Origin of the sequence: Pedobacter kyonggii, assembly GCF_004310665.1 — a bacterium.
Taxonomy (GTDB): Bacteria; Bacteroidota; Bacteroidia; order Sphingobacteriales; family Sphingobacteriaceae; genus Pedobacter; species Pedobacter kyonggii.
Genome location: NZ_SIXF01000004.1, coordinates 115,343 through 230,685, shown reverse-complemented (window position 1 = coordinate 230,685; position 115,343 = coordinate 115,343). Strand labels below are relative to the sequence as shown.

Below are 115,343 nucleotides of genomic sequence, written 5' to 3'. Positions count from 1 at the left end.
TTTCCATGCCGGTTGCAACCACCACAGCCTTTGCGCGGCCGTATGCAACAAAAGTCCCTTTGAATGCCATATTAATCTGATCACCCAAGGCCAATCCATCCTGAATCAAAGGATGGCTGACCTTGTCCACAGCATCGGATTCGCCGGTCAGGGCGGCCTCCTCAACCCTGATGTTTACCGAGGAGACGATGCGCACATCTGCCGGAACAGCACAGCCCGCCTCCAGCAGCACAAGGTCGCCGGGAACCAACAGCGTTGCAGGGAGCCAAACCGGCTTTCCATCCCTTAGCACCTTGGCCTGAGTAAGGGCCATATGCTTTAATGCCAGCATTGCTTTTTCTGCCCGGTATTCCTGAAAAAACCCTATCAGGGCATTGAGGATCACAATTACCAGGATAACAATGGTATCGGTGAGGTCTCCGATAATTCCGGAAATAATAGCTGCCGCAAGTAAGACCAATATCATTACATCTTTGAACTGAGCGAGCAAAATTCTCCAGGCACCGTTCTTTTTGCCTGCTGAAAGTTCATTTAACCCAAGAAGGGATAATTTTTCTTCAGCGTTAACTGAACTTAGTCCCTTTTTACCTGTTTCCAATAATTCAAATATTTCTTCTATGCCCAATCGGTACCAGTTCATATTTTCTGTTTAATTTTCAGTATTTAAATCTGTTGAAGCATTTGCCTGGATGACACAGGGATTTTAAAAAATCTTGCACTTAATTTCCCCATATCAGGGAGCTGATTATTGATTTACCCATTCCTTATGAGGCGGTATATTACAAGAAAGCCGAATAATTTCATGGCTATAAAACTCATTTTCCATATTTTAACACCATTGCCAGCTGCCCGGAATGATAGGCAGTATGTGATGCGATTCGCCCTAAAGCCTCTGCCCTGGTTTTTATTCCAAATTCTACTGTCGTAACGGATTGTTCCCAATAGTCCTCAGTCTGAAGTTCGATTATTTCTTTTAGGCTTTCAAAAGCATAGCCAAGAAAGTCCTTTAATGCGGTAAGGTTATTCCATTCACCAGTATCATGTTTGGCGATCAGGGTCGCAGCGTGTACGGTTATCCCTGGGGCTTTAAATACATTCTTTGCAAACAAAAGTTCTACCTCAGCAATGTGGCGCAATAAGAAACCCACAGAATTTGGTGATGGGGACAATGTTTTTTTTAGATCTTCGGTGGTAAGCTCCGTCAACTGATTGGTTAACCTGGTCCTGGCCTCCTGCCAGAGCTCAAGGAGTAATTGCGAGTGGGTTTTCAAATTATCTGTTTTTTTTTGGTTTTCATCCTTGCTGACTTTCAATCAAATTTAAGTCCTGCGAGGCTGATAAGCCATGATTGCTGTCACCGCTGGAGATGATCCGGGTTAATACCTTTGGCAAACCTGTTTTAAGTTTAAGCAGCGGGGAAGCAAAAAACCCTGCCAGGGCCTGAGATGAATTCGCAATTAGGCTTTATCAAAAAAAAAGTAAGAGCCTGTTTAAAAATTAAATAAAATTATTTCGTATGTCAGTCTGTCCAAAGGACTCCTGTGGAGAGCGTAGTTAAAGACCATTTCAGCGCATTAATAAAGCACTTCGACTCCGCTACCATTGACGTTATTTTGCAATTGCTTACTAATAAGATATTTGCGGCACTATGCATTTCCACCATGCTAGGCCATAGCACCGTATCCCCCGTTCCATTTAAATCCGGCCTAACAAATTTTTCGGGCTGCACTGTTCTGGCCGCACAACTGCTTTCAAAAGAAAACGGCGAAGCCCTCATGAATGCAGCTGAAAACAATAACACAAATGAATAAATTTTCAGCCGGCATTTTTTTGTTTTTTCATGGATCTTTATGTTTTCAATGGCATTCAAGCTAGCTGCGCTGGTCTTTTTGATACCAAAAAGAAAGAGCCCTTCGGCGGCGGTGAGCCGAGGCAAGACCGCGCCGTAGGATAAGAGAAAACAATTGTACGTCACTCATATTGATTTTAAACAATTAATTAACCCTCAGTGTGACAGCAAAAGGCAATTTATATTTATAATAAAAATTTAAACTGGCTCTAAAACATTTAAATCATAAACGCTGATGATGTAAATCATTCTTCCTTTCTAAATCTGTTTCGATATTGTCAACATGAAACAGATCAGCATTAAGCATATTTCTAATGTACACAGTGATGCACTACGGGCACTTGCATTATACAGTGAAGAACTAAATATTTTCCAGGAACGCCTTGAAGAAATCAGATCGGCAAATACAGGTTTAGAGGTCTCTATTCAGGTAGAGCACTTTCAAAACCTGATTATTATCCATAAGGAGCAAATCAGCGAGATCAGAAGTTTACTTAAGGATAACCTGCATGCCATTTCAGGTAAGGTCAGTGCAAATTCAGGTTTTTTAGATGATTCACTGATGTTGGAAAACTATCGTTTGAATGAACAGTTCCTGAATGAGGAAAGGCTGTTCAGGGAGATGAAGATTGAATTTTATCAGTTTGCAGCTAAATGGATGTAATGCACTTTAAACAGGCTGAACTCAAGAACATTTCAAAACTAAATGATAATGAAAACAGATACCGATGAAGATCAATTAAAACCTTGGGGGATAAAGCATGAGCGAAATACGCCGGGCAACAGCGGAAATAAAAGGATCGATTTTCAAAGGAAGGATACCCATCGGAAAAAAATCCAGGATAATGCTCAAATAAGAGCCTTGGTGGTGAAAGCGCTTGAGGAACGAATAATCCTGAATGGAAAAAAAGTCGTAGTGAAGGTTGACAATGATACGGTATACCTTTTAGGAGAGCTTGATAATATCCAGCAAAACCTGCAGATAAAAAGTGCTTTAGCCCTGCTGAAACTCAACAGGAGAATCAGTAATAAATTGACTATAAAACCTGCCGAAAGAACTTACCACTACCAGAAGAACCTTCTTTAATATATTTGCAAAATCCGGCATCAAGCGGCAAATTTAACTTGAATATCGCTATGCCGATCCGACCTTAAAAAACATTTGAAAAAATCTATATGCGCATTACAAAAACTATATTCTTGTCAAAATAAAGCTTATGATTGGTTTATAATATTGCAAAGAACAAGCATATTGTCTCCCTACCAAAGCAGAACGGCTATATCTTCCTGATCCTTCAGCGAAGCGGTCACGGCTCCTTAACGGTAGGCAGTAAAAAAATCACCACTTGGATTACCTGTGAAAATGAACTGGCCGGAGAGCAAGAAACTTATGGAAAGATAAGGCTTCGGAAGAATATATCGAACCGGTACTGGCCAGCACAATGCCCCATGAGATGCCAAAATTATTATACGCAGAGTTTAAGATCCTTGATTACATGGGCAGAAATTTTGGTGCGAGACATTAGTATAACTATATTTAAAATCCAAAATAGCAAAAATGAATCACGCGATAATATCTGAATATATCGAGCGACTCTTCCCTCAATTCGAGCCGGCACTTAAGCGCAAACTTATAGAAAGTGCTAAGCTAAGGGATTTCGAGGGAGGAGAAATGCTGATGCAGACCGGGCAGAATATGCGCTCGACGGTGCTTATCGTAGAGGGAATGGTAAAGCTGTACAGGGAGGGAGAAGACGGGCAGGAATTTTTCATGTACTATCTTCAACCTGGAAATGCATGCGCCCTTTCCATGATCTGTGCTACCAAACAGGAAACCAGTCAGGTAATGGCCAAAGCCATTGAACAAACCAAAGTATTAATGATTCCCATCTCACTGATGGATCAGCTGATGCGAGATTATAAAACCTGGTATTACTTCGTGATCGAAACCTACCGCATGCGCTTTGAAGAACTCCTTTTTGTAATCGACAACATTGCCTTTAAGGCAATGGATGAGCGGCTGGCTTTCTACCTAAAAAAACAAGCTACCGATTTAAATACGAAGGAACTGCAGCTTACCCATAGCGAGATTGCATCCGATTTGAATACCTCAAGAGAGGTAATCTCCAGGCTGCTCAAAAAAATGGAGCAGGCCGGGGCAATCAAAATGCACCGGAATTACATTGCATATCTATCTTAAAAAACCTTTATTTAATGTTCTACTAGGATACCTACAATCCACTTCATAATTTTTTAAAAAAACATGCAGTGTGACAAAAGTCACCGACATCAACGCATGAGAATCCGAATTTTGTTAAAAAAATAACAAAAAATGGAAATCATTGCCTATGTTGCCTCTGCCCTGATCGGCATCTCCCTTGGCCTGATCGGCGGTGGGGGATCTATATTAACGATGCCTGTATTGGTTTACCTTTTTGGTGTTAACCCCCTACTGGCAACCTCCTACTCATTGTTTATTGTCGGTTCTACCAGTTTGGCCGGTACAGTTGGAAATTTTAAACGGGGCCTTGTCAATATCAAAACAGCGTTATTGTTCGGCAGCGCATCAATCTCAACTGTCTTTTTAACCCGAAAGCTAATTATACCCCTCATCCCCAAGACTATCTTGAAGATCGGAAATTTTGAGCTTAGTGAGAACATGCTGATGATGGCGCTCTTTGCAGTCCTTATGGTGGCAGCAGCTATTGCAATGATCAGGGGCGCAAAGGATGAAACTTCTGCGGAAAGAGAAAGGCCAAAGCTTAAGCTCGCAAAACTATTGTTTTATGGTATTGCCATCGGCCTGGCAACTGGATTTTTAGGTGCTGGGGGTGGTTTTCTGCTCATTCCTACCTTGGTTATTCTAGTAGGCTTATCCATGAAGGAGGCCGTTGGAACATCACTTTTCATTATAGCCCTCAACTCACTTATTGGATTTACCGGCGATCTCGGACATTTCCCCATCGATTGGCTTTTTTTGGCCAAAATTACCACAGTAGCCATTGCCGGCATTATTTTGGGCGGCATGATCAGTAAAAAAATAGATGGAGGAAAGCTGAAGAAAGGCTTTGGATGGTTTGTACTCGTAATGGGTTGCTACATCATTCTCAAAGAGATTGTGCTGAAATAAAATCCAAAACAAAAAACTGAGCTGTGTGACAAAAGTCACCGATGACAATACCGTAAAGCGCTAATTTTGAAATATTAATTTGATCATCATGATTATAGAACAGATTTATACCGGATGTCTGGCACAGGGTGCCTATTACATCGAAAGTAATGGAGAGGCCGCTATAGTAGATCCACTCCGTGAGGTAAGACCATACCTTCAGCGTGCCGAAAAGAGCGGTGCAAAAATCAAATATGTACTCGAAACACATTTCCATGCAGACTTTGTATCCGGGCACCTGGATCTTGCCAAAGAAAGCGGTGCAAAAATTGTGTATGGGCCAGATGCAAAACCAGATTTCGAGTTTTATGCCGCAGAAGACGGAGAGATCCTACAGCTTGGTGGCGCAAAGATCAAAGTGCTGCACACACCAGGGCACACGATGGAGAGCACCTGTTTTTTGGTAAGCGACGAACAAGGCAAAGAAACTGCGCTTTTCTCTGGAGATACACTTTTTATAGGCGATGTCGGCAGGCCCGATCTGGCACAGAAACTTGTTAGCGAGCTAACAAGCGAAATGCTTGCAGGATATCTATTTGATTCTCTGCGCAATAAAATCATGCCTTTGAGCGATGACATTATCATTTATCCTGCTCATGGAGCAGGGAGTGCCTGCGGAAAGAACATGAGCAAAGAAACAACAGATCTTTTGGGAAATCAAAAAAAGAACAATTATGCTTTACGGGCAGATATGTCCAAAGATGAGTTTATCAAAGAGGTAACCGATGGTCTGCTCCCGCCTCCTGCTTATTTCCCCAAAAACGTGATGATGAACATTCATGGCTATGATAGTTTGGACAAGGTGATGGAAAGAGGCATGCATGCCCTGAATCCAGATGCTTTTGAGCACCTAGCAAATGAAACCGGAGCCGTCATTTTAGATACCAGAGATCCTCAGGTTTTTGTAAAAGGCTTTATCCCAAATTCGATCAATATCGGCATAGATGGAAACTTTGCGCCATGGGTAGGAACATTAATCCCTGATATCAACCAGCCTATTTTACTCGTAACTGATGAAGGCAGAAATGAGGAAGTGCTGACCAGGTTATCCAGAGTAGGATTTGATGGCGCAGTTGGTTATTTAGAAGGTGGCTTTACCGCTTGGAAAAACGCAGGTAAAGAAACCGACGAGATAAAATCCATTTCTGCAGAAAAAATGGCCGAAATGATGGAAACAGCACAGATAACCATCCTGGATGTTAGAAAAGCAAATGAGTTTTTGAGCGAACATGTAGAAGAAGCCATTAATCTTCCACTGGATTACATTAACGAGAATTTTAACCGCATTGATAAGAACAAAACCTACTTCGTTCACTGTGCCGGCGGTTATCGTTCTGTAATATTCAACTCCATTATGCGTTCTCGCGGATACAACAAACTGATAGATGTAGCTGGAGGTTTTAAGGCAATCAAAGAAAATGGAAATATTCCCATTACAGCATTTGTTTGTCCCAGTACCATAAAATAATACGGATATGACGAATGATAAAAAATTACACTGGGAAAAGGCACATTAGCCCAATGCAGCACACGCAGGATTTTCTGTTTTGCAGTTTAAAAAAATTAGGACCGATAAGATCCGAGAAAAAAATGGATAAAACAGTAAAGATGTTGGGCAGTTTTTTTTCAAAAAGTGAATATGACCTTGATGGTTATCACTTTAAAACGAATTTAAAAAAAACAGGGATAATATATTATTGGATGTAAGGACGACAGCAGAACATAATAGTGGCTCATTGGGGGCAGCTTTGCATGCTGATTTTTTAAGTCCTTCGTTTTTATCATCCGAAGGGAACCTTGAAAAAAAACAAAACCTATTGTATTTTGCAGAAGTGACCAAGAAAACACTTTTCTTTGAGCACACAGATATATTTTTTTATTAAAAACAAAAATAGCCATACTTACATTTCATTTAAAACACCATGATTGATTTCATCAAACAGCCCTGGCCCTGGTATTTTTCGGGTACAATGATCGCAATGATCATGCTTATCCTGCTTTTTTTTGGCAAGTCGTTTGGCTTTTCGTCTAACCTGCGCACCATGTGCAGCTTGGCGGGAGCAGGAAAAAGAGTAAAATTTTTCGATTTTAGGTGGAAAGATCAGATCTGGAACCTGATGTTCCTGCTAGGTTCAGTTTTGGGCGGGTTTATCGCTACCAATTTCCTGAACGAACCGGCCCCACTGCAACTTTCGGCAGCAACAATAGCGGACCTTAAACAACTAGGCGTCAAGTTTGACGGTGGCCTGAACCCATCTGATCTATTCTCGCTTGAGGCCATGAAAGATTTCAAGACTCTGGTTATCCTGCTTTTCGGAGGACTGCTTGTAGGCTTTGGCTCCCGCTATGCCGGTGGCTGTACCTCAGGCCACGCCATATCAGGGCTTTCAAATTTACAGATACCATCACTGATTGCCGTAATCGGTTTTTTTATAGGAGGCCTCATCATGACCTTCCTGCTTATGCCGTTCATCTTCTAAACAAAAAATATGAAATTCATCAAATATATAATAGCCGGGACATTTTTTGGGATCATTATGACTAAATCTGAAGCGGTTTCCTGGTACAGGATACAGGAAATGTTCCGTTTCCAGTCTTTCCACATGTACGGCATTATCGGTACTGCAGTCCTGCTTGGCGTTATCGCTGTATACTCAATTAAAAAATTCAAGATTAAGGATATTGCCGGAAACCCAATCGTGTTTCTCAATAAGGATAAGGCATATCGCAAATACCTGATCGGAGGCGCCATTTTCGGCCTGGGCTGGGCACTCACCGGCGCCTGTCCGGGGCCTATGTTTGTTAATCTGGGAAGCGGTTATGCCGGCATGGCGGTGGTCATCCTGGGCGCGCTTCTGGGAACGTATTTGTACGGAGTGGCGAAAAACAAGTTGCCTCATTAATATATTAACTAGCCTATGACAAAACTTACTACGGTAATGGATCACAAACGTCCAGAGAATTGCAAAGGGAATAATACAACATTTCCCTATAGTTCGTTAACTTATTGAATGGCAAAAGCAAACATAAAATCTTTTGAGCCAAAAAAATATTCTCCTTTGTCCAAGTTTCTTACAATGAGATAATAGTACCCATCTTTAATTTTTTTTACTTCATAAGTGATTTTTGCAAAGGAAGTTGAGTGCTGGTTGCTTTTGCTACGGTGGTAATTAAAAGTCGTTGATCTTTTCTCACTTCAAATTGAGCTAAATCAAAAATAGATGTTGGGTCTTCACCAGGGGTGATTTTTACTATAAATTTTAATTCATCCTGTTTAGGAAGTTTAACTGAAGAAGAAATTCCGTTTAATGAAAAACCACCCTCAGCCTTAAATATTCCTTTTGCCTTTGCCATGGTATTATCTTGTGATTTTTCCAACTCTATTAATTGCTTCGTTTTAGGATCTGAATAAGCAGGTTTGTTATTGAATTCTGGTAAGTTTTGCGCTTGTGCCGTTATAGAAATGCACGCGATAAATAATAAACTTAATAAATTTTTCATTTTAATTGGCTAATGTAAGTACTTGACAAAAATAGAAATGACAAGAAGCAAAATCAATTAACTTAAGTTAAGAAATGAGAATGTTAGGTAATTCTAAAGATGGCGGTTTCAGTTTTTTTGTATTAAATTTAGATAACGTTTCTCAGCAATAGATTTAGGTGATTCCTTTGTTCAATTTTCAGATTGGTTTTCTACCTTTTGACAATATACTACGAGTGAGATGACAATCAAATAAAGCATCAAAACAATAATTTATTAACTAAAGTTAACTTCTAAAGCAATCTATTCTGATAATTTTGATCATGTAATTATCCCCACTACAACAAAAGGAAATTTACAATTTCAACATTTCACATTCAAAAAATTAATTACCATAACGCTAAATTTTTATAAAATGATAAACAAAATGAAACTACCGATAGCACTTGTATTGCTTCTATCATCATCTTCCCTCTCTATGGCTAAAAGCAAAGCGGCTTTTAGCTCAGAAAAAATATTTAGTATAATTAGTATTAATGAGATTGAACAGACTGCAGTATTAGATTTGGCAGAAAAACCAAAATTTGTTTATGCCGAAATGTTGTACCAGGTTATTACTGGCAAAGCTACACTAAGCGTGAATGGGAAAACAGTATCAGATCTATTAAAAAAATCTGTTTCACAATCTAAATATAGAGATGAGGGATTGGAATTAATGGGCGAAGATGGTTGGGAACTCGCAGGTACATTGGCACGTGAAATTAATTACGGTTTTGAATTTTTTTACTATTTCAAAAAGCAGATTAATTAATACAATCACTTTAACAGCCTAAATAAAGATAGTACCTTTTCGCTTAAAAAATCTTAAGTCGCTATTAGTCCTAAGTCATTTTTATTAGTATTTTCCGCTATTTTCAACACTACATTCCCAAGTTTCTGCTTAGATTCTACATAAGTGTAAGCCTCTACTATTTGTGGCATTTTGTATACCCTATCTATCAGGGGAATAAACTTTCCGTGTTCAACCAGGTTACTTAAAAGTTGTATAATTTCTTTATTCATCACTGGTAATGGAAACAGTACTTTTTTTTTCTTAAAAATTGGCGTTATCAGTGCTAAAAAAATATTTGCAGAATACTTTCCCAATTCGGTTGAGATATAGACGCCTTTTTTGCAAAGCAATGGTTTGCATTTTTGAAATGAACTTTTTCCCACTGCATCAAAGATGAAATCGAACTTCTTATCAGTTTTCGTAAAATCTGAGGTTTCATAGCCTATTATAAAATCTGCACCTAAAGATTTTACCAATTCTTTGTTTTTTGAATTACAAACTGCAGTTACTGTTGCACCGTAATATTTTAATAACTGAACTGCCGCAGACCCTATGGCACCTGTTGCACCATTTACCAATACATTTTGTCCCTCTTTTACCGTTGCTGCCCTGATATTATTAAGTGCATAATGAGCTCCCTCGGTTATTGGTGCCCCCTCCAGGTAACTTAATTCCTTGGGGATTGTCCCAATGGCATCTGTTTCTTTAATGGTCAGAAATTCAGCATGACCGCCAGCGCCGTTATCCTTAAACCCGAAAACCCTATCTCCAATTTTGAACAAGGTGACCTTATCACCAATTTGTTCTATACAACCTGCAAACTCACATCCTAAAATCTGATTTTTTGGCCTCATCAATCCAGTAAAAAAACGTGAAATAAAATATTGAGCACTTCTAAGTCCGGCATCTGTCCGGTTTACTGTTGAGGCATAGACTCTGACCAACACTTCGTTTTCTTTAGGTATAGGTTTTACTACATCTGTTAGTTCTGCAACATTTGGTGGACCATATTTTTTGTAAACTATTGCTTTCATTCTTATGTGTCTTTAATCTGGAGATCCAATTTTGTTTAGACAAAAATAAGGTTGTTGAAATTATTAGTTTGTTCACTTAAGTTAATAAATGAATTTTTAAAATTGATGTCATTGCTTTTATGATACTTTTTTTACCAACCTATTTCGCATTCTGCTTAATGATTGTGGCGTAATCCCTAAATAACTTGCCAAATAATATTGAGGTATTCTCTGAACCAAATCTGGCCTTGTTTCCAATAGATGTGAGTAGCGTTGCTCCGGGCTGGATATCTTGAAATTGTCAAAAGCAATTTGACTTTTTGAATGAAGGTCTTCTGATAAAATGCGGCAAAGTTTTTCCAATTTCGGAAATTTCTTGAAAAGTTCTTCATCTGGCTCAGCATCACCTGTTGAAAGTACAGAATCTTCTAAACAAGAAATATAATATTCAGAAGGTTTGTTGGTTAGGGCGCATGGAGGGGTAAGGGATTCGGCCTCGCTGTAAAAGGCAGTAGTTTTTTCTTCCCCATCAACTATGTAATAACATCTAATACATCCTTTAACTACGAAATAACTGTCTTTTGATAGCTGGCCCTCTTTTAATAAAATTGTTCCTTTTTTAAAACTTGTAAAAAAAGCCAAATCAATTATGATATTTTTTTCCTCTTCAGAAAGTAGTATGTACTTTGCTAAAAAATTGAGGAGAATTTGGTCCATATCTCTATTTTTAAATTTCATGCTTTTATTATTAAAATTAGTTCAAGATGAAAATTTAATACGCTCTGATTGCTGATGATATATTACTAAAGATTAATATTATAAACAAATTGTAAATAATGTAGAAGAAGGACTGGCGGAAATTGCAGGCATTTCTAAAATAAGTTGATATTGACAAAGGTTGTTTAGTTATTAAATTGTAATAATATTAAATTCTTACAATTTAGACACTATAAATTCTAAAAGGTTACATAGGATATAGGCATTTTGTTCCCTCAAATCGGCATCCATTTGTGCTTTTGAAAGATCTAAAAATCTTCTAAAAAAGTCCTTTAACACATCATAAAGGGCAAAGGTGCCGTTGCAGTGCGTAATTCAAACTATCTTGTGGAAAAATTAATTGAAATAGGCGGATTTTCTAAAATTTCCGAAGAGTAATTGCCCTAAAGGTTTTATTTTCTGTCATTTTGGTAACTTGATCGAGTTTTTACTTAGACCTCGCTCTTATTCTCGTTTCCTGAATATATCACCCCCCAAGAATAGCAACAAAAAGTTATGGCATTATGAAAATAAACGTTTTATAGCAGAGCTCAGAAATTGGAAATTTACTAAATATGAAGCAATTCAATTTTGCTATAGGAATTTCGTATTCACTTATCTATGAGTTTGTCGAACGAGCAATTTATCGACCTCAGTTTTTGGAAATCTTTATAACCTTATTCGCAACCTCAAGCAGATAGCTTTTAAAATCATCTGAAACAGATGCGGGTTTAAATCCTATTTTTTTCGGGGAATCTTTAAAAAGTATCCCGTACCAAATCAAACCGCCTAAATATTTACCCGCATCATTCGCATGGTTTGGATCAAAGGCTAATTCTTGTTTGTTCCAAAAATAGCCCACATTGATAGAATGAGTTTGATCAGGCAAATTGGATGCAACAGGATGTTCAAAATCGAAAGCTGTATCCTTTTTATAGCCATATTTTTTATTGGTCGCCACTTCTTCAAACGCATCGCCAACAGGTAAAAGCCTGGCATTAAACTGTTTTGCCAGTTTGCGGTATGCTTCACAAGATTTTTGCCACATTTCCAACTGGTTTTTAGCCAATTGCCCTGGCCCAACCTTCCCAAATTTCTTTGCATCAGCACGGTAAGCCCAAGTTTGGTGAATCACGATTTCTGCATTTGGTTGAAGCTTTTTAATATAATCTACAAGTTTTTTCGCGTATGGATTGTAGCTTGATGAATCGCCGGAAAGGTATGAATATTGCTGAATGGTTACTACATCCCAGGTACCTTGCGACAATAACATTTTCAACGATTTGCCTCCGTATGGCTTTCCTTTAACATCGGTTGAATCCTTTTCAAATTTTTCTACATAACCCCAATGTTGCTCCAAAGAATGACCACCAAGTTCTGCCCTACCAATAATTAAATTTTTACCCGTTTCTTTGGCCATTTGAGGCAGAAAAGTGGTCGCATTTTGCGAAAAACTATTTCCAATTACAAATAAGTGTAATGTATTGTTATTGCTTTGACTGAAAGCATTAAGACTAAAAACAAGCAAAAAAATGAATAATCTACTGCCTTTGTACTTTAAAAAGAATTGTATCATCGTAATATGTTTTTGTTTTTACCTCGCCTTTGGATGGGCTTTCATGTATTTATAGGGTTTTACTCTTGATCGTAAAAAAGCACCCACTCCATAAATTTCTGTACTGTTTGCATTAAACAACCAACTTTTTACTGGCTACCCGCCATATTAACCCTGCCGATATGAGGATTAGGCCGCCAACAGCCATAACGGTGATTGAAAAATCCTTTGCGATATATCCAAGTATTCCGATGCCTATCCCCACAATACCCATTGAAAGTGCAATAACACCTATCCCGAATTTATTTTGTTTTGCAGCCTCAATATGAAGGGCGGGATCCACAACCCGCTCCGCGCTAAGCTCTTTTTCCTGCTCCATTTCTTCTACCTTAATGGAAATATGCCCCTTGACAGTATAATATATTTCAAAAAACAAAAGAACCGCTATTGGAATGCCCATCCCCATGCAGGTTTCCATGGTACGGTCGAGCTTTAAGCCCCAGACACTCGGCATAATCACCTTAAAGAACAGGTTGATCAGCAATGATGCTACGGTAGCGGTAACGACTGAAAATCCGGTTTGACGTTTAGAAAAAAGCGTCCAGATGATCGGCGCAAACAATGCTCCCCCTGCAATAGAGGCTGTACTTAAAACCACTTCAACAATTCCCCCGGCACTTGGTATCCAAATGGCAACAACGATTGTTAGTACGCCAAAAACCAAGGTAAAGAACCGGGCCATCCAGATCACTTCTTTTTCTGAAGCTTTCGGCCTGAGCAGGTTTTTATAAATATCCTGCGCAAAAACGGTCGAGGCCATATTAATCGTTGTATTGGCCTTACTTGATGTAGCAGAAACCATTCCGGCCAGCACAAGCCCTATCAAACCTGCCGGCATTACTTTTTGGATCAACATCATGTATGCATCCTCACTTTCCAGTCCCTGGAGATTTGGATTGATCACCCGGTAAATCATCGGTGGGATCATCCAGATAAAAGGGCTTACAAAATACAGTATCGTAAATATGCCTGCTACCTTTTTTGAGTTTTTTTGGTTAGACACACTGGTATAACGTTGCACGTATGACCAGTTACCGCCGATATAAAACGTCTGATATACAATAAAAGCCAGCATAAACCCAAAGGTATAGTCCTGGTTAAAAGGCTCAAAAAAATGCGGCGGCGCTTTTGCCACAAGGTTTGCCGGTCCGCCGATCTGGGAAAAGGCAATAGGGATTACAATCAGTACCGCGGCTGTAAGTATTACAAACTGAACTACGTCAGTCACTAAAACCGCCCATAATCCGCCAGCAGCGGTATATACCACAATGATCAACCCGATCACAATAATGCAGGTTTCCAGTGAGTATGGGGTAGTTACATGCACCATTTTACCAACCGGATACAGTACAGCTGCAGTGGTAAAAAGGCTCAGCAGCAAGGTCATATAGGTATAAAACTGTTTTTCGGCCGCGCCAAACCGTTTGCCAATGTATTCAGCCGCAGTTGCAACACCTGTTTTTTTCCATCTTCCGGCAATAAAAAGGGTAACAATTAAGCCACTGATGGCCATTGTTAACTGTATTGCATTGGCAACCAGCCCGTGTTTATAAGCGATAGATCCCCAAACCACAAAGGTTCCGGCCGAAAAATAGCTGATAAACAAGGATAAGCCATTGATCCACCAGGGTGTTTCTCCTCCGGCTTCGAAGAAGGCCTGTCCGCTTTTACTTCCCACGCGGGTAAATGTAAGTCCGATACCGAATATAAGTAAGGCAAAAACAGCCATTACCACAAAATCTAATTTTCCCATTTAATTTATCTGCTATTTAATATTATTGATAACAACGCACGGAGAACAAAGCCGCAGGCACCTCGTCTGAAGGATGTTCCAAATATATTGTTAGGCTCCTGGTATTTAAAGGCTCAGTTAGCTCAATGATGTTCCTGCTTTGATAATTACCCGTTTTAGTAAAAACAATAGCACCTTTATCGTCTTTGATTACATAATTCCCAACGCAAAACGGCATCACATTTTCAGGATGGCCCATCAGGACAGATTCCATCGGATGATCAAAATCAGTATCAAATAACAACTCGATCCGTTTAACAGTCTTGATTTCTTTCCAGCTGATGGTTAATGCCGGATTCTTATCTTTCCAGTCGGCCACCCAAGCATTTGGCGCAGAAACTGGTCTATCTATACCATTGTTAACATTTGCAGCACCAAAAGCATTGATACCCGATTCGTAGTTAAATGCAATATTTTGCCCTTCAGGCCTGCGCTTAGGGCACCAGAATTCAAACTCATCTACTCCTATATCCGCTGGCGGACTTTGTTTTCCATAATTGGATACATCTTTATTAATGGCGTTGAACACGGATAATAGTCCCGTAACTCGCTTCGCTGAGAACTGCAGTTTAACATCAGGATTTTTCATAAAAGTAAGAAATGCATAACTTTCTTCGGGCATTTCCGCATCAAAGCTGATCTGCAGGCAATTGCGCCCGACATTTATTGGCAGTGAAACTTTATCTATGGTCAAATCTGGCGTATGGTTGCTCTTTTTACTGCTGATCCTAAGCTCTACTTCCAACTTCGTTGCCGCATCCCCTTCTGCATGTACAACAAAAGCCCCGATTGCACCTGCTTTTAAGGGGATCATCTGTGCAACAGAAAACTCGAGTGGTTTAAACAGTTCACTTTCGGGAAGACCTGTCAGCAACAGTTCGGAGGATGCAGTAACCTGCGCACTGCGCACAAGGTCGAGCGCATCATGGAGTACAAGATCTGGAATGTGATGCCCACTCCGTAGCAGCTCAGTCTGCAGTTCGGGTATAAATCCTTTATGATAGATGTCAGCTGGCAGCAGATTTTTGTCTTTACAGATCTTCGCTGCCATGGCAACTGCCTGTGCCGCATGGGCAGCAGTAGCCATAACCCTGGTAGAGCCAAAGGCAACATGTGTTGCACTGATAATCCTACCAGCCAGAAAAAGATTCCGGATGTTGCGGCTGTACAAAGCGCGGTAGGGAATCTGATAAATGCCCTTGCTATGCCATTGATTGCAACCAGGTTTCTCGCTGAACACCCCATCTGCAGGGTGCAGATCTATGCTCCAGCCACCGAATGCAACAGCGTCATTATGCAGTTGCTGATTAACGATATCCTGTTGTTTGATGATGTATTCGCCTTCGAAACGGCGGCTCTCTCTTTTACCCGGTATGGTACCTACCCATTCTAATGCAAGGTTTTCGGCCTCGGGAAAATTGCCTGAGTTTTTTACATAGTTCCATGCGCCGTAGGCTACTTTCCAGAGCTCCCACTTTATTTTTTCGGTATCATGTACCGTATCCAATCTTCCTCCATACTCCAGCCACCAAAGTTTACATCCGTACTCCCTGGCATTAAAATTCTTAAACCTGGGGATTTTTGTAATATCATCCAGTGCATAGGAAGGGGCCACAAATTTTACGGATTTGCCGGTATCCTTACTGTAAAAGTACAGGCTATGGCCAAGCAGTTCGCCATATTCTTTTGTAGGCGCAAACTGTTCTCCAAATTCTTCTTTGGCCTCTGCTCCCATCCTAAAGGCCGCACCTGCCAGGAAGGCCACAATGCCATCTCCTGATGCATCGCAAAAAAGTGGTGCGTGTATGATATATTCGGTAGAATTCTGACTGCAAAAGGCTTTTACGGCGCTCAGTTGATCTGCGGCTGATTTCTCTACATCATATACCCCGGTATTGAGCAATAAGGTAATATTTGGCTCTATAACAACTTTATCAAGCAAAACAGTATCAAAAATCAACGGATTTCCTTCGGGGTTCCTGTACATATTTTCAACCATCAGCTCATCCACAACACCACCTTCCCTGGCCCAGCGGTTATTATTTCCCATATGTGATGTAGCGCCCAGCATCCATAACCTTACCTCACTGCTCGCATTTCCGCCAAGCACGGGCCTATCCTGCACCAGTACAACTTTTAATCCTTGCCTTGCAGCGGTAATTGCAGCACAGGTTCCTGATACCCCGCCGCCTATAATGGCAAGATCTGCCGCGAGTTCGTTAGATCGCAGCTGCCTCTTTTCGCCTCCTTGATTTGTGATCATAAAAATATTCTGTATTATTTCTTTCCTTCTGTTATACTTTTCCAATTGTCTGTTCTGAATGGCGACAAGGGATATCCCTCTGCATTAAAAACATTGGCGCCATTACTTTCTACCGGACTGCCGGTCCAGGCATACCTTACAGCAACCGGTTTTACTTTCCAGCGCCATACCACGATCTCATCGCCATCAATTTTTGCATTTGCCCATACAAATTTTTTATCTGCGCCTGCGATGGCAAAACCTTTGGGCATGCCGCCCTTACTGATCAGATTTTTACCTGTATGGCTAAATTTGAGCCGGATGCTATCACCGCTCAGCCGCATAGATTCGTAAAGTGGGGATATTGCCTGATTCTTATCGCCATAAACCGTGCGCATGGCCTGCGCGGCCAAACGTTTGCCAACTACCTGTTTGTTGAGGGGATGGATATCATATGGGTCACCCACATCAATGGTTACTGCCATACCTGTATTTGGCACCGAAAGCGTTTGCAATTGCGCTTCTCTTAACTCAGCCCAAAAATGATCAACAGGCTCACTGGTAATCGGTCCGTAACCCGAGAGCTGCGTAAAAATAAAAGGGAGATCGCCCTGGTTAAACTGTTTTCTCCAGTCGCTGATCAAAAGCGGGAATAAAGTTCTGTACTGAAAAGCTCTTCCGGCATTATTTTCACCCTGATACCATAAAAAACCCTTCACGGCCAGTTTTTTAAGCGGCGCAATCATGCCATTGTACAAAACCGAAGGCAGTGCCGATACATTCACGCCAGCTTTGGGCTGTTCCGGATATGCTGCAGCCGCAAGTCCCTGGGCATATTTCCATTCTCCTGCAAGTGGTATGGTAGTAGGATCGTTTGTTTCTACCATCTGCTCAAGCCTGATGATTGAAGCATCTTTTGCTTCAAAACCTGCCGGGCGATCAAATGCTTCCAACCTGATGCTAATGATATTTTCTCCTTTGTTGATGATTTCCTTTGGGATGCGGTATACCCTTTTCCCACCGAAACCAGAAACCCTGCCTACTTCTGTACTATTAAAATAGGTAATGTCGCGTTCATTGAGTTTTTCCATTACCAGGGTCAAATCCTGACCAGCCATAGCTGTAGGAATAATAACATGTTTACGCAGCCATATGCTGCCTTTATAATCTCCAAGTCCCTGCTGTTCCAAAGTTCCTGGAACAACAAGCGTTTTCCATTCGGTATCATTGTATTGGGTTTTGCTCCAGCCTTCGATATAACCCTTGTCTTTTTCCTGTAGCTTTTTCAGGTATGGAAAACTGCGCTCCATGTATACCTGTTTTTGCAGTGCTTCTATTGTAGATCCGTTTTTAAATGCCTGCAAAAGACTATCAGCTTTTAGCTTAAAATCAGGATGGGTTGAAATGGCCTCATTACTGATCCAAGATTCGGCCGGTGTACCTCCCCATGAAGTATGTATGATACCGATGGGTACTTTATAACGTTCGTTAAGCGTTTTTGCGAAGAAATAGGCCACAGCAGAAAATTCCCAGGCGTTAGCCGTAGTGCAGGTTTTCCATGAAGCATTTTTTATCTCTTCTGCTGCAAAGGAGGCTGCATTTTTGGGAACAGTAAGAAAACGTATGTCATTATAGTTCGCTTTTTTTAATTCATAAGGCCCATTAAAGGCCCGTCTCAATACCCATTCCATATTGGATTGTCCGGAACATACCCATACATCGCCAATCAGGATATTTTTTAGGGTGAAGGAGCTGTCGGATGTTACACTTAGTTTATATGGTCCCCCAGCCTCCATAGCCGGAAAATTAATCTCCCATTTGCCATTTTCAGTAGCCTTTACTTTTTGTTTTTTTCCTGCAAATTCAATATCGAATACTGCTTTAGCCGCCGCTGTTCCATAAAATTGGATTGCTTTCTGTCGCTGCAATACCATATCATCGCCAAACAGCCCAGATAAACGCACAATGTTACTCGCTTTTGAGCACGTAGCTACAAAGCTTAAAGTAAACAACAACGCAAGAGCTCTGGTATAATAAAAAGACTTCATTCTTATCTGTTATTAATATCTGTTTTCATGATGATAAAGCCGCCCGGTTTGATCAGTTCTATGTACGTTGGCTTTTCGCCCGGGACGATATCGATACTGATCTGCTGCGAGGCTCCGGGCGGCAATGTTTTAACCTGAACAGTTTTGCTCCCCGCTTTTAGCTGATACCCCTGCAGGCTGTAAGAAGGAAAATCGCTTCTTGATTTTATATTCAGGATTAACCTGTTATCCTTAAAACTGATAACAGAGATCAATGCAGGAGCAAATTCCGCTTGCAAAAGGCTGTATGTGCCTCTTGGTTCACGCTTTGCATCAACCACTCCCCAAGACCGGTATCCATCTGCATTGGACAAAGGAAAACGGCTCAGATAATCGTTAAACGACCAGATGGAAGCACCGATCACATAATCCGTTTTTCTAAAAGCCTCAATCGCATCTTTAAGATAAACCGCTCTGTCTTTCTCTGTCTTATTGGGGGTGAGCATCATACCAAATTCACTTATATAGATGGGTTTTGAAGGGTACAACTCATGGATATGGGCTACCCATTTGGCATGGTTTGCATATACGTTGGCACTGATAAAATCAACATACTGCGAGGCTTCATCAGTTGGCTTTTTGATATAATCCCTAAAAACAATATTGCTGGAAAAGGTGATTAGCCTGGTATTGTCGATATTTTTTACAAATGCACTCATATCCCTTACCCAGGCCTGCCCTTCGGGTTTGTGGGAATAAAACTCATTGCCCAATGAATAGGCAAATACCGAGGGGTGGTTCCAGTCTCTTTCGAGCATTTCACGCATCTGCGACTGAAATTTGCCCCGCATTAAAGGATCTGCCATTTGTGAGGAAGCCAATTGCCAGTTGCCCGCTTCGGTGATAATGAGCATGCCATGTTTATCAGCCCAATCCAGCAAATCGTTAGAAACTGCATGGTGTGCAATTCTGGATAGTTCCATTCCTGCAGACTTCATCAGGATGAGGTCTTTCTTTAACACACTATCCGGATCAATGGAACCAAAATCCGGATGGTCAGCTGGGCGGTTACCACCGCCCATTCTTATAGGCTGTCCGTTAAGCAGTAACTGTACCCCTCTAACTTCGATCTTCCTGATGCCGAAATTACTTTTCAATGTATCGTTGCCTGCGCTTAACGCTAAAGCATATAAAGAAGGGCTATCTTGGCTCCATAGTTTTACATGCTTTGCAGGTAGATAGGCCTGCAGGTTCAGCTCCCTGGATGAGTTGCCTGCGATATTTATTTTTACCGGTTTAAACAGGCCTGCAAACTTTTCTTTATTGGCAGAAACATCAGTATTTAGTATAACCGTAGTATCAGCAGCAGATGTATTCTTAATAAATGCTTTGACCTGGATTACAGCACTGCCTTTTTTCAGGTCAGGGTCGGCCTGGATCTTGATATTGCTGATGTACACGGCCGGTCTTATCTTTAGCTCAACAGGTTTGGTAATGCCTCCATAATTTATCCAGGGATATACCTGCGCAGCGGCAGCATTGTAATTGGAATCAATAGCTCTTGCACCGGGAATGGTCGTTTTGTCCCACGAATTATCTACCATAACCGACAATACATTTTTTTCTTTCAGCGCAGCGGTTACATCGAGTTCAAAGGGAGTATATCCTCCTTCGTGCGCACCAACAACCTTACCGTTCAGCCATACTTTACACTTATAAAAGACGGCATCAAATTTTATAAATGCCCTAAAACCACTACCAATGGGCCTGGCATCGAATTTTTTAAAATACCAGGCCGTTCCGGTATAAAAGAAATATCGTTTGTCGACAGAAAAAGAATGTGGTACGGTAACCTTATCCAGTTTATTATCGGGGAAAGCCGGAGCTGCCCAGCCTTCATCTGCCCCTATCTTTAAAGGATCAAGGGCAAAAGACCAGGCACCGGAGAGCGACTGTATATTCGACTGGCCAAATGCAGCCAGTGAAAATACAATCAATATTATGGAGAGGATATGTTTTTTCATAATCAGAATTAATTACCTGAGGGACTGATTTCCATCACCAGTCCGGCATTGGGGCCAATTACAGTTTTTTTGACACTGGTTGCCTCAATTGTTGATGTTGTTCTCAAAAACCCGCCATCGGGCGCATCGTTTATCGCGATAACCTTATATTTTTTCTTCTTCTCTAAAAAATCTGCAGTAAAAGAGATTTCTTTATTTTTTGCTGAACCGTTAATTGCAGCGATATACCATGTATCTCCTTTCCTTCTTGCAAAGGCCGCAATTTCGCCGATAGCACTGCATTTAAGTACAAGTGTCTCATCCCAGGTAACAGGCAGTTTCTTCAGCAAGGGAATAACAGGTTTAAACCGGCTATCTGCCAATAATTTTACAGGATTCTCGGCCATACACTGGAAGGGAGAATTAAACAGAAAGAACAATGCCAGCTGATGTGTATTGGTGGTATTGGCCTTATTGGAGAACAATCCGGGGGTATAATCACCGTGGCCGAGCACCAGCCTGGTGAAGGGCAGTGCAGCATTGTGCCAAGCTGGTATGGGTTCTTTCATGATATTCAGTTCCATCCCACGGATCCCCTCCCTGGTCATTTCATTTGGATAGGTTTTACTTTCTCCGGTGGGCGCATGGCAGCCATGGAAGTTGACCATCAGTTTTCTTTTTGCACAGGCTTCTAAAAATCCGATTTCAAAATCGATCAGTTCTTTTGCCTCACTGTCCATAAAGTCTGTTTTTATACCAACAGCACCTGCATTGCGCACACTATCCAGAAAACTGTCTCTTTTTGAGGGGTCTCTAAGTGCTTTTGAGTTCTTCCATACCCATACCCCCACCTTTTTACCAGCAGCGAAACTGCATATTTCAGTTAACTGCTTCCATTTGTCGGGCCATACCGTTTCCCATCCCTCATCCAACAAAGTATATTCAAAATTCAGTTCGCTGGCGGCTGTTATGAATTTCATTTCTTCCTCAGGCTGCATATAGTTTTTATCCCTAGTGATCCAGCTCCAGACCGACCTTCCGGGTTTTATATAGCTTTGGTCAGCGTACAATTGCTTATCTGGTTCAGGGTTCAGGTCATTGATCATCAAGCTATTCACCAGTCTATTCAGGTCCGTGGCGTACAATAAAACCCTCCACGGTGTAATTAGGTCACCTGCAACTTTGAACCCGTTTTTTTCCGTAAAATCTACCTGTAATACCCTATTGTTTAAAGCTTTGAAACGCATTCCACTATAATTATACAGGGCTGCTTCGGTAAGCATTGCATATTTTTTGCCCGGAAGTTCGAATAATAAGGGTTTTCCCTGTACCGGTCCCTGGCTTGATATTGTATTTAAGCTATCTGCCGTGGTATTTTGCCATAAACCTGCGTAACTTTTCAGCTTCCAATCGCTGTTCCGCTCAAAAAACCATACCCTCGATTTTGGAAGCACAAAGGCCGTAAGCTCTTTGCCTACATATTGTGCTGTTTTACTATCAAAAATATACCGAAAAGCAGTCCCCTCATTGGAAAGCCGAAATTCGATGTTATATTTCCTTCCTGCTTCTTCTAACAAGAATGTGTATATATGATACACTTTATTTCCCGTACGGGCTGTACGCTTGGCTAAAGTGGAAAGACTGTTAACACAGCTCCCGTATGCAGTGCCGTCAATCACCAGCCCCATTGTGCCATTATTGATCAATAACTGCTGACCGGCCTTTATGGTAAAAAATAAATGTCCATTCCTTTGAGATATTCCGGCTGAAATATGACCAGCGGGACTGGTCATTTTAATTTCAGTATTCAAAACCGCCCCCTTCGCTGCAGACACAAGAAGAAGGAGATTGATAAATAATATCGCTTTTTTCAAGTTTGATGTTTTTGGCCCTTTTACAGGTGAGATTTATAAATGGTTAACTCAAATATAAGGTACAGTGAAAGAACCTCCCAGCTTTCAAAAAAGTTATTATTTTGGGAACGGTCCCAATATTTGGGAACATTCCCAAAATCCTTTCCCCAATCAATTAATATGTTGTATATTGGAAATAATCAATTTTGTAATTGCATCATACCAGATATTTTAACGATGAAAAAGCATCAGGTTACCATTATAGATATTGCCAGGGCACTTAACCTGTCGAAATCGACTGTATCAAGGGTTTTAACAGGCCATGCCAATGTAAGCCTAAAAACCAGGGAAGCCGTATTGGAACTGGCAAAAAAGCTAGATTATCAGAAAAACATGCTTGCCATAAGCCTGATCAGTAAAAAAACAAATACCATAGGCATCATCGTTCCCGAGTTTTCGAGTTCGTATTTTCCACAGGTAATCATAGCCGCACAGGAAGTAGCCACCCAGGCTGGCTACAATACCGTTGTCAGCCAATCAAACGAAACCTACGAAACTGAAGTAGCCAACACCAAAGTGATGCTGGCCAATCAGGTAGATGGCATAATTGTATCTATTACCCGCGAAACCAAGAACTACGACCACTTAAAGATCTTTGAAAGAAAGGGGATTCCCATCGTATTCTTCAACCGTGTATGCGATGAAATGAAAGTTCCGAAAGTAATTGTGGATGATTTTGAGGGTGCTTACAATGCCGTTGATTATTTAATAAAAAATGGCAGAAAAAGAATTGCCCATCTAGCGGGGCCGGTTTCATTGAGAATAAGTGAGCGCAGGCTCGATGGCTATAAATCTGCACTTAAGAAAAACAACATAGAAATAGATGAGGAACTCATCATTTCTTACGACCTGGGCCTTTCTAAAGTTAAGATTTATGTAAACCACCTGTTAAATCTGGAAAACCCGCCCGATGCGATCTTTGCTGTGAATGATCCAACGGCAATAGAGGCCATTCAGGTCATCAAAAAAAGAGGTTTAAAAATTCCTGAAGATATTGCCATTATCGGCTTTAGCAACGATTATGCTTCGGCACTGATGGCCCCCTCCTTAACAACTGTTGCTCAACCGATAGCAGAGATCGGGATGACTGCAGCCCAGTTGTTGATAGACCAGATTAATAGGGATGTGAGCGACTGGAAGGCCGTGACAAAAGTATTGAAAACAGAACTGATCATTAGGGAGTCAACCTGAAAACCTGTTGAGAAAGACCTAAACCCTCAGCAGTTTCGACGTTTGGCATCATCAAGCTGTCCGCCTCCATCTAATATCCGGAATAAATATTATTTACCTAATTCTGTTTCTTTAGATCTAGTCAATTTCCCATTGATATCTGTTAATTCAAGGTAAAAACGAACTGCTTTATCTTTATCAACAGGCACTGTAAATTCAAATGGGTATTCATTTTTGTCAATGCTATTTTCCTTGCTTCCATTAATCTTGTAAACCAATCTGGCCTTCTTCCATTTGGTATCATCTTCCTGAAGAAATACAAAAAGTTTTTGCGCATAAGCACCAAGTTTAAACAATAATGCCTTTGTATCTCCTTCCGGAATATTGATGTAATCACTCCTCTGGTCTTTTTTCACATTCAGGATCTGATCCTGAAAACCACTGCTGATTTTTACTCCCGGGATAGCCAGGGCAGTAATGCCGCCGGCAGGGACATTGATCTGGAAAGCACCACCTTTTAAATTCAAAACTTGCGTTGATGGATATAAAGTCTGAACTCCAGTACTGCCTGAAAAATCTATCCTGGAAGTATCTATAGAAACACGTGTGCTGATATCCGCTCCGGATTGGTTCATAAAAGCAAGCAGAAGCGTATCTCCTTTTTTTGCACTAACATAGTTTAAAGCAATATTTTCTGTATTCAACAGACGGGAAGGCATCCAGAGTTGCACATTTTCGAACTGAAAGAACCGGCCTTTCTTAGCGCCGTAAAACTTATTCTGCAAATAGGCATATCCTTCTATATAATCGCTTGGAAAGTCTATCCTGCCGCTACTTTTCACATAAGCATCTGAAACCAGATAATCAACAAACATAGAAGCCATTGGCAGGATATGATTGTAATGAAAGGAGTTTACACTCTGGTCTTTATGCTCGTGAAGTGGGAAATCGGCCTTTTCATAGGCTGTTGTTCTCTCCGTATTGATATGATATCCCGGAAAACTTTCGGAACGGCCAACAATTGAAGCTTTAGCTACATTCATTAAAAACGGATCTTTCGTATGATAGCCTATCCTTAACAACCAGGGCGCATAGGTGGACATGAAAATACCCCTGTGTCCGGTTGAAGTTCCCGACGATTCTGGTGTAAGTCCCATCTCAGAAAGTCTCCATGCAGGCACTTTTTCTTCAGGATAATACATTTGATGATGTCCTTTTGATTTGAGGTACCAATACATCGGTGCTTTCCCTCCTTTATTTACCGTAACCAGACCATTTGGTATCGCAGGTGTCATCCAAGTAAATAAGGTATAATGCCTGGCTCCATCCTGTGCGGCTTCCAAATACCGGCGATCGGCAGTAAGTTCATATAATTCTAAAAGAGCAGACCAGTTATTGGTAAACGTTGGCCAGAAGAAGTTGGAACTAAACAGTGGATCACCAAACTCCTTTAATCTTGTATTTACTCTTTCTTTCAGATATTTATCGGCCAGGATCTTGCTTAAACTTAAATAAGCTGAATCGGATGTCAGTTTAAACATAAACATCGCATTGACCCAGTTACGGCCTTTCTGCTCTTCATCAAGATTCCTGATACGCGCCGTTCCGAACTTTTTTTTTGCCATCGTAGTATAAAAAGAGTTGTTCCCGCCAAAAACATCAGATAAAACCTGTAATTCGGACAATGGCGCAATAGGCCCCCTCAACTTCCTGGAAGGGGATTGAATTTTCTGATTGCTATCAATCGCAAACAGGAACTTTTCGCGCGACAGCATAAACTCCATTAAAGGGTATGCCCTTTTATCAAACATTTCCTTATCATCCCTCACAATAGCCAATTCAAGCGGGTTCAGACTTGAAACATTTTTTACTGCGCCAGGCACATCCGTAGCATAGGCAAAGCCTTTCAGGCTATCGATAAACCAGGCATAACGGGTCTTAGAATAATCAATCAGGTTATCCAGGGTTGTATTCATAGAAACGGTGGCATTGGTCCGGTAATCTTTAAATCCAAACACTGTTGTTGCAATCTGCTCATATGTTTTAGTGATGCTCAAGGGTTCGACAACAAGGTTCATTGAAAACGCAAAAGAATGTCCTGCCTTCATCTGAGAATTGAAACCACCTGGCATCGGGGCGAAAACCTGGGGCTGTAATGCTGATTTGTTATTTAAAAGTGCGATTCCGAACTGGCTGTTGGTTAAAAGCGGTAAAGGTTGAAAAGGCAAATATCTGGTATCAGCCAGTACACCTATTGAATTATACCCATCATTAACCAGTGTAGTAGGGATTGTTGCCATAAACGACGGCGTAAGATAGGGTTGCAGGGGAACCCGTTTTTCGGTCCAGATCAGGGGCTGCCATAGTTCATCAACATGGTCACTTTTAAAAGATGGCGCCCCGATATACCCAATACTATAAAAACCGTTCTTTTTAGGTGTAAACAAAAACGCTATTTTAGGATAAGGCAAACTACTTTTAATCAGCCACGCTTTTAGCGTAAACAAGTCATGTTCCGGAAAGATAAAACGAATGGAATCTCCAGAACTGATTGTTTTGATTGCAGTAAGAAAATGTGTTTTTCCGGCGTGATAGATATTGGCTGTCCTATCTTGCTTCGCACTTCTTAATATTTTATCGTCAAATCCATCTCCAGCAACACTGGTACTAACAATTTGTTGGTGATAATCGGTCAGACTACTGTCTGTGGTTTTCCAGGTGGGAATATTGTAAGATACTTTTTTTAAGCCTGAAGGTTTCAATGCCAGTTCAGGATCTCTGTCGTTACAGATAACAACAAAATCGGGCTTAAACAGGTAAGTTTTGCCCTTTGATAAAATTTTAAATCCCTGACTATCTTTTACAATTTGCGCATTCGACTGTATACATAAACAGCACGCAATTGAAAAGCAAACGAACTTAATATACTTTTTTAGCTTAAAAATTTGTCTCATTTCAATAATGTCCCCCTTAATAAAATCCGGCCTAAATAGATCGCTGTCTGATCATATTTTTCAGGATGTTGAATAATATCCGCTCTCTTGTCTTCGGGCAGTATCGTGAGTTTATCGGCTTTCTGGCCAGACAGGGTTACCGTTACAAAATGATCCCCCTGCGGTACTTTAATTACATCAAACTGTCCACGGTAACGGTTATTGCAGTAGCTGTTGAATCTATTCAACACGTCAGTAGCGGTTGTATCTTTTGCCTGGTAATAAATAAAGCTCCCTTCCTTTTCTTTGCTTAGTTTTATTGGTTTTCCATCTATTATCCACTCCAGTTGCCCAACCTCTGGTCCGCCAATATCAAATACGCCCAGCATATCTCCCTTAAAACGAAAACTAAATGTGGCCCCTGGTTTATTTGCAGAAAGTACATTCGAAAACCAGGGGCTGAATTTTTTAAGGTTTGGATCAGTACCTGTTGACAACACCCTCCATCCCTTATCAGGGACCGGTAAAGTTGATGGATCCACCATCGTTGCCTCCTCCCATGCGGCAGTAATTAAAGGCTTTGGTAGCTCCTTCTTTTTTAAAGGCTTTGCTGCCTCAATTTTTTTAAATGCACGGGCAATGGCGGCCGCATACAGGTTCCCGCCCGCTGTTGTCGGGTGGATTCCATCCTCAGAAAACAAAATCTTATTCGGATCAGCTGGGTTCCCTTTCCAGATCAGCTTTCCCGCTGCTTCCAGGCTTGCTGGCTCCATCCCTAAATTCACAGAAGGTAGGTCGTAGTGTGCCGCAATCTGCTCCAGTCCTTTAATATTTGGTGGCAAATCATTTTTTTGATAAAAGGCAGTTTGCCCGGTTAAAATGGTATACAGCAAACAAATAGCTGTATTGGGGTTCTTTTTAATTGTTTGACGGATCATCCCTTCCATCCCGGCGGCGTAAGCGCCGTTAACAGCAAATTCTACAAAAATAAGATCGGGTTGATGGCTGAGTACCTGTTCATTAATCCTAAATGCGCCAAGCTCCGTTCCCGTTCCAGATACACCTGCGTTGATCCATTGAAAGCTGGCCTGGGGATAAGTCTGCTCCAGGTACTTGGCCGTTTGAAGACGATAACCAAAATTTGCCTGGGTGATGCTTCCTCCAATAAAAGCAACCACCACCTTTTTACCCGCATTTACTTTTTCAAAGAAGCCCGGAAAGCCTGCTCTGACATTGCATTCCAGCTCATTGTTAAAATCACCCGCCTCAATTACAGGGATATTGGATGCAGAAACATCAAAATAAAGAGGAGAAGCCCCTGCCTGGGAGGCCGCAATCTTATCACTATCAGGCCTGGTTTGAGAAAATGCAGTAGTAGACATTAATAAACAACCAAGCAATGCAGTTTTCACACCCTTTTTATTCATTACCATTGAGTACAATCTTTTTTGATTTTGTTTTCCCATCATTACTCTTAAAAATGAGTTCCAGTTTTGCGTCCTCACCCATTGCCAGTTTGTTAAAACTCCATTCGTAAGGATACTGCATTATTTCCTGTGTTTGATTGTTACAATTAACGGTTACGGAATATCCATTTAAAGGGGCTGTTTCTGCAAATCCATAACAGGTATCCCAACCAAAGGGAGAGCGGATACGGAACAAGAATACACGTCCCCAGGGAGCTCCCAAATCAATCACCTTCATTCCGTCTTTTACCGGCTGATATTTCTTTGTTACTGGAGTAGCCTTTAACGGAATAGCAATTGCCCTGAATCCTTTTGCAGGGACAACAACATCAATCTTAGCCGCTTTAAAATCCTGAGAAACCGGCTGATCGCTTTGCGTATAAACCATGGCTTTCCCATCCTTTAGCGCAGCCGTAGCATCAGTCCATTGTACAGCTACTTTTTGCTCAGACTCAGCTTCCGAGGAAAGTAGGATCCAGAAGTTCTTATCCGAAATTGCAGTAACATAATTGATTCCCGGATTCTGAATATTTACCAGGCCCTTATGCATCCACAGTGTGGCTTCCTGATCGCCAAAGATTTTTCCTTTTCCGCCACCATATACCCGATTGTTAAACCAAACAAATCCTTCCTGTTTACTATAAGGAAACACTACATTTCCATTCGAACGCTGGATGCTTTCTGAGATCAGGTAATCCAGACTAAAAGCGATGTGTGGTGGAATATGATGATAATAAATGGAACTCACATCCGGCCCTTTATAAGGGAAGTCAACCGACATGGGTATATCTGTAAAACCCGTACCGTAATACCCCGGATAGTTTGTATAACGACCGATCACTGCGTTGCGGGCATAGGTTTCGTAGATAGGTTTGTTCTCGTATTGGAACAGGCGCAACAAATGGGGTGCCCAGCTACTCATAAATACCGGACGGACTGTCTGATCTTTTACGCGGGTAAAATAAGTGCTAGGCTGCTCCAGGCCCAAACCTACCGGCGATACCAACCATTCTGGCACTTTCTTTTCCTGTACATCGCCATTTTTCCGGGGAAAGCCTAAACGATAAGGCTCGTTGCCTTTCCACCAGATGTGTGTAACGCCGTCATAATGATTATTCTTGTGAATTGTTTGCAGGCTATCTTCCACTTTCGGATAGCTACGTATTCCCGCAATGGTAAAATGGGCACCATATTCTGCGGCTTTCAGATATTTTTTATCTTTTGTTGTTTCATAGAGATCCAGCAGGTCCCACCAGGGTGCGTAAAAACTGGCATTGTAAAAAGGTACATGACTCAATACTTTATTGGTATTGTTATATATTTTTTGCTGAATAAAAAGATCTGCATCTTTTTTTGCCTGTTGCAGCCATTTTGCCTGCCCTGTGAGCTGGTGCGCCCAAAGCGCCTGGTTCCATGAATGGAAATCTGTTGAGTAGCCTTTTGCTATCCTCAGGCTATCTCCTGGTAGTGCTATATTTTTCAGCCAGGGATTCAATCCTCCCAATAAGCGATCCAACCCTACGTAATACGATGTGGTGAACTGAGAGGTAAGCGGATTGAACTCCAGCGTTTTTCGTGTAGCATTATACGCTGTCGGAACAATGTCTGTCGCCCATCGGTACCCGCTTCTGGAAAGCGTAAATTCTATGGTTGGCAAGGACCGGCTGATGTAAAATTCTTCATCATTCTGCAATACAGAAAGTGCAATGTTGGCCAATGGTGTGGCATTTACAACTGTAGGTGCTGTTTTAGGGTCGCCTTCAATATCAAAAAAACCCTTTAGCTTAGTTGACCATCCCGCAGCATTGTCATTTTTCACCAGCTCAATCATGTTGAATACCGCATCGGTAAGCGAAGCCTGTTCTTGCTTCCGGTAGTCCTTTACCTCAAACACTTCCTCCGACACATAATCCATGGCCGAATCCCAATTGCCCGACTTTACACCAATAATAAATCGTCTGTCAATCAGCTCCCCTGCACGGTATTTAGAATCATTCATTCCCAGAACGGGAGAAAACATAACCGGCTGTATCTGGTTATTGTGGTTCTTCAGTGTAAAACCTGCAGGCGCATAATCTACAGATCCCCAGTCTTTTTTAAACAATTCAGGACTTGTTGCAACATAACTTGAAACAATACTTTGCCCTGTTTTCGAAGAAACAATAGCCAGGGGCTGCTGCATCATAGCAGTAATCATCATTTGCGGGCCGTCAGAAAGCCGCTTATACTGAAACATGGGTGCCATCGATACGCTTTCCAGCTCCTGATCGGAAACAGGCTGAAAGGCTTCGATCCCCATACTGTAATATCCTGGCTGGGCAACCTTGCAGATCAGCCGCAGATCAATATGTTGCTGCCCCGGATGTAATGTCCACAAACCGGTTATTGCAGAACCATTCCTGGTCACATATTGAACTTTTATGGTTTGTTTATCTATAGCTTCTGCAGTTACGGGGATGGCTTCGCTGAGGTTACCAGCCTCAAAAGGATTGAGATCGGCTCCAGACTGGTAAACTGCATATTTCTGACCCTTAAAAATAAAATAGGCTTTTGGTTTTTGGCTGTCCCAGGTTGGGTAGTATTTATTAAACTGGATGGCGGTGGCATTAGTACTGATTAAGAAAATCCTATGGTCTTCCATGTTTGCAGTACTTACCTGTTGCCAAGCCCCATCTTTTTTTATTTCTGTTTTACAAGCAATAGCCTTATGGTCAGCTCCAGTTCGTACAAACTGCACACGTACAGCCTCGTTTTCAATTCCTGCAATTACCTTATCCGTCTTGCCCAGTTGAAGTGCGGGGCTCGTGTTTTTCTTTTCCGCTGTAAGTGTTTCCTGCATAACAGGAAGCTTTTTCCAGGATAAAAGGGTTTTCTTGTCTATATCATTTGGATTGATGGTGCTATCCTGCGTAAAAAGAATAGCATCACAGCGGCCAAAATTAAAATTATGGAGGCGCAACAGCACATCAGCCTCCTTTAGGTCAGTACTTCCGAGACGCTCCCAGGCATATCCTGGTTTTCCATGTCCCCCTGCTTTTTTTAACCTGGCATTTCCAACCGAAAGCTGGAATAACCGGGTACCGGGACGTGTATCAAAATCGGGGGTCCTTATCCAAATGGCATAACGACCTGCTTTTCCGATATTCATCACGGTTAATGCATCAGATGTACTGTCCTGTTCTCCTTCTAAAAACCTTAAAATGCTGCCACTGATGCCGTCTTTATTGACTTCATTAAACCATTTGCCTTTAAACTGAAAATCAGTCCCCAGTAATAGGCTTTTTTCCTGCTGAGCAATCACAGTTCCCGTTGTTAAAAACAAGAATGCTGTTAATAATAAACATAGCCTGGTTTTCTGGTACATATCTTAATTTATTTGTATGTAAATGCATAAACCTGGAGGCCATAAGGTGCTATTTTTATAGGATCTCCTGTAGAAAAAGGAAGTTTTGAACCTGATTCAGAAAAACATTTGGCGGTTTTCAAATCCAGGCTGTGTCCTGGAATAAAACGGGACATGTTAAACTGAAGGGCACTTTCCTGTATTTCGTCATCGTTATTCAATACAAACAGGTAAAACACTTTAGCCTGCTTATTCAGGGCGCATACATAGTCCATATTGGGATTGCTCAATGAAACCAGTTTTTCCATCAATGCCAGGTCTCCCTGTTTATCAAATATTTTTCCCTGCCTGAAGCCAAATGTTTTATGTGGGCCAACCTTAGGCGTAAGAAAACCTGAAGGAAAATCAATCCGCCCCTGTGAACGTAAGGAAAGTTCTGCCATCAGGTAATCAGTGATCCACCCCACCTGCCACCAGGCGTGATGAGGGAAAGGCCCCGCCCCCTTGTTCATGGCGCTCCAATAATAGGAAGCGACTCCTGTGACTGGGTCAACAAAAGCATCTTTACTTAAAGCTGCTGTCCTTGCCATTTTAAGGTATAACGAATCTTTTGTCAGTTGAAATAGCCTTACAAACATGCCAGCATGGCTTGCGAGCATAATGGGGCCGCTGTTATTTGCGGAACCTAAAATCCCTCCGTGTTCAAAGCTCAGCCCCACCTGGCTTATTTGCCAGTCTTGCAATTGTCTCGGCCCAACTTTTCTGCTTTCTTTATTCGGAATCGGATGAGAATAGATGGAGGTGGTATAGAATTGTGCAGTTTTAATAGCAGCCTGTTTATATCGTACGTCCTTTGTAATTTCAAACAGATCGAGCAAAGCCTGGGCACTTTGTCCGGTTGCAAAATCAGGTGCGAACCTGGCATCTCCGCAAACACCTAAAAAATATCCTTTATCTACAGCATTTTTGATATACCAGTCTGCTGCTTTTACAGCCGCCTCCAGGTATTTCCTATCCCGAAGTGTCTGGTATGCAACCAACAGTCCGTAAAAAGTAGGCCTATAATCTTTCAGATCTTCAAACATAGGCTTTTGCGTGTCGTTATGATAAGCTACTTCCCAATAACCTTCTGGTTTCATTTTAGTTAAAAGCCAGTCGGCCGCCATACGCATACCCGATTTAAGCTGCTGGTTATCTGGCTCAAACAAGGATACATTCCCCATATCGAGCAACATATAATAAGTGGTTGCAATTGGCTCGGTATAAGGGCCCCACTCTTCGGTAAACCGTTTTGAATTGTAAAGGTAATATTGACCAGCTGCAGCTCCATGAAAGAAACCTCCAGCGGTATTTTGCTGCGCCAATTTAAAGTTCAATGCATCTTTAAGACGTTTCTGAACCAGAATCGGATCTTGAGTTATATTCGCCAACATCCACATGGCCCCATAATCGGCATTTTTTACAGCGTCTTTTTCCGAGCCATACACCCCACCCAAATATTCCTGGGCACCGATAGTCCGGCCATGATAATCGAAAGTCCGCCACCGTGAAGTATTGTCCTTTTTCACATAGTCTAAAAGCTGTTCCATGCGATCAGATAAGGAAAGCTTGGTTTGCTTCAAGTGCAGTAGCTCATCAAAGCGGTAAACATCATTTACGACATGCTGATATGCCTGATACCAGTTTGAAGTATTGATGGTGTACCTGAAATCAAAGGAGAGGCTTTCCCCCTTTTTTAAATACGACTTGTTCTGCCCCAGTACCGGATGATATAAGGTTGGGCTCAGTTGTTCCTGCCTGTTGATCAGTGACAGGCCAAGCAGCCAGTTCGACTGGGTAGATTTATCATATTCCCATGGGTGCCTGGCTGTTCCCGGCTCAGCCGTTACGGCGAGTGTAATTCTATCTCTATTCGTGAGCATAGCCGTAAGTGCAGCCGCTGTTCTTTCTCTTACCACAACCGGTCTATCCGGAATTCCGTGTCCATAAGCATAGGCATCTGTAAAGTTATTGTTGATGGTGCTGCCTTGAAACACACCGGGGATGCAGCCCCATTCAAAACTTTTTTTATCATTTGTGCTCAATGCCGGAGTCGCTACGGAATAATATCCATCCCTATCGGCTGTTAAATGAATAGAAACACATAGATCATTTTTGTAAACAGGATCTAGTTTCCAGATTGCTTTTACTGTAGAGACATCTGTTTTTTGCTGAAAAACGAGTGTATTGCCAACCTGCTTATACTGCTGTGGATAAAATAAAATGGCAAGTCCTTCCTTATTTAAGGAAACCGCAGAGGTATTCGCTTTCCAGGTAGGAATGATATAGCGGTATTCAGGTTCAGGAAACTGAATTTCCTTCCCGTTTTTGTCCTTAGTCTCCGAATCCATCCTGGGTTGATCTGCACTGTAAAGCAGGGTATATTGCCCCAATGTACCAGACAGGGAATGCCAACCGTTTTGTCCTTTTACCGACAGCTGTTTTATTTGATATCCCTTACCAGTATCTTCCCAGTTCAGGCGAAGTACATCATTTGTTAATCGGGCTTTGGGCGCTAGCTGGGCGTAGCTGCTGTTTGCAAAAGCAAACAGCAGCAAGATTACAGGGTTTAATCTCATTGGGTAATGGTTAAATCTATTTCTTTTACAACTGTAAGTGATCGTTCTACATTGGCATTGGTTGCTACAAACGACACTTTATATACGCCAGCTTTAGTATAAACCCTGGTATAATCTGTTAGTTTCTGGGAAATATTCTTAATAGGTTCTCCTACGTCTGGCAAAATGCTATTAGGGTTAAACTGTTTGCTTACTACCCAGTCATCATCAAGATCGGTACTGTTCCTTACTGTAAGCAACTGTGCTGAAGTAATACTCCAATTGGTTGCAGGACCACTAAAATTAAAAGCAGTCCAGCCCGTGGTAGCCATAGTGGCCAATACTGTTTCTTCCCCTTGCTGATTGGTGCTTTTAAGGTCGAAAGAACGGACTACCCAACGGTTTTGCTGCGCTTCTGGTTTTATAACAGTGGTCTTATAAACCAAAGCCAGCGCCATGTTTTTGTTACGCGCGGCAAAAGTATTCAGGCTGATATTTCCTGAGGGGGTCTGATCCAGGCCAGCAGATAAAACAGCTTTATCTGTGATATCTTCCCAGGTGGCAGCCTTTACATTTGTAGCATCATATATTCCGTTGAAATTGGTAGATACGTACAGTTTTATCACCGATTGATCGATGGGCATTAAGCCGAACTGGGCATAAGTTTTAAAATTGAGCGAAACCGCATTTCCTTCCACGACCGTTCTTTTCCGGTATTCGTATTTGCGTCCTGCTTCTCCAGACCAAAATACAATATTCTCTGGTTTACCATTAATAATAAACCTAACGGGCTCTCCAACTTTATAACTGTTTTTTTCCAACTCAACAGAAAAATCATCCTGCGGAGCGAGCTCATGGGTCTTCTGGCAGGAAGCCAGGAAAAATAATATAACAGCTGCAATCAATAGCTTATTCATCTTATACAATTTTGTAGTTACCATCCTGTATTTTGTTTGATATTAGGGTTAACGGCCAGTTCGCTGTTAGGGATCGGGAATAAAACTGCACGATCCGTTACCCGCTGTGCCTGTGCAACAGCTGCATCTTTTAACGCAGTTGGCATGTTGGTTTGGTATTCTCTTGCCTGTGTTTGCATTACGGATGGATAAATACCCCATCGTACAAGATCATGCTTCCGAATGCCCTCGAAAGCAAGCTCACGTAACCGTTCATTCCTGATCAGATCAAGGAAGTCCTGCTGAGACAAATTAGCAGCAGCATCGGCCGCTACATCGGGGACAAGCACATCTTTCCCATAGCCCCTTCGTCTCACCATATTTATCGCTTTATACGCATTTGCAGAGGGCCCATTATTGGTATAATTGTCAGCTTCTGCAAACATCAGCAATACATCAGCATACCTTAACAGCGGCCAGTTTGTACCGGTATAGTTTTGATTTCTTGGTAAAAGAAGTTCATACTCGCGCCTCCATTTGCCATTGCTACGGTCGTATATCTGATCTGCTGCCCAATTGGTCCGTACAGCCGTTTGTCCGCTTGTCACGTAACGATAAGGAGCAACTGTCCAGTCCCTTCTCAGGTCGCCATTCGCATAAGCATTATAAAGCTTCGCCGTAGCATGAACATAATCATAGCCATACCCCATTTCAATATTTCCACAGGTAATGCCGTTATAACTGCCAATCATGCCGCCCTCTTGTATTTCGCCCTGGTTTACGCCTTTAAATTCTACTTCCCACAAACTTTCCCTTGTATCGAAAATCTCCTGAACGTGGTTGATATAGATTTGTTTAAAATCGGGATTAAGGCTGTGCAATCCTGACAGCATTACTTTTTCTGCATAAGTTCTGGCATCAGCATATTTTGCAACATCATTTAGCGGGGCGCCTGCCATGGTCAGATATACCCTTGCGAGTATACCCTGTACAGTAGTTTTTGTAATACGGGTATTATAGCCATAATCAGAAACGGATTTCACCAGGTCTTCTGCCTGTTTCATATCAGTAACGATACGTCCGTAAAGGTCCTTTAACGGCGTACCAGGAAGGGGCGGTTCTTCAGGTGATTTGCTCGATTGAAGCTTTAAAGGCACACCTCCAAACTCATCCGCTAGCAGAAAATAATAGTAAGCCCTTAAAAATAGTGCCTGCCCTTTTATTTCGTTGCGTTTTTCCGCAGTCACCTTAACGGCCTTATCTATGTTTTCGAGTAACATGTTCGCTCGCTCAATACCCGTGTAAAGCGTTTCCCAATGTCTGTTTAATTCCAGGGTCGAAGCATCAACAATATTGGCATTCATTCCCGATGTCTGGTTTTTCATGAAAAATTCGTCACTAAAAACCATATAGCAAGACATACCTTGTGAATAAACCCTGTTATCGCCCAAGCGGTCGTATACTCCGGCCAGTGCAGATTGTAGTTCACTTTCTGTATTGTAATAATTTACTGGCGATACAAAATCCTGTGGGGTTGTATCCAGTATCTTTGAACATGAGCTAACAACCAGTGCCAGCATTATCGCGATATATAATAAAGTTGTTTTCATTTGTAAAAACATTTATCGTTAAAAAGTTAGGTTCATACCAAAGGTGATGGTGCGCGCTCTTGGATATGGGCTCCAGTCGAAACCCGGTGTAAGTGCAGAATGGCGCACTGAAACTTCGGGGTCCAAACCGGAATAGTTGGTCCAGGTTATCAGGTTTTGTGCCGAAACATTAAAGCGGGCTGATTGTATTTTCAGCTTTTTCGTTACTGTAGAAGAAAGGTTATAACCTAACGAGACCGTCTTTAACCGAAGGAAGGAGCCATCTTCGATATTCCTATCGGAGAACACATTAGGACCATAACCGCCCGCTACAGGTAAATCGCTATTCTGATTCTCCAGAGACCACCTGTTTTCGTAGGTTTTAAACATATTCAGGCTTGGTCTGGCTTCCGCACCTTCAAATACAATCCGGTTCGCATTTAAAATGTCATTTCCGTAAGACCATTGTAAGAAAATATTGAGGTCAAACGGTCCATAATTGAAATTATTGGAAAAGCCTCCAATGTGTTTCGGATTAGGATTGCCAACAATTGTCTGATCATTTGCATCTACCACCCCATCTCCGTTAATGTCTTTGTATTTGATGAAGCCCGGCTTAATGAGCGAGCGGGCACTCCCATTATTCGGTACGTCAGGTTTCAGCTCATAGCTACCGTTAGCTAATACATTGAAATCACTTAAAGGATACACCCCCTCAAAAACATAGCCGTAAAACAGGGCCACAGGGCGTCCTGGCAAGGCTATATAAGGTAAAGAGTTATTGAAATTGCCGTTCCAGTTCGAAACACGTGTAATTAAACTAGGCTGATCACCATTCAGCTCTTCGATCTTGTTGGTATTAAAGGCAATGTTAAAATTGGATGTCCAGCTAAAATTCTTTGTACTCACGTTTATTGTATTTAAGGTAAACTCCAGGCCCCTATTTACCACAACGCCAATATTTTTAAATGCGGTAAGATACCCGGTTGAAGTAGGTAATGAAGCATTCAGCAATAAGTCTGTGGTTCTTTTATAATAATAATCGGTAGTTAAACTGATCCGCTGCTTAAAGAAACTTAAGTCTATTCCAAGGTCAAGGTTTCCGGTTCGCTCCCATTTAAGGTTCTCATTTCCCACCCCAACAGGTACAGTTCCTTTAATGTATTGTCCGTTAAAATAATAGCCACTTCTGGTATTTCCAGTGTTGGCCCCTACTTCCTGATCCAAAATACTCAGGTATGCAAAGTCTGATACCCGGTTGTTTCCGGTAATTCCATAAGAAGCCCTTAGTTTTGCGGAAGAAATGGCTTTAACTGATTTCAGGAAATTTTCATCCCCAATATTCCAGGCAAAGGCCCCGGAAGGGAAATAGCCCACCCTGTTGTCCTTGGCAAACTTTGAAGATCCATCACTACGGATAGAAGCCGTGAACAGGTAGCGGGAGTTAAACGTATAGTTCACACGCCCCAGGAAGGATACCAGCGTTGAATAAGTTCCTGAGGTTGTTTTTACCAGAATTGTCCCCTGGTCAAGTCCCCTGACACCCAATGACTCATTTGGCAATAAAATAGATACAAATCCATCCCCCTCCATACTATTTCTCTGCATGGTAAATCCAGCCACCGCATCTAAACGGTGCTTCTTGTTAAATGTCCTGTTAAATGAGAGCAGGTTCTCGTTCAGTAAACTGCGGATATTCTGATTTTCGAGGGAACCATTAATGCCGTAACTCTGCCCATAAACGGTCCGCGGATTTCCAGCTGCCGTATTAGAATTGTTAAAACGCTCAAAAACCAAACGGGTATCCGTCATCCCGCCACTCAGCTTGAACTTAAAATATTTCAGGAAAGCATACTCCGCAAAAGCATTGGTAGTAAGTGATTTGTTAAAAGCATACTGATACAAGTTGTTGGAGTTTACCACAGGATTTATCCTTAAATCTGTATTTCCCGCCACGTCGTCGTCAAAAGGCTGATCAAGGAAATTTTCATCATCTGCATTACCTGTAACAGGCCTGTATCCCCAGGTACTGTACATCAAATATGAACTGGCATTTCCGGCCGAGCTGCTGTTTAGGTTATCACTGGTTAGATTAGCGATCTGACCTTTTTTGATTCCGTATGTATAATTGGTGTTAATGCCAATTCTCATATTTTTCCCTAAACGCTGATCAATCTGAAACCGTCCCTGGTATCTCTTATATCCACCATTAATCACAATTCCATTCTGATCTAAATAAGAGCTGCTTACCGAATATTTTGTAGCTGCAGTGCCTCCCCTCATAGAGAAGCTATGATTTTGCATAAATGCATTCTGCAATACATTATTCTGCCAGTTTATCCCCTGCTCATTGCGGTACGCATCTAAAGTTTTGCCGTCCTTAAGATACAAAGCGGTAGCGGAAGTCTTATTCAAGTCCAGCTGGTACTTCACAAACTCATAAGGACTCATCACTTCTATCTGCTTTGACGGATACTGATAGCCCAGCCAGTTGTTGTAGTTAACTACCGGCGCGCCTACCTTACCTTCCTTGGTCTTGATCATGATCACACCATTGGCTCCTCTCGCTCCATAAATTGCGGTAGAAGATGCGTCTTTTAATATATCTATTGATTCAATATCATCCGGATTAATCGTATTGTTGTCGGGATTTTCCAAGGGAAAGCCATCAATTACATAAAGGGGTGAGTTTGACTGGGTAATGGAATTTCCTCCGCGAATGGTGATGTTGCTAATACTGCCTGGCTGTCCATCACCAGAACCGACCTGCACTCCTGCCACCCTTCCTGCCAAAGCATCTTCAAAGGAAACCACCGGTGCCTTTTCCATATCTTTCATCACTACAGAACCCACCGAACCAGTAAGGTCCTTTCGTTTTACCTGGCCATAACCAACAATTACAACGTCATCTAAAGCAGTGTTGTTAGGAACCAGCTGAATTTTATACTGGTTTTGACTGGTGATAACCACAGTTTTGCTGATATAGCCAACCATAGAGACCACCAATAGTTCACTTTCCTTCGTATTAGAAAAGCTAAAGTGGCCCTGATCATCTGTTACACGGGAAACTGTTTTCCCCTGGATGACTACTTTCGCACCCGGCAAGGGTTTCCCGGTTTCTTCTGTAACAGTTCCGGTAATGGTTTTTACCGCTTGAGCCAGACTGGAAAGCGGAATACCCAGAACCAATAGCACCGTTAAGAGTAAGTTTGGTTTCATATTCATTGTTTATATTTGGTTATGTTGTTACGACAGACATTTACGTATCTGCAGTATAAATGACTTGTTAAAGCATTTAAAACCTCATCCAGATCCCAAAAACAGCAATTAGCGCACTATAACAATAATTACTACACGCATCATCAAATGCTCACACTATTAGTCTGGTCTGGACTGGACTGGTTACTTAACAAATATAATATATTTTATTTCTTTACAAAAGATAAAAAAATAAAAAAAAGCTGCTTAAACCTAAAATGGGGGTGATTATTGAATAATTATTAAATGGGCTGGTTTGGTTTGTATGGTCTATTAATTACATTTGCCTAAATAATATACCTATGACCTCTGAAAATACACTCCAGAAAGGCAATCAAGGCAAAATGAAATATCAGCAGCTTGCCGATCACATTATGTCACTGATTGAAATTGATCAGCTACGTATTGGAGATCAACTGCCTTCTCTTAAGCAGCTGCAATTGCAATTAAAAATGAGTAAGGAAACTTTACTCAAAGGCCTGAATGAGCTTGTTGAAAAAGGCATCGTGGAATCTGTATACAGAAAAGGATATTATGTACGCAAAAAGGCCATTCATCATTCCTTCCGTGTGTTTTTGCTACTTGATAAAATGAATATTCTGCGTGAACAGTTTTACAGGACGCTTTTTAATCAACTGGAAAACCGCGCCGATATAGATATCTACTTTCACCACCATAATTATCAGGTATTCGAAAAATTGATCAAAGAAAATCTGGGTTCATATACACATTATGTCGTTGCAACTTTTTTAAAAGAAAATGTAGCCCCGCTCCTGAACCTGATTCCGGACAAGAAAAGAATAATTATTGATTTAAACGAGCAAGGTTTATCAGGCAATTACAGTAGTATATACCAGGATTACGGCTATGACATTTATAATAGCCTTCATAAGCTACAGGCTGAGTTAAAAAAATACGATCGGCTGATCTTGGTTGCCCATCCTGAAGCTGTACATGCCAGACTGGTAATTGAAGGTTTTTTACATTATTGCACTGAAACTGAGTACCCCTACCTGATACAATCTGAGATTGATGAAAAGACTTTTCAAAAAGGGAATGCTTATGTAACCTTTAGTAGGTACGACACCGATGATGTCATGTTAATTAAGCTCGCCCGAAAAAAGAAACTTAAGTTAGGGAAGGATATAGGGCTCATCTCTTATAATGATACGCTTGTGAAAGAAGTACTTGAAGATGGCATTACGGTCATCTCTACTGATTTTGAGGCAATGGGTAAAACAGTCGCACAAGCCATCCTGGATGAAAAAATCGTAATTACGAGAAACCCGACAAAGGTTATCAAAAGACATTCGCTTTAGTTGGGTTCTTCCCGCTTTTGGTGGTTATCAGAAGTTTTTTCATTTTCTGCCATATACCCTTCAACTACGCTACCATTGAGGTTATTTTGTAATCATTTAAATATGAGTGGCTTATACCAACTTGTATTTCCGCCCAACTAGGCCATAGCACCGTATCCCCGTTCTACTTAATCCGGCCTAACAAATTTTTCGGGCCACACTGCCCAAGCCATCCCACTGGCTTCGAAAGAAAACGGCGAAGCCCTCATGAATGCAGCTGAAAACAATAACACAAATGAATAAATTTTCAGCCGGTGTTTTTTGCTTCTTTTTGACACCAAAAAGAAAGAAGCCTGTCCGGCTAGGACTAATAAAACACCCCCGTCCTGCGGACACCCCTCTAAAGAGGGGAATACATATCGCCCAATAATTAAATGTCATTTATATTGATTTTATGCAATAAATTAAGCTTCAGGGTGACATCTTTTTGATTTATCTCTTAACTTAATGATATTGGATGTAAGCCTTGCCTTAATTGTCCTGACAACATAAATAAGAAACAAAATCTGCGAGGTGATTTTTTGGCGAATTAAAGTTAGAAATAACTTAAAAACGACTGATTTACAAATAATTAAAACAAGGATTCGACTTCTTTGGACTCAACCTAAAACCTGTTGATACGCAAAACATATTGTGCATATCAACAGGCAGCAGATCTTCTTATTTAATCAGTTTATTGGCATCGGTTTCCGTTTTTGGGATCGGCCATAAATATCCTTTTGCGGCATCAAAGGGCGTCCGCTGCAATGCCGTGGTAATCTCATATACGATTCCGGTAGATGCAAACCTGGTTAATTTAGCAGGGTTAAAGCCTTTTAAGTCCTTATGGGCATCCGGGCCGTTCTCCCAACGCATGATATCAAAAATCCGTAATCCTTCAAACGCAAATTCTACCCTTCGTTCGTGCCTGATCACATTCCTTAGAGCTTGTTGAGAAAGGCCTAACCCCTCCGCAGTTTCAACTTTTGGCATCATCACACTGGTGCGCTGCCTCACCTGGTTGATCAGCGAATAAACATAAGCCTCATCATAACCGCCCTTTTCTACAAGCGCTTCGGCCTCCATCAGCAGTACATCGGCATACCTGATAATAATGGGGTTTACCCCAGAAATGCCCGAAACATTGTAATTGGTATAATCTACATACTTTCTCACCCTGAAACTGGTCAGATTGGCTGCTTTTTTATCAGTCGGATAAAATACACCAGGTGCTTTGGTTGTGGCATTATACGAATCGATCGTATAGGGAACAACAATCGAGAAATGCATCCTTGGATCGCGGCTCTGAAATCTATTGTCGTAACCTCCATTTAACACATAGGTTGAAGGGGCAACCAGATCAGAAGTTCTTACTGCCGGATTGTATAGTTTATTTGCCGGATTGGTAATCGACAGGCCATTAGTAGAATAATACTGCTCATACAGATCGTGAGAAACCTGATAGCCAGAAAATAGATAAAACCTATCATACCATGAATTTGATAGTCCCTGTGGCAGGGCATTGGTTTGATATTGCATATCGAAAATCGTTTCCAGGTTACCCGCCTCCCCTTCGGGCAGGAACATTGTTTTATAATCGGGCATGATTTTATAGGAATTCAAAGCCTTAACTTTAACACAGTATGCTGCTGCCTCTTCGTATCGTTTATTGTATAACAGCACCCTTGCTTTTATGGCCAGTGCAGCACCTTTTGTTGCACGCCCTTTTTCAGAAGCGGCATAAGATATTGGCAATAAAGCAGCTGCGTCTTCCAGATCTTTAAGTACGAGCTCAATAATTTCTGCTTTTGAGCTCAGGGCCTTATTCGCATCTTCCAGTCCTTCTGGTTTTAAACGCATGGGAACGCCTCCAAAAAAGAAAGACAGGTCGGCATAGGAGAGCGCACGCAAAAATGTGGCTTCTCCTTTATATTGTTTGTAGGCAGATTCGGTAAGTTTCACTTTATCGATATAGGCAAGTACGGTGTTTGCCCTCAAGATCACCTTATAATCTCTCGACCATTTGTTAACGATGTAACTGGTTTCGTTGTTATAAGTTCTGTTCCACATATCCCTGTAATCAGGAAAATAGCCATTATCAACTATGAAGTCGGTATATATAGGCTCGTTTTTGTCGGAAACGTATGCCCTGTAGATTCCATTTACAGCCTCTCTGATGTCATTTTCAGTTTCAAAATTATCGGGAGCGAGAAAATCGATCGGTTTACGGTCCAGAAATTCTTTGGTACAGCCGAAAAGCAGACAGGCCAAACAGCTTAAAATTATATATTTTATCGTTCTCATTTTTGTATGCTTTGAGGTTAAAAATTAAGGTTAAGGCCAATAGAATAAGTAGCTACCTGCGGGTGGAAAGCAGCAGTAACGTTTGTAGAACGTCTTTCAGGATCAAAGCCCTTAGGAAAGTCAGAAATCAGGAAAAGGTTTTCACCACTTACAAAAACCCTGCATCTGCTTACATCAATTTTTCTGGTAAATGCAGCATTAAAGGTGTAGGATAATTGTAAGCTTTTAAGTCTGAAATAAGCAGCGTTGTATATGTTGTAGCTTGTAATCAGCGCATCACGTCCTTTGTCTACATATATCCTTTGGTACTTATCAGAAGGATTATCAATGGTCCACCGATCGGTTACCGTGCTGGTAAGCAAGGGGCCTGTGGTATTGAAAAAAGGCCCGATCAGGTTACCGTTCATATAGGCATCGGTACGGCCCGTGCCCTGCGCAATAACATTTAAGCCAAAATTCTTATAGGATACATTTGCTGAAAGTGAATACTGCAGTTTGGGGATTGGATTGCCGATCAGGGTCTTGTCGTCTGCATTAATCACCCCGTCACTTTTAACATCGCTAATCTTAATATCACCCGGCGCAGGATTGCTCATTACCCCCGATACATTGGGCATTCCCGGTTTTAGGACATAGGTCCTGCTGGCATGAGGAACAGAAGGATCACTACCGTTCTGCCAGGTAAAGTCTGACACCTGGTAGATACCATCCACTTTATAGCCATAAAATGAAGAGAAAGGCTCACCTACCACACTTCGGTTGGTAACACTATGATCTACATAAGGCAGACCGCCCAATGATGTTAGTTTATTGGTGATATAACTGGCATTTACAGTAAAGCCATAGTTTATTTTTTTATTGTTTACAGGCGAATTGTAACCGATACTCATCTCGATGCCCTTGTTTACCATATCTCCTATATTCTGATAAGGAAGTACGGTAACCCCTAGTGAAGGCGGGATGGTAACACGGGCCAGGATATCGTAAGTTTTCTTATTAAAGTAATCGGCGGTAATGCTCAGCCTGTTCCATAGGATCATATCAAATCCCGCATCAAACTGTTCTGTAGTTTCCCAGCGGGTATCTTTATTGGCCAGAATAATGGTACCCCTGCCTGGTACAATTGCATTGCCAAAAGCATAATATTCCGAGCCGCTCATCTGATCGGCAAAGGCATATTGGGTAAATATGTTCTGGTTGCCCAGCTTGCCCCACGATCCCCTCAGTTTTAGATATACATCTTTTTTAATTCCTTTAAAAAACCCTTCTTCACTGATTCTCCATCCAGCAGAAACTGAAGGAAAATTGCCCCATTTTCTTCCATCGGCAAAACGCGAGGAACCATCCCTTCTCATGTTCAGTTCGAGCAGGTATTTACCGGCATAGGAATAATTGAAACGGCCGAACAAGGACGCTGTAGCGGTTTCGTTTGCTGCACTGCTCAAAAACGGAGATGTTGGGTCGCCATAATTGAATATTGGCTGGTTGGAAGATAGGTTTTTCACACTGCCCATATCGTAATTATAGATCATTTCTAATCTTTCGTGGGCAGCCAGGAATTTCGCCTCATGTTTGCCCTTTTTCAAAGTATACTCCAAGCTTGCCAAAAACGTATTTAGGTTACTTTCCGAATTTCTTTTCTCCAGGCTCGACTCCCTGAGATTGATTGATGTTTCTTCGTAAGTACCGGAAGTGTAAAACCGGGGTGTAAAATTAACATAATCTGTTTTGAATTTATTGTTGCTCAGCAAAACCTTTCCGATCAAGCCTTTAATCGGCTCTATCTCTACGCTTGCTCTCGAATTGAGGCTGTTCTGTTTGTTTTCTATGCCTCCCCCCAGATCCATTGCGCCCAAAAACCTTCCCGGATAACTGTATAAATTGGCATTGCCCGTAAGAGTATCGATGGATTGAACAAATGCAGTTGGTAAAGATCCTGAGATCTCGGCAAGCACGGTACTTGTAGGTGAGATAAGCTCCTTCCCTTTTTCATTATACCCCACCAAACCTAAGTTAACCCTTACTTTATTCTTAACAAAACTACCGCTTAAACTGCTGTTGAAAGAAAGCCTTTTAGATGAGGTTCCTACCAATATGCCCTGCTGATCTTTATACCCTACTGAATTGGAAAATTTATAATTCTTTCCGCCGCCCCTTAAGCTCACGTAGTGGTTCTGCATATATGCTTTTTTATAGTACACATCATACCAGTTGGTATTGGGATAATTCGGGTCTGTCCCGCTTTTAAACAGATCAAGCTGCGTTTGGTTATATATTGGTGCCAGTGCAACATTTACCCTTGCCTCATTCAATAAAGATGCATAAGTGTAAGAATCAACTGTTTCGGGCAGCCTGGTAGCATCCACCATTGATCCGGTTACATTATATTCAACCTGCAGCCCTTTACCTGTAAAACCCTTTTTGGTTTCAATAATAATTACGCCCGCAGAAGCACGCGAACCATAAATTGCCGCAGAAGCCGCATCTTTAAGCACGGACATGGATTCTATATCATTCGGGTTCACATCATTGATATTACCTTGCACACCATTGATGATAACCAGGGGATCATTATTGTTGTCGATTGAAGAAACACCCCTGATCCTGATTTCCGAATTGTCATCACCCGGACGCCCAGAGTTTTGGACAATGGTTACACCCGAAAGCTTTCCCTGCAGGATCTGATCTGCAGAAGTTAGGGCCCTGCCTTCAACCTCCTTTACCGACACACTACTTACCGCACCTGTAAGATTTGCTTTGGTCTGTGTTCCATAACCAATCGCCACCACCTCCTCGAGCTCGGTAATACTTTCTTTCAGGGTTACATTGATTACACTTTTACCGTTTATGCTGACCGTTTGCGGCATATAAGAAAGAAATGAAAAAGTTAAAGTTTTTGTCGTATCCGCTACGCTCAATGTGTAATTGCCCTGAAGATTGGTAGCCGCCCCCGTGTTAGCTTTGCCTGCCTTTACAACAACACCCGGTAAAGGCTTGTTCTGCTCATCAACTACTTTTCCGGTAATGGTTCTGAGCTGTGCAAAGGTGTTAATGCTGATCAATGAAATAAAAATAATGAATAACAGTTTTCTCATGTTTTTGTATTTATATGTGGCCCTTTTTCTTCAGATTAAGTTTCAGGGGCCATTGTGCTTATAATGGGTTAGTAATTAACTGTTTGCAGCTTGAAGAATAATACGAACATCATTGGTAGGAAAATTTACAGTAAATCAGTCCCACACTTGTCGTATAAGCGGCCGAATAATATCCCGGCACCAAATTTTTCACCTTGATTATACTGGACGATTTTTCTGCCTCAGTTTTCAGATTACCGCTGTACACAACATTTCTTGTAATTAAGTTAACAATTCTGAGCGGTCCCTGAAGCTTGGTTTTGGATGTAACAACTAGCAGTAGATCATCACTGCCATTGGAACAGAAAACCCTTAAAACAGCAGACTTTTCCTGTGGTGTTTTTATAGTGGATCTGAGCATACTAAAAGTTTGTGCCGTAGTGGTGTCGGGAGCCAGGGCTATTCCCCTAAAGATTGTATTCGTAGGTGCCGAAGCCAGCAAAACCACTTGAGGTACGGCAAAATTCACATTGTAGCCTGTGGTATCTGTAATGGAAACAATCTCTCCACCGGTTGTTAAACCACTGTTTTTACGGGTGGCATACAAAACAACTTCAGCCCCATTCTGCTTGCCAGTCAGGCCCCTGTATAGATCAGTCGCCGTTCCAATTTTTCCATTCAGCACCCAGGTTTCTCTAACAAGCGAATATTTAGATAAAGCATTTGTGCCATCGTCTGCCACATACATTACATCCACTCCTGGCACCGAGCTGCTCAGGTCTGCCATGTAAATACCATAAGGACTTCCACTTGTTGTTGCAATCCCAGGTAAATTGGTCATAGTCTGTCCTGCAGTTACCGGCATGCCTGTTCCTATTTGCGCAATCCGCAGGTTCGTTGCTGTTGTAGAAGCATACAGCTGGTCATTAAATATATTAAGGCAACGTGCTGTAGGTGTTGTAATTGCTATTGAGGTTGCCGAGCCCAAGGTAGTATATCTTATCCCATTATTCCCGCCAGTTGTCCAAATATCGGTTCCGTTACTGGTTACAGCAGACCGGATGGTCACGCCGCTGAAAGTATTCAGGCCTGTTGATGTATTTACAATGCCGTCTGCATCAACAATGCCAATCGTCCGTTTAACTGTTGCGCTCGCGGAAATACTCACCCCAGCTAGTCCGGGTGCGGCATCGTATCCAGCAAGTGCAAGAAATTTCCCATCTGGAGAGCGGGTTAGATAACCCTCTGTTTTGTCGGCAGCAGATACAGATAATGTCAAACGCTTATTTGTTCCTGTTGCTGCTACAGGCATGGGGATACTTCTCACCAAACCCCCGCTACTCGTATATTCGTCAAGGAAAACGCTAGTTGCATTACCGGAGGTTAATGCAGTCAGTCCGTCACCAATCCTTAGCACAACAAGGTTGCCTGGGGTAAAGGGCTCGCCGCTTCCTGATGGTACAACATGCTGTACATTACTATCGGCACCTATTCCAACAGGGATAAAGGAAGTGTCGCTCGTAAGCAGGAATTTATCACATCGTGCAAAATTCTGTGAACTGTCAAAAAGTTTAAGTGTAGTTGTGCCCTGAGGTAAGTAATACGTACCTGCACTTTGCCATGCATAACCATTGGCACCATGGTTGCCAAACTCGCCCGGCACCTGCTGTCCGTTCAAGATTACTTTAAATTTTCTAGTGCCCTGCCCTACCGTAAAGTCTCTGGATCTTACCCAGAGTTTGTAGTTACCTGCACTATCGATTTTAATTCCGGTAATGGCGGTAAGCTCAGTGCTGTCTCTGGTGGCATCCCGCTGGGTATAGCCCTTCAGCACCACCATATTCTCATCAAGCTCTTTAGTCCAGTTTTGTTTATTTTTGAAATCCTCGGCTTCAATCCAAAGGTCACTGGCTGCCGAATGAAGCGGTAGCTTTAGGGAGTCGAGATGCGCAATAAATGCGACTTTACGCAGGTGATAGTTTGCTGGTGATATTTCATAACATTTTAAATAATCAAAGAAAACTGCTCCAGAATCTGTTGCATTAGGCTTATTGGCAATACAGGTAAGCCATAAATACAGGTCGTGACTGGGAAGTTTCCTGGTATCTACCGTTTTAACCAGTTGCCCGTTGTAAAAATAATTAAGGTAATCTGGCGTATATTCAAAACCAAATACGTTATAGGAGCTGCTTAAGTTTTCTGCTACAGTTTTGTAATCTCTATTGGCATTGCCGGTAAACGGCGACCACTGAATGGCACCATAGGTATAATAGTTATTGGCATAATCGGCATAGTGTTCAAAACAGTCGATCTCTAGCTTATCCATATTATCGTAAGCAGGGTTCAGATCATCAAAACCACTTTTCCATGAAGACCAAAAAGCTTCGTGCCAGCCATAACCACCATCAATTTTAACGCTCACTTCATAGTAGCCGTACCGTCTTGGTGTTTTGGTAATTATTCCTCCGGCAGTATAAGCTTTGCCCCCATAAGTTTCCTTTTTTAAATTGATGCGTATCTTTCCGTTTTCTAAAACAACATTTTCTGGCTTTAAATAACTGGTTCCGGCAACACCGGTACGGTATTTCCAAAGTGTAGTATCAAGCGAAGCCGTGTTAAATTCATCAGACCACGCAAGTGAGTATCCGGTGGGTGCCTGGGCATTGACGGAAAATGCGGAGAGCAGACTAAAAGCCAGAATTAAACAGAAAATAATGTTTTTGTAAGCCCTTATCGCAATTTTACTATAAATTTCATAAAAGGGCCAATGGTCCCCAAGAGGTAATAGTAAAGCTCTTTTCATAAAGTTTATTATTTGGTCAGCTAAATTTGTCCATTAAAAATTACAAAACCACAAATTTTAGATGAGTTTTATCCTCGGGAAGGTTCCCAACTATTGGGAACATTCCCAAGAATATCCCCTCATCATGATGCCAATCTGGCCGCAGATTATATTTTCACAAATAGTGGCTCTCAATTTTAGTGCAAAATGGCCGCCATTGCCGAGTAAATACCAACAACTCCTCCCAACTGCTTTTTAGATTCGGCTTTTTCCAAAATAGTCCACTCTGGACGCAGTGTTAGACCAAAACCAGATGTTCTTGGTAACCCAAGTTACGAAATCTTAAAAAATGCGATATAAGCAGCTCAGTTGGACTGATGGACTAATACACATACCTTGATCATGAAAGCTCCTACAGGCTCCAATCCCGCGTAAATTCGAAGAATTTTTCTCTAAAGATTTGGTAAAAAAAAGCGGTTAAGACAATCTAAACGGCCACTTGCTCCATAATTAAGCATCAGTTTGAAACAGAATGCGGCCATTTTCTCAGAAATACCCGCCAGATTATATTTTTGAGAGCGTAAAATAAACTGTTTCAAAAGTTAAAGATATTCGATAAATATTTGTCACCTTCGGGAGTACGGCCCCAAACAAACACAAACAACGAAAGAATGGACTGATTTTCTGGTCAGATATTACCAGTATCAAGTTACTTATATTCATTACTCCACTTCGTGAAAGTAACTGTTGTCAATCTTAAATCTGATTCACCATTATTGTATTAAAGACTCTGATAATTCAGAAAACAGCCATGCAATGCACGGCTGTCTGGTTCTTCAGGGCTTGATTATTTTAATTTATTTATTTTATAATAACCTTTACAATATCTTTAATTGCTGGAAGTGTTGTAAAGGCATTGGGATTTGGCACTGTTGCAATAGGTATGCTTTCAGCAAGAGGTGTTCCGGCGAGATTAAACTGTGTAATTCCAGCGCCAGGGAATTGATCAAGAGCAGTACCGTTGTTGTATAAACCGATATTCGCAGAGGCATCCCCTTTTATTAAAGGGTCTATCCCGTCTGCGCCAGTTGCAAAAAACCAGTCGTTTGAAAATCCGTACATGGTCGCAATGGCTAAACGATCACCCTTTGAAACAGATATCTCCTGTGAAACGGTGGTTCCCGGCTGGTCGCCAATTGTTGGAAGCAAGACCCTGGTAGTGGGTGCTTCAAGTACATACACCGCTTTAATACCTGCTTTGCCTTTTAGGAAAGCAGCCAATATAGATGCATCACCCTTTTGTGCGAGTTCTTTCAGTCCTTCATTCCTGTCTTTCTCCCCGACTTTATACAAAGGATTGTCTATGCCATTATATATTACGACCAGAACAGGTGAAAGAGGTGTAAAAATCCCTGTAATACTACTTATATAAGTACTCAATGGTGTATTATCTCCTGCCTCAGCAATCGAAGTTAACCCATTGGCAGTAGGTTTGTCTTTCATAAATAGAGGAGATTGGTTCAGCAGGTTTCCACCTACAATATATGAAACAGCCCAAACTCCGGGGCTTAATGGGGTTTCATTTGGCGTGCCGCCAGAGGTATTCTGAAGGGTTAGCGTGAATCTGGAATTTCCATCGTATTTAAGCGTGGCCTTTACCAGTTTTGAGGCAGGTAGGTAAGCGTTTCCTTGGGCATCGCTGCCAATCACTTCGGTAATGTTTTTGTTATCAGGTGTTCCCGGGCGGGTTACTGTTGCACCAGGTTTTTGATTTATCCGTGTACCGTTGTCCCATAACTTTATTAGGGCAGATACGTCCCCTTCAATTGGCTTACCTTCGGTATCATAAACCTGAATACCAGGATTATCTGGTGCAAAAAACAAGTCATTAGATGCACCGTACATTGTTGCAAATGTAAGTGCTTCGCCTTTAGCCGCGGAAAATTGGATAGTGGTAGATTGTCCGGGTAATATAAGTGGGTTTCCGTTTCCCTGAAAAGTTCCGGACTCAACAAGTGGTTTTGATTGCAGAACATTCTGAACGGTGACAGTAGCTTTCTCACTTGAATTTGCCGGTGTATCCGTACTGTCTTTCTTGCACGCTACGAATGTAAGAGACAAAAGCAATGCTCCGCCCCAACTGGTAATTGTTATTCTTTTCATATGTAAAGTGTTTTTTTTGCTTGGTCGGGTCAAACTAGAAATCCTTACATTATTTTTCAAAAAAAACAGCTACCAAAACAAAAAAAGAGAATCGTAATAATGGAAAACTTTTTTGTAAGGACTTACCGGAAACTGCGACTAAATCCGTAAAAACATTATGAAAAGAAATAGAAACACCAAGGCAGCGTTGAAAAGTTCGTTGTTTGCATTAACTCTTGTTAGTTTTTCAGCACTAAGTATTAATGCTGCCGCAACGGCTCAAACCACTTCAGTCACACCCGCGCGGCATATCTCGGTATCACGGGATACAGTGAAGATGACATCGGGTGTCCCGCTGAAAGCCGAAGATGTAAGTCCTTTGCTAGCAGGCGAGCAAATCCCCGTTTTGCAACTGCGCAAATCATCGGGAGAAAAATTTGATTTAAATAAGTCGGTATCGGAAACCCCGACGATTCTTGTTTTTTACCGTGGAGGCTGGTGTCCTTATTGCTCCAAACAGCTTTCGGGATTACAAGAGATTGAAAAAGATCTAACCAAAATGGGTTATCAAATTGTCGCCATCAGTACCGACAGTCCAGAGAATCTTAATAAAACAATGGATAAGGAAAAGCTTTCTTACACCCTTTTATCGGACGCAGATTTAAATGCTGCCAAGCGCTTTGGTATCGCCTTTAAAAGTCCAAAAAGTTACGATAAATTTCTACCGGAAACCTCAGGAGGAAAAAATACTGACAAGCTTCTGCCAGTGCCATCCGTCTTTATCTTAAACAAAAAAGGAAACATCCTTTTCGAATATATCAATCCTAACATGACGCAAAGATTAAGTGCACCCTTATTAAAGGCCGCTGCCGCCGCACTCCGTCAAGAGATCTAACACAATCATTGGATAAAAATTAAATGAAAAAACTTCTCATTATATTGGCCCTGATGTGGGTTTCCATTTCAGCGAAATCACAAATTGAAAGTCCTGTTCACTGGAGCTTTTCTTCCGAAAAAATCAATGATCAGGAAGCCTTTCTTGTGTTAAAAGCAAACATTGACCCCGGCTGGCATGTCTATTCCCAATTTATTAAAGAGGGCGGGCCTGTTCCTACTTCCTTTAAATTCGATCCGTCGCCAGCTTTTCAATTAGTGGGCGAAGTACTGGAATCGCCAAAAGCGCTTTCCGGCTTTGACAAAAATTTCGATATGAAAATCTCCTGGCATGAAAAGCAGGTGATATTCAAGCAGCGAATTAAGCTTAAGCAGGCAACCACGATAACAGGGTCATTGGAGTTTATGGTGTGTAATGACCATAAATGCCTGCCACCAACCGACGAACAGTTTAGTATTTCAGTGGGCGGTTCAGGATCTGTAGCTCCACAGGCGGCAAATACAGGAAAGCATAAACAAAGCGGCAGTAAAAATGCCGCGGTTCAGTCAAAGGTAGAGCAACCCACAACAGATGGCATGCCTGGCGAAAGCACTTCTTCATACTTTGGAATCCTGATTGCAGGTTTTTTCGGCGGTCTGGCCGCTTTCTTTATGCCTTGTATTTATCCGATGATACCGCTAACAATTTCCTTTTTTACCAAACAGGAAGTATCAAGGCGCAAAGGAATACAAAAGGCTTTTCTATACGGTACTTTCATCATTACCATTTATGTGGGTTTAGGATTGCTGATCACATTTTTTTTCGGGTCGTCCGCGTTAAACGAAGCGGCGAGCAGCGCTACGTTCAATCTTATTTTTTTTGCTGTTCTAATCATTTTTGCGCTTTCCTTTTTAGGGGCCTTCGAAATTACCCTTCCTTCTGTACTGGTTAACAAGATGGATGAAAAGTCCAACAAAGGCGGTATGGTGGGGTTGTTTTTTATGGCCTTTACCCTCGCACTGGTGTCTTTCTCCTGTACAGGGCCAATTATCGGTACTTTGCTAGTCGATGCCGTATCTAAAGGAACGTATTACGGGCCAGCAATGGGTATGCTTGGATTCTCTTTAGCATTAGCAATTCCCTTTACTTTGTTTGCTATTTTCCCCTCATGGTTAAAAGAGCTTCCTAAATCCGGTGGGTGGTTGAATTCTGTTAAAGTGTCTCTGGGTTTTCTTGAATTCGCGCTGGCTTTTAAGTATCTGTCAAATGTTGATCTGGCTTATCACTGGGGGATTTTGAATAGGGATGTTTTTCTAATTATATGGATAACCATATTTGCCTTCCTAGGCTTTTACCTTGCAGGAAAAATCAGGCTTTCTCATGATTCGGAAACAAAAACCCTTACACTGCCACGCCTATTTGTTAGCATGCTGGTTTTTGGTTTTACGTTTTACATGATACCAGGAGTTTTCGGAGCCTCGCTGAAGTCGATCAGCGCATGGTTGCCGCCTATCACTTCACAAGAATTTGATTTAACAAGGTCTACAATCCCAGAGAAGTCAGAAATAACAACCAAAAAGAAATATGCATCTCTTTTCCATACCCCATACGGCTTGGATGCTTTTTATGATTACGAGGAAGCGATTATGCAATCAAAAAAACTAAATAAACCAATCCTGTTAGATTTCACCGGGTGGAGCTGTACCAACTGCCGTAAAATGGAAGCTAGTGTATGGTCTGATCCAAAGGTCCTCGAACGCTTAAAGCAGGATTATATCCTTGTATCTCTCTATGTAGATGACAAAAGCGAACTTGCAGAAAATGAAAAATATCTTTCCAAATTCAACGGAAAGAAAATAAAGACGATAGGACAGAAATGGGGTGATTACCAGGCTGCTACCTTTGGTACTAATTCACAACCATACTATGTTATCATTAACGGTTCGGGGAAACAGTTGACCGCCCCGCAGGCCTTCGACCTTGATATTTCAAAATATGTAACATTTTTAGACAAGGGAGTGGCCGCATTTAAAAACATGTAATAATTAAAAATCCAATCAAATGAAAAATTTAAAATATCCATTACTTTTATTTACAATCCTTTTATCCCTGAGTTCATTCTCGCCAGTTGATAAAACATACGATTCAACAACAGAAAGATTACCGATAAAATTTATCGAAAATGCCTATTCAACCGCATTAAAAAAAGCAAAAGCCGAACATAAATACATTTTTGTCGATGCTTATACAACCTGGTGCGGTCCATGCAAGCAGTTAAAAAAAACAACATTTAAAGACAGAGAGACGGCTGATTATTTCAATCAAAACTTTGTTAATCTTGCTGTTGATATGGAAAAAGGGGAAGGATCTAATTTAGCTGCAAAATGGGAAGTACAAGAATATCCTACACTTTTGATTCTTGACTATGATGGAAAAGTACTGCATCGTTCAATAGGTTACCTGGATGCCAAACAACTGATTGCTTTCGGTAAAAAGGCTTTAAAAAAAATGTAGCTTAATTTGCAGGGACAAAATTCTACGTTTTTTGATGTCCCTACAAGTATCCGCTTTGAAATTGGATCAATACAGGTCAGAATTGATCTACCAGAAAATTCAATAGACTTAAAGCACCGCTTAATTATGTGAAATGGCCGAGTGACTTTTTAAATAATCCTGACGTTTATGTTGTCAACTCCCGGAGTTATACAACAAGGATTGTCTTTTTCTTTTATATCAAGCTCACCCGGTCAATTCCTTGTAAAAAATATAGCCCTACCTGCCACATCTTTTTGGACAGCAGGTGAAGCGGCGGCTGCCGGTCATAGATAGGCTAAACATATTAATTTGGACAAACATGGAATTAAAAGACAAAAAAGTATTAATTACTGGCGGAAGTGCAGGGATAGGTAAAGCAATTATCACTCAGCTCGTGTTGCATGGAGTGCGGGATATTGCAGTTATTGGAAGAAAAAAGAAACCTTTAGAGACGCTACAAGCCGAGTTCAGCGACGTGAATATAGTTGCTATGCAGGCTAATGTTGCAGAAGCTGAAGATCTGGACAGAGTAGTTGCCGCTATATCACAGGCATGGGGAGAACTCGACATCCTCATTAATAGCGCTGGTGTGGTTAGTGCAGGGTTGGTCACTGAGTTGAGCGATGAAGATATTATTGGGCAGATCAATATCAACCTGACGGGCTTGATATTATTAACGAAAAAGACCTTACCTCTTTTGCAAAAAAGCAGTCAAGGAGCCATAATAAATATTTCATCCGGCTACGGTTACATTGCTATGCCTTTTTATAGTGTATATGCAGCAACAAAAGCGGCCGTAAGACAGTTTTCTGATGCAATGAGAAGGGAGCTTTACCAGTATCCACTTCATGTTATGACTGTTTATCCTTCAGCAACTGACACCGATATGATGAAGACAGCCTTAGTCGATAAAATGGACACCGCTGAAGATGTTGCTATCGCAACCATCACAGGCTTAATGCAGAAACAAATGAATGTCGTTATGGGCGGCGAAGAAAAAGACGACCAGATAAAAGTGAATTTCCTGGAGCCAGAAAAAGTTGATCAGATTGCAGCCGCTAGTTTTGAGGCACTAAGGACAAGAACAAAAAGCCATCGGTCTATGTAGAACACTTTTAGCAAACTTCAGGCAATCTCAAGCCTGAAGTTTGTTAGTTTTTGATAATATCTGTTTAAACTGGTATACATGAGGGCAAAAAAAATAAAAAATAAATGGACTCATGCCATATTTTCTATCGGTTGCTTGCGGCTAATTGGTTAATGGTTCGAATCGAATTTTGCGGAAATAACTTCCCAGAAAGGCACATGGTAAGAACGTTCAATTCAAAATAACATCCATTTGTCAGTTTGGCTCAAATATCCTGGCAAACTGCAACTGTCTGAAATGTCGTGCCAGCCCGAAATGTTGCTTTTTTGGATTACTAAAGCTCCTTTCTTCCTGTCCGCTGGGACGGAAGTGTACAAAAGGTATCTTCCAAAGGCAATTTTGAAGTTTTATGACACCGGTCATTTTGCACTGGAAACAAATGTGAAGGAAATCGGCGCAGATACCCTAAATTTTCTGGCCACGATCCCTAAATAATTATCCTGCCAACAATCGGATGTATGAGCGCCCCGGATTTTGAGATTCGGGGCGCTCATTATTTTTAGCCTATAAGACTTTATGCAGCATCGGCATCTTTTCGATGCATTCCGATCACTTGGAGAACAATAGCCAGGAACGCAATGTCCTTAACAACAAAAAAATCAGTTACGGGTAAACCGTCCATCTCTTTCCAGATGCCGGGTGTCGTGAAAATAAAGGTAAGCGTGGTCAGGAAAATAAGCACCCCCAGGTAGCCCCCGATCAATCCCATCCGCCTGTTGAAAAACGAGGCGATAAGAAGTATAGCGGTTATAAGTTCAAAGATTCCCACAAAATTGGAAACCTGTTGCACACTTCCGATCTGGTACATCCAGCCCATTAAAAAGCTATGCTCGACGTAGGGTTTGATAGCTGCAGCTTCAGTTGGCGTAAATTTCAATATGCCTATCCATAATAGAACGATGATCGTTCCGATAACGCCGATGGCGTATCCTGTTTTTTTGATGTTCATTTGAGTTTGTTTTAGTATTCTTTAAATCCGGTTTTTTTGTCTGATGTTATTGTCTGGATGGAATGAATTTCAAAGCGTAGAAATTCATACAATAGCGTTTTCCGGTCGGCGCCGGACCATCGTCAAAAACGTGTCCCAAATGCAAACCGGTGCTACGCTCGATCACCTCGTCACGCACCGTTCCAAATGAAGTATCTTTAACGATCATGATCGCTTTTTCATCGATCGGTTCAAAAAAGCTGGGCCAACCTGTACCCGAATCGAACTTCGCCGAAGATGCGAACAAAGGCTTTCCAGTTGCAGCACTAACATAGATCCCTTTCCTATGGTTATCGTGATAAGGGTTCTTAAAAGGCCTTTCGGTTCCCTTCCCGACCATGATATCATAAGCTTCAGGCGATAATATTTTCTTCCAGTAACAGTCAGGCTTAGCAGCTGGAAAGGATCCGACAGTTGGCGCATGTGGCACTTTTGTGCTTTTAACGTCGCCCTGACTACAAGCGGTCAGTGTTGCGAATAAAAGCGGAAATACGAATATATTTATCCTTCTCATATTTAGTTAGTCGTAACGGCCGCCATATCCTTACAGCTGCTGGTGCATTTGATGGTCATTTCCAACGTAAAAAAACTGCAGCAATACCTATTGTCCTGCGGCCTTGATGTCCGGGTTGCATTAAAAAATCCCCTCTGCCGCGCTCCGGATCCCGGTCAGTCATTATCAATGATAGGTTTCTACAGCGAGATCGTGTACTGGACGTTTATGACACCTTTGCGGGTAAGTCCGTCAGGTCTCACTTTACGCACGATGAAAGGAGTTGCAAAAAGCAGTTCCAGGCTATTGCCGTTTTTAAATCTTTTAGTGCCCACGATGCTGCCGTTCAGCGTAAAACCGTCTGAGCCTTCGATGATGTTGCGCTGTCCAAAACGGTCTTCGTAGGTATCTCTGCCTAAGTGATAAATACCTAGCAAGCTTGGCTTTAAGACAATAGCTGATGCCGGCAGTTGAATATAGTAACCAATGCGGCCCAGGACATCACTTTTTCGTTTAAAGTTATTTGTAGGTGCGAATTCGTTTGCGCGGAAATCGTTGTGTTCGTCGGGAAAGAAGGTGTTTTTATTCACCTGTATAACCGGTACCTGTATTCCGGCATCAAACTCCCAGCTTTGGTTGACGATGTAATTAATACCACCTATGGCATCATAGGTACCGATACTGGCTTGGTAATCCAGCGGTAAGGGCTTGCCATCTTTGTTTTTATGGTTGCCGGCAGTAAGTGGCACCTTTACGCCGCCAATTATATTAATCGTACTGGCTGATTTAGTTCTCAGGGCGTAATTAAGCGTACCATAAATATCGCCTATGTCAAAGGCGCTGCCTAAAAACCCCGTCGCATAATTGGCAGTCAGTTTAGTTCGGAAGGACAAACGTTCACTCAGTTTACTTCCATACTCTATATAAGCATTAGTAATGTTGGTCTGCTCGTAGCCGACGCCGTAATTCAGGCCGAAACTTAAGGTGTGCCTGGCTGAATCAGCCACATTGTTTTTGAGCACGCCAAGGCTACAGAAACCTGCGTCGCTGCAGCCCTGACCAAAAGTATAAGTTGTGCAAAGCAGGGCTATACAAGAGAAATATATATTTTTCATATTAATAGGTAAATTGAGTGTAACCGAATAAGTGACTGTATTGCTGGCAATAGATCAGTGCATAAGCATAATCCTGAACTTTGACATTACCCGGGATATCATATAGTTGATTCCCTTTTGTAGATTTTAGCGAACCCAAATTCACAAAATTGACCGGCCGCTGCTCCTTACTGATATACACTTTAAGGTCGGGTCCATTGCTGCTGCTAAAATTTTCCAGTGCCAGTTGATATTTGCCGTTGGTTATATATATACGGGCTGTGCCCCTTACTGAACCATATGGGCCGTTAATAAATCCGCTACTGTCGGTTTCAGGCTTGGACATCATCATGTCCACCTTTTCATTGAGCACTGCGGTCGGAGTGCTTTCTTTTTTGCAGCTGGCCATAAGTGCGATGATGGTGCTGAAATAAATGATTTTTTTCATGAGCTAATTGATTGTGGTTTGCTGGTTTGTCGGCAACCTGCTGATTTCCTTACAAAAAAAAATATTGTAAGGTTTTGCCCCCGGCTGCGACAAAGCTGGTAAACACTCGGAAGACTATGTATAAATACCTATTGCTTATCGTATTTACAGCCTTGATCCTGAACTCAGCACGGGCTCAAAAAAAACAACTTAACCTGGATGATACGGGCCTTGCGTTGGCAGGTTACGACCCGGTAGCGTATTTTACGATGCAAAAAGCGGTCGAAGGGAAAAAAGAAATTACGTTGGTGCATGATGGCGTGACTTATCGTTTTGTCAGCAACCAGCACCGCAGTCTGTTTAAGGCCAACACCGCTAAATATTTACCGCAATATGGTGGTTGGTGTGCCTATGCCATGGGAGCCAGCGGCACCAAAGTAGCTGTTGACCCGGAGACTTTTAAGCTCGTAAGTGGCAAGCTTTACCTCTTTTACAACAAATTCCTTAACAATACCAAAAAATCCTGGGATAAAGACGAGAGCAGGCTGAAAACCAAAGCTGATATAAGTTGGACCAGGTTCACTCAAAATTAGAGAATAAACATAAAAACATATCTTTTTACACTAAAATCTCAATATCGTGACGACAAAAAACCTTGATATGCTAACCTGGGGCCTCCGCCTGATAGCAGCCGGCATTATGCTGCAAACCCTTTTCTTCAAGTTTACAGCCGCGCCGGAATCTGTGTATATCTTTACCAAATTAGGGATGGAGCCATATGGACGCATCGGCATCGGCTGCCTAGAACTGATCGCCTCCCTATTGATCCTGTTTCCCCGTACCACTATTTTAGGCGCGCTGCTAGGCATAGGCATTATTGTGGGGGCTATCTTTTTTCACCTGACACAATTAGGCATCAATGTACAGAACGATGGTGGTAAACTTTTCATTTTGGCTTTAGTGACGTTAATCAGCTGCATGGCATTAGTGCCGCTCTTAAAAAAACAATTGTTCAACTATCTACCATTTACCAATCGCTGATCCTATGCCGCTTAAAGAACCTATAACCAATTTGCTAGAACAGCTACACGGTATTATCGGCGGGCTGACCAATACCGAATTTACACATCCGCTGACCATCTTATCCGGGTCAACCATAGGTCAGCATGGCCGTCATATACTGGAGTTTTATTTGGAACTCAATAAGGGTTATGCGATCGGGGAGGTTGATTATGACCGCCGCGAAAGAAACCACGCCGTAGAAAACGATAAAGAGGTAGCGCAGCAATGTCTACGGGAAATTATCTGTAGTTTAGGGAAACCCGACCGGAAACTCGTGCTGGTGGTAAACTATGATGCTGAGGAATCTCAATCAATCCGAATACAAACCAATTACTACCGGGAACTTATCTACAACCTGGAGCATACCGTACATCATATGGCACTGATCAGAATAGGCATTGGTGCCATCTCAGCAATAGAGATACCGGCCGGATTTGGCATCGCGGCATCCACGCTCAAATACAGGCAGGGATGTGCACCGTAACTTATATACCGGCCAAGGAAGGCTTTTATCTGACTTCAAACCGGGATGAGCATCAAAATCGCGGTACGGCGATTTCCCCGGCTACTTATGGCAACCTGCTTTATCCCAAAGACCCCGATAAAAGCGGTAGCTGGATCGCTGCTAAGACAAATGGCGACGTGGCGGTACTATTGAACGGCGCTTTTGCCAAACACATCCAAAAGCCGTTTTATAAGAAAAGCCGCGGCTTACTACTGCTGGAAGTCATTGCAAACACTCACCCGGAACGGTATTTTGAAAGCGTTGATCTGCACGATATTGAGCCTTTTACCCTGGTGCTTTGCACAAAAGGGATGGTTTGTGAATGCCGCTGGGATGGAGCATATAAATACTCGGTTCAGCTTGATCCGCAACAGCCGCAAATATGGAGCTCTGCAACGCTTTACGATGAAATAAACCAAAGGGAAAAATTCAGCCGTTTTAAATCGGCGAATAAAAAGGACCGTGCAGCTGTAATTGATTTTCATCGGTCGGAATGCTTAACGGGCCCTGTTAGCACCGTAAGCATCACACATATCCAGGTAAGTTATACCCAAGTGGATATGACATATGAGGATCTTAAAACCAACACAACACAGGCAAAGCAGTTGGATATAGTTAGGAAGGAAATTTCATGGTTGAATCTGCGCATTTTTTTGATAAAGCTTTTTAATTGGGAGTATTGGCCTTATTATGTTGTCTATACGCCTGTAATGTTCTATTGGTTTTGGCTCAGTATTAAGTCACGTGCCATTTTTTTCTTTAATACGGCTAACCCTGGCATGAAAAATGGCGGGTTCGCCATGGATAGCAAGTATCAAATTTACACCCATATTCCGCAATATTGTCCAAAGACGATTCTGATTAAAGCTGGTACACCGGTGGCAAACATCAACGTTGCTTTGCCACTGATTGCCAAGCCTGATATCGGCCAACGTGGTTTGCAGGTGAAATTGTTAAAATCTCAGGAAGACCTCCAGACTTATGCAGCTAACAGTAAGGTAGATTTTTTACTGCAGGAATATATTGATTATCCTAAAGAAGCCGGGATATTTTATTACAGAATGCCGGGCAGTGATATTGTAAGCATCACTGGTATCGTTGGAAAGGAACTAATGAGTGTAACCGGCGACGGATGCTCCACTTTACAGGAGCTGTTGGCCAAAGAGCCGAGATATCTGCTGCAACTGCCAGCATTAGCCAAATACGATTACCAGGCACTGCAACGTATCATTCCCGCAGGCGAAATTGCCCTGCCGGCACCTTATGGCAATCATAGCCGCGGCGCAAAATTTATTGACCTTAGCGATCATCTGACCGACGAGCTGGTACAAAGTGTCCACGCGGTTTGCACACAGATCCCAGGCTTTTATTACGGTCGCTTAGATGTGAAGTACCATACCTGGCCGGAACTCTGTGCCGGTCAATTCAAGATCATGGAGGTAAATGGTGCTGCCAGCGAGCCGGCTCATATTTACGATCCTAAACATTTGATATTTTTTGCCTGGAAAGAGATCATCCGTCATTGGAGTATCTTATACCAGGTAAGTAAACAAAACCGCAGGGAGCGCGGGCTGAGTTATATGCCCTACCGAGAAGGCATAGATATGATCAGACGGAACACGCGATACGTAAAGTCGGCCAATTCTTAACGCGAAGTTATAATGGGAAGTTTTAAAGGTCTTGACCAAGCGGTTCCGCAAGAGCAGCAACTCCAGACCTTTAACTGGGTTGTCAGAAGACTAATTAATTATTGTCTTTTACAGATTTTGTAGATAAATAAATTATTGTACATTTACATTGACTGACTAAACAGTCAGTCAATGATAAAATATGAAAACAAAAGAAATCGCAGAAAAGTATTTCAATGCAATGGTTGCTGGTAACTTCGATGAAATGTCCGAATTAAAAACGCCTGATTATGTTTATTGGTGGAGCGGCGAGGGATCCTGGCCGTATGGAGGTTATCAATCACTAGAAAACCAGACAAAATTATGGGGCATCGTAGCAGAACGATTCCCGGCGGGAATGAAAATGACGCTTCGGTCTGTTACAGCAGACGAAGAGCGTGCAGCGCTTTATGTTCATATTCGGGGAACGCGAAAGGATGGCCGTATTTACGTAAACAATGTGATGTTGCTTCTTACCTTTAAAGACGGCTTAATTAGCGGGCTTTATGAATATTTGGATACCATTATGGTTAATGAATTGTTCTGTGGCCGGATGGATGATATAAAGTAATCGCCAGGAACCTATGGATAAAAGGGAAAAGTTACTTGAAACAGCATTAGAATTGTTTGTTTCACAAGGATTTAATGATACACCGACAAGTAAAATTGCAAAAGAGGCAGGGATAGCAACAGGGACTTTGTTCTATTTTTTCCCGACTAAAGATGACTTGATCGTTTCACTTTACTTAAAATTGAAGGGGCATGCGGCAGAAAGCATAAATGCTGCATTGGCGGAAGTTAAATCAACAAAAGCGATTATCCAGAGCTATTATGAAGAGTCGCTTAAATGGTCGCTCCGTAATCCCAGTGAGTTTTTGTTTCTGGCGCAGTTCTCCAATTCCCCCTATCTGAAAAAAGTCGGAGCTGATAAAATTTCAGCGCAGATAACCCCCGTATTACAGCTTTTCAGTTCGGCTGTAGAGGAGCAAAAGATCGCCGATATTGATGTAAACTTATTGTATGCCTTGATCAGTAATCAGGTGTTTGGTGTAAATCAATACCTTTCATCAAACAAATTCACTAAAAAAGAACAGCACAGCATCATTCTAGATACATTCGCTATGTTTTGGAAAATGATTGAACGCTGATATGTAATGAAATAATGAAAATAATAATTACAGGAGCTACAGGGATGATCGGGGAAGGAATTTTGCTGGCCTCTCTTGATCATCCCGATATTACCGTAGTATTGATGGTAAATAGAAGAGCTTCTTCATTAAAACATCCCAAACTCTCTGAACTGATCGTAAAAGATTTTACAGATATGGCCGCCCAGAAAAACCAACTAACTGGCTATGATGGCTGTTTCTTTTGCGCGGGCACTAGTTCCTTTGGTATGAACGAGGATAAATACAACCAAATCACTTTTTATACTACTATAATGTTTGCAAAGCAACTTGCTGGTTTCAATCCAGATATGGTTTTCTTTTACTTATCTGGAGTATATGCAGATAGTTCGGAAAATGGAAAAATAATGTGGGCAAGGATTAAAGGCAAAACAGAGAACGCATTAAATAAGCTACATTTTAAAGTGGCTTACAGCTTTCGTCCAGGGTTTATTACTCCTTTGAAAACACAAAAAAATGTAAGGTGGATTTATAAAGGACTTAAGCTTATTTATCCTTTTGTTTTTCCTAATCAAACCTTAACATATGATAAAATTGTAAGTGCTTTAATTCGAACGCTGACACTTGGATATCACAAAAATGTTTTAGAAATAAAAGATTTAAAATTTATTGCTAAACAGGCTATTTCCAATCCTTTTTAAATTCTTAATTCCATATTTTACTGGTATGATTAGCCTTAAAGGGGCGCCGTGCTCGACTAATAAAGGCTTTCCGTTTTTCATAAGCCAGTATTGGCTGAGGGTGAATGGCGCTCCCCATTTCCAGCCCCACATAGTATTGGCCATTGGGCGTTTCAAGTCCCATATATTTCTGTTTAAAACACCGTTTTCAGCCTTAATCGTTTCCTGCCTTTCCCTTAGCGTTCTGGCATCTCCGTTCCAGGAAAAGGGCAAGATGGAAAAAGACAAAATGAAAAAAATGAAAATGGATTCGGCCAAGCACAGTAAAATGACTAACGACAAGATGGTTATCAACAGGAATACAAATAATGGATGTATTCTATTGCGCAGGGAAAATTCCATAGCCAATCTTTATTTTGCTGATCAATTTTTGTTCAGGCGGCTATTGATGCGTTTTTGCATCCGCTCTTTAAATTTTTCGTCCAGCTTCAGCGTATTGGAATCCGCATTCACCAGCTTCCTGGCCATTTGATTGATCACCGCGCTCTGCCGCATGAAAGTGACACAAATTGCACATCCGGTCAGGTGGATTTTTAGTTCCAGTTTCTCCCTTAACGTAATTTTGCCTATTTGCTGCTTCTCTATCAAATAGGTCGCCTTACGGCAGTTGTATGCAATCTTTTTTATTTCTGTTTCTGTTAGTTCTTTCATCTGTTCGTGCTTAAATCCAGTTTTTTTGGAGGCATGACCTTAGGTTTACTTTAGCCCTGTGAATAATGACCCAAAAATTTGATGAGCTGATCTTGAGTTCACTGCAGATCAGCTCGGTGGTCTCTTCATCTATATGCTTCATAGAGAAAACTGATAGCCAGAGCGCAGGCAGCTTATCCATGCAAGCCTTCAATATTCTTTCAAACTCTTTATTTTCCAGCGCATCGGAGGTTTCTATGCCGAGCTTAGCCGGTCTGTGCTGATCATTCCAATGGCCATCGTTCTGGTCAAAAAAATCCTCGTCCGATCTTTCTATATCCGCTTGAATGATCTCTTTACTGAGTCCCGACGACCTGGAGCGGTAAACGTCAACGATTTTATTTTTTAAGATAGCCGTTAGCCAGGTTTTCTCAGAACTCCTGCCTTCAAACTTTTCCTGGCGTTCCAGTGCTGCAAGGAAAGTTTCCTGCACCAGGTCCTGCGCCTGCTCCTGATCATTGATGCGGAAGACCGCATAAGAGAAAAGATAGTCGGCATACTTGTTTACCCAACTGTGCGGGTCGATGGCATTTTTGTCAATAGTATCAAACTCAGGATCTTTTTGTAACATATCTAAATATAAGGTTCTGTTTGGTCATCTCATCCCACATTTCTGTCGCATTCTTTTTGACCCCTTAGTCGTAACAGCCCGTCAATCCTTACAAAGTATTTTGTATTTTTTTGTAAGGAATTGACGCCGCTTTGCAATCGGAAAATTTTAGTGGGTGCTAAACTCTCGAGTGGCGCTCTGTGAGGTTTTTCACCGAGCCGTTTACCCGATTGATGCTGGTCTCTACTTAGTTGTTCTTCAAGAAGTTCAGGATAAGTATGGCAACCTCTCTTCCTTTTTCTTCAACAGCAAAATGTCCTGCATCCAGTAAGTGTAATTCGGCATTTGGAAGATCTCTTAAATATGCTTTGGCCCCTTCTGAAATAAATTTCATATCCTTTTCACCCCATGCAATTAAAGTTTTTGGTTGATTATTTCTTAGCAGCTCTTGCCAATAGGGATAACTCAGCAAATTATTGTAATAGTCCTGAAATAATTGCACTTGAATTTTTTTATCAGCATCCGACTGCAAAAAGTATAAATCATGAACCCATGCATCGGGTGATTGTATATCATACCTTGAGGAGTCAATATCAAATAAATATTGCTTGTTGATAATGGCTTCTTTTGACATCAAACCAAACAAAAAATCAATTTTAGATTTCGAAGAATCATCATGTGCGGATTTGAAGAACAATTGTCTATCAGCCGTGAGTCCCTCTAAATAAGCATTTGCATTTTGAACGATAAGATGAGTAATACGCTTAGGCTTCATAGCATACATTCTGTATCCTACAGGAGCACCAAAATCTTGCATATACATTACATAGTCTTTAACTCCAATGCTGTCAAGTAGTGTGTTCGTAAAGTTGGCCAATGTATCAAATGTATACTTCACATTATTGGGATTAAGCCTGTCACTAAATCCTGACCCTATGTTGTCGGGCGCTATAACGTGGTACTGAGTTGCCAACATTGGAATAAGATTTCTATAGGTATGAGAAGATGATGGAAATCCATGTAGCAGAACAATCGTCGGTCTGTTTTTGTCTCCCGCTTCTCTATAAAACATGCGTAAACCTTTCACATACTGGTAGCGATAATTTGTTTGAGGTGGGAAATCATATTTGGTAGATTGTGCTTTAACAGTTTTAATATTGCAAAAACCGATGATCAAGAAGAATATTATCATCAAAGGTGTTCTCATAATCATTAAATTTAGTTTAAAATGGGAGGCTTGGATGCTACACTTGCAGCCAATATTTAGGGCCAGCCAAATATTACATTGCTTAGTCGGGCGCTTAATGGAATCCTTACAAAAAAAAGCAAAAAGCCTGTAAACCTTGTGTCTCAGATATGATATGCCCGGGCCGTCAAATCAATACTGATCAGCCCTTTGGGAACGATTTTTAATCTACTAACAGGAGGCTTCCTGACATTCGACGTATCCTGGTTAGATTTTGTTAACCGGTCAGCTTACAATCGCTATAAACCCGCTGTAAGATTTCGGGGAACCTTAAAGTTGCAGCGATCCAGGTTAATGCTTCGATCGCTGCCGGTAAAATAACATTTTGCCTATGCTGCAAATGTGCCGTGATAGTACGATAATCAGCAAACCTGGTGTCGACCACTGTTTCCAGTATTTGAAGATCGTAATCAGTTCTTTCAAAAGAAGTGCCTTTTTGCTATCCGATGATCTCCATAACAGGCTGATGGTCTAGCCTCGCATCATACAGCCGTTGTGCGGATGTATGGCCCCAGCCCCCGAGGTTGCCATGTATACGCCCACTTCACCAGTGAACCTGGCATGTCCGCAGGCCATAAAAGCGGCCATCTCCTCATGACGGGGCTGTATAAAACGAATGGACTGGTTTCTGTTCATCGTACCCAGCAGTCCATTGATACCATCCCCAGTATAGCTGAATATTTTCTCAATTGCCCAGGCGCTGTAGTATAAAATCACTTACATTCATCAGTCAATCCCGTTAACAGGTTTTTCAAAAGGTTCACTAAACTATTAACAGCTGAAATTGCATTTGGCTTTGTATTAAAACAACATCAAAGCGCACTATCATGTATGATGTTATCAGCAGGGTGAGTGGTTATTTCATGGCCTATTTTATATCAATTCCAACCTTTCACTGATTTCATTTTTCAACTTTCCATTCTTTAGGGGCGACAAATCCTTTTTTACCCACATCGAAGTTAGCAACTTCTGCTGTGGCCTTAATCGCATTAAATGGTGCTAAATCTTTTTTTAATAATTGGTAAGTACTGGTGTATTGGTCTTTTACATCGTTCTTTTCACTAACATCCCTGTCGATTTGAAAAAGTACATCAGATTTTAGTTTCATGCCAGAATTTTGATCCAGTTTTTCCAATATTTTCCAATTCCTATTTACCAAAACGCCATCTCCCAAAAAGAGATTACGATTGATAAAAGATTGCTTTTGTTTTAACACTGGAAGAACATTGATCCCGTCGAGCGGATTTTTGGGTTTTTCCATAACATCGGCAGCAGCCAAAATCGTAGGAAAAACATCGACAAAACCTGTAACTTGCTCGCTTTTCCAGCCACCCTTAAAAACTTGTGGCCATCTTATAATCGCTGGAGCTCTAACACCACCTTCCCATTGGGTAAACTTAGATCCGCGTAAAATACCGCTTGAACCAGCCTCATTTGGTGCATAACCGTTATCACTTTGGAATAGTACGATGGTATTCTGATCAATTTTGAGGTCGTTCAAGGTTTTTAATATTCTCCCAATATTAGCATCTAAATTACTGACCATAGCCGCATAGGTTTGTTGCTTGGTATTACCCCTTCCCTCATCGCCTTCTTTACCGCCATTCGGGAAACTTGGTTTGGTAGCATCGTAACCGAAACGCTTTAAATCATCCTCTTTGGCCTGCAGTGGACCGTGGGGTGCATTAAAAGCAATATAAAGGAAGAAAGGAGATTCTTTGTGATATGATCTGATGTTTTTAATAGCCTCATCAGCAATGAGATCAGTAGAATATCCGACATCATAACTGGAATTAAAATCATTGTGCCAATCCAGTTCGCCCTCCCGCTTATGCGTAAAATAATCAATAGCACCATTTAAATGGCCATAAAAATGGGTAAAGCCCCTGTTTAGTGGATGATATTTTAAGGAAACATGACCAAGATGCCATTTTCCGAGTATGGCCCTGTTTTTATAACCTGCTGCTTTAAGCATTTCTGGCAGAAAAACCTCATCGGTGCTCACCCCAAAATCAGACCAGGGAGGAATAACCGTTTTCCTTAATCCGAAACGATCCGGATATCTGCCAGTAAGCAAGCCAGCCCTTGTTGGCGAACAAACAGCTGCTGTATAAAATCTATTTAGTTCTACCCCTTGTTTTGCCAGTCGATCAATATTTGGCGTAGGGATGTTTCCACCATGATAGCCTACATCTCCCCAACCCAAATCATCAACGAGAATAATGATGATATTTGGCTTTTTATTTGATTGTGCCGTAGACTCTCTCAAGGAAAAGCCCAGTACTGACAAAATAATAAGTGTACCTGCTAAATACTTTTTCATTTTAAAGCTGTTATAGAATTAAATGGGTTACTGCAGTAGGAAACCATCAAATAAAGTCATCTGCTTGCATTTTTTAGTTTAGATACAAACAGGTGGGGTTTTAGATCGCTAAATCCTATTTATTATTTTGAAGGTTTTGGAAGCACATGGTGTTTGCTTGCCCAATCGTCCCACATGGCACTCAAAGTTTTCACCTTATCAGGATATTGCGCTGCCAGATCATTCAACTCACTTTTATCAGTAGCCAGGTTATAAAGCTGCCATTTTTTGCTAGGTCCAGCTACAACAAGTTTCCAATCTGCCAAGCGGACATATTTGCTGCCTTCGTGCTCATTAAACAGTGCCTGATGTGATGCCGCTTTCTGACCAGAAAATACCCCAGCCAGGCTTACACCCTCCAAAGGTGTTATGGCGTTGCCATTAAATTCTTTTGGATAGCTTACACCAGCCATATCTATAAATGTTGCCATAAAATCCATTACGTGGCCAACATGACCTGTTTTACTACCTTTGTTTTTAATGCCAGCTGGCCAGGATACGATCATTGGTGTATGAATACCGCCCTCCAAGGATTGTGATTTCCATAATCTGAATGGTGTATTGGCCACATTTGCCCAAGCCGGACCGATAGAAAAAAATGTGGTTTGTGCTCCAGGCATTACCGTTTTATCTGTTGCATAAGAAATCTCCCGTCCATCACGGGTTTGGCCTGGCCTATCAAAGCCTGGTCCATATTTATCAGAAAGTTCTGCACTGGCACCATTATCGCTCAAAAAAACGAATACGGTATTATTCATTTCCCCAGTTTCTTCCAAGGCTTTTATCACCCTTCCCAACCCCCTGTCCATACGATCGATCATGGCTGCATGAACCGCCATTGCTCTTGCATCCCACTCTTTATTTGGATTATCTGCCCAACTTAGCTGAGCGGGATGACGAGGCGAAAGTTTAACTTTATTGGGATCAATTAAACCTAAACTGACCATTTTTTTGTATCTGTTTTCCCTGATCACCTCCCAACCCACTTTATAGGTATCTTTATATCTTTCAATATCTTCTTCAGGCGCTTGTATTGGCCAATGCGGCGCATTATGGGCGATATATAAGAAAAAAGGCTGATCTCCTTTACTAAACTCCCTGATGTATCCCGCAGCCTTATCGTTGATTGCATCAGTGTGGTAATAATTTTTTGGTACACTTGTAACCGGTTTATTGCCTTCTACCAAGCTAAAAGGGTCATAAAAATCTATCACGCCCCAAATGGTTCCATAGAATTTTTCAAACCCGCGACTGGTTGGATATTGATCTGCAGGCGAAAACAACGGGTGCTCTGCCTGGTGGTTCAACCACTTCATTTGATCGTCCTTATTTTGCTGGGTTATGGTATTAGATATATGCCACTTGCCAGCCATTGCAGTACGGTAACCAGATTGTTTAAGTACTTCGGCTATTGTTACGGTGTTTTTTCCCAGATATCCTCTATACCCAGTATCATTCTGAGGTGTAGTCATATCGCCTATACCCGCATCATGGTTATATAAACCACTTAATAAGGAAGCTCTGGTAGGGCAACATCTACTCACATTATAAAATTCGGTAAACTGCATGCCCTGTTTAGCAATGCGATCTAAGTTTGGGGTATTGATTTCTCCACCATAGCATCCCAAATCAGAGTAACCAAGATCATCAGCCATCACCAGTACAAAGTTTGGTTTTTTGTGTGCTTTTTTTTGAGCAGATACATCTTTTGGTGATGCTATCACAAAGCTAGCCAAAAGCCCAGAAACAATTAGCAAATTTTTATTAACGCTTATTTTCATCTTTCAAATAATATATGGCAAAATACTTTCTATCTTGTTCTCTGTGTTAATTCTTTAAAAATATCGATCTCTTTCTGATCGAAAGGGGTTCCATCTGTGCGATACAAATCATGGAACCAAAGTTTTGGTTCTGGAAAAGGTTCACCTGGTTTAACCACTTTACCTTCATCACGCCTCTGGTTGACACTGATATTCTTTCCGTTTTCTCTTCTGCTAAACCATGGCCAAACCGTACCGCTTTTACCAGAAACAAAACCCCAGTTTACTGCACCCACATTATATTTTTTTAATATTGGTAAACAGCCCGCTACGCTACTTTCTTGTGTTCTGGCAAGCCATTCGGTCATAATAATCGGGCGTCCATCGGCTTGATAATTTTTGATTACACGCTCTAGCACTTCTGGTTTTTCGTAACTATGCACAGAGAGTACATCGGCATTTATTCTATTGATTTTGACATTCATTTCGCCTAAACTTCCTTTTGCAGTTCCGGTAATCGGTTGCGATGGATTAATTTCACGTGCCCAAAGCCAAGATTGATATAGCAATTTATTCGATTTATCGCCGATACTTGATGCTTTATCTGCACCATCGAGATTATTCCCTCTCCCTGGTTCGTTATAAAGTTCCCACATCAAAACTCTTTTATCATTTTTAAAATGTTTAATGGTTTCCTGCACATAACCCTTTAAGTTGGCAATCTCTTTTGGTGTAGCTCTATCTTCAGAAAACCTTAGCGCTAAATCCCTGGCAGGAGAATTTACCCAGCCCGAATTGTGGTAACCCGTTACGGGCAAAGGCTGCTCGCCAAGTGTTGGATTAGGGAAGTGACAATCATCAAAAAACACAAAAAATGGGGTGATCCGATGTTTAGCGGCTATGTTTAAAAACTCATCCATTCGCTTATAAAGACCAGCCTTATCTGATGCCCAAACCATATCATGCAAAAATACCCGCATGGTGTTCATACCTGTTTCCTTCGCCCATCCAAATTCTTTATCAATTGTTTTCGGATCCCAGGTAGAAGCCTGCCACATCTCTATTTGGTTAATTGCTGTAGCGGGTAAATAATTGGCTCCAACCAGCCAAGGCTGCCTGGCATACCATTGGTTCGCTTTTTCTTTAGACCATTGTCCGTTTACGGGCTTTGTGTAGTCAACTTCCTGCGCATTCAATTTCAGTGCGCAAATAAACAAGGCAAAAAAGCCTACTATAAAATGTTTCATATCTTTTGATTAGTTTTTGAGTTTAGGCAGCGACTTCCACCAGGCACTCAGTTCAGTTTTTAATTGATTGGTTATTTTAGCTTGTTTGGCGCTTAGCTCAGTAGTTTCATTTTTATCTTTCACAATGTTATAAAGTTGCACATCCGAGCCATCACTATTCATCAGCAGTTTCCATTCTCCAGCGCGCACTGCCAGATTTGGACTTCTATTGGGTTTGGCAGGATATTTAAAAGCAATATCATTTCGGCCATACTCCCAAAACATATTTTTTTTCCTCAATGATGATTTTCCAGCGAAAACCTTACTTCGGTCTAATCCATCGCCCTGATAGTTTGCAGGTAACTTTACCCCGGCCATATTGGCCAATGATGGCAAAAGATCTATCGCATTTACCTCCGAGCCTGCATCTATTTTTCCCTGGGGAATATGCCCTGGCCAACTTATTAAAAATGGCATTCTGGTTCCACCCTCATATAAAGAAAGTTTAGTACCCCTTAAACCGCCGGTTCGGCTTCCTTTAAAACTCGGTAACGGCCCATTATCGCTGGTGAAGATGATGATGGTATTTTTGTCTTCACCCATTTTTCGCAAACCATCCATCAATTTACCAACTTGTTTATCAAGCGCTTTCAATACCAATTTAAAAGCCTGTTCAGACTCATGACCCAATGGAAATTGGCCTGTATATTCATCTCCAACATTGGGTACCCATGGCGTATGAACATCATCTGGCCAAAGATTTACAAAACGGGGCTTATCTTTATTTTCTTTAAAGAACTGGAGTGTTTTATCAACAAAATATTTTGTTCTATCCCAACGCTTTATACTGTCTTTATCAGACCAGATCCAGTTTGTAGCAGTCAACAATGGGTCTGGCTCAGGACTTTCGTATGTACTTGCATGGGCATCGTAACCATATTTTTCAAAAATCGGTGCATCTTTCACATCTCTTCCTCCACCCATGTGCCATTTGCCAAAATGACCAGTTGCATACCCTGCAGATTGGAAAATCCGGGCTATAGATGGTGCTTCAGGATTTAAGTAATCTGCTTGTTGTGCATTTTTATTGTGCTTTTTATTATCGAGATAAGTGCTAAAATTCCACCTTCCGGGGTACATACCCGTGAGCAGGCTAGTTCTGGATGGCGAACAAATTGGTGCACCACTGTAATATTGGTTAAGCATTAAACCACTTTTAGCCAAACGATCTATGTTGGGTGTAAGCACAAAGTTTCCGCCAAAGGTGCTTACATCGCTAAAACCCATATCATCAACAAGAATGATAATGATATTTGGTTTTTTATTTTGAGCAAAAGCTGTATAGCTAAATACTAGGAAGCAAAAGGCAGATAATAACTTTAAATATTTCATATTAATCTTTTGGTTGATGTTTCGGCTGACGGTTCAGTGCGTCCATTTCTGTGGCCAGGCCTTTATCGTTTTGTTGTTTCATAAAAGCAGCCAATTTAGATGAAAGCTCACTTTTTATTGTTTTAAACTTTGGATCTGCTGCCAGGTTGTGCAGATTAAATGGATCTTTTATTACATCATATAGCTCTTCTTTTGGTCTCTTTTGGTAGGCAGTTGCCCGGGTTGGATTTTTCTCCATCCAAGATTTGAACAATGCAGAATTGATAACTGTATTTTTGAAAACTCCTTCATAGTTCAAGTTCTCGATATAAAGGAAATTGATGCTTCTTACTGATCTCATGCCATAAGCATTGCTGCCTTGAATAATTCCGCGGGTGGTATGCTCACCAAAAACATAATCTCTCTGATGATCGGTTTCGCCAAGCAGAACCTTCTCAAAACTAGCGCCATCAAAACCACTATTACCGTTTCCATCTTTAACGCCTGTATTTATTTTTGCAGGGTCGCCACCAGCTAAATCGATCATTGTTGGGGTAATATCGGCATATTGTAACATGGCTGGGTTGCGTGTTCCAGGTTTAATCTTCCCTGGCCAGCGCACAATAAACCCCGAACGAAGGCCTTGATCGTAAAGCGTCCATTTTGAAAATGGAAAAGAATTACCTTGCTCGGTTGCAAACATAATAACGGTGTTTTCCTGATCTCCGGATCGCTCTACAATATCTAAACAAACACCAACCAAACTATCCAGGTAGGTAATTTCAGCAAAATATTTAGCCATTTGTTTACGGGTTAATTTGGTATCAACCATGTTTGGGTTCAGCTTAATCTTTTCTGGGTTGTATGCCTGCTGATTGCCACGGTTCCAAGGCTCATGAGGTTGGTTACTTGCAAACATTAAAAAATAGGGCTTATTAGCCGATTTTTTGATGTAATCTTCAGCCTTTAAAAGATCAACATCTTTTCCCTGACCATTATCGCCATCTCTACCTCCCAAAAATTCAAATGGATAGGCAGATTCTGGTGCGTAGTGCTTTTTTCCAATAATTGCAGTGCGATAGCCAAGCGCTTGAAGATAAGTAGGTAAAGTTTTAATTCCATCGTAGATCATTGTATGATTAGGGTAAGCTCCATTTCTTACAGGGCCTAAACCAGTTAGTAACGATTGCCTGGTTGGCGAACATACCGGAACCATATTGAACATATTATCCAGGCACACCCCTTCGCTAGCCAAACGTTTAAGGTTGGGTGTATACACCTGTTTACTTCCAAAAGGCGCTATATCGTACATCGTAAGATCATCAGCCATTATTAAGATAATGTTTGGTTTTTGATCACCTTGTTTTGGCTTTTGATCTGCCATACTGAATGCAAGCATACTTAAAACAACCAAGGCCGGGCATACTCCCGTTATTAAAAGTTTAAGGAGGCTATTCATATTAATTTTGTTTTGCATAAACCCGATCAACAGAAGCGCCATCATCGTGTTGTTGCTTCATCCAAGCTGTTAACGCCGTGCTGAAGGTATCAATTTGCTTTTTATAAGCCGGATTTTTAGCCAGATTATTAAGTTCGTAAGGATCTTTATCAGTATCGTAAAATTCAATTGCTGGTCTGTTTTTGATGCGATTTACTAAAATTTTCGCTTCCTGATTTACTTCGGCTTTATCGTTCCATGATTTCCACACGCCTAAATCTCCAGGCCCATTATACCATTTTATAGCATAGGTTTTTTCGGGGCTTAGGTTTAATACGAGTTTATAACGTTCATTTCTAATGCTTCTCATTGGGTAAGCAGGTCCTTCCGGGATATTATTGTAAATGCCATAAGCGTATTTCCGAGCGGTTTTCGAGGTTGCTTTTAATACCGGGAGAAAACTTTTACCATCCAGCGAATCGATGGGCTTTCCGCCAGCGATATCAATTAGTGTTGGTGTAATATCCTCATATTGTATAATGGCATCAGTTACCTTATTGGGTTTAATTTGCTCAGGCCACCTCACAATCATCGAACTTTTTTGGCCGAGGTCCCAACAATTCCACTTTCCACCGGCAAATTGAGGTCCTTGTTCGCCCAAAAACATAAAAATGGTGTTTTTATCCTGACCGGTTTTCTTCAACATGGCCATTACATCACCCACCTGATTGTCAAGGCGCCGGATCTCTGCCAAATAACTGCAATAAGCTTTTCGGGTTTCTTTAGTATCCACCATGCTTGGGGGCAAAATCAATTTATCTGCCTCAAATTCCGTTGGATCACCCTGATCCCAGGGTTTATGCGGATTGATACTCATGATGAAAAGACAAAAAGGTTTTTGAGGATTAGAAACGTATTTTTCAACATCCTCCAATGTATATTCATCATTGCTTGAAACACAGCTTGGTTGGAAACCTGCTAAAATTTCAAACGGAAAACTTGTTCTTGGCCGTGTGCTATGGTCTTTTCCGGTTAATGCTACCTGATAGCCCAAATCGCCAAGATAATGGCCAATACTTTTCATATTCTTGTAAACAGGCTTATGATTTTGAAAGGAACCATGCCGCATGGGATAAAGGCCTGTAAAAAGTGATGCACGGGTAGGCACACAGGTGGCATGAGAAGCATATATTTTGTTGAATTTCAAACCTTCGCCCGCAAGCTGGTCTATGTTTTTAGTCTGAATATTTTTTCCACCGTAACAGCTCAACTGCCTGCTATCCAAATCATCGGCCATAATGATCACCACATTTGGTCTGGCTTTCGGCGTAGATTGCGCCTTCGACTTTAAGGCAAGTAGGGAAAATACAACTAGGGTGATGCTAAAAATGATCTTTTTCATAGGCTATCGTGTTTTAACTAAGATTTTACGGGAAATACATTTGAATAAAGTAACTCAGGCACACCTACCACTTTCACAGCAATCCGGGCATAAAGAAATGGCGTGGTTGTTAACGGAGAAACGGCCAGGTTTTGGCTAAGCAAAATGGGTTGCAATAAATTTAAGCCAGTTCCAACCTTGGTACTCAAAGGGTCGGTTGGATTGGGAACCAGTTTGGTCGGATCATCAACAATTGTTGTTTTTCCTAATATAAGCGAGATACGCTCCAATTGTCTACCAGCTACATTATTAACCAACAAACAGGAAGATTTGACCACGTTGTTTTCCACCACAAAACTGACATTGTTAATAGAGAAATAAGGCCTAACCTGTACATCAATGGATGTACTGCCATTTACAGATACATCTATTGTGGTACTAGCAGCTTCCCATGGACCATTACCAGCAACCTGCACCAATTTATAATCGCCATCGAATAACATCGACGAAAATGTTCCATCCTGCTTTACATTCACATTTATTGGTGTTACGGTCTCAAATCCTGGCTGGGTAAGTTGCAATACGCTGATGCCCTGTCGAATACCAACTGGTTTTCCCTCAAAAAGAATTCTTCCGTTTAATTCAGATTTTGGTGGTTCATAATTATCATACTCACAACTTGATAAGCCGATAGCTAAAAAAATAATAATACTATAAATTAGTTGTTTCATATCTAAAAAATTAGTGATAAGGATTTCTTACGATTAAAGAGTTGGCATTAATTACATTTTGAGGGACCGAAGAATAATAGTTACCTAGCCTGAACAATCTTGGTTGGGTAAATCTCGGAGCCACCCGTTTTACAAATACATATTTGTTGTGTTTTGTTGGGTCTGATGGCCTAACCACCCGGTATGGCCATAATGCATTAATTAATGTATTTGGAGCCTGCCTGTTTCCATTATAAACTTCATGGGCAATCCTCCAACGTTTTAAATCCCAGTAACGTTGCTCTTCAAATGCCATTTCCACTTGAAATTCTTTTCTGATAATATCATTGGTTAGTGTTTGCAGGCTATTTGCCGGAAAGCCTGCTCTTTCCCGTACCTGATTTACATATCCTAAAGCGTCAGAGGTCCTGCCAAGTTCGAAGGCAGCTTCAGTTGCATTGAGTAAAATGCCTCCAAACCGGTACCTGATCCACCAAATATCACTTCCTTGGCCAGATTGACCTGATCCAACCCTCGAATCGACATATTTACGCATATAAAAACCTGTATTGGTAACATTTGCAGCATTAGGCAAGGGTCCATCGGCCGCAACCAAAATTCCGCCATCGGCAAAAACACTTCCCAAATCAGGCGAGGTACGCATCACATATTGGTTGGTTGCAGTGTTCCATTCCATCACGCCAGCCTGGATGTCGATCCGTTTGCCCCGAAAGGTAGATCCTGGGGTAATGATACTCCCAAACATGCGGTTGTCTTTACCTAAAAAAACATCCTCAGGTCGGGTATGATAAATGTAATCAGAACCGTTTGGCGTTTGAATTTTAAGAGCGCCATTGGTACCATCCAGATAGTCGAAAGCTTCAACCAAATTTAATGAAGGCGTTACCCCTGCTGCCCCTGTAGCATTTTCCCGCAGCGATCGCGGAATATTCTCTACCGTATAATCGTGATATTTTCCATCCAGGGTATAATCTTGAGCCCAAATCACTTCACGGTTATTCGTTTTTTTGGTAAACAGATCATAAAAATTTTGTGCCTTATCTGGATTCTCGTTATACAAAACAAATTGTTTGCTGTCTATGATCTCTTTTGATGCATCCAAAGATTTCTGGTAATATTCCTGAGCACGACTTGCCGGAATACCCACTTCAGCACCAGGCAAAACGATAGGATCCGTCATTAAATTATTATATTTTGCAATGGATGCTGCATATAACATGGCCTGAGATTTCAAAGCCAGAACGGTCCACTTGTTGGCCCTGGTTTTGCTGCTTGCAGTTAAAGGTAGTTGATCTTTGATGGCATCCAACTCTGCGGCAATAAAATCATAAATACCTGCTTCAGTGCTTCTAGGTACTTTTAAGGCATCAACATCTGGCGATCCATCGTACTGAAAGGTGTTGGTAACCAGTGGTACGCCCCCCATGCTTCTTACAAGCAAAAAATAAATGTAAGCCCTGATAAATCGTCCCTCCGCCAACAAATGTTTTCGATCGGCATCTTGCATGGCAGCTGATTTATTGAGGTTTTCCAGAAAAAGGTTTATATCCCGAATCAGATCATAAGACCATAGCTGTTTATCGGTATAAGGATAGTTGACCCGCGTGTTACGGGCATTGTTAGCGCCAAGCCCACCAGACCACATTGCCTCTTCAAGATCGGTTGGAGATAATTTTCCTCCTTCTAATCCTCCGGTCGGTTGTAAACGATTATAAATGTTCGCAAGTACAGATACTGCAAGTTTAGGATCACTCCACACCTGCTCATCCAGTAATACATCCGTAGGCTTACGGTCAAGAAATTTTTTGCATCCAGATATCTGAACCAAAGTGGCTGTGCAAAGGGTATATATGATTAGTTTTTTAAATTGTTTCATTTTTTTTAGAAAGTTAAGTTGACACCTAAATTGTAAACCCTGACAGATGGATATTCCAATCCTGTATTGAGCTGAGTCTCAGGATCAACACCAATATCTTTTAAATTATCTATTGAGAACAGGTTAAAGCCATTAGCGTAAATTCTAACTTTGCTAATCTTGGCACCTTTAAGCCATTTTTGCGGCAAATTATAGCCCAGCTGAACATTTCTCAACCTCAAATAGGAAGTATTTCTAAACCAGAAACTAGAAGCACGTTGATTGCTTTCATTATTGGATTTTTTTAATGCAGGATAAGTTCCTGGAATCCAAGGACTATTTACATCAAATATATTTTCTCGGTGCCAACGATCATTTAAAAGAAAATCAGGCGAGTTTGCATCATTTTGAAAAGGCAGTTTCAATTCTGCAGCACGGCCACGGCTTTGCATGGTGGCACCGGCAAAGTTGAGCTGTACATCAAAACCTTTGTAAGCAAAAGAGCTGTTTAAGCCAAAATTTAGGTAAGGCAGGTTACTTTCGCTATACCCATTCGGTCTTTCATCCAGACCATCAATCACGCCATCATTGTTCTGATCTTTATAAATAAAATCACCTGGCAATAATGTTGTATTATTTTGGCCATCAATATCAACCGGATAATTTGCAATCTGCTCTTGAGATTGGAACTGCCCTATAAACTCATATCCCCAATTGATGCGGGCCCAACGATCTTCTATCGAATTTCGGTATCGATCAATAGAATTTCCAAATCGAGGTTTGTAAGTGTACACATTCCTTAACCTTGCCAGGGTAGCATTTATCCCAACGCTATACCCCAGCTCACCGCTTTTGCCCGAGTGGTTTAAGGCCATTTCAATTCCTAAAGTCCTGTTGGCATTTAAATTTTCGCTCGGTGCTGCAAAACCGACTTCAATAGGCAAAAGCACATCGTAGCGTGGTGCCGGTATACCGGTCAAATCTCTTCTAAAAACTTCTACAGAGCCGCCTAGCTTACCTTTCCACAAACTAAAATCGAGGGCGATGTTGGTAATGGCACTTTTTACCCAGGTTAATCTGGTAACTGGAAGGCCTCTGGCGGCTATACCTGTGATCAACTGGCCATCTAAAAAAGCGTTCCCTGATCCAAAATTATATCCCGGAAGATAGGCAAATGCGCCAACACCGTTATCTTCGCTACCGGTTTCCCCGTATGATGCCCTTAGTTTTAAATCTGTAATTACTTTTTGAATACCTTCTCCCTGCATAAATCCTGCTTTCGAAATTCTCCATCCACCAGATACAAAAGGGAATAACCCCCATCGTTGACCTACAGGAAAACGCCATGATCCGTCATACCGCCCGCCAATTTCCAGCAAGTATTTGCTATCAAAATCGTAATTGGCACGAAAAATAAACCCAGCTCTAGCTTCTTCCGTTACGCGGTCGCTCACTGCCTGCAATTCATTAAAAAAGTTGATGATATCAATTTCATTACTTACTGGCTGAGATCGCACAAAGAATAACTTATCCACTCTTTCCTGAGTTTCCATGGCAGCGATGGCACTCACATTGTGCTTGCCAAAAGTACCGGCATAGTTTAGTTGGAGGCGAAGTACATTATCAATGATATAACCATTATCTCTGGAGCGGTAAGGATTTTGCTGGCCACCCGTAACATTGTAGGCGTCTGTTGCAGCATTATAGGTATAAGTTTTATAAGTTTTTTCGTAAGTATTACCCAATAAGTTATTATAGAAAAAGGAATACATCCCATTGGCCGTTAAGCCCTTAATTGGAAATTTATATTCGAGATCGAAAGTGGTTTGTAGTGTGCGTCTTTCTGTTTTATTGTAACCTGAATATTCAAAAGTGGCATAATTGGTTGCAAAATTATTATTGGTAGCCGGATAGGCCGGATTTCCATTGGCATAAGGCCCTTCAGTGGGCAGATTTCTAAATTGCCCCAACAAGGCGTTAAAATAATCATCTTCCCCTGGCAGACCAAGTAAATCCCGGATCTCAATCTTTCCATTGATTTTTATTCCGGCTTTTAACCGTTGTCCGATTCTTGTTTCAATATTACTTTGTAAATTGGTCCGGTTAAAGTTATACCCTTCAAATACGGCATCTTGATCCATGCGGGAAAGCGAAAGGTAATAGCTTGTTTTCTGAGAACCTCCGGTAGTATTAAGGTTAATGTAAGATTGTGGAGCATAGTCTTTTATATAGGTAGACCAATCAAATCCCTCATAACCCGGAACGCCCTGCTGCCATTTATTTACTTCTTCCGGCGTCCAAACAGATGTACCGTTTTGGTTAATATCTGCCTCGGCAAGTGCCCTTACATAATCGCCTGCGCTGGCGGCTTTAGGAAAACGGAACAAACTTTGCAAACCATAATAGGCATTCACATTAATTTTATTTTCCTTATTAAAGCCGCCTTTTTTCGTTAATACCAATACAACACCGTTTGAGGCCCTTAAACCATAAATGGCTGCAGCAGCATCTTTAAGGATGGAAAGGCTTTCAATATCTTCGGAATTTAAATTATTGAACTGTTGCGCTCCAGATGGTACGCCGTCAATAACATATAGCGGATCGCCAAGGTTTCTAATCTGCAATCTTGCTTCTGCACCAGGCCGACCATCTGGGGCCCTGGAAGTGACCCCTGCCACCTTACCAATTAAGGCCTGAGAAACCGTGGGTACTGGCGTTTCAGTTAACTCTGCTGAGTTTACCTTGGCTATGGATCCGGTTACACTGCTTCTTCGCTGTTCGCCATAACCTACCACAACCACCTCTGTTAAAGCCTCCGACGAGGTAATGAGTTTAACGTTAACCGTAGCTCTATTGCTTATACTAACCTCTTGGGAATTAAAACCCACATAGTTAAAAACCAGCACATCGTTACCATTGGCGGAAATGCTGTACCGGCCATTGGCATCAGTAACAGCCTTTGTACTTTTGTTTTTCACTGTAATGGTAACAGCAGGGATAGAAATTCCTTGTTCATCTGTAACAGCACCCCGGATGGTTCCTTCTGTTTGTTGCCATAAAAGTGATTTTTTGTCTAGGCTCCCGTAATTTTTAATGGAGTATGCCGGCAAAACGCAAGCACAGAGCAGCCAAAAAACTGCAGATAATTTCAGCATAGTTGAGTTATATTTGGTTATTAATTAGATGATTTTAATCATCTACTTTACTAAATCGATTTGTTTAAGAGAAATGACAGTTTATCATTCCCTATATCACTAACAGATGATACGAATTTAGTATTAAAGGAAAGTCGATTTTATTCAATCTTTAGATGATTTATCTCAAAATAAATCAGCAGATTAGGTGCTTGGAACCTATTAATTATTGGCTTTAAATTTATCGCGTAAGGCAGTAATATAATCTATAGGCGATTGTTTAAAATAGCGCTGGAAGCTTCTGCCAAAAACAGTCTGTGATTTATAGCCGACAATCTGAGCAATTTCAAAAATTTTATGGTTGTTTTCAGCCATTAATTGCACTGCTCTGTTTAACCTGGCCTGAGTAACCAAATCCTTCACCGGAACATCCAGCAGCTGCTTAATTCGCCTGTAGAGCGTAGGGCGACTCATGTGCATATGCATTGCCAAATCATCGATATCAAAATCGCTATTGCTTAAATTCTTAAGAATATATTGATCTAATTTTTTTAGAAAATCATTGTCTGATTGTGATCGCTCCTCGAAATGAAGGTGGCTAAAAGGATCCTGAAGAACGTGATTTCTAACATTTGATCTGTTTTTGAGCAGATTATCTACCTGCACCAATACCAAATCATAAGAAAATGGTTTTTCGATGTAGGCATCTGCACCATGCCTTAAACCCTCAATCTTTGCTGTAAAAGTATTTTTTGCAGTAAGCAAAATGATGGGAATATGGGCGTATTCGGGGTTTGACTTAATTTTCTCACACAATTCAAAACCATCAAGGCCCACCATCATCACATCACTGATAATCAAATGAATAGCGTGCTGTCGCAGTACCTCCAGTGCTTTAAAACCATCTTCAGCCGTAATTACCGTATAATGCTCACCAAGTACTTCAGACATGAACTGTAAAAGATCTTTTTCATCATCAATAAGCAGTATAGTATGCGGCATTTTCTTAAATTGGTTAGCTAATATCAAGTTTTACCTTTTGATTTACGGGTAAGATTAATTCAAATATATTCATTTCATCATGTTGGATCAATAATAATTTTCCATCATGCAGTTCTGCCAAATGTTTGGCCAGCGCAAGGCCAATGCCAGATCCAGGGATATTTTTTTGATGATCGATTCGGTAAAACGGTTCGAATATCTTTTGCCGGTATTCAGGCTCAATTAGATGCCCATCATTTTCAACCCTTATCGCGAAACGCTGCTTACCGGCCTGACTGCAGAGCCTCAAACTCATTTTAATGTTTTTTTCAGAATACTTGATCGCGTTGGAAAGCAGATTACTGATTATTTTTGTGCAGGCCTCCTGATCTACATAAGCATTTAAGTTTCTTTTGGGTAGTACTAAATCCAATTGCAGCTTTCGCGCTGCGAGCTCAAGCGAGAAAATATCAATTTGATCTACAATGAGTTTGTTGAGGGGTACCCGCTCGAAATTCAATGCAAAATGATATTCCTCGGTTTTTCTGAAATCAAGCATTTGCGTAGTGAGCATGATGAGTCTGTGAATGTTCTTTTTAACAAGCTGGAGATTTCTTTCCACAATAGAAACATCATCAATCTTGTTCAAAGCCCAATCAATTGGACCTTTAACCAGGGTTAGCGGGGTTTGTATCTCATGAGCTATATTGGTAAAAAACTCAATTTTGGAATGATAGATCTCTTTTTCCTTCTTTAACGCAAAAAGCTGGTGCTTGCGCTGGTTTTTGACCTCGATAGACCTGTGGTAAAAATAGATCACTAGAAAAATGGATGAAACCAATAATACGCTGTAAATGACATAGGCAGCAGTAGATTTCCAAAAGGGCGGCGAAATTTTAATAAAAAGTACCCTTTCAGGGGTTTGCCACAAGCCGATATTACTTCTGGCCTTAATTGCAAATCGATATTCGCCAGGAACGAGATTGGTAAAATAGGCCTTTCTATTGCTGTTGATCTGCGTCCAGCGATCGGTCAGTCCTAAAAGCCGGTACTGATAGCGGATCAGGTCTGGTGCAGCATAATCAAGAGCTGCAAACTCTATATCGAAAGTAGACTGATCATACTCCAGCTCAATGGAGTCAACTGAAAGTACGTTTTTCTTGATTTCGTTTGCGTTTTCCTGAGCGCTGTTGCTGCTAATATGTAGCGAGGTAATGTAGATGGGTGGTATTGGTGTCTGTTTCCGCAACGAATCCGGATGAAAGGCAATCAATCCCTTAACAGATCCAAAGTACATTTTGCCATTCGGGTCTTTATAAGCGGAATTGTAATTAAACTGATCTGTTAACAGTCCGTTAGACTTAGAGTAAACCTTAAATTTTTCTGTTTTAATATTGAAACAGATTAGCCCTTTTAAACTACTGATCCAAAGATTCTGATGGTCATCTTCCAATATCCGAAAAAGGTTATTGGTTGGAAAACCATTTTTGGTACCATACCTTTTAAATGTCTTGCGGTCCTTTGCCATCTTGATCAGCCCCCCACCTTCTGTACAAAACCAAATATGCTGTTGGCTATCCTCATAGATACCTTGAATAAGATTCTCTGTCGACTGCAGGTTGCGGCTATCCTTAAACCTGATATTTCCATAAGTCCCTGTTTTAGGGTTATAAAAAAAGGTTCCATTGGCCAGGCTTCCAGTATATATTGTCCCGAGGTGATCTTCTCCTATTGCGAAAACGTATGAATTTTGAGGAATTTGAGGTATGGAAATAAGTTTTTTTTGCTGTGGAGAATAGGAATATAAACCCGCCCCCGTTGTACCGATGAGGATCTCATCTGTTTTTGTCTTAGCGATAGACATGACGAATGCTTTTGCCGGCCCTGATGGGTGCCTGAGATCCTGAAAGCGTTTGAGCAGTTTGCCCGTCCGCTTGTCCAGAATCTCCAGCCCCTGTAAAAATGGCCCCGCGAATACCCGGTTATCATTAACTAACAAACCGTGAATGTTGGGGTACGAAAGATCTGAGGGAATTTTTCCATTGGAGAATTGACTAAATGATTTAGTTACAGGATCAAACCTATTGATCCCCGCGTCTTCAGTTCCGATCCATATGTTCTGATCCTGATCACCGCAAATTTCCCTTACCGCATTTCCCGAAATTGAATTTACGGCGTTAATTGGAAAATATTTTTCAAAAGCATTATTTTCTGTCGATAAATGATTGATCCCGCCAAAAAAGGTACCGGCCCAGATTCCTCCCCTTTTATCCTGAATTAAACAATAGACGGCGTTATCGCTCAGAGAATAATAATCACCGTTTTTTTTCTCGATACTTTTATAGGTATCCTTGCTGAGATCATAGATATAAATGCCCCGCTCTGTTGCCAACCAACAATCACCGTTTGATAAGACTTTCATGTCCCTCACGAAAACAATCGTTCCATCGACATTTTTTGTAAGTAGTGCTTTAGTAACGCCATTTTTCAAATCATATTTATACAAACCATGGGTTGTTGCAATCAGTACGTATCCATTCATGGGTAAAATCCTGGTAATGGGCCAGGCTACATTCGTCTTAAATTCAGTTTTTACAGCACTTAAATTGAAATTCTTATCGCCAATCTGAAGTGTTTTAACAACTCCTCTTGCGGTTCCGATCCACAACATGCCATTTTTATCGACCTCAGTAACTGTAGCCCCAATATTCGTATTAAAATACTTTCCGCTCGATGGCCGATAAGTATAAATTCTTCCGTTTGCGGCCAGCCAAAGGTTGTTCTTATCATCGTGTGTGATGCTTCCAACATGGCCAAAAGGTAATTGTGCCCGCTTGATCTGCTCTGAGGGTAAATCAAGAAAGAATAACCCGTTTAGCGTACCAATCCACAGCTTACCAGATTGATCCTCTTTTAGTGTGGTGATTGAGTTTTCTCCCGAGCGCCTTTCCGCAAAAGAGAAATCTTTGAAATAATATCCATCAAAGCGGTTAAGACCTCCTTTCGTACCAATCCAAATGAAGTCTTTATGGTCTTGCATAATCGCCGTTACCGTGTTGTGCAACAGGCCATCATCCACCTGGTAGTTCTGAAAATAATACGATTGCGCTTGAGAAACGAGGGTACTTAGCAACAAAACGGTAATAAAATAAAATCGTTTAAACATATTATCTACCATTTATTTAATACCAATAAGTTGATCATAATATTTGGTTAACAAGCCTGATATGCACTGATGTAAATTAAAAAAATCCTGTTTTTTTAATGGAGGTAGCTATTCAACTTAAATCAACACGTTTGTAATGGGCATTGATCTTTTTAATTGGTCCATAGATTAAAGCCTGCCATACAATGATAGTAATAGTAAATTATTTTCTGAACAAAGACTTTCTTCCATTCCTATAAATGAGACAAATAGGCCAAATATTGATCAAAAACGTTCAGACCGTTTGGCTTAATTTGTAACGGAGCTTCAGGTTTCAAGCAAAACCAAATATAATTTCATGATCAAACGCATTCCGTTTCTTACGAATTCAAACAATTCATCATAATTCAAGAATTTGCAGCATTCATTAACGACACATTTTACAATCAATCATTATTCAACCCAATCAATAATACTTTTTCCGAAAGGGACGAGATCAAAATACATATTTAAGATATCAATTTCACATGAGTAAAACGCTAGACACACTTTATAAAAGTACTAGAAAAAAAATTAATCTCTTTAAAACGCTCCCAGCTTAGCAAATTAATTTTAAACGTTTAATAATGATGAGGTACATTACAAAATTATCAATTGCTTTTGCCACTGTGGTAACTTTATTTATTACCGGGGCATCTTTTACAACTTCCAATTCTTTTAAAAAAAGATTAAAAATAGATAAGGCACCAAACATCCTGGTTATCCTTGCCGATGATATGGGTTATTCGGATATAGGCTGCTATGGTGGTGAGGTGTCTACACCAAACCTGGATCGCCTGGCATCAAATGGATTACGCTTTAGGCAATTCTATAACGGGGCAAGGTGTTGCCCAACAAGAGCCTCACTAATGACAGGCCTTTATCCTCACCAGGCAGGTATTGGCCACATGACAAATGACCCCGAAGACAGCACCGCCTACCAAATGAATTTACCAGGTTACCAAGGTGCTTTGAATAACAAATGTATAACCATTGCCGAAGTTTTGAAAAATACAGGCTACCAAACGTTTATGTCTGGAAAGTGGCATCTTGGATATAGTGGATCCCAAAGGTGGCCATTGCAAAGGGGCTTTGATAGATATTACGGCATTCTTGCAGGCGCAACGAATTACTTTGAACCCACCGGATCAAGAGGACTAACATTTATGAATGAGCAAGTAAAACCAGATGGAGATAACTTTTACCTTACCGATGCCATTACCGATAATGCCATTAGTTTTATGGAGCAGAGCAGTCGAAAACCAAATGCTCCATTTTTTATGTACCTCGCGTACACTAGTCCGCATTGGCCTTTGCAAGCCTTTAAAAAGGATATTGACCGATATAGGGGTAAATATAAAATAGGATGGAAAAAGTTGAGACAAGAGCGCTACAACAGAATGAAAAGGATGGGCGTGATTCTTCCAGTGGCAAATTTAACGGATGAAGACGGTGTAGACTGGGATAAACTAACGCCAGAGAAAAAAGATGAAATGGATTTCAGGATGTCGATCTACGCTGCTCAAATTGACAGGATGGATCAAAATATTGGGCGAATAATTAAAATGTTAGAGAAGGCTGGAGAACTGGACAATACTTTAATCCTTTTCTTGGCGGATAATGGAGCCTGTGCCGAAGGGGGGCAATTAGGTGGTGGCCTGAAAGAAAATCTGGGATCCAAACGTGGCTATTTACTCAGTTACGGGCAATCGTGGGCGAATGTTTCCAATACACCATTTAAAAAATATAAGCATTGGGTAAATGAGGGTGGAATTAGTACCCCTCTAATCGTACATTATCCAAAAGGCATCTCTAGTGCAACAAAAGGAAAATTTACTGATCAATATGGTTTTCTTCCAGATATTATGACAACGATTGTAGACATTTCCGGCGCAAAATATCCAACTCAGTTTAAGGGGAATTCAATTTTACCCATGGAAGGAAAAAGCCTGATGCCAATTATCCAAGGGAATGAAAAATCGGTTCATGAAGAGCCTATTTTTTGGGAACACGAAGGCAATGCAGCTGTAAGGCATGGCAATTTTAAACTCGTTTGCGAATATGAAGCAGGAAAACCAAAAAAATGGCAACTTTACGATTTACTGAAAGACAGATCAGAAACAAATGATCTTGCAAGTACTATACCAGATAAAGTGGTAGCTATGTCTGCTGCCTACGAGAAATGGGCCTTGAGAGCTGGAGTAGAATCTTTTGATAAAATTAGAGGTATAATGGCTGCAAGGCAAAAAAAAAATAATTAATAACTCCTGAAAAATATAAATGAATAAGAAGATTTTAATTTTAATCAGTTTTATTATTTGGCTTGGCTGTTATTCATGCAAGCCAAAATCCAAAACGCCAGAAAAACATGTTACCGATATAACATCGTGTCACAGCAATTTACCAAGTCGGTATGGTGTAAAAACCGCTGGATCTAGTGATACGATATTTTCTTCTAAAAATACCAGCAAAGCAGGCATGAGATGGATTGAAGGCGGAACCTTTACAATGGGTTCAAAATCTGCAGGGGGAAGGAATGATGAATATCCGGCTCATAAAGTGAAATTGGATGGATTTTGGATGGACGAAAAAGAAGTAACCAATGCCCAGTTTGCAGCCTTTGTAAAGGTAACTGGTTACAAAACTATGGCCGAAAGGAAACCTGATTGGGAAGAATTGAAAAAACAACTACCAAAAGGAACACGAAAACCAGATGATTACCTGCTTGTTGCAGCTTCGTTAACATTTACCCCACCCAGCCAACCCGTTAGGTTGGATAATTACACTGCATGGTGGAGCTGGACTCCGGGAGCCAACTGGAAGCATCCGCAAGGACCGGGTAGTAATTTACAAGGAAAGGAAAACTACCCTGTGGTTCACGTTTCTTGGGAAGATGCAGCAGCCTATGCCAAATGGGCGGGAAAACGCTTACCAACAGAAGCTGAATGGGAATATGCAGCTAAAGCCGGGAAGGATAAAAAATATGCTTGGGGCGATGAAGATGTTGAAGCGGGTAAGCCAAAAGCCAATACCTGGCAAGGAAATTTTCCAAACAATGATACCGCATGGGATGGTTTCAAAGGCCTCGCTCCTACTGCGAATTTTAAGCCAAATGCTTTTGGATTGTATGACATGGCTGGTAACGTTTGGGAATGGGTAGCTGATTGGTACACTCCGGATTATTACAGCCAATTTCAGGGAACGGTTGCTAATAAACCTAAAGGACCTCATAAAAGTTTCGATCCAGAAGAGCCAAACACGAGTAAAAGAGTAACCAGAGGTGGTTCGTTTATGTGTCATGCATCTTATTGTGAAGGTTATCGAACAACATCAAGGATGAAGTCTTCGCCCGATACAGGCTTGGAAAATACTGGATTTAGATGTGCTAAATAGATTAAAAAGCATCAATACAGCTTTATTATTAAGATACATATTTAGCAAAACCTAACAATTTCTTTCCAATCCCATGTCCAAAATATTTAGGGTGTAAAAAGAGCATTTCAACTTTTCTTTCGGCAACGCCGATAAAACCTATTACAGTATTTTCGTATACCGAACAAAAACTTGAAAGTCATTAAAATTTATATTAGTTACTAATTCTTTAATTTCTTCAAAATCAGTTGGGGACAAAAAGTTGTGTGTAACAAGAACAGATTTTCCCCAAATTGCCAAAACTTCTCACCGATACTATTCATTATAGGGATATATTGTAAAATTGTCTTCGTACATCATATTGTTTAATTTTTATCTAGCAGCTTGCTTCAAAGGCTTTATCCTTTCAAATAAATCGGTTATCATATGTTGTTTAGAATCCGGAGCTACGCCGCGAAAATACTGAATGAGTTCTATTGTTGTAGCATAGCGATTTAACTTTTTCTGCTTGTTAAAAGAGCGCCAATCGTTTAGAAAATGTTGTAATGCTTTGTTTACTTTCGCTTCCCCAATTTGTTGCTGCAATTGATACATCGCAACTGCTCCTTTGTTGTAGTAGATGTGTTCTTCATTTTCAACCAAGGCCAGCGGCAGTTCTTTTTTGCCTGACTTTAACTTAGCTTGGTTATATTCATCCGACTGGAACTTCAAAAATTGCTGCACTTTTTTATCCGAATATTTTTCTTTCAATACCATGATAGCTGAATATTGCGCCAATGTTTCCAAAATCATATTTTGTCCCTGTACATTTGCAGCTTCCAATTGTAAACCCCACCATTGGTGCGACACTTCATGTGCTGTAATATAAAACGCCATATCCACATCTTTTTGATCATCAATATCCATCACAAAACCGAGTGCTTCCGAAAAAGGAATAATACCTGGCAGCGATTGGGCAAAGGCTCGATATCTCGGAAATTCTACAATACGCAGCCGGCCATATTGGTAAGGACTGAAATTTTTGCTATAGTAACCCAAAGACATTTTCATAGATTCCATCATACGATTGAGGTTGTATTCATGTCCTTTTTGGTAATAGATCTCCAAATCAACAGGTTTATTTGTGGTATTTCCTAAAGGGATGCTAGTATCTCTCATCACTTTATAATCAGCCGATACTATGGGATAAAAATTAATGATTTGTTGATTGGTTTTGTAATGAAAATAATTACGACCATTAGTATTCCATTTTGCTACCAAATTTCCGGAAGTGAGTGCTGTTTGTGGCGCTGCTGTACTGATTACAACATCTAAGTTAATACCATCCGAATCACTTCCGCTACGTGCATTTGTCAATTCTCTTACATCATTACGCTTGGCTTTTTGCTTTCGTGGTAACAGTTCAAAATCTTTTCTATCGTCTTCTTCTTGCAGTTCATATTTTTTTTGATAACCAAAACTCGGCAACACCGCATTGTCAAAAAAAGTACCGTTAGCAACTACATCTATATCAGAATTATCAGCTTCAAAACCCTTTGGTTGTAAGCTTTGTTTAAAATTCATTTTTAGTGTTTTACCCGGAGCTAAGGCTTGGTCCAACTGATAAATAGTATAATGGTATTTTTCATATTTTTTGTATGTTGTTGCTCGGCGATTAAAGATTACATCTGTTAATGTTATATTTGATTCTAATAGTTTTTGCACATGAATTTGCCGAATAGGATCTGGAGATGTATTGGTAAGCAGATATTCACCTTTAATTTGATAGGCTCTCTTTGAAGGAAACAAATCAATTTTTAGGTTGACAGCTGTAATTTTAAGCTGTGACATGTATTCAAACTGCTTCAACGTCTTTTCGTAACCAGCTCTAAAACTGCTTTGCTCACCCTTCGTCCAAAATTCATTTAACACATTAGTATTGTAAAAAATGTAACTTCCAATACTGATGAAGAGCGTTAGACAAACTAAACTAAAAATCCTAACCGATCTTCCTATTTGTTTTAGTCCGCTCGTCCATCTTTTGCGCAAGCCTGTTTCATTTCCTTTTGCCATCAAGATACTCGCAAAAATTAAGAGCAGCAAACCAAACAAAACCCAATAAATTTTTACCCAAAGGTAGGCTGTTAAGAAGTGACCATATCCATTCATATCAGAATAACTAGCCAGCGCCTGCCCGCCAAAATTAAGTAACGCATGTTCTAAACCAAATACGCCGATAGCTACGTTGATGATGGCAAAGGCGATGGTGGCGAGCATCCCCATAAATTTGTTGCCCGTAAGTGCCTGAAAGAAAATGGCTGCAAAAGTGTAAAGTGCCAAAAATGGAAATAGCTCTAAGAAAAAACCGAAGAAATAGACATCCAATTCGTAATGATAATAGCCGTTTAATGTTTGAAAGAGAATGCCAGCAACAATGAGCGAAAGCATCACAATGGCATAAATAAGCAGTAACCCCAGAAATCTGCTGCTCAGATTAACAAAACTAGAGAGCGGTGTAGCATCATGAATAAGGTTAAATTTTATGTCCTTTTCCTTCCATATGATTTCGCCAGCATAAAATACCAAAATAATCATGAAGAAATAAATAGACATCTCCCGCAACTCTTCGATAATGAAATATGTAGTTGGGTAACTATCTACACCATAAGAAGTGCCCAAACTTACCGAATTGACCAAAATAACGATGAAACAGCACAAAATAATCGCCCAAAAAGAAATGAGCTTAAGAATAGATAAACTATGAAACCAAGCGTTAAGCAATAGCTGAATGAACTTTGCTTTCATATCATAAACAGGTGTAACTGAGGGTAGGCATTTCGTAAATATAACCGCTGTGGTTTTAACTTTTTGTAGTTGCTTTTTATGAGAAACCTTTTCATTGCTAACTATCAATTTAAACTTGATGTAGCCAATCGCCAAAGCCAAAATACCCAAGCCTAGCCAGAAAAATTTGTTAAACAGCATAATCCCCGAAACGGGAATAAGCAGAGTATTTCTATCCGTTATACCCCAACCTTTAGTTGCTTTAGTTAAGGTAGTGAGCGAAAACGGATCCAATAAGGCCTGAAAGGTTTCATTTGTAATCCCTTTGGTAATCATAAACAATACAAAAATGACCACACCCTGTGCATACACCACCATCAAATTTTTAGTGAGTGCACCAGTGGTAAAAAATACAGCAGCACCAAAAAATAATGTAGGCAAAACCACCCAAATAAAGGGCTGCAGGTAATTGATGAACTCAAAAGGCAAAAACTCGTTTGGCTTGTTCCAAGGCAGAAATTCTCCGATCATCATGCCCCAAAGCACAGCACTAAAAATAAAAATTAATACAACAAAAGATCCTAAGAAACGGCCCAACAGGTAATCTCTTTTAGCGATTGGATTTACATAAATTAGTGAAGTAACATCATACTGAAAATCACGCAGTACCGGAACCCCCATAATCATCGAAGCAATAATCATCGATAATCCGGTAATTGCAGCCATCGTTTTAGCAATCACAAGTGGCGCATTCTTTTTTACCAATCCTAAATCTATGCCCTGAAAAACAAACTCCACGCCTACTGCCGAGAACAAAAATAGCAGCAAAAAGAAGAAATAAGTTTCCGGTCGCCTTAATCGGTATTTAATTTCGAAGATGAAAAATTCGTAGAACATAAGTATATTGGTTAACCGTTAAAAATTTGAGACATATAAACATCTTCCAAGTTCGCTTCAATAAGTTTGAAGCCATGGCCCAGATGAGTGTCACTCAGCACATGAACTATCTGGTTTCCTAAATACAGTCGATCACTGATCACCTGGTATTCTTTTTTGTATTGTTCTAATTCGTTTTTATGTATCATTTTCTCATACAATCTCCCCTTCAAATTTTCCATAATTTGTACGGGATTGCCCTGAACAAGTACCTTTCCTTTGTTAATAATGGCCATCCGAGAGCACAGTTCTTTCACATCATCAACAATATGTGTAGAGAGAATAACGATGGTGTTTTCGCCCACCTCACTCAATAGATTGTAAAAACGGTTGCGTTCTACCGGGTCTAATCCTGCTGTTGGCTCATCTACTATCAGTAACCTGGGGTTGTTTAGCAATGCCTGGGCAATGCCAAAACGCTGTTTCATCCCTCCGGAAAATCCACCCAATTTTTGTTTTCGCACTTCATGCAGGTTTACTTTATGAAGTAGCGCCTTTACAATTTCTTTACGCTCTTTGTTATTTATAATTCCTTTCAGCACCGCTAAATGATCCAATAATAGCTCAGCAGATAATGCCGGAAAAACGCCAAATTGCTGTGGCAGATAACCTAATACCTTACGCAATTCGTTAGGCTGTGCTAAAACATCAAGATTCCCCAACTGCATACTGCCAGAATCAGCTGCCTGTAAAGTAGCTATAGTACGCATCAAGGTAGATTTACCTGCGCCATTTGGCCCCAGCAAGCCATACATCCCTATGGGTATTTGCAATGATATATCTTGAAGCGCTTTTATGCCGTTTTGGTATGTTTTAGAAAGATTGCTAATGATGAGTTCTTGCATAATTGATTAAATTTTAAGCCAATATTATGCGCAATAAAATGGATAAAAAAACAACTGGGATAGATGAATGACGTGGGGGTTTGAATGGCCAGTACCGAGGGATAAAAGCACTTTGACACCACCCTCAATACGTTCATCACGCTGCTGGGTATGTCTGTAACAATTCATTAATACCGCCTAAATTATTATGTAGTTTTGTGACATGACTTTACGCCAAAAACTATTTAATAAACAATTTATTAAAAGGCTAGTGCCTTACTTTTTCATCTTTGCCACACTGTTAATTGTGGTGTTTAATGATTTTTTTGGAAAAGAAGAAGATTATCACATCTACATTCTACTGTTTTTCATATCGATGATTGTCTGGATGATCCGCTGGTTAGTTATTCAGATCAAATATATTCTCCGGCTTAAAAAAGATAAAACCCAAGCCGAATTAATGCACCTGAAAAGTCAGGTTAATCCGCACTTTTTTTTCAATACTTTAAATAATTTGTACGGATTGGTAGAACTGAACCCTGCTAAAGCACAACAGTTAATCCTTAAACTATCGGACATGATGCGCTACAGCATTTACGAAGGACAAAAGGATTGGGTTAGCCTAGCGGATGAAATTACCTATCTTGAAAACTACATGGATTTGCATAAAATGAGGTATCACAAGACTATTGATATTCGCTTTAATGTAGATGTAGAAGACCCGAGCATTAAAATTATGCCATTGTTACTGATTATTATGGTTGAAAATGCCTTTAAGCATGGGGTAGAAAAACTTAGAAAAGGTGCATTTGTTTACATTCGTTTAAAAGCTACCTTAAAGCATGTCGATTTTGAAATTGAAAATAATTTTGATACCGAGGAGCAGTCTTCCAGTGGAGGTATTGGTTTGAATAATTTGAAAAAACGATTAGAATTGGTTTATTTGAACAAACATGAATTAGAAATAGCTACCCATGCAGCTATTTATAAAATTAGCTTGAAACTTACTTTATGAGTACGAGATACATGATAGTGGATGACGAATCGATTGCTCACGAGATCATCAAAAAATATTGCTCGCTATTGCCCAATATGCAATTGATGCAAGACTGTTACGACGCCATTGAAGCCATCGAGTACCTCAATAATAATGCAGTAGATTTAATTTTTCTTGACCTGAATATGCCGAAATTGCAAGGCTTCGATTTTTTAAAAACACTGCCCAATCTGCCAAAGGTAATTGTAACCACTGCCTACAAAGAACATGCTTTAGAAGGTTATGAGTTAAACATTGTTGATTACCTGCTCAAACCATTTTCGTTCGAACGTTTTTTGAAGGCTGTTAACAAGGCACGGGCCGATACTCCCAAAACACTATCCAACACTCAAAATGCTGTCAGCGATGCAAAACAGGAAAGAATTTTTCTCCGTTCAGATAATAAACACATACAAATTATAATTGATGATATCTTGTTTATAGAATCTTCGGGCAACTATGTTAAAATTGTGCTCAAAGAAGAAATCATTACTACGCGTGGAAAACTAGCTTACATCTCGGAACTTATGCCTATTGATAGTTTTGTTCAGGTACACAGATCTTTTATGGTGGTTCCAAAACACATCAAGAGTATAGAGGGAAATCAGCTATTTATTGATAACTATACAGTACCCATTGGAAAACTCTTTAAAACACAGGTAGATATTCTTTTAAAAAAATAAGGCTTAAGCCTTGGTTTTAATGATGCCCATCCGGTATAGGTCCAATGCTTGTTGTAAAATACTTTCAATTGTACGTATGGGTATATCTATATGGGGATTAATTCTGAAAATCTTCATTCGAGAGCGCTCGCCTTTTTCCAATTCGGGGTGGTCAAGAAATTTCCCTTCTACCAAAAGCAGGTAAGGTTCGTCCGTTTTTTTATCTGTCCACAAATAGCAAAGCATTTTTTTCCTATAACAGAAGCAGGGCATACCCCACTTCTGCGTTTCAAAAATATTTGTATCCTGATTAAGAATAATATTGCGTAATGCAAGTAAACAACCCTTATGTGGCTCCTCTTTATTCAGATAAAAGTTATGAAGTTGATCCATCATCTTTCTCTATTTTACTGCAATCAAAAAATCTATCTCTGCTACTGTTGGGTTTTGTGCTTTCTCACCAAACACTTCAAAGTCGGCAGTGAATACCCTTTCCAAATTCATTTGCCAAATTTCCAACCATTTATTGATAATCAACCCTTTCATTAAATCTCCCTTAGCAGATAGTTTTATATAGTTTCCACCGTTAAACGATCTGCCCACCATTCCCTCAGGTACAGTTTCTAAGTTAGCTACTTTGCAACCCAATATGGTAGTATAAGGCTTTGTATGGTCACTTTCGTAATCTGTATATATCGAATATACGGTGTTGTCAATTTTGTTTGGAATTGCCTCCAAAATTTTGTCATTCATAAATCTGCGCCACAAATCTGCAATATCTTTTCCAGCCTGGTTGTTTTCATTCGTTGTTCTTACCGAAATGCCGATTATTTTAAAAGGCTCAATGTCTATTCTGTCCATTTTTAAACTATATTTTGTTAAGCCACGAAATTAAAAATGGATAGAGACAACCCTATGTCAGGGGTTGCAAAGAATATTTTTCTTTACAGATTTCAAAATATTCTTGCAAGGTCATTTGATGTGGTTCAAACTTTTCGTTAAGTATCGTAAAATTTTGAATTCTATCTAAGCGAAAAGACCTGAAATCTTTTCTTAACAGGCAAAAAGCAATGAGTAACCAATTTTCTTGTGTGCTGTAAACAGCAAAAGGTTCAATGGTTCTTTCAGTTGTTTGGCAAGTATCAGACGAATTATATCTTATTTTGATCAGGTTAAAATTTGTCAAAGCCAGTTGGATTGCTGACAAATAATCGCTTGTTCGGTTGTTGCCTGAGTTTTGCCTGAATACGATTCGGTTGGAAAGCCAGTTTACTTTGTCTTTGGTGTTGTTGCGTAAAACAGATTTTATTTTGTTAATTGCTTCTGAATATTCTTTTACAAAAGAAGCGTCTTTATTTTTTAGGATCAGTTGTTCAGCCGTAATCAATGCGTTGGCTTCGCTTTCGGTAAACATTACTGGCGGAATTCGATAACCTTCCATTAAGGTGTAGCCTTTACCCTCGTCTGTTAAAATAGGAACGCCAGCATGCTGCAATGCTTTGATGTCTCGATAAATTGTCCTGACACTTACCGAAAATTTGTTGGCCAATTCCGAAGCTGTCAAAAGTCGTTTCGTTTGCAATTGGATCAGAATTGCAGTTAGCCTTGAAAGTCGTTTAGTGTCATTCTCTATCATTGTTTGATAATTAAATCTCTTCCATCATAAATTTTATCAGATTCAAATTTACATAATAAATGCGCTAATAATTTATAGGAAAACGCAAACAACAGTCTCTCAAAGCCAGCAAATCCAAGTTCTTCCAGCAAAACTAGGGCTAATAAGATCATTAAAGTGTTTAGCAAAATACAATGTAAGTTTTTCTATTCAATAAAAACTACAGGCAATGATTCCTACCGTAAATTAGACATCCTGTTCCAACAATCAGTAATTATAGAATTTGAATGAGCCACATAATACACATAATTGAGCCACACAGGAAAGTTGGTCAAGCTTTTTGCGTATAACTTTACATGAAATAAAAATATAAAGATATGAGGACAATAGTTATGACCGGGGCAACATCAGGGATTGGTGCAGCAGCATTAAAGCATTTCACAGGATTACCTGATACAAATATATTTATTGGTGCACGGACAAATAAGCATGATGTTCACGCAGGAACACAAGTTCTGCCAATGGATCTTTCCTCTTTAAAAAGCGTTCGTACTTTTGCCGAAAGCATAAAAGAACATTTGGGTGACAGGAAAATTGACATACTGGTATTAAATGCAGGCATCAAGGCGACCGACAACAAACAGCTAAGTGAAGAAGGTTTTGAATTGACATTTGCCACTAACCACCTAGCTCATTACCTGTTGGCAAGATTATTCCTACCGAATATGGCAAAGGGCAGCAAAATTGTTATAACGACAAGTGACGCACATGATCCGGCCGTTATCCCCTTCGGCCCAAAAACATTAAATATTGGCGAATTAGCCTACCCAACCGAAAATAGCCCAAAAGGAATGGCATTTTATGGTGCAACAAAATTATGTAATCTACTGACCGCAAATGCGCTAGAGGCAAAGTTAGAACTGGAAAGGAATATTAGGGTTATTGCCTTCAATCCCGGATTAACCGGAGATACTTCTTTAATGGGTAAACAATCTGTATCTTTAAAATGGATAGTATCAATTATTCGCCCGTTATTTTACGTCATTAGTCTTTTTAAACCAGCATTTTTTATGGGGACGGCAAAACGTTCGGGAGAGGCTCTGGCTGAACTTGCACTGGGCGAAGTTGTATTGCCTGAGGGAAGCATTTACACCTCACTGGTGCGGGGAAAACTTACCTTTCCCAATCCATCACAACTTGCAGAAGACAAGAACATTATAGATCGATTATGGAAAGAGAGTGCTGTAATGGTAGGCATTCCAGAGTAGGAATTATAAAGATGAAAAAGCATACAGAACACCTATTTTCAGAGTCCATTGTCTATTCTTTAGCTACAGCTAAGATAACAGAATATGATAACCTGCTTGTAGAAAGTGTTTTATTATTGCAACTCTCGGGTGAGATGACTTTTGAAACCTCTGGCGATAGAATTATTGCAAGACCAGGCGAAGTATATCTGGTAAGAAAACACCAATTTGTAAAAACCACCAAAACGCCAAAAAATAACGAATACTATAATGCCTTGATGTTTATTCTGAAAGACGAAATACTTAGGGAATATGCGCTTGAAAAACAACTGGATAGCGTCGCGAAATACCAAGGCAAGAAAAACATCCTTCTTCCTGAAAATGCCTATTTGAAAGGATTTTTCAACTCGTTGCTTCCTCATGTACAGGAACCCAAAACACTTGAGAACCCGCTAAGCATTTTAAAAGTGAAAGAGGCAATTGAACTTTTGCTGCTTGGAAAACCAGAACTTAAAAATTTTCTTTTCGACTTTTCCGAACCACATAAAATTGATTTGGAAAAATTCATGCTAGCTAATTTCAGGTTCAATGTTCCCATTGCCAAATTTGCAAAATTGACCGGACGAAGCCTAGCTGGTTTCAAACGCGATTTTCTAAAAACATTTGGTATGTCTCCACGGCAATGGTTACAGTACAAACGACTTACAGCGGCTCACTATGAGCTTGAAAAGAAAAACAAAAAACCAACTTCAATTTATTTAGAACTTGGCTTTGAGAGCTTATCCCATTTTTCTTATGCCTTTAAAAAGCAATTTGGTTATTCACCCACGGAGGTAACCAACCTTAATAAAGTTCAAAATCTTTTTTATATTTCAGCAGAGATAAGTCCAAAAGGCTGATAAACCGAAAAACGAATTTAAAAAAAGTAAACTATAAAGACTACCCAACGCCTTTTCAATTAATTGACTTAAAACAGTTTGACTATAAAAAACAGAGGATTAGAATTAAATTATTTTTTATTTGCACCAAAAAAGTAGGTTACGAGGCCACTCAATGACGGGGATCGAACCAAAAACAACGCCTATTCGTTCCAAAAGCATTTTTGAATATATCAACTTTTTTGACATCAAAACATCGAACCGTATTTCTTATGAAAACATAGCTTATAATCGACTGTAAATAAATATTTTAAACAAAAAAAGCAGTTCTTAAAAGAACTGCTTTAAAATTTCGGGGTGGCTGATGGGGCTCGAACCCACGACCCTCGGCACCACAAACCAATACTCTAACCAACTGAGCTACAGCCACCGTATTTTTTAGTGTCACAAAAGTACGACTTTTAATATTTCTTGCAAATATTTTTTTCAAAGTTTTTACAACTAATTTTTAATTCCTTAACATTCAATTATTTGAAATTGAAAAAAAGTTTCAGAAGCAGATAAAACAAGCTATTTTAAACCTAAAAACATAACTTTACGGCGTTTATGATCGAAATTTATACAGACGGAGCAGCTAGTGGAAACCCAGGACCAGGTGGTTGGGGTACAATTTTAAGGGCAGGACAGCACTATAAGGAATTAAGTGGCGGTTTTAGAATGACCACCAATAACCGCATGGAATTATTGGCTGTAATAAAAGGATTAGAAGCATTAAAAAGCTTAAATCAGCAGGTAACTGTTTATTCCGATTCGAAATATGTGGTAGATGCTGTAGAGAAGAAATGGGTCTTCGGCTGGGTAACCAAAAATTTTAAGGATAAAAAAAACAAGGACCTCTGGTTGAGATTCCTGGAACTATATAAACTGCACAAGGTGAAATTCATCTGGATTAAAGGTCACAACGATCACCCGGAGAATGAGCGTTGCGACCGTTTAGCTGTTTTTGCTTCGCAAGACAAGCAAAATTTAGCGATAGATACTTTTTTTGAAGCAGAAAGAAGTAAAGCACAGCTTTAATCTATCCCACCGATTACATTTAGATCTTCCAGTTTGGCTGCTACCTTGGCCTCAACCGAGATTGATTTTGCAGTGTAAAGTAGCATCATTTCTTCAGCTTTTTCTACCATTTTTTTGGAGCCGATAAAAATCGGAACCCTTTGATGCAACTCAGTAGGTTCAATTTCGAGTATACGATCAAAACCTGTGCTGGCTTTGCCCCCAGCCTGCTCAATAATAAAAGACATCGGGTTACATTCGTACAATAATCTTAATTTTCCATTAGGTGAGCGCGAGGTGGTTGGGTAAATATAAATTCCACCTTTAATTAAATTCCGGTGGATGTCGCCAACCATCGAACCAATATAACGCGATGTATAAGGGCGTTTAGTGGCCTCATCCTCTACCTGACAGTATTTGATGTACTTTTTAACGCCATCAGGAAAGTGAACATAATTGCCTTCGTTTACCGAATACATATAACCTGTTTCAGGTATTTTCATCTGGGGGTGAGAAAGACAAAATTCACCAATTGATGGGTCTAATGTAAAACCGTTAACACCCTTCCCAGTGGTATAAACCAACATGGTTGAAGAACCATAAATAATGTAGCCCGCAGCCACCTGTTCGGTACCTTTTTGCAACACATCCGTTATACTGGCTCTGCCATCAATCGATTTTCTGCGGTAAATAGAAAAAATTGTCCCTACAGCAACATTTACATCAGTATTGGATGAACCATCTAAAGGATCGATACAGACAATATATTTGGCGTTTTGAGAAACCGGCGATTCGATATGGATAATTTCATCTTCTTCTTCGGTAGCAACAATACAGCATTCGCCACCACTGGTTAGCGCAGCAATAAACTGTTCATCAGCATAAACATCCAGCTTTTTTTGTTCTTCACCCTGAATATTGGTGGTTCCCATATCGCCTAAAATATCAACCAAACCCGCTTTATTAATTTCGCGGTTTACAATTTTTGCAGCTATACCAATATCCCTTAATAACCTCGAAAGTTCGCCTTTAGCATATGGAAAATCTGCCTGTTTTTCTATAATAAATTGTCCTAGTGTTTTAACGCCACAAACCATACTTAGTGTATATTTTACATTATCTACCCGATAACTCTATAACCTCTAAGGTATGAATATTTTCATCAGTTATGCAAAAACGGATGAGGGTTCTCACTTTGTGCCAACCGTTTTTTCCTGCCGCACCGGGGTTTATATGCAGACATTTTATTTTTTCATCGAACATTACTTTTAAAATATGCGAATGCCCTGTAATAAATAATCTCGGAGGGTTAGTGTATATTTCTGGCTTAACATAAGATGAATATCTTCCTGGGTATCCACCTATATGCGTCATCCAAACATCAACCCTTTCGCAGCTAAATCGATTTTGCTCTGGAAACTCAGCTCTAATCGCACTATCATCTATATTTCCGAACACGCCACGCAAAGGTTTAAACGCTGCCAAAGGCTCGGCTACGTTAGGACCGAAATCTCCGGCATGCCAAATTTCATCTACACCTTCGAAGTGTTTAAAAACCGCATCATCTAAAAAGCCATGGGTATCAGAAATTAATCCTATTTTTTTCATTATGTAAACTTAATTGTGCCCCGTAATTTACAGGACTGGCAAAATCTTTCGACCACTTTTTGCTAAAACAAATCTGCCAACGATTGACAAATCTTTTAAAAATGGTGGTTAAATATTATAAAAAAACACCACAGCGATTATACAATGTTACCATTGTTCCCTACCCTCTATCCATTCAAAAACCATAAGCTAGAAGGCAAGGAAAAAATCCTTCAGCAATTCTTTATAAGCTGCTGTATGCTCTTTTAAAGATTCATAAATATAAAAATCATTTTCCTTCAAAACCGCTTTACCTTTTTTCAAACAGATCATCTGCCTGAAGGTTGGCTTACTTTCGTCAGAATGGATATGGATCCGCTCCTTTAGCCACAAATCATATTGAGATGCAATATCGATCACTTCATCGGCCTGTTTCACCGGAAGGATCAACCAAATCATACCTTCATCTGCCAATAACCCACTCGATTTTTTAATGAGCATGCTAAAAAAGTCTTCATCTGCATGCCGGGCTATGCCTTTCCTAAACGCTTCACTTTTTAAATCATTCACAAAAAAGGGTGGATTAGAGACAATCAGATCGAATTGCTGAACATACTTATACTGTTCAATTGATATATGGTTAATGGTTAACCGCTCACTGAAAACTGATAATTGAAAATTCTTTCCTGCAGTTTGTGCGGCCTGTTCATCGATTTCTACAGCATGTATTCTTGCATCTGGAAAACGCTGCGCCAGCATCAAGGCAATTACACCGGTTCCCGTTCCAATATCTAATATCAACCTCGGTGAGGGATGACTAACTGTTGCGCCAAGCAACACGCCATCGGTATTAATCCTCATGGCGCAGCCTGTTTGATCGACTTCAAATTGTTTGAACTTGAAAATACTCATATTACGATTACAATCTCACGCCTATCCTAATGGGAAGAAAAATAGATTGGTGGACAAACCTGAAGCCCGCCTTATACTGAAGGTTTAGTTTTTTCCCTACTTTATGTTCAACGCCACCACTAATATCAACAAACGTTTCAGTAGAACCATTTGTGTATTGATTGTTAATATGACTTCTTCCTATTTTCAGATTAAATAATGGAGAAATTTTAGCCTTTGCTGTGACATACTCCAAATCACCAAAAACAGCATAACCATTAATCCGCTCATAATTTAGATAGGACACACCTAAACCTAATCGAAGGTTATTCTTAAAACTTATGCCGTTAATTAAACTTAAATCTACCCCATTAGGTTTTCCCCCAAGCTGATAACCCAACCAACCTTCACCAATATCATACCTTACAGGCCTGGAAAGGAAAAACTGGTACCCAGTTTCAACTTTAGCCGTATATTTAATTTGAGATTGTGCACGTGTATTAATAAAAGAATAGATCAATCCACCAATCAAGAGCATTTTTTTCATTTTGAGGCTTATATTTTTAGATATAAAAATTCTATTTTTCGTACAACTCTAAAGGCAAACCATCAGGATCAGCAAAAAAAGTAAACCGTTTATCAGTAAACTCATCAATACGGATCGGCTCGGTAATAATACTATGATCATTTAAACGCGAAATCTCTTTTTCAATATCATCAACTTCAAAAGCCAGATGACGTAAACCCTGCGCTTCTGGTCGCGATGGCCTTGAAGGAGGGTTTTCGAAAGAAAATAGCTCGATCTGATATACGCCATTAACGGCAAGATCTAATTTATACGATTTCCTTTCAGTCCGGTAAACCTCTGCCAAAACGGTAAAACCTAGTTTATTCACGTAAAAATCTTTCGATTTTTCGTAATCAGAACAGATAATGGCAATGTGATGGATGCGAAGCATAAATAATGACTGAATTTTGAATGAGTAAATGAGTGAGTTAGCGTTTAGACAAAATTGCACATTCTATAATTGAATCAATCAATAATTATTTCAACATTCACTCATTCAAAATTTACTCATTCTATCACCAGCCATTCTCTCATTTAATAATTCTCTCATTCGATCATTATATTTTGACATTCAATCATTCAAAATTCTCTTATTCAATCCTGTAATCACACCAGTTTTTTCATATAAAAAAGCTATTTTTGCAACTTCAAAAAAAAAGCATGATTCATTTCTTCCTTAGTCAATCGCAGGCGATTTTTGTTTTACAAACAGACAAAGCGCTTTCTACTACTGATATTACTAAACTTGAATGGTTATTTGGCGGTGCCAAAATCTCGCAAGAAAAGGCGCTAACAGGCTTTTTCGTTGGACCAAGAGCAGCAATGATTACTCCATGGAGTACCAATGCGGTAGAGATTACCCAAAACATGGACATGCAGGGAATCATCAGGATTGAAGAATTTAAGCAGGTTGACGAAAGTTTTGCTGATTACGACCCGATGCTTTCTCAAAAATACGATAGGCTCGATCAGGAGGTATATACCATCAACATCAAACCTGAACCGATTTTAGAAATCACCGATATTGCCGCTTATAACAAACAAGAAGGGCTTTCTTTAAGCGATGAAGAAGTTGAGTACTTAAATACTTTAGCGCAAAAATTAGAAAGACCGTTAACCGATTCTGAAGTTTTTGGTTTCTCTCAGGTAAATTCGGAACACTGCCGCCATAAAATTTTCAATGGCAAATTTGTAATCGATGGCGTAGAACAGCCTACTTCTTTGTTTAAACTGATCCGCAAAACATCCGAAGAAAACCCTAACGATATTGTTTCGGCCTATAAAGATAACGTAGCTTTTATCAAAGGCCCGAAAGTGCAGCAATTTGCCCCTAAACGTGCCGATGAACCTGATTATTATACCACAAGCGATTTCGAATCGGTCATCTCATTAAAAGCAGAAACACATAATTTCCCCACCACAGTTGAGCCTTTTAATGGCGCAGCAACTGGTTCAGGAGGCGAAATCAGAGACCGTTTAGCAGGTGGACAAGGTTCGTTGCCTTTGGCAGGAACTGCCGTTTACATGACTGCGCTTTCGCGTTTAGAAGATAACCGCGCTTGGGAAAAAGGTGTTGAGGAAAGACAATGGTTATACCAAACCCCGATGGATATCCTGATCAAAGCATCAAACGGTGCTACAGATTTTGGAAATAAATTCGGTCAACCGCTTATTACTGGTTCGGTTTTAACTTTCGAACACGAAGAAGATTCCAGAAAACTAGGTTTCGATAAAGTAATTATGCTTGCAGGCGGTATAGGTTATGGTAAAGCCAGTCAGGCACAAAAACTTAAACCACAAGAAGGCGATAATATCGTTATTCTGGGTGGAGAAAATTATAGAATCGGGATGGGTGGTGCAGCGGTTTCCTCGGCAGATACTGGTCAGCATGGAAGCGGAATCGAATTAAATGCGATCCAGAGATCAAATCCTGAAATGCAAAAACGTGCTGCAAATGCGGTGCGGGGCATGGTAGAAAGCGATCACAATTCGATTATCTCTATCCACGATCACGGTGCAGGCGGTCACTTAAACTGTTTATCAGAACTGGTTGAAGAAACCGGTGGTTTAATAGACCTTGATAAATTACCAGTGGGCGACCCTACCCTTTCGGCTAAAGAAATTATCGGAAACGAATCGCAGGAAAGAATGGGTTTGGTAATCGGCAACGAGCATATCGAAACCTTACAAAAAATAGCAGACCGCGAACGCTCGCCAATGTATACCGTAGGTAAAGTAACCGGCGATCACCGTTTTACCTTTAAATCTGCAACAACAGGTTTAAAACCTATGGATTTCGAATTGGCCGCCATGTTTGGCAGTTCACCAAAAATCGTAATGGACGATCAAACCATCGATCGTAAGTACGAAGCTGTAACCTATAACAACAACGAATTAAACACCTATTTAGAACAAGTGCTTCAATTAGAAGCGGTTGCAGCTAAAGATTGGTTAACCAATAAAGTAGACCGTTGCGTGGGTGGCCGCGTAGCCAAACAGCAATGTGCAGGTCCGTTACAATTGCCATTGAATAACTGTGGTGTAATGGCTTTAGATTTTCAGGGGAAAGAAGGAATAGCCACTTCAGTTGGCCATGCACCACTTTCGGCCTTGATTGATCCTGCAGCAGGTAGCCGCAATGCGATTGCAGAATCACTATCAAATATTGTTTGGGCACCCCTAAAAGATGGCTTAAAAAGTGTTTCACTTTCTGCCAACTGGATGTGGGCCTGTAAAAACGAAGGCGAAGATGCCCGTTTATATGCAGCGGTAAAAGCCTGTTCAGATTTTGCCATCGATTTAGGAATCAATATCCCAACCGGAAAAGATTCGTTATCGATGAAACAGAAATACAAAGATGGTGATGTAATTGCACCGGGAACGGTAATTATTTCTGCCGGAGCAAATTGCGACGATATTACTAAAGTGGTTGAGCCGGTGCTTCAAAAAAATGGTGGATCGATTTATTACATCAACCTTTCTAACGATACCTACAAATTAGGTGGTTCATCTTTTGCACAGATTTTAAACAAAATCGGTACAGAAACACCTGATGTTAAAGGTGCTGATCAATTTAAAACGGCTTTTAATACGCTTCAGCGATTAATTAAAGCTGACAAAATCCAGGCGGGTCATGATATTGGTAGTGGTGGTTTAATTACAACCTTATTGGAAATGTGTTTTGCCGACCGCGATTTAGGCGCTTCGATTGATTTGTCTTCATTGGCAGAAACCGATAGCATTAAAGTATTATTTGCAGAGAACATTGGTATCGTTTTCCAGGCTGATGCTTCAGTTGAAGAAACCTTTGCTCAGGCCGGCGTTGCTTTCCACAAAATTGGTGAAGTAACTTTATCAGCTAAACTGGAAGTTAAAAATGCTTCAGAAAGTTTCAGTTTCGATGTCGACCACTTACGTGATGTTTGGTTTAAAACTTCATACTTATTAGATAGCAAACAAACCGGTAACGGATTGGCAAAAGAACGTTACGACAATTATAAAAACCAGGTTTTAAATTATACCTTCCCAACAACTTTTGACGGAAAGAAACCTGTAATCGACTCCACCAAACCACGACCAAAAGCAGCCATTATCCGCGAAAAAGGAAGTAACTCTGAGCGTGAACTGGCCAATGCCATGTATTTGGCAGGTTTTGATGTGAAAGATGTACACATGACCGATTTAATCACCGGAAGAGAAACTTTAGAAGACATTCAGTTTATAGGTGCAGTTGGTGGTTTCTCTAACTCTGATGTTTTAGGATCGGCCAAAGGTTGGGCTGGTGCATTTTTATACAACGAAAAAGCAAGGGTAGCATTAGAAAAATTCTTTGCCCGCCCTGATACCTTATCTGTTGGGGTTTGTAATGGTTGCCAGTTATTTGTAGAGCTGGGCTTAATTAATAAAGACCATGAAGAAAAACCTAAAATGCTCCACAACAAAAGTGGCAAGCACGAAAGTATTTTCACATCTTTAACCTTACAAGAAAACAATTCGGTCATGTTATCTACACTGGCAGGAAGCACGTTAGGCGTTTGGGTATCGCATGGTGAAGGAAGATTCTCATTGCCATACGCAGAAGATAAATATAAAATCGTAGCCAAATATGCTTACGAAACCTATCCGGCCAGTCCGAATGGATCAGATTATAATACTGCAATGTTATGTGATGAAACTGGCCGCCACCTGGTTATGATGCCGCACATTGAGCGTTCATTGTTCCAATGGCACTGGGCAAATTACCCACAAGGCCGTAAAGATGAAGTTTCGCCATGGATGGAAGCCTTTGTGAATGCACGCAAGTGGATTGAAAACAAAGGATAGATCTGGTAAGATATAAACAGACAAAATGGATGATGGAATTAAAAACCATCATCCATTTTTTTGTCTCCGTCATTTCGAGCGGAGTGCAGCCTCTACCGATACATCGGTAACGCAGTCTAGACGATCGTCTTATTGCATTGTCATCCTCAGCGAAGTCGAAGGATCTCCATTCTACTACCAAGAACAATCGGGATCAGCATCTAACAAACTGCATCCTAAATGATTTCTTTATTATGAAATGAGCGTTCCGCTTTTCATAGCTGCTGTACACCCGCCATCGCATATAGTCCTCGTTCCGCTGCACTTCACTGCGAGCTAACCGCTGTCGGGTTTATTGAACAAAAACCTGTTCTTCGGCATAAGACCTGTTTCTGCTACTTTAATAAACCTTTAATAGCACTACCAGCCTTGCCACCTAAACCCGACCGAAGTGGAAAACCCACAGCCTGAGGTACGAGGGCGAGGATTTGAAACAAAGGGCGGGACTGTAATTACAAGAAGGTTCTGTTCTTGCTTTCCAAAAAAGCAACAATAAATATTTACCCATAGAAGCGGTTTTGTAGCTATATTTCTGCTCCGCTATTGATCAAAAATCGGGACATGATAACGGCCCACAAGTAAAAAAAACGGTCTAAGCTTTCGCCTAAACCGTTTCAATTTACCCAACCTCACATTTTTCTATAAGAGCATTAATAGAAAATTCATTTTATTATTAAAAAGAGAGATGTTATTCTGTCCAAAGGACTCCTATGGAGGGCGTTGCCGTCATGCTGAACTTGATTCAGCATCCATCATACAACTTAGAAAACACCCCCCATTATCCATTTTACATCATCCATCCCACCTACATCATCTGAAAATTAATCGCCATATTATACCTCACACGCACCGGAACACCTTTATTTTTACCTGGTTTCCATAGCGGCGATTTTTTAATCACTTTAATGGCTTCCTCATCACAACCAAAGCCGATTCCTTTAATTACTGATACATCAGTAATGGAACCATCTTTCTCTACCACAAAGCTTACATATACTTTTCCTGTAGCACCTTCATCTTGCGCTCTTGATGGATACCTTAAATTACGTTCCATATATTTAGACCAGGCTTTGGCACCACCGGTAAATTCAGGGTATTCATCAGCTCCTAAATAGATCTCTTTATCTTCACCTGTTCCTATACCTTCCTTGGCTGTTCCTGTGCCGTTACCATTGCCTTTAATATCTGGGATTACCAAATTAGGAGCTATAATTCCATCCTGAGTTTTATCACTAATCACTGCATTTTGAATTTCTTTAATTGTAGGCGGATCAGGAAGATCTACTTTATTTACAACAACAATGTTCTGCGATAAAGCAACGGTTTTAACCTTTACCGGATCAGCTTTTTTAGGTTCAATCTTTTTCTCTGGTTCAGGAGTTTTTGGTTTCATCTGGTGGATCACATCAGTTAAAACCACAACCTTTGGCGGAGCTTCTACTACGACCTCCTTCGGAAAAAGTTTTGCATAAATTAAAGGAGAGAAACACAAGAGGATAAATAAGCTTCCAGATACAAAAAGCACTCTTGTCATAATCGACGAAGATTTAGATCTTAAATCATAAGCGCCATAGTTTTTGTTGCGGTTTGCAAATACAAGATCGAGCCACTCGGTTTTGTATACGTTAATTGAGGAGTTGAACATAGCTTTTATTTTTAAAGCATGATGCAGCAAAATCCTCAATTCCATAAAACATTTAAAAAATCTATTTTCTTTACAAAAAATGAAATTTTTCATCTGAAAAACATTTTTTTATTTCATTTTCAATAAAATTGATAAAAATAATACGATTCTTTTACGAGAATTAATAAAATATACTATTTTTGACAAAAAACATAACAAATTAATGAAAAGCTTAAGAACCATCGCATTAAAAGAGGCTCAAAATAGAATTTCACCTGAAGTTAAATCTCCTTCGGCGAAAATTTCTGATTTTTACGGCTCGAATGTATTTGATAAGAAAAAAATGAGAGATTTCTTATCTAAGGACGTGTATGAAAAATTAATTTCATCTATCAACCAAGGTGAATTAATCAATTCTGACGATGCTAACCAAATTGCTACAGCTATGAAAGCTTGGGCAATGAGCGCTGGCGCAACGCACTACACGCACTGGTTCCAGCCATTAACTGGCACAACTGCTGAAAAACATGATTCATTTTTTGAGCCAAGTGGCGATGGTGCTATCGAGAAATTTGCAGGTAGCGCTTTAGTTCAGCAAGAGCCAGATGCTTCTAGTTTCCCTAACGGTGGTATCCGTAATACTTTCGAAGCTCGTGGTTATACTGCTTGGGATCCTTCTTCTCCGGCTTTCATCATGGAAAGCAAAGCAGGTAAAACACTATGTATCCCTACAGTATTCGTATCATATACCGGTGAAGCCTTGGATTATAAAGCACCTTTATTAAAAGCATTAGCCGCGCTTGATAAAGCTGCTGTTGATGTTTGCCAATATTTCGATAAAAGCATTACTAAAGTAAATGCTTCTTTAGGTATCGAACAAGAATATTTCCTGGTTGATGAGTCATTATTCAATGCTCGTCCCGATTTATTATTAACAGGCCGTGCTTTATTCGGGCACATGTCTGCTAAAGGCCAACAATTAGAAGATCATTATTTCGGTTCTATCCCTGAGCGCGTATTCAGCTACATGGTAGATTTCGAAAATGAAGCCTTAAAATTAGGTATTCCTTTAAAAACACGTCACAATGAGGTTGCACCTTCTCAATTTGAGTGTGCACCGATTTATGAAGAAATCAACTTAGCTATCGATCACAATCAATTATTGATGGATTTGATGGAAAAAGTTGCCCGTCGTCACCATTTCCGTGTATTGTTACACGAAAAACCATACGCAGGTATCAACGGATCAGGTAAACACAACAACTGGTCGTTAATTACCGATACCGGTAAAAACTTATTGGCACCAGGTAAAACACCTAAAAACAACTTAATGTTCCTTGCTTTCTTTGTAAACACAATTAAAGCTGTTAGCGAGCATGCCGATTTATTACGTGCAAGTATTGCGTCAGTAAGCAACGATCACCGTTTAGGTGCTAACGAAGCGCCACCTGCAATTATCTCTATCTTCTTAGGTTCTCAGTTGAACGATGTATTAGATGAGATTGAGCACTCACGTATCAGCAAAAAAATCAAAGAAGATAACGCACTTTGGTTAGGTATCCCTAAAATCCCTCAGATTTTATTAGACAATACCGATCGTAACCGTACTTCTCCTTTCGCATTTACAGGTAACAAATTTGAGCTTAGAGCTGTTGGATCTTCAGCAAACTCTTCTGCACCAATGACAATCCTGAACGCGATTATGGCTGAGCAATTGGTTAAATTTAAAGTTGAAGTTGATAAATTGATCAAAAAAGGTGATAAAAAAGACATCGCTTTATTAACAGTGATCAAAAAATACATCAAAGAATCTAAAGGTATCCGTTTCGAAGGCAATGGTTACAGCCAGGAGTGGGAAGATGAAGCTGCAACACGCGGTTTATCAAACATCAAAACTACACCAAAAGCTTTAGATGCTTATTTAACTGAAAAATCTGCTGAGTTATTTGCAACAACAGGTATTTATAGCGCACGTGAGATTCATGCCCGTCATGAAATCATGTTAGAAAACTTCTATAAAAAACTACAGATCGAAGCACGTGTAATGGGCGAAGTGGCTAATACTGCCATTATCCCTGCTGCAATTGCTTACCAAAACTCTTTAATCGAAAACGTACAGGGATTAAAAGCAATTGGTGTAGATAGCAAAGTTTCTATCGATATCGTTAAAAAATTATCAGAGCATTTAGAAATTGTTAAAACCAATATCGATGCCATGTTAGAAGAACGTAAATTAACCAACAAAATCGAAGATACCCGCGAGAAAGCGATTGCTTACGATGAGAAAGTTAAATCTTACTTTGATATCATCCGTTACCACGCTGATAAATTAGAGCAGATTGTTGACGATAGCGTTTGGCCTTTACCAAAATTCAGAGAATTATTATTCATGAAATAAGAAAGGCGTAAGCTAAAAGGTTTAAGGCGTAGGGTTTACTCTACGCCTTTTTTTATTTTATTATTGTCCGTTAGTCATCTTTTTATGGATAATTACAGATTAATTAAATTGATTAGCTATCCTACACAACGTCTTCCTGAACTTGTTTCAGGATCTATTCAAAGTGGGTCTGATAGCTTCTTGTTTTGGAAAGCAATTACAATGCTTATCGGTTAAAACAGCCCTGCTTTCCTTCCTGCTGTAAAGTTCTCTCCTTTTTTTAATTCATTGTTTACAGCATCCATTCAATCAGGTTTATTTAAGACAGGCCTGTGCAAGGAAAAAATAAGCCACAACGAACAGCCCTCAGTACCCTAAGCCCGATTGTACGGATGCCGTTTTATGAGTTAATATTTTCTCTATTCCACCGCTTTAAAACGGCAGGAGGAAAAGCGGGGCTGCAGGCCGCCATGGAAACCCAACCTTAACTTCCAAAACCTCTTATATTATTTTCACCATAAACCTTTAATCTAACATTTTCATGGAAAGCAATTACAATGCTCATCGGTTAATCCAGCCCTGCTTTCCTTTCTGCTGTAAAGTTTTCTCCATTTTTTTAAATCCATCGTTTACAGCATCCATCCAATCCCTTAGGTTTGAATATTCTTAGAAATATTTGAGATTTGAATAAAAACCTTAACGGCAGTGCTGCACTTAGGCTCGATCTAGGTTAAAGACCTACAACCTGTATCAGAGCACTGCCGTTTGTTGAACAAGAACCATATAGAATTTTAGTCTTCGCCGGACTGTTAAGGGATTTAGTTTTATTCAACATCAAGGTTAATTTGTTCCACTTAACAAAGCAAAGTTATGAATTACAGATTATTTGCAGGCATCGATGTTTCAAAGTTGAAAATAGATGTTGTGTTTTTTCTTGCTGAAAACCCTGACAATGAGTTTCATGAGCTGTTTGAGAATACAGATGAAGGTTGTTCCAAGATGATTGCCTGGATAAATAGCTTAACTGGTCTTTTGATTTCGGATATGCTTTTTTGCGCTGAGGATACCGGGCTTTATACACTTCCCATCTGCACATTTTTTGATGATCATGGCGGAAACCTATGGGTAGAGAATGCATTAAGACTCAAACGGTCGCTTGGATTAAAACGGGGCAAGTCAGACAAAGCGGATGCTGCAGAGATAGCTAACTATGGCTTTCTCCATAGACGGAAAGCAGTTATTTTCAAGCTTCCTGGTAAAACCATAAGCAAGCTGAAACATCTTCTGAGCTGCAGGAAGCAGCTTGTGAAGCAGCAGACGGCACTGAAAAACACCTGTGGCGAGCTAGAAATATTCGATAAGGAATCAGCAGGTTTTACCCTGGAGATCCGGGAATCACTTATCAAGGAGTATGATAAGAAGATCGATATGGTAGAGGCCAAGCTTTTGGCTTATGTAAAAGAGGATGATATACTTGAAAAACAATATTATCTTGTAAAATCAGTCCACGGCATCGGATCGCAGACAGCCATGTTTATAGTCGTACTCACGCAGGGATTCACTATGTTTGATGACTATCGAAAGTTTGCCTGTTATTGTGGACTGGCTCCATTTGGAAACACTTCGGGGACCACCCTGAAAGGAAAACCAAAAGTAAGCCACCTGGCTAATAAGAGAATAAAAACACTGCTTACCATGTGTGCGCTGAACACAATCAAAAAAGATAATGAGTTCAAACGATACTATGACCGAAAAATAAAAGAGGGAAAGCATCATTCAGCTGTGCTGAACGTGCTTAGGAACAAACTTGTCAGCAGAGCATTTGCAGCCGTTTTGAAAGATAGGCCATATGAAAAAGATTATCATATCGCTGCTTAAAATATTTTACAATTTATTTGCAAAAACCATAGAATACAGGTTTATTTAAGACAGGCCTGTGCAGGGAGAAAACCCGCCACAACGAACAACCCTCAGTACCCTAAGCCCGATTGCACGATCCCGACGTAAAGTCGGGAGAGGAAAAGCGGGACTGCAGGCCGCCATGGAAACCCAACCTTAACTTCCAAAAAAAATAAAAACTCAACTTTGCTATAACAAGCCTTTGTACACGATGCGTATTATTGATCAAAAATTATAGTTTTGGAAAGCAATTACAATGCTCATCGGTTAATCCAGCCCTGCTTTCCTTCCTGCTGTAAAGTTTTCTCCATTTTTTTAAATCCATCGTTTACAGCATCCATCCAATCAGGTTTATTTAAGACAGGCCTGTGCAGGGAGAAAACCCGCCACAACGAACAGCCCTCAGTACCCTAAGCCCGATTGCACGATCCCGACGTAAAGTCGGGAGAGGAAAAGCGGGACTACAAGCCGCCATGAAAAACTAACCTTCACTTCCAAAAAAACGAAACCCTACCCTTTACAACCAACCTCTGTGCTCTTTGTGCCTTCGTGGTAAACAAACTCAGGTACCTGGTGGTAAAAAAACCTTGCCATTTAGCCATAAAAAACCTTAAGTATTTAGCTTTAGTCTTTCCCCTTAAAACCTTATCTTTGCGCCAACATGAGTGATAACAGGTACAATCAACGCGGCGTTTCCGCCTCAAAAGAAGATGTGCACAATGCCATCAAAAACATCGACAAAGGAATTTTCCCAAAAGCATTCTGCAAAATTATCCCCGATATTTTAGGTGGTGATGAGGAATACTGTAATATCATGCATGCAGATGGCGCAGGTACCAAATCTTCTTTAGCTTACGTATACTGGAAACAAACCGGAGATATCTCCGTTTGGAAAGGTATTGCACAAGATGCCATTATCATGAATATCGACGATTTAATCTGCGTTGGTGCTACCGACAACATTTTATTATCCTCAACCATTGGAAGGAATAAAAACCTAATCCCGGGCGAAGTGATTGCTGCTGTAATTAACGGTACAGAAGAAATTTTGGCCGATCTACGCGAACAGGGCATCTCGATTTATTCTACCGGTGGCGAAACTGCCGATGTTGGCGATCTGGTAAGAACGATTATCGTCGATTCTACTGTAACCTGCAGGTTAAAGCGCGAAGACATCATCAGCAACGATAACATTAAACCAGGCGACGTAATTGTGGCACTCGCCTCTTCCGGACAAGCGACTTATGAAACAGAATACAATGGCGGTATGGGATCAAACGGATTAACCTCTGCCCGTCACGATGTTTTCGATAAAACAGTAGCCCATAATTACCCTGAAAGTTTCGACCCTGCTGTTCCATTCGATCTGGTTTTCTCTGGAAAGAAACAATTAACAGAAGAAATAGATATTGAAGGATTCGGCAAAACTACGATGGGTAAATTGGTATTATCGCCAACCCGCACTTATGCCCCAGTAATCAAAAAGATTTTAGAAA

At 40.5% G+C, this 115,343-nt stretch carries 87 protein-coding genes, 1 tRNA gene and 1 pseudogene (2 of these 89 running past the window's edge); 32 read left to right on the top strand and 57 right to left on the bottom strand.

Annotated features, from left to right (window positions below; translation table 11 throughout):
* The 3 genes from EYS08_RS06685 to EYS08_RS06675 form a co-directional block, all read right to left on the bottom strand.
* Nucleotides 1–640, bottom strand: the 5' portion of a protein-coding gene (locus tag EYS08_RS06685) for a cation-translocating P-type ATPase (protein WP_208745801.1). 1,742 nt of this gene lie to the left of the window's left edge; 640 of the gene's 2,382 nt are visible here — the first part of the coding sequence; it begins with the start codon at nucleotides 638–640; its stop codon lies beyond the left edge, outside the window.
* Nucleotides 641–815: 175 nt separating this feature from the next.
* Nucleotides 816–1,271, bottom strand: coding sequence for a DinB family protein (locus EYS08_RS06680; protein ID WP_131029277.1), 456 nt, complete (start codon nucleotides 1,269–1,271; stop codon nucleotides 816–818).
* A gap of 248 nt (nucleotides 1,272–1,519) precedes the next feature.
* The gene (locus EYS08_RS06675) at nucleotides 1,520–1,975 is read right to left on the bottom strand and encodes a hypothetical protein (RefSeq protein ID WP_131029276.1); all 456 of its coding nucleotides are present in this window, start codon (nucleotides 1,973–1,975) and stop codon (nucleotides 1,520–1,522) included.
* A gap of 157 nt (nucleotides 1,976–2,132) precedes the next feature.
* Between EYS08_RS06675 and EYS08_RS06670 the strand changes: the two genes are divergently transcribed.
* From EYS08_RS06670 to EYS08_RS06640, 7 genes are all read left to right on the top strand, one after another.
* Nucleotides 2,133–2,513 (top strand): hypothetical protein, encoded by a 381-nt coding sequence (locus EYS08_RS06670; RefSeq protein ID WP_131029275.1) that lies wholly within the window; start codon nucleotides 2,133–2,135, stop codon nucleotides 2,511–2,513.
* Between the two features lie 48 nt (nucleotides 2,514–2,561).
* Nucleotides 2,562–2,936 carry a hypothetical protein gene (locus EYS08_RS06665; RefSeq protein ID WP_131029274.1) on the top strand — a complete coding sequence of 125 codons (375 nt, stop codon included), beginning with the start codon at nucleotides 2,562–2,564 and terminating at the stop codon, nucleotides 2,934–2,936.
* A gap of 471 nt (nucleotides 2,937–3,407) precedes the next feature.
* A complete protein-coding gene (locus EYS08_RS06660; RefSeq protein ID WP_131029273.1) occupies nucleotides 3,408–4,049 on the top strand; it encodes a Crp/Fnr family transcriptional regulator in 642 nt (213 codons plus the stop codon).
* A 132-nt stretch (nucleotides 4,050–4,181) separates the two neighbouring features.
* The gene (locus tag EYS08_RS06655) at nucleotides 4,182–4,979 is read left to right on the top strand and encodes a sulfite exporter TauE/SafE family protein (RefSeq protein WP_131029272.1); all 798 of its coding nucleotides are present in this window, start codon (nucleotides 4,182–4,184) and stop codon (nucleotides 4,977–4,979) included.
* A gap of 88 nt (nucleotides 4,980–5,067) precedes the next feature.
* Nucleotides 5,068–6,486 (top strand): MBL fold metallo-hydrolase, encoded by a 1,419-nt coding sequence (locus EYS08_RS06650; protein WP_131029271.1) that lies wholly within the window; start codon nucleotides 5,068–5,070, stop codon nucleotides 6,484–6,486.
* A gap of 454 nt (nucleotides 6,487–6,940) precedes the next feature.
* Nucleotides 6,941–7,498, top strand: coding sequence for a YeeE/YedE family protein (locus tag EYS08_RS06645; protein ID WP_131029270.1), 558 nt, complete (start codon nucleotides 6,941–6,943; stop codon nucleotides 7,496–7,498).
* Nucleotides 7,499–7,507: 9 nt separating this feature from the next.
* Complete coding sequence (locus EYS08_RS06640; RefSeq protein WP_131029269.1) at nucleotides 7,508–7,921, top strand: DUF6691 family protein; 414 nt, start codon at nucleotides 7,508–7,510, stop codon at nucleotides 7,919–7,921.
* A gap of 205 nt (nucleotides 7,922–8,126) precedes the next feature.
* Here the strand turns inward: EYS08_RS06640 and EYS08_RS06635 are convergent, their stop codons facing one another.
* Nucleotides 8,127–8,519, bottom strand: coding sequence for a hypothetical protein (locus EYS08_RS06635; RefSeq protein ID WP_131029268.1), 393 nt, complete (start codon nucleotides 8,517–8,519; stop codon nucleotides 8,127–8,129).
* A gap of 406 nt (nucleotides 8,520–8,925) precedes the next feature.
* On the opposite strand from EYS08_RS06635, the gene EYS08_RS06630 reads away from it, so the two are divergent.
* Entirely contained in the window at nucleotides 8,926–9,309 is a 384-nt protein-coding gene (locus tag EYS08_RS06630) for a hypothetical protein (protein WP_131029267.1), read from the top strand.
* Between the two features lie 53 nt (nucleotides 9,310–9,362).
* Here the strand turns inward: EYS08_RS06630 and EYS08_RS06625 are convergent, their stop codons facing one another.
* The 8 genes from EYS08_RS06625 to EYS08_RS06590 all read right to left on the bottom strand — a co-directional run bounded on the left by EYS08_RS06625 (nucleotide 9,363) and on the right by EYS08_RS06590 (nucleotide 22,652).
* A complete protein-coding gene (locus EYS08_RS06625; RefSeq protein WP_131029266.1) occupies nucleotides 9,363–10,364 on the bottom strand; it encodes an NAD(P)-dependent alcohol dehydrogenase in 1,002 nt (333 codons plus the stop codon).
* Between the two features lie 117 nt (nucleotides 10,365–10,481).
* Nucleotides 10,482–11,081, bottom strand: a complete 600-nt coding sequence (locus EYS08_RS06620; protein ID WP_208745800.1) for a Crp/Fnr family transcriptional regulator — start codon at nucleotides 11,079–11,081, stop codon at nucleotides 10,482–10,484.
* A gap of 670 nt (nucleotides 11,082–11,751) precedes the next feature.
* On the bottom strand, nucleotides 11,752–12,675 hold the full coding sequence (locus EYS08_RS06615; protein WP_131029265.1) for a DUF4886 domain-containing protein: 924 nt from the start codon (nucleotides 12,673–12,675) through the stop codon (nucleotides 11,752–11,754).
* A 112-nt stretch (nucleotides 12,676–12,787) separates the two neighbouring features.
* Complete coding sequence (locus EYS08_RS06610; RefSeq protein WP_244215873.1) at nucleotides 12,788–14,467, bottom strand: sodium:solute symporter family protein; 1,680 nt, start codon at nucleotides 14,465–14,467, stop codon at nucleotides 12,788–12,790.
* Between the two features lie 22 nt (nucleotides 14,468–14,489).
* On the bottom strand, nucleotides 14,490–16,769 hold the full coding sequence (locus EYS08_RS06605; RefSeq protein WP_131029264.1) for an FAD-dependent oxidoreductase: 2,280 nt from the start codon (nucleotides 16,767–16,769) through the stop codon (nucleotides 14,490–14,492).
* A 14-nt stretch (nucleotides 16,770–16,783) separates the two neighbouring features.
* Nucleotides 16,784–18,796: a sialate O-acetylesterase gene (locus EYS08_RS06600; RefSeq protein WP_131029263.1), complete on the bottom strand. Its 2,013-nt coding sequence runs from the start codon at nucleotides 18,794–18,796 to the stop codon at nucleotides 16,784–16,786.
* Nucleotides 18,797–18,798: 2 nt separating this feature from the next.
* A complete protein-coding gene (locus EYS08_RS06595; RefSeq protein WP_131029262.1) occupies nucleotides 18,799–20,799 on the bottom strand; it encodes a glycoside hydrolase family 2 protein in 2,001 nt (666 codons plus the stop codon).
* An 8-nt stretch (nucleotides 20,800–20,807) separates the two neighbouring features.
* Nucleotides 20,808–22,652 (bottom strand): glycoside hydrolase family 97 protein, encoded by a 1,845-nt coding sequence (locus EYS08_RS06590; RefSeq protein WP_131029261.1) that lies wholly within the window; start codon nucleotides 22,650–22,652, stop codon nucleotides 20,808–20,810.
* Nucleotides 22,653–22,868: 216 nt separating this feature from the next.
* Here EYS08_RS06590 and EYS08_RS06585 point away from each other — a divergent pair, with 216 nt between their 5' ends.
* Entirely contained in the window at nucleotides 22,869–23,882 is a 1,014-nt protein-coding gene (locus EYS08_RS06585) for a LacI family DNA-binding transcriptional regulator (protein ID WP_131029260.1), read from the top strand.
* An 89-nt stretch (nucleotides 23,883–23,971) separates the two neighbouring features.
* On the opposite strand, the gene EYS08_RS06580 is transcribed toward EYS08_RS06585, so the two are convergent.
* The 7 genes from EYS08_RS06580 to EYS08_RS06550 are packed head-to-tail and all read right to left on the bottom strand — an operon-like array spanning nucleotide 23,972 to nucleotide 39,904.
* Entirely contained in the window at nucleotides 23,972–26,815 is a 2,844-nt protein-coding gene (locus EYS08_RS06580) for a hypothetical protein (RefSeq protein ID WP_244215872.1), read from the bottom strand.
* The gene (locus EYS08_RS06575) at nucleotides 26,812–28,263 is read right to left on the bottom strand and encodes an SGNH/GDSL hydrolase family protein (RefSeq protein WP_244215871.1); all 1,452 of its coding nucleotides are present in this window, start codon (nucleotides 28,261–28,263) and stop codon (nucleotides 26,812–26,814) included. The genes EYS08_RS06580 and EYS08_RS06575 overlap by 4 nt, the downstream gene beginning before the upstream one ends.
* Nucleotides 28,214–31,624, bottom strand: a complete 3,411-nt coding sequence (locus EYS08_RS06570; protein ID WP_131029259.1) for a hypothetical protein — start codon at nucleotides 31,622–31,624, stop codon at nucleotides 28,214–28,216. The genes EYS08_RS06575 and EYS08_RS06570 overlap by 50 nt, the downstream gene beginning before the upstream one ends.
* An 8-nt stretch (nucleotides 31,625–31,632) precedes the next feature.
* Nucleotides 31,633–34,221 carry a glycerophosphoryl diester phosphodiesterase gene (locus EYS08_RS06565; protein WP_131029258.1) on the bottom strand — a complete coding sequence of 863 codons (2,589 nt, stop codon included), beginning with the start codon at nucleotides 34,219–34,221 and terminating at the stop codon, nucleotides 31,633–31,635.
* Nucleotides 34,218–35,117 carry a DUF5017 domain-containing protein gene (locus EYS08_RS06560; protein WP_244215870.1) on the bottom strand — a complete coding sequence of 300 codons (900 nt, stop codon included), beginning with the start codon at nucleotides 35,115–35,117 and terminating at the stop codon, nucleotides 34,218–34,220. Before EYS08_RS06560 ends, EYS08_RS06565 begins: the two co-directional genes overlap by 4 nt.
* A 17-nt stretch (nucleotides 35,118–35,134) precedes the next feature.
* On the bottom strand, nucleotides 35,135–36,706 hold the full coding sequence (locus EYS08_RS06555; RefSeq protein WP_244215869.1) for a RagB/SusD family nutrient uptake outer membrane protein: 1,572 nt from the start codon (nucleotides 36,704–36,706) through the stop codon (nucleotides 35,135–35,137).
* Nucleotides 36,707–36,724: 18 nt separating this feature from the next.
* Complete coding sequence (locus EYS08_RS06550; RefSeq protein WP_131029255.1) at nucleotides 36,725–39,904, bottom strand: SusC/RagA family TonB-linked outer membrane protein; 3,180 nt, start codon at nucleotides 39,902–39,904, stop codon at nucleotides 36,725–36,727.
* A 341-nt stretch (nucleotides 39,905–40,245) separates the two neighbouring features.
* Between EYS08_RS06550 and EYS08_RS06545 the strand changes: the two genes are divergently transcribed.
* Nucleotides 40,246–41,262: a GntR family transcriptional regulator gene (locus EYS08_RS06545; protein ID WP_131029254.1), complete on the top strand. Its 1,017-nt coding sequence runs from the start codon at nucleotides 40,246–40,248 to the stop codon at nucleotides 41,260–41,262.
* 699 nt (nucleotides 41,263–41,961) lie between these two features.
* On the opposite strand, the gene EYS08_RS06540 is transcribed toward EYS08_RS06545, so the two are convergent.
* The 4 genes from EYS08_RS06540 to EYS08_RS06525 form a co-directional block, all read right to left on the bottom strand.
* A complete protein-coding gene (locus EYS08_RS06540) occupies nucleotides 41,962–43,584 on the bottom strand; it encodes a RagB/SusD family nutrient uptake outer membrane protein (RefSeq protein ID WP_131029253.1) in 1,623 nt (540 codons plus the stop codon).
* A gap of 17 nt (nucleotides 43,585–43,601) precedes the next feature.
* Nucleotides 43,602–46,679 carry a SusC/RagA family TonB-linked outer membrane protein gene (locus EYS08_RS06535; RefSeq protein WP_131029252.1) on the bottom strand — a complete coding sequence of 1,026 codons (3,078 nt, stop codon included), beginning with the start codon at nucleotides 46,677–46,679 and terminating at the stop codon, nucleotides 43,602–43,604.
* A 109-nt stretch (nucleotides 46,680–46,788) separates the two neighbouring features.
* Nucleotides 46,789–49,461 carry a family 16 glycosylhydrolase gene (locus tag EYS08_RS06530; RefSeq protein ID WP_131029251.1) on the bottom strand — a complete coding sequence of 891 codons (2,673 nt, stop codon included), beginning with the start codon at nucleotides 49,459–49,461 and terminating at the stop codon, nucleotides 46,789–46,791.
* Between the two features lie 840 nt (nucleotides 49,462–50,301).
* Complete coding sequence (locus EYS08_RS06525) at nucleotides 50,302–51,603, bottom strand: spondin domain-containing protein (RefSeq protein ID WP_131029250.1); 1,302 nt, start codon at nucleotides 51,601–51,603, stop codon at nucleotides 50,302–50,304.
* 157 nt (nucleotides 51,604–51,760) lie between these two features.
* Here EYS08_RS06525 and EYS08_RS06520 point away from each other — a divergent pair, with 157 nt between their 5' ends.
* From EYS08_RS06520 to EYS08_RS06505, 4 genes are all read left to right on the top strand, one after another.
* Complete coding sequence (locus EYS08_RS06520; protein WP_131029249.1) at nucleotides 51,761–52,477, top strand: peroxiredoxin family protein; 717 nt, start codon at nucleotides 51,761–51,763, stop codon at nucleotides 52,475–52,477.
* Between the two features lie 23 nt (nucleotides 52,478–52,500).
* A complete protein-coding gene (locus tag EYS08_RS06515) occupies nucleotides 52,501–54,498 on the top strand; it encodes a protein-disulfide reductase DsbD family protein (protein ID WP_131029248.1) in 1,998 nt (665 codons plus the stop codon).
* A gap of 19 nt (nucleotides 54,499–54,517) precedes the next feature.
* Complete coding sequence (locus EYS08_RS06510) at nucleotides 54,518–54,970, top strand: thioredoxin family protein (RefSeq protein WP_131029247.1); 453 nt, start codon at nucleotides 54,518–54,520, stop codon at nucleotides 54,968–54,970.
* A 340-nt stretch (nucleotides 54,971–55,310) separates the two neighbouring features.
* Nucleotides 55,311–56,099 (top strand): SDR family NAD(P)-dependent oxidoreductase, encoded by a 789-nt coding sequence (locus EYS08_RS06505; RefSeq protein ID WP_131029246.1) that lies wholly within the window; start codon nucleotides 55,311–55,313, stop codon nucleotides 56,097–56,099.
* Nucleotides 56,100–56,652: 553 nt separating this feature from the next.
* Here EYS08_RS06505 and EYS08_RS06500 read toward each other — a convergent pair.
* From EYS08_RS06500 to EYS08_RS06485, 4 genes are all read right to left on the bottom strand, one after another.
* Nucleotides 56,653–57,087, bottom strand: coding sequence for a DUF417 family protein (locus EYS08_RS06500; RefSeq protein WP_131029245.1), 435 nt, complete (start codon nucleotides 57,085–57,087; stop codon nucleotides 56,653–56,655).
* A 46-nt stretch (nucleotides 57,088–57,133) separates the two neighbouring features.
* Nucleotides 57,134–57,640: a peptide-methionine (R)-S-oxide reductase MsrB gene (gene msrB, locus EYS08_RS06495; protein WP_131029244.1), complete on the bottom strand. Its 507-nt coding sequence runs from the start codon at nucleotides 57,638–57,640 to the stop codon at nucleotides 57,134–57,136.
* Nucleotides 57,641–57,819: 179 nt separating this feature from the next.
* Nucleotides 57,820–58,734 (bottom strand): hypothetical protein, encoded by a 915-nt coding sequence (locus EYS08_RS06490; RefSeq protein ID WP_131029243.1) that lies wholly within the window; start codon nucleotides 58,732–58,734, stop codon nucleotides 57,820–57,822.
* A gap of 1 nt (nucleotide 58,735) precedes the next feature.
* Entirely contained in the window at nucleotides 58,736–59,161 is a 426-nt protein-coding gene (locus tag EYS08_RS06485) for a DM13 domain-containing protein (protein ID WP_131029242.1), read from the bottom strand.
* A gap of 116 nt (nucleotides 59,162–59,277) precedes the next feature.
* On the opposite strand from EYS08_RS06485, the gene EYS08_RS06480 reads away from it, so the two are divergent.
* From EYS08_RS06480 to EYS08_RS06450, 7 genes are all read left to right on the top strand, one after another.
* Entirely contained in the window at nucleotides 59,278–59,733 is a 456-nt protein-coding gene (locus EYS08_RS06480; RefSeq protein WP_131029241.1) for a YHS domain-containing (seleno)protein, read from the top strand.
* Between the two features lie 46 nt (nucleotides 59,734–59,779).
* On the top strand, nucleotides 59,780–60,181 hold the full coding sequence (locus EYS08_RS06475) for a DoxX family protein (RefSeq protein ID WP_208745799.1): 402 nt from the start codon (nucleotides 59,780–59,782) through the stop codon (nucleotides 60,179–60,181).
* 4 nt (nucleotides 60,182–60,185) lie between these two features.
* Nucleotides 60,186–60,686: a DinB family protein gene (locus EYS08_RS06470; protein ID WP_131029240.1), complete on the top strand. Its 501-nt coding sequence runs from the start codon at nucleotides 60,186–60,188 to the stop codon at nucleotides 60,684–60,686.
* Complete coding sequence (locus tag EYS08_RS06465; RefSeq protein ID WP_131029239.1) at nucleotides 60,674–62,356, top strand: NRDE family protein; 1,683 nt, start codon at nucleotides 60,674–60,676, stop codon at nucleotides 62,354–62,356. Before EYS08_RS06470 ends, EYS08_RS06465 begins: the two co-directional genes overlap by 13 nt.
* A 181-nt stretch (nucleotides 62,357–62,537) precedes the next feature.
* Nucleotides 62,538–62,945, top strand: a complete 408-nt coding sequence (locus tag EYS08_RS06460; RefSeq protein ID WP_131029238.1) for a nuclear transport factor 2 family protein — start codon at nucleotides 62,538–62,540, stop codon at nucleotides 62,943–62,945.
* 13 nt (nucleotides 62,946–62,958) lie between these two features.
* Nucleotides 62,959–63,522 (top strand): TetR/AcrR family transcriptional regulator, encoded by a 564-nt coding sequence (locus tag EYS08_RS06455; RefSeq protein ID WP_131029237.1) that lies wholly within the window; start codon nucleotides 62,959–62,961, stop codon nucleotides 63,520–63,522.
* 14 nt (nucleotides 63,523–63,536) lie between these two features.
* Entirely contained in the window at nucleotides 63,537–64,202 is a 666-nt protein-coding gene (locus tag EYS08_RS06450) for an NAD-dependent epimerase/dehydratase family protein (protein WP_131029236.1), read from the top strand.
* Here the strand turns inward: EYS08_RS06450 and EYS08_RS26290 are convergent.
* The 16 genes from EYS08_RS26290 to EYS08_RS06370 form a co-directional block, all read right to left on the bottom strand.
* Nucleotides 64,161–64,283, bottom strand: a complete 123-nt coding sequence (locus EYS08_RS26290) for a molybdopterin-dependent oxidoreductase (protein WP_244215880.1) — start codon at nucleotides 64,281–64,283, stop codon at nucleotides 64,161–64,163. The genes EYS08_RS06450 and EYS08_RS26290 overlap by 42 nt on opposite strands.
* Nucleotides 64,284–64,604: 321 nt before the next feature.
* Nucleotides 64,605–64,892, bottom strand: a complete 288-nt coding sequence (locus tag EYS08_RS06440; protein ID WP_131029235.1) for a hypothetical protein — start codon at nucleotides 64,890–64,892, stop codon at nucleotides 64,605–64,607.
* 10 nt (nucleotides 64,893–64,902) lie between these two features.
* A complete protein-coding gene (locus EYS08_RS06435) occupies nucleotides 64,903–65,502 on the bottom strand; it encodes a sigma-70 family RNA polymerase sigma factor (RefSeq protein WP_131029234.1) in 600 nt (199 codons plus the stop codon).
* Between the two features lie 226 nt (nucleotides 65,503–65,728).
* On the bottom strand, nucleotides 65,729–66,694 hold the full coding sequence (locus EYS08_RS06430; RefSeq protein WP_131029233.1) for an alpha/beta fold hydrolase: 966 nt from the start codon (nucleotides 66,692–66,694) through the stop codon (nucleotides 65,729–65,731).
* Between the two features lie 504 nt (nucleotides 66,695–67,198).
* Entirely contained in the window at nucleotides 67,199–67,444 is a 246-nt protein-coding gene (locus tag EYS08_RS26620; protein ID WP_394343107.1) for a thiamine pyrophosphate-binding protein, read from the bottom strand.
* 184 nt (nucleotides 67,445–67,628) lie between these two features.
* A complete protein-coding gene (locus EYS08_RS06420; protein ID WP_131029232.1) occupies nucleotides 67,629–69,050 on the bottom strand; it encodes an arylsulfatase B in 1,422 nt (473 codons plus the stop codon).
* A gap of 122 nt (nucleotides 69,051–69,172) precedes the next feature.
* Nucleotides 69,173–70,870: an arylsulfatase gene (locus EYS08_RS06415; protein ID WP_131029231.1), complete on the bottom strand. Its 1,698-nt coding sequence runs from the start codon at nucleotides 70,868–70,870 to the stop codon at nucleotides 69,173–69,175.
* A 29-nt stretch (nucleotides 70,871–70,899) separates the two neighbouring features.
* Nucleotides 70,900–72,096 carry a cellulase family glycosylhydrolase gene (locus tag EYS08_RS06410; RefSeq protein ID WP_131029230.1) on the bottom strand — a complete coding sequence of 399 codons (1,197 nt, stop codon included), beginning with the start codon at nucleotides 72,094–72,096 and terminating at the stop codon, nucleotides 70,900–70,902.
* Between the two features lie 9 nt (nucleotides 72,097–72,105).
* Entirely contained in the window at nucleotides 72,106–73,467 is a 1,362-nt protein-coding gene (locus EYS08_RS06405) for a sulfatase family protein (protein ID WP_131029229.1), read from the bottom strand.
* Between the two features lies 1 nt (nucleotide 73,468).
* Nucleotides 73,469–74,905 carry a sulfatase family protein gene (locus tag EYS08_RS06400; RefSeq protein ID WP_165456392.1) on the bottom strand — a complete coding sequence of 479 codons (1,437 nt, stop codon included), beginning with the start codon at nucleotides 74,903–74,905 and terminating at the stop codon, nucleotides 73,469–73,471.
* A 1-nt stretch (nucleotide 74,906) separates the two neighbouring features.
* Complete coding sequence (locus EYS08_RS06395) at nucleotides 74,907–76,286, bottom strand: sulfatase family protein (RefSeq protein WP_131029227.1); 1,380 nt, start codon at nucleotides 76,284–76,286, stop codon at nucleotides 74,907–74,909.
* A gap of 17 nt (nucleotides 76,287–76,303) precedes the next feature.
* On the bottom strand, nucleotides 76,304–76,996 hold the full coding sequence (locus EYS08_RS06390) for a DUF3823 domain-containing protein (RefSeq protein WP_131029226.1): 693 nt from the start codon (nucleotides 76,994–76,996) through the stop codon (nucleotides 76,304–76,306).
* Nucleotides 76,997–77,006: 10 nt separating this feature from the next.
* Nucleotides 77,007–78,872, bottom strand: coding sequence for a RagB/SusD family nutrient uptake outer membrane protein (locus tag EYS08_RS06385; RefSeq protein WP_131029225.1), 1,866 nt, complete (start codon nucleotides 78,870–78,872; stop codon nucleotides 77,007–77,009).
* A gap of 5 nt (nucleotides 78,873–78,877) precedes the next feature.
* Nucleotides 78,878–82,006 carry a SusC/RagA family TonB-linked outer membrane protein gene (locus EYS08_RS06380; protein WP_131029224.1) on the bottom strand — a complete coding sequence of 1,043 codons (3,129 nt, stop codon included), beginning with the start codon at nucleotides 82,004–82,006 and terminating at the stop codon, nucleotides 78,878–78,880.
* A 201-nt stretch (nucleotides 82,007–82,207) separates the two neighbouring features.
* Entirely contained in the window at nucleotides 82,208–82,987 is a 780-nt protein-coding gene (locus tag EYS08_RS06375; protein ID WP_131029223.1) for a response regulator transcription factor, read from the bottom strand.
* A gap of 13 nt (nucleotides 82,988–83,000) precedes the next feature.
* Complete coding sequence (locus tag EYS08_RS06370) at nucleotides 83,001–86,132, bottom strand: ligand-binding sensor domain-containing protein (RefSeq protein ID WP_165456391.1); 3,132 nt, start codon at nucleotides 86,130–86,132, stop codon at nucleotides 83,001–83,003.
* A gap of 605 nt (nucleotides 86,133–86,737) precedes the next feature.
* Between EYS08_RS06370 and EYS08_RS06365 the strand changes: the two genes are divergently transcribed.
* Nucleotides 86,738–88,411, top strand: coding sequence for an arylsulfatase (locus EYS08_RS06365; protein ID WP_208745798.1), 1,674 nt, complete (start codon nucleotides 86,738–86,740; stop codon nucleotides 88,409–88,411).
* Between the two features lie 19 nt (nucleotides 88,412–88,430).
* The gene (locus EYS08_RS06360) at nucleotides 88,431–89,543 is read left to right on the top strand and encodes a formylglycine-generating enzyme family protein (RefSeq protein WP_131029221.1); all 1,113 of its coding nucleotides are present in this window, start codon (nucleotides 88,431–88,433) and stop codon (nucleotides 89,541–89,543) included.
* A 28-nt stretch (nucleotides 89,544–89,571) separates the two neighbouring features.
* Here EYS08_RS06360 and EYS08_RS26615 read toward each other — a convergent pair.
* The 3 genes and pseudogenes from EYS08_RS26615 to EYS08_RS06345 form a co-directional block, all read right to left on the bottom strand.
* A pseudogene (locus tag EYS08_RS26615) lies at nucleotides 89,572–89,700 on the bottom strand (GNAT family N-acetyltransferase); the annotation flags it as partial.
* Between the two features lie 194 nt (nucleotides 89,701–89,894).
* Complete coding sequence (locus EYS08_RS06350; RefSeq protein ID WP_208745797.1) at nucleotides 89,895–92,621, bottom strand: ABC transporter permease/M1 family aminopeptidase; 2,727 nt, start codon at nucleotides 92,619–92,621, stop codon at nucleotides 89,895–89,897.
* Between the two features lie 572 nt (nucleotides 92,622–93,193).
* On the bottom strand, nucleotides 93,194–94,066 hold the full coding sequence (locus EYS08_RS06345) for an ABC transporter ATP-binding protein (RefSeq protein WP_131029219.1): 873 nt from the start codon (nucleotides 94,064–94,066) through the stop codon (nucleotides 93,194–93,196).
* A 202-nt stretch (nucleotides 94,067–94,268) separates the two neighbouring features.
* Here EYS08_RS06345 and EYS08_RS06340 point away from each other — a divergent pair, with 202 nt between their 5' ends.
* Together EYS08_RS06340 and EYS08_RS06335 are read left to right on the top strand one after the other, a co-directional pair.
* Nucleotides 94,269–95,060: a sensor histidine kinase gene (locus EYS08_RS06340; RefSeq protein WP_131029218.1), complete on the top strand. Its 792-nt coding sequence runs from the start codon at nucleotides 94,269–94,271 to the stop codon at nucleotides 95,058–95,060.
* Nucleotides 95,057–95,764 carry a LytR/AlgR family response regulator transcription factor gene (locus EYS08_RS06335; RefSeq protein WP_131029217.1) on the top strand — a complete coding sequence of 236 codons (708 nt, stop codon included), beginning with the start codon at nucleotides 95,057–95,059 and terminating at the stop codon, nucleotides 95,762–95,764. The genes EYS08_RS06340 and EYS08_RS06335 overlap by 4 nt, the downstream gene beginning before the upstream one ends.
* Nucleotides 95,765–95,767: 3 nt before the next feature.
* Here EYS08_RS06335 and EYS08_RS06330 read toward each other — a convergent pair whose 3' ends face one another.
* The 4 genes from EYS08_RS06330 to EYS08_RS25670 are packed head-to-tail and all read right to left on the bottom strand — an operon-like array spanning nucleotide 95,768 to nucleotide 97,531.
* Nucleotides 95,768–96,139, bottom strand: a complete 372-nt coding sequence (locus EYS08_RS06330; protein ID WP_244215868.1) for a DUF1801 domain-containing protein — start codon at nucleotides 96,137–96,139, stop codon at nucleotides 95,768–95,770.
* 6 nt (nucleotides 96,140–96,145) lie between these two features.
* Nucleotides 96,146–96,604 carry a GyrI-like domain-containing protein gene (locus tag EYS08_RS06325; RefSeq protein WP_131029215.1) on the bottom strand — a complete coding sequence of 153 codons (459 nt, stop codon included), beginning with the start codon at nucleotides 96,602–96,604 and terminating at the stop codon, nucleotides 96,146–96,148.
* Between the two features lie 52 nt (nucleotides 96,605–96,656).
* Nucleotides 96,657–97,379 carry a helix-turn-helix transcriptional regulator gene (locus EYS08_RS06320; RefSeq protein ID WP_131029213.1) on the bottom strand — a complete coding sequence of 241 codons (723 nt, stop codon included), beginning with the start codon at nucleotides 97,377–97,379 and terminating at the stop codon, nucleotides 96,657–96,659.
* Entirely contained in the window at nucleotides 97,376–97,531 is a 156-nt protein-coding gene (locus tag EYS08_RS25670) for a hypothetical protein (RefSeq protein ID WP_165456390.1), read from the bottom strand. Before EYS08_RS25670 ends, EYS08_RS06320 begins: the two co-directional genes overlap by 4 nt.
* Nucleotides 97,532–97,735: 204 nt before the next feature.
* Here EYS08_RS25670 and EYS08_RS06315 point away from each other — a divergent pair, with 204 nt between their 5' ends.
* Nucleotides 97,736–98,626, top strand: coding sequence for an SDR family NAD(P)-dependent oxidoreductase (locus EYS08_RS06315; protein ID WP_208745796.1), 891 nt, complete (start codon nucleotides 97,736–97,738; stop codon nucleotides 98,624–98,626).
* Between the two features lie 11 nt (nucleotides 98,627–98,637).
* A complete protein-coding gene (locus tag EYS08_RS06310; protein ID WP_131029211.1) occupies nucleotides 98,638–99,504 on the top strand; it encodes a helix-turn-helix domain-containing protein in 867 nt (288 codons plus the stop codon).
* A gap of 335 nt (nucleotides 99,505–99,839) precedes the next feature.
* Here the strand turns inward: EYS08_RS06310 and EYS08_RS06305 are convergent.
* A tRNA-His gene (locus EYS08_RS06305) sits at nucleotides 99,840–99,913 on the bottom strand.
* A 176-nt stretch (nucleotides 99,914–100,089) separates the two neighbouring features.
* Between EYS08_RS06305 and rnhA the strand changes: the two genes are divergently transcribed.
* The gene (gene rnhA, locus EYS08_RS06300; RefSeq protein WP_131029209.1) at nucleotides 100,090–100,560 is read left to right on the top strand and encodes a ribonuclease HI; all 471 of its coding nucleotides are present in this window, start codon (nucleotides 100,090–100,092) and stop codon (nucleotides 100,558–100,560) included.
* On the opposite strand, the gene fbp is transcribed toward rnhA, so the two are convergent.
* From fbp to gloA2, 5 genes are all read right to left on the bottom strand, one after another.
* Entirely contained in the window at nucleotides 100,557–101,636 is a 1,080-nt protein-coding gene (gene fbp, locus EYS08_RS06295; protein ID WP_131029207.1) for a class 1 fructose-bisphosphatase, read from the bottom strand. The two genes, rnhA and fbp, sit on opposite strands and share 4 nt — an antisense overlap.
* A 19-nt stretch (nucleotides 101,637–101,655) precedes the next feature.
* A complete protein-coding gene (locus EYS08_RS06290) occupies nucleotides 101,656–102,147 on the bottom strand; it encodes a metallophosphoesterase family protein (RefSeq protein WP_131029206.1) in 492 nt (163 codons plus the stop codon).
* Nucleotides 102,148–102,336: 189 nt separating this feature from the next.
* Nucleotides 102,337–103,038 (bottom strand): tRNA1(Val) (adenine(37)-N6)-methyltransferase, encoded by a 702-nt coding sequence (locus tag EYS08_RS06285; protein ID WP_131029204.1) that lies wholly within the window; start codon nucleotides 103,036–103,038, stop codon nucleotides 102,337–102,339.
* Between the two features lie 7 nt (nucleotides 103,039–103,045).
* Complete coding sequence (locus EYS08_RS06280) at nucleotides 103,046–103,564, bottom strand: hypothetical protein (RefSeq protein ID WP_131029202.1); 519 nt, start codon at nucleotides 103,562–103,564, stop codon at nucleotides 103,046–103,048.
* Between the two features lie 31 nt (nucleotides 103,565–103,595).
* Nucleotides 103,596–103,976 carry an SMU1112c/YaeR family gloxylase I-like metalloprotein gene (gene gloA2, locus EYS08_RS06275; protein WP_131029200.1) on the bottom strand — a complete coding sequence of 127 codons (381 nt, stop codon included), beginning with the start codon at nucleotides 103,974–103,976 and terminating at the stop codon, nucleotides 103,596–103,598.
* A gap of 233 nt (nucleotides 103,977–104,209) precedes the next feature.
* Here gloA2 and purL point away from each other — a divergent pair, with 233 nt between their 5' ends.
* On the top strand, nucleotides 104,210–107,908 hold the full coding sequence (gene purL, locus EYS08_RS06270) for a phosphoribosylformylglycinamidine synthase (RefSeq protein ID WP_262711718.1): 3,699 nt from the start codon (nucleotides 104,210–104,212) through the stop codon (nucleotides 107,906–107,908).
* Nucleotides 107,909–108,752: 844 nt separating this feature from the next.
* Here purL and EYS08_RS06265 read toward each other — a convergent pair.
* Nucleotides 108,753–109,592, bottom strand: coding sequence for an energy transducer TonB (locus tag EYS08_RS06265; protein ID WP_165456389.1), 840 nt, complete (start codon nucleotides 109,590–109,592; stop codon nucleotides 108,753–108,755).
* Nucleotides 109,593–109,794: 202 nt separating this feature from the next.
* On the opposite strand from EYS08_RS06265, the gene EYS08_RS06260 reads away from it, so the two are divergent.
* The 3 genes from EYS08_RS06260 to EYS08_RS06250 all read left to right on the top strand — a co-directional run.
* Entirely contained in the window at nucleotides 109,795–111,969 is a 2,175-nt protein-coding gene (locus tag EYS08_RS06260; protein WP_131029194.1) for a glutamine synthetase III family protein, read from the top strand.
* Between the two features lie 849 nt (nucleotides 111,970–112,818).
* The gene (locus EYS08_RS06255; RefSeq protein WP_131029193.1) at nucleotides 112,819–113,826 is read left to right on the top strand and encodes an IS110 family RNA-guided transposase; all 1,008 of its coding nucleotides are present in this window, start codon (nucleotides 112,819–112,821) and stop codon (nucleotides 113,824–113,826) included.
* Nucleotides 113,827–114,508: 682 nt separating this feature from the next.
* Nucleotides 114,509–115,343 carry the 5' portion of an AIR synthase related protein gene (locus tag EYS08_RS06250; protein ID WP_131029191.1) on the top strand. 347 nt of this gene lie beyond the right edge of the window, so only the first 835 of its 1,182 coding nucleotides appear in the window; it begins with the start codon at nucleotides 114,509–114,511; its stop codon lies beyond the right edge, outside the window.

What these genes read in the sequence shown, in the direction of transcription:
- EYS08_RS06670 (WP_131029275.1), top strand. Translation starts at nt 2,133, where the DNA reads ATGAAACAGATCAGCATTAAGCATATTTCTAATGTACACAGTGATGCA.
- EYS08_RS06665 (WP_131029274.1), top strand. Translation starts at nt 2,562, where the DNA reads ATGAAAACAGATACCGATGAAGATCAATTAAAACCTTGGGGGATAAAG.
- EYS08_RS06660 (WP_131029273.1), top strand. Translation starts at nt 3,408, where the DNA reads ATGAATCACGCGATAATATCTGAATATATCGAGCGACTCTTCCCTCAA.
- EYS08_RS06655 (WP_131029272.1), top strand. Translation starts at nt 4,182, where the DNA reads ATGGAAATCATTGCCTATGTTGCCTCTGCCCTGATCGGCATCTCCCTT.
- EYS08_RS06650 (WP_131029271.1), top strand. Translation starts at nt 5,068, where the DNA reads ATGATTATAGAACAGATTTATACCGGATGTCTGGCACAGGGTGCCTAT.
- EYS08_RS06645 (WP_131029270.1), top strand. Translation starts at nt 6,941, where the DNA reads ATGATTGATTTCATCAAACAGCCCTGGCCCTGGTATTTTTCGGGTACA.
- EYS08_RS06640 (WP_131029269.1), top strand. Translation starts at nt 7,508, where the DNA reads ATGAAATTCATCAAATATATAATAGCCGGGACATTTTTTGGGATCATT.
- EYS08_RS06635 (WP_131029268.1), bottom strand. Translation starts at nt 8,519, where the DNA reads ATGAAAAATTTATTAAGTTTATTATTTATCGCGTGCATTTCTATAACG.
- EYS08_RS06630 (WP_131029267.1), top strand. Translation starts at nt 8,926, where the DNA reads ATGAAACTACCGATAGCACTTGTATTGCTTCTATCATCATCTTCCCTC.
- EYS08_RS06625 (WP_131029266.1), bottom strand. Translation starts at nt 10,364, where the DNA reads ATGAAAGCAATAGTTTACAAAAAATATGGTCCACCAAATGTTGCAGAA.
- EYS08_RS06620 (WP_208745800.1), bottom strand. Translation starts at nt 11,081, where the DNA reads ATGAAATTTAAAAATAGAGATATGGACCAAATTCTCCTCAATTTTTTA.
- EYS08_RS06615 (WP_131029265.1), bottom strand. Translation starts at nt 12,675, where the DNA reads ATGATACAATTCTTTTTAAAGTACAAAGGCAGTAGATTATTCATTTTT.
- EYS08_RS06610 (WP_244215873.1), bottom strand. Translation starts at nt 14,467, where the DNA reads ATGGGAAAATTAGATTTTGTGGTAATGGCTGTTTTTGCCTTACTTATA.
- EYS08_RS06605 (WP_131029264.1), bottom strand. Translation starts at nt 16,769, where the DNA reads ATGATCACAAATCAAGGAGGCGAAAAGAGGCAGCTGCGATCTAACGAA.
- EYS08_RS06600 (WP_131029263.1), bottom strand. Translation starts at nt 18,796, where the DNA reads ATGAAGTCTTTTTATTATACCAGAGCTCTTGCGTTGTTGTTTACTTTA.
- EYS08_RS06595 (WP_131029262.1), bottom strand. Translation starts at nt 20,799, where the DNA reads ATGAAAAAACATATCCTCTCCATAATATTGATTGTATTTTCACTGGCT.
- EYS08_RS06585 (WP_131029260.1), top strand. Translation starts at nt 22,869, where the DNA reads ATGAAAAAGCATCAGGTTACCATTATAGATATTGCCAGGGCACTTAAC.
- EYS08_RS06580 (WP_244215872.1), bottom strand. Translation starts at nt 26,815, where the DNA reads ATGAGACAAATTTTTAAGCTAAAAAAGTATATTAAGTTCGTTTGCTTT.
- EYS08_RS06575 (WP_244215871.1), bottom strand. Translation starts at nt 28,263, where the DNA reads ATGATGGGAAAACAAAATCAAAAAAGATTGTACTCAATGGTAATGAAT.
- EYS08_RS06570 (WP_131029259.1), bottom strand. Translation starts at nt 31,624, where the DNA reads ATGTACCAGAAAACCAGGCTATGTTTATTATTAACAGCATTCTTGTTT.
- EYS08_RS06565 (WP_131029258.1), bottom strand. Translation starts at nt 34,221, where the DNA reads ATGAGATTAAACCCTGTAATCTTGCTGCTGTTTGCTTTTGCAAACAGC.
- EYS08_RS06560 (WP_244215870.1), bottom strand. Translation starts at nt 35,117, where the DNA reads ATGAATAAGCTATTGATTGCAGCTGTTATATTATTTTTCCTGGCTTCC.
- EYS08_RS06555 (WP_244215869.1), bottom strand. Translation starts at nt 36,706, where the DNA reads ATGAAAACAACTTTATTATATATCGCGATAATGCTGGCACTGGTTGTT.
- EYS08_RS06550 (WP_131029255.1), bottom strand. Translation starts at nt 39,904, where the DNA reads ATGAAACCAAACTTACTCTTAACGGTGCTATTGGTTCTGGGTATTCCG.
- EYS08_RS06545 (WP_131029254.1), top strand. Translation starts at nt 40,246, where the DNA reads ATGACCTCTGAAAATACACTCCAGAAAGGCAATCAAGGCAAAATGAAA.
- EYS08_RS06540 (WP_131029253.1), bottom strand. Translation starts at nt 43,584, where the DNA reads ATGAGAACGATAAAATATATAATTTTAAGCTGTTTGGCCTGTCTGCTT.
- EYS08_RS06535 (WP_131029252.1), bottom strand. Translation starts at nt 46,679, where the DNA reads ATGAGAAAACTGTTATTCATTATTTTTATTTCATTGATCAGCATTAAC.
- EYS08_RS06530 (WP_131029251.1), bottom strand. Translation starts at nt 49,461, where the DNA reads ATGAAAAGAGCTTTACTATTACCTCTTGGGGACCATTGGCCCTTTTAT.
- EYS08_RS06525 (WP_131029250.1), bottom strand. Translation starts at nt 51,603, where the DNA reads ATGAAAAGAATAACAATTACCAGTTGGGGCGGAGCATTGCTTTTGTCT.
- EYS08_RS06520 (WP_131029249.1), top strand. Translation starts at nt 51,761, where the DNA reads ATGAAAAGAAATAGAAACACCAAGGCAGCGTTGAAAAGTTCGTTGTTT.
- EYS08_RS06515 (WP_131029248.1), top strand. Translation starts at nt 52,501, where the DNA reads ATGAAAAAACTTCTCATTATATTGGCCCTGATGTGGGTTTCCATTTCA.
- EYS08_RS06510 (WP_131029247.1), top strand. Translation starts at nt 54,518, where the DNA reads ATGAAAAATTTAAAATATCCATTACTTTTATTTACAATCCTTTTATCC.
- EYS08_RS06505 (WP_131029246.1), top strand. Translation starts at nt 55,311, where the DNA reads ATGGAATTAAAAGACAAAAAAGTATTAATTACTGGCGGAAGTGCAGGG.
- EYS08_RS06500 (WP_131029245.1), bottom strand. Translation starts at nt 57,087, where the DNA reads ATGAACATCAAAAAAACAGGATACGCCATCGGCGTTATCGGAACGATC.
- msrB (WP_131029244.1), bottom strand. Translation starts at nt 57,640, where the DNA reads ATGAGAAGGATAAATATATTCGTATTTCCGCTTTTATTCGCAACACTG.
- EYS08_RS06490 (WP_131029243.1), bottom strand. Translation starts at nt 58,734, where the DNA reads ATGAAAAATATATATTTCTCTTGTATAGCCCTGCTTTGCACAACTTAT.
- EYS08_RS06485 (WP_131029242.1), bottom strand. Translation starts at nt 59,161, where the DNA reads ATGAAAAAAATCATTTATTTCAGCACCATCATCGCACTTATGGCCAGC.
- EYS08_RS06480 (WP_131029241.1), top strand. Translation starts at nt 59,278, where the DNA reads ATGTATAAATACCTATTGCTTATCGTATTTACAGCCTTGATCCTGAAC.
- EYS08_RS06470 (WP_131029240.1), top strand. Translation starts at nt 60,186, where the DNA reads ATGCCGCTTAAAGAACCTATAACCAATTTGCTAGAACAGCTACACGGT.
- EYS08_RS06465 (WP_131029239.1), top strand. Translation starts at nt 60,674, where the DNA reads ATGTGCACCGTAACTTATATACCGGCCAAGGAAGGCTTTTATCTGACT.
- EYS08_RS06460 (WP_131029238.1), top strand. Translation starts at nt 62,538, where the DNA reads ATGAAAACAAAAGAAATCGCAGAAAAGTATTTCAATGCAATGGTTGCT.
- EYS08_RS06455 (WP_131029237.1), top strand. Translation starts at nt 62,959, where the DNA reads ATGGATAAAAGGGAAAAGTTACTTGAAACAGCATTAGAATTGTTTGTT.
- EYS08_RS06450 (WP_131029236.1), top strand. Translation starts at nt 63,537, where the DNA reads ATGAAAATAATAATTACAGGAGCTACAGGGATGATCGGGGAAGGAATT.
- EYS08_RS26290 (WP_244215880.1), bottom strand. Translation starts at nt 64,283, where the DNA reads ATGAAAAACGGAAAGCCTTTATTAGTCGAGCACGGCGCCCCTTTAAGG.
- EYS08_RS06440 (WP_131029235.1), bottom strand. Translation starts at nt 64,892, where the DNA reads ATGAAAGAACTAACAGAAACAGAAATAAAAAAGATTGCATACAACTGC.
- EYS08_RS06435 (WP_131029234.1), bottom strand. Translation starts at nt 65,502, where the DNA reads ATGTTACAAAAAGATCCTGAGTTTGATACTATTGACAAAAATGCCATC.
- EYS08_RS06430 (WP_131029233.1), bottom strand. Translation starts at nt 66,694, where the DNA reads ATGATTATGAGAACACCTTTGATGATAATATTCTTCTTGATCATCGGT.
- EYS08_RS06420 (WP_131029232.1), bottom strand. Translation starts at nt 69,050, where the DNA reads ATGAAAAAGTATTTAGCAGGTACACTTATTATTTTGTCAGTACTGGGC.
- EYS08_RS06415 (WP_131029231.1), bottom strand. Translation starts at nt 70,870, where the DNA reads ATGAAAATAAGCGTTAATAAAAATTTGCTAATTGTTTCTGGGCTTTTG.
- EYS08_RS06410 (WP_131029230.1), bottom strand. Translation starts at nt 72,096, where the DNA reads ATGAAACATTTTATAGTAGGCTTTTTTGCCTTGTTTATTTGCGCACTG.
- EYS08_RS06405 (WP_131029229.1), bottom strand. Translation starts at nt 73,467, where the DNA reads ATGAAATATTTAAAGTTATTATCTGCCTTTTGCTTCCTAGTATTTAGC.
- EYS08_RS06400 (WP_165456392.1), bottom strand. Translation starts at nt 74,905, where the DNA reads ATGAATAGCCTCCTTAAACTTTTAATAACGGGAGTATGCCCGGCCTTG.
- EYS08_RS06395 (WP_131029227.1), bottom strand. Translation starts at nt 76,286, where the DNA reads ATGAAAAAGATCATTTTTAGCATCACCCTAGTTGTATTTTCCCTACTT.
- EYS08_RS06390 (WP_131029226.1), bottom strand. Translation starts at nt 76,996, where the DNA reads ATGAAACAACTAATTTATAGTATTATTATTTTTTTAGCTATCGGCTTA.
- EYS08_RS06385 (WP_131029225.1), bottom strand. Translation starts at nt 78,872, where the DNA reads ATGAAACAATTTAAAAAACTAATCATATATACCCTTTGCACAGCCACT.
- EYS08_RS06380 (WP_131029224.1), bottom strand. Translation starts at nt 82,006, where the DNA reads ATGCTGAAATTATCTGCAGTTTTTTGGCTGCTCTGTGCTTGCGTTTTG.
- EYS08_RS06375 (WP_131029223.1), bottom strand. Translation starts at nt 82,987, where the DNA reads ATGCCGCATACTATACTGCTTATTGATGATGAAAAAGATCTTTTACAG.
- EYS08_RS06370 (WP_165456391.1), bottom strand. Translation starts at nt 86,132, where the DNA reads ATGTTTAAACGATTTTATTTTATTACCGTTTTGTTGCTAAGTACCCTC.
- EYS08_RS06365 (WP_208745798.1), top strand. Translation starts at nt 86,738, where the DNA reads ATGATGAGGTACATTACAAAATTATCAATTGCTTTTGCCACTGTGGTA.
- EYS08_RS06360 (WP_131029221.1), top strand. Translation starts at nt 88,431, where the DNA reads ATGAATAAGAAGATTTTAATTTTAATCAGTTTTATTATTTGGCTTGGC.
- EYS08_RS06350 (WP_208745797.1), bottom strand. Translation starts at nt 92,621, where the DNA reads ATGATTACCAAAGGGATTACAAATGAAACCTTTCAGGCCTTATTGGAT.
- EYS08_RS06345 (WP_131029219.1), bottom strand. Translation starts at nt 94,066, where the DNA reads ATGCAAGAACTCATCATTAGCAATCTTTCTAAAACATACCAAAACGGC.
- EYS08_RS06340 (WP_131029218.1), top strand. Translation starts at nt 94,269, where the DNA reads ATGACTTTACGCCAAAAACTATTTAATAAACAATTTATTAAAAGGCTA.
- EYS08_RS06335 (WP_131029217.1), top strand. Translation starts at nt 95,057, where the DNA reads ATGAGTACGAGATACATGATAGTGGATGACGAATCGATTGCTCACGAG.
- EYS08_RS06330 (WP_244215868.1), bottom strand. Translation starts at nt 96,139, where the DNA reads ATGATGGATCAACTTCATAACTTTTATCTGAATAAAGAGGAGCCACAT.
- EYS08_RS06325 (WP_131029215.1), bottom strand. Translation starts at nt 96,604, where the DNA reads ATGGACAGAATAGACATTGAGCCTTTTAAAATAATCGGCATTTCGGTA.
- EYS08_RS06320 (WP_131029213.1), bottom strand. Translation starts at nt 97,379, where the DNA reads ATGATAGAGAATGACACTAAACGACTTTCAAGGCTAACTGCAATTCTG.
- EYS08_RS25670 (WP_165456390.1), bottom strand. Translation starts at nt 97,531, where the DNA reads ATGATCTTATTAGCCCTAGTTTTGCTGGAAGAACTTGGATTTGCTGGC.
- EYS08_RS06315 (WP_208745796.1), top strand. Translation starts at nt 97,736, where the DNA reads ATGAGGACAATAGTTATGACCGGGGCAACATCAGGGATTGGTGCAGCA.
- EYS08_RS06310 (WP_131029211.1), top strand. Translation starts at nt 98,638, where the DNA reads ATGAAAAAGCATACAGAACACCTATTTTCAGAGTCCATTGTCTATTCT.
- rnhA (WP_131029209.1), top strand. Translation starts at nt 100,090, where the DNA reads ATGATCGAAATTTATACAGACGGAGCAGCTAGTGGAAACCCAGGACCA.
- fbp (WP_131029207.1), bottom strand. Translation starts at nt 101,636, where the DNA reads ATGGTTTGTGGCGTTAAAACACTAGGACAATTTATTATAGAAAAACAG.
- EYS08_RS06290 (WP_131029206.1), bottom strand. Translation starts at nt 102,147, where the DNA reads ATGAAAAAAATAGGATTAATTTCTGATACCCATGGCTTTTTAGATGAT.
- EYS08_RS06285 (WP_131029204.1), bottom strand. Translation starts at nt 103,038, where the DNA reads ATGAGTATTTTCAAGTTCAAACAATTTGAAGTCGATCAAACAGGCTGC.
- EYS08_RS06280 (WP_131029202.1), bottom strand. Translation starts at nt 103,564, where the DNA reads ATGAAAAAAATGCTCTTGATTGGTGGATTGATCTATTCTTTTATTAAT.
- gloA2 (WP_131029200.1), bottom strand. Translation starts at nt 103,976, where the DNA reads ATGCTTCGCATCCATCACATTGCCATTATCTGTTCTGATTACGAAAAA.
- EYS08_RS06265 (WP_165456389.1), bottom strand. Translation starts at nt 109,592, where the DNA reads ATGTTCAACTCCTCAATTAACGTATACAAAACCGAGTGGCTCGATCTT.
- EYS08_RS06260 (WP_131029194.1), top strand. Translation starts at nt 109,795, where the DNA reads ATGAAAAGCTTAAGAACCATCGCATTAAAAGAGGCTCAAAATAGAATT.
- EYS08_RS06255 (WP_131029193.1), top strand. Translation starts at nt 112,819, where the DNA reads ATGAATTACAGATTATTTGCAGGCATCGATGTTTCAAAGTTGAAAATA.